Here is a 115343-nt window from a genome sequence, read left to right as displayed (position 1 = left end):
ATCCAGCAGATCTTGAAGGCGGAACAGCTGCGTCAGCCGCGGCCCGTCCAGGTCGCCTACGCCGCGATCGTGTCCAGCCAGGTCCAGCTGATCAACAGCCTGAACATCGAGATCTCTGAACTCGGGCAGGTGATGGCCGACCATTTTGGCCGACACCGGGACGCTGAGCGCTACCTGAGCCTGCCCGGCCTCGGGCCGGTGCTCGGCGCCCGGATCCTCGGCGAGTTCGGCGACGACCCGCATCGCTACACCGATGCGAAAGCACGCCGCAACTACGCCGGCACCTCACCGATCACCAGGGCCTCCGGCCGTCGCCGGGTCGTACTGGCCCGCTACGCCCGCAACCGACGTCTCGCCGACGCGGTCCACCAATGGGCCTTCTGCGCCATGCGCGGCTCACCCGGCGCCCGCGCCTACTATCAGGCACTCCGCGAACGCGGCGCCGGTCACCAGGCCGCCCTGCGCCAACTCAGCAACCGCCTCGTCGGCATCCTGCATGGCTGCCTCAAAACCAAAACCTTCTACGACGAAGCCACCGCCTGGGCCCATTTACAGCCCACCACTTGACAACAAAAAACATGGGATGTCTGCCGCAAGTCGGTCGTCAGGCGCCATCGATCCCGTCACACGGGGTAACCGGCGCTGGTGCGGCGCCAACAGGCTGACCTGCCGATGAGAGTGTGCGGCGCCCGACGCGGGCGCGACGCTCAGGATTTGCTGCGGCTATTCGCTCGCGCGATGACGACGACGCCGGCGGTCGCACCCAGGGCCGCACCCAGCGCGACACCGAGACCGACGTTGTTGAGCAGGATCCCGGCGACGACGCCGAAGGCAGCGCCAAAGGCGACCCAGACCCCGATATTTGACCAGATCCCGAGCCTTGCGGAGCCCCGAGGCCTGTCGTTGCTCGTCATCGGATCTCTCCCAGGACGTCGAGCGGAAAGGCGGACGATCCGGCGGCCCACCGTGGCGAATGCGCCACCGTCACCCTCCACAAATTATCACCCGGTATCAATCGGCAAATCCTCGTCGAGGAGCCGGCCTCCGCCCTGATCTGCCGCGATCCGATCGCGACGCAGCGTTGCGTCTGTTCGGCCCGTCAGCAGGCGGATTTAGCCGATGAGCGGATGCGTTGGAAGCTCGACAGGCGTGCGATGATCGGCCGCGATAGCCGGATGGCGGAGAGGCACGCGGGGTACGAGCATGGATCGGCCATGGCGTTTGCAAGGGATCGTCCTGCAGGATGCCTACGCTGCTGCCCAGGAACTGCTGGATCGTGTCGTGCGTCCGGACGCTATGGACGTCGTCATCTGCTCCTGCCAGGAGTTTTCGACCGCTTGGGTGTGTTCGGCTACAACACGCGGCGCTTCTTACAGGACGGGGACTTCCTGGCGTCGCTCGTCGGTAACGGCCCGGTTGTCGTGCCAAAATCGGGCGATTAACCATATCTCGGCGGCTCGGGTACCCCCATCGAGGACCAGATTCAGCCCTGACCCGGGGGACGACTGTCCTGGGCCCGGCCGTGCCGGTACGACGTCTTGCCGTTCCTGATCGAGCACACGGATCTGCCGCATCCGACCGAACGGCCGCGCCCTCACCTGCCGCGGATAGGGCGTGCCTCCGCTCACGGAGCGGACTCCATGGTGCCGGACGGCGGCATCGCTTGGGGAGAACCTCACGAATTTAGACCACCGTCCGACGGTTTCACAGGGTAGGCGCTTCGTGCTCCAGCGTGCCAACCGGAGGCGACGTGCCCGGCCTCGCCTACTGATCCGCCGCCTACGGAATGCATGCCAAGCATGCGGTCAGATGGCTACCAGGTCGACGGGACGGGATCAGGGGACGCGTTTCGCGACCGCGATCACATGCGTCGCTGCTGGCGGATCAGGCGACGACGCAGCCTCGCCACCAATTGACGCCATAGGCTTCCCGAGCGGCGAGCCTTGTCGAGGTCGCGATTCGCCGAACGAATTGATCCAAGATCGATCGTCATGAGCGTTTCTTTCAGCGCCATCCACACCTGGGCTGTCCCGAGGCCGCCGAGCGACAACGCCCCGAACCACCCGTTGCTCCACCATCCGACCAGCGGGGAGGCGATTACAACGACGAAGCCGACCGCCACGGAGACGGCAGCAAACCGCACTCTCCGAGCCTAGCCAATGGGGCAGATCGGAGTCCTCCGAAACCTTCGAGCCCCCAGCTGACTGACAAGCGATACGAGAAAGCTCGACAGCGCCGTTGTCGGGCGCGCTCGTCTGTCGCCGACCGGGGAATGAAGATCGAGCGGCGACAGGCAGGTGCCGCACAGACCAACGTCGGCGCTGTGCCGGCATCTGCGCCCGCTCCGCCGACAGCCGGTGACGACTTCCTGGAAAAGATCAGCCGTCTTGCCGCACTTCGCCAGTCCGGTGCGCTGTCGGCCGAGGAGTTCGCAGCCGCGAAGGCCAGCTCTTGGCCTAGGGTCACGAGATCTACAGCTGCGCCAGGCAGTGCAGCTCGGTCAGTGCGTCGGCCCGCAGGATCGTCGACCAAGCGGCGCGGTCAGCCGTCGATGTCCGAGGAAGGGCGAGGAATCGGCGGTAGGCGCCAGGTTCGCGGATCACAAAAAATGATCTTGCACTCCCAAACACCTCCCGCCGTAAGCAGCAAAACAGCAACGGCCCGTTGCCAATAAATCGGTTGTGGGCCGTTGAACTGCACAAACTCTAGGTGGGCGATCCTGGGATCGAACCAGTGGCCTCTCCCGTGTCGTGGAGGTATTTGGCTGCTCGCAAGTCCGCCCGCCCCCGCAGTTCGCCTACCACCTGGGGTCCCGGAAGCGGCAGTCGCGGAATATTGCTGGCTATTCAACCGCTTGCTGACCTTCTTCTTGGTCAACTTTCTGCCCGGAAGGGCTGATGAGGAGGAAATAATGTGCATCGAATTGCGAGAATTCAGGATTTTGACGAGGCTTGCGTTTGGCCAAGTCCCCGTCGACCGTGGTCGAGATTCGTCCCCCATATCTCATCGGCGAGTTTTATATGGCTGAAGGTGAAATGGAGCCTCGGCTCGACACTGAGATTAATCCGGGCAGGCTTGACGCGAATGATAAAAAAGAACTGGGGCATGGTGAAATCAATGGAATGAATCCTGACTGCTATGTGCGTGTACTGATGCCGGATGCCCGACCGGAAATAGCAGGCAGTGCGGCGCGTGCCCTACTGGCACTGCTACTCAAATTGCGTCAATCAGAAATATCGGATGAAACGGCCGAGAGCTGAGGTTCGTATGAAAGAAGTCAATGCCGGTACCACCTTCGCCTTCTACGGGCGAGTCTCCACGGAGGACAACCAAGACCCAACCTCGTCGCGAGGCTGGCAACTGACTCGTGCTGAAGCACTTATCCAACCTCGCGGCGGTCGCATCGTGCGGGAGTTCTTCGACATCGGGCAGAGCCGATCGCTGCCATGGCAGCGCCGCGATCAGGGACAACTGCTTCTGGCCGAGCTACGCAATCCGCACCGGGGCTTCGACGCCGTGGTGGTCGGAGAGCCACACCGTGCCTTCTACGGCAACCAGTTCGGTCTGATCATGCCGATCTTCGCGCACTTCGGTGTCCGGCTCTGGGTGCCGGAGGTCGGCGGGCCCATCGACCCGGACAACGAGGCTCACGAACTGGTGATGTCGGTCTACGGCGGCATGAGCAAGGGCGAACGCAACCGCATCAAGCTGCGGGTACGAACCGCGATGGCGGCTCAGACCGAGCTCGAGGGTCGCTACCTCGGCGGCCGGCCACCCTACGGCTATCGCATCGCAGACCTCGGCGCACATCCAAACCCGAGGAAGGCGGCCGTGGGAGGCAGGCTGCACGGCCTTTCCCGGGATCCGATCACCGCGCCCGTCGTCGAACGCATCTTCACCGACTTCCTCGACGGCTACGGCATCTTCGCCATAGCGGAGGCGCTCACGGCCACGGACATCCCATGTCCTTCGGCGTACGACCGGGAACGCAACCGGCATCGCAACGGACTCGCCTGGTCGAAGGGCGCGGTCCGAACGATCCTGAAGAACCCCCGCTACACCGGGCACCAGGTTTGGAATAAACAGCGCAAGGACGAGGTACTGCTCGACGTGGATGACGTGGCACTCGGCCACACCAGCATCATGCGCTGGAACCAGAACGAGAATTGGGTCCTTTCACAGGCTCCCAGCCACGAAGCGATCATCTCCCGGCGAACCTTCGAGCAGGCACAAGAGCTCTTCACCTCCCGAGCTCGTCACGGTGCGCCCCACCGCGTGCACCGCACCCGACACTCGTACGTGTTCCGCGGAGCCGTCTACTGCGGCGTCTGCGAGCGTCGCATGCAAGCCCAGTACAGCAACAAGATGGCCTACTACCGCTGCCGTTTCCCCAGGGAATACGCGCTCGCCAACCGCGTCGAGCACCCAGCCAACGTCTACCTGCGCGAGGGCATCCTGACCGAGCCGATCGACGCCTGGCTCGCATCAGCGTTCTCCCCAACCAACCTCCCACACACCATTGCCGCGCTCGTGGACGCCCAGCCGACGGACATCACTGCAGTACGCGGCGACCAGGTGCAGAAGGCGATCGCCGCGTGTGACGGCAAGCTTCGGCAGCACCGGGCGGCGCTCGAGGCCGGCGCCGACCCCGTGGTGGTCACCGCCTGGATCGCCGAGACGCAGGCCGAACGTGCCCGCCTCGAACGGCAGGTGGCCGACACGCCCGAGCCAACGCGCCGGATGAGTCATGCCGAAGTCGGTGCGCTCGTTGACTCGTTGGGGGACATCGTGACCGTTCTGCGACGTGCCCATCCCGAGGACAAAGCCGAGGTGTACCGACGGCTGAACCTTCGGCTGACCTACCATCCCGAAACGGAAACGGTGCGTGCTGATGTCGATCTCAGCACGCACCGTGGGGATTTAGTTTGTGTCCGGAGGGGGACTTGAACCCCCATGCCCTTGCGGGCACTAGCACCTCAAGCTAGCGCGTCTGCCATTCCGCCACCCGGACTTGCTCATACAGCCTAGCGGCATCCTCACCCGGGCTTCCACCTGGGTTTTGGCTGCCTTGTCAGCCGCACAGGAGGAAACAGTACACGGTCCCCAGCACCGGTCGCGGAGGGGGTGGGGTGGCGGACATTAAGGGGCATATTGGTGCCGGAGGGGAGATGGTCTGGTTTTGCGGGGGAGTAGGGGGCAGCATGGCCTGGTGTCCCACCCCTCCCCGTTGACCCCGGCCCTGGAACGGGCGCACTCGCTGGTCGCCGCTGGTGATCTGGCGGGGGCGGCCGAGCTGTTGGAACGAGCGATCGAGATCGGCCGGGCGACCCTCAGTCACGATGATCCGGACGTGCTTGCCACGCAGCGGGAGCTGGCGTCGTTGCGGCATCAGGCGGGGGATCCGGCTGCGGCGCGGAGGGCGCTGGAGACGGCGTACGAGGCGGGGCGGTTCAGCCTCGGGGACGATGACCCGTTGATGCTCCAGATCTCCTACGACCTCGGGGTGGTGGCCGAGGAGCTGGGAAACCGGCAGGAGGCGCGGCAGGCGTTCAGCCGGGTCGCCGACTTCGGGCCGATGATGCTCGGGCCGGGGCACTGGGCGGTCACCCGGGCGCAGGCCTATCTCGGACAGGATTCGACGGCGCCGGCACGGGTCGAGGCTGCGCAGGAGTGGCCGGCCGACAATCATCCGACGGTTCTGTGGCCGGTGCTGCCGCAGCAGGGTGATCAGCCGGGCCCGGTTCCGCGGCAGGGCGGCGCGCAGCAGCCGGACCAACTGCCACAACGGGACGTCGAGCCGGCTCCGAGTCGGCCGGCGGAACGGGACGTCGGGCTGGCTCCGAGCCGGATGGCGGAACGGGACGTCGAGCCGACGGCTCCGATCCAGCCGCGCACACAGCAGGCGATCCCGGAGCAGCGACAGCCGGAAGAACAGAGTCAACCGCCGGCCGCGCCGCCCAGCCCGTTCGGACTGCTCCCACCGCCGAACGCGTCGATCCTCCCGCCCACTTCCCGGGAGACCGTCGTAGACGCGTTGACGTTCCCGCATGTGCCTCGGGAGACCGTCGCAGACGCGTCGACCTTCGCGCGTACTCCATGGGAGACCGTCGGAGACGTGTCGACCTCCCCGCCTACGCCACGCGACATCGTCACAGATGCGTCGACCTCCCCGCCTACTGCACGGGAGACCGCCACAGATCCGTTGACCTTCACGCCTACGCCATGGAAGACCGCCACCGATCTGCCGCCCCCGCCTCCTGGTCCGTACAGACCGCCCGCATCCCCGGGCACGGAACCGGCGCAGCGCGGGCCGGAGACGAGCCCGGCAAAGGAGGACCCGCCGGGGACCGGGAAACAGGCGGCGTTCCGGCCGGAGTCGCCCTGGGGGCCGGCCCCCAGAACCACGAAGGAGCCCGCGGAGGCCCCGTTCCAGGAGGTCAAGCCGGGCGTCTTCGGCACTCCGGGCACCGAGGCGGCTCCCGCGCTCTTCCACCGCGGCTCGAACGATGCGGTGGTCGTCCAACGACCCGACCCGGTGATCATGCCGTTGCGCGACGAGCCGTCGACGACGGTCTTCCCGGCGGCCGAGCAAGACCCTCCAAGACCGGAATCGATCACCGCAGGCGAGCAAGCTCCGGCTCAAACCATTTTTCCGGTACGACCGGATCCCGCGCCCGTCACACGATCAGAATCGGTCGCCCCGGGCGTGTCGACCCCGGTGCAACCCAGTCGAGTGGCGAAGGGCTCCCCGTGGTCGCAGGACCAGATCCCCGGCGGGTTCACCACGGCACCGGCCACCCCCACCCGAGACGCCGTCAACGAAGCCACCACCGCGTTCCCGCCGGTAAAGGCGAGTCCCGCGTTCCTGCAGGTGGAAAGCACCGCGTTTTCGCAGGTGGAAACCGCCGCGCTCCCGCAGGTGGAAAGTGTGGAACCCACCGTGTTCCCGCCGCTGGAAGCGAGTCCCGCGTTCCCCCACGTGGAAAGTGCGTTCCCGCAGGTGGAAAGTGCATTCCCGCAGGTGGAAACCACCGTGTTCCCGCAGGTGGAAAGTGTGGAAACCACCGTGTTCCCGCCGCTGAAAGCGGGTCCCGCGTTCCCGCAGGTGGAAAGTGCGTTCCCGCAGACAGAGGCCACCCCACTGTTCCCACCGGTGCAGAGCGGCCCCGTCCCCGCCCCGAAGACAGCCACGACCCCGCCGACCACGGAACCCGACCTGGGCACCTGGCCCGAGCCCGCACCGAAGCACCCCGACCCCCCGTTCCACCATCCACCGACCTCACCAGCCCCGCCATACCACCAGCCCATCGACCAACCGGGCGTCTACCAACGAGGCCCCGTCCCCGAACAGGGCGGATACCAGCAGGCCGGCCACGCAGGCGTCTACCACCAGGATGGGTCCACCCACCACACGGGCGTCTACCGCCAGGCCGAGAGCGGCGTCTGGCAGAGCGGCTCCGACACCCCCCACGCCACCCCACCCACGTACGAGAAAGGAAGCAACCGTAAGCGGGGAATGGCCCTGTTCGCGGTGATCGCAGCCACCCTGGCCGCGGTCGTCGCGGTCGCCGCGATGGTTTTCACCCTGGCACAGGGAACCCGGAAGGGTGACAAGGACAACAACCCGCCCGGTTCTCCCACCCTCGCGGGCTCCCCGCCCGGCGCCGTGAAGCTGGCCGACCTGGGCACCAAGATCGACGTCACCTGGACGGACCCGTCGGACTCCACGGTGAGTTTCATGGTCACCATGGCGCACCCGGGTGAGCAGTTGAAACCGGTCAGCGCGGTGGGTCCGGGGCAGACCTCCCGGCGGATCGAGGGGCTCAGTTCCACACTCGACTACTGCTTCGCCGTCGTCGCCGTTTATGGGACCAACAAGTTCGCCACTTCGGCGCAGGTCTGCACCGATCGCGGCAAGAATTGATCTTGCTCGTTGTCCACAGGCGAGCGCAGCGGGTATCGACGCTCGCCGCAATCCCCCTATGATGGCCTGCGTCCTTGACACGCCAAGCTTCTGCCAACGGGGGGACAGCCGTAGTGAGCAGCACGGACGCCGCGCCGGAAGGCCTTCGCAAGCGTCGTTTACCGAGTCGTGGCTATCTCGTCACGATGGGGACGGTGCTGGCGCTCACCGCCGGTCTCGGCCTGACCGTGCTCGGTCTCGGCAAGGCCGATGAGGCGGTGGCGAGCTTCGACGCGGCCTCCTGGGTGTGGAGCCGGGTCAAGGGCGAGGTGTCCCGGGTCAACGGCGTCACCGCGAAGATCGACACCCGGGTCGACGTGGGTCAGGCCCGCGGTCACGGGCTGGACGTCAGCCAGAGCGACCGGTTCGTCATCCTGCGCGACGTCAACACCGGCGCGATCGGTTCGATGGATCTCACCGACTTGCAGACGTTCTGGAACCAGCAGTCGTCGCCCGGCATCGGCGTGAGCGTCGCGCTGCACGACGAGTCCGCGTTCATCGTCGACTCGGTGCAGGGCAAGGTGCAGCAGGTCGATCCCGCCGGTCTGCGGGCGATCGGCCAGCCGGTCAGCTTCCCGCCGGGCATCACCGGTGGTGACTTCGACGGCAAGGGACGGCTCTGGATCGTCGTGCCCAGCGAGGGCACCGTGACGGCGATCAACCCCGCGCCGAAGGCGGCGGAGGGGGCCGGTGGACAGGGCGGCGAGCCGCAGCGGGTGCGCACCGAGTCGGTCGGCGGCGCCAGCCACGACTACCAGCTGACCACTCTGGACAGCGGCGTCGCGGTCCTCGACCGCACCACCAACGAGCTGGTCCGGGTCGGTGACAGCCCGACCTCGCGGGTCACCCTGCCGCTGACCGGGCCGGGCACCCTGCCGGCGCACACCGACGGCAGCACCGTCGCGGTCACCGTGCCGGAGACGCGCCAGGTCGTCGGCGTCGACCCGCAGGGCAACATCAAGGCCAAGTTCACCGTGCCGGGCAACCAGTCGCAGCTCCAGCCCGCGGTGGCCTGGGAGGGCTACTTCTACGCCGCCGACACCGACGGCGGCACGGTGCACGTCTTCGACCAGTCCGGGCAGCAGCAGAAGCCGATCACCTTCGACCGTCCCGGCGGTGCGCTCGAGCTCGACGTCCGGGAGAACTACCTGTTCGTCAACGCGCCCGGCTCGCCGCTCGCCCAGGTGGTCGACAACCAGCACGGCGTCCGCCCGGTCGACAAGTACGCGGACGATGTGCTCGGCGGTGACCCGCCGCCGGTGAAGACGCCGCCGGTCCCGCCGAGGGAGAAGAAGAAGCCGAACAAGCCGGTGGTCAGCAAGCCGGGGGCGCCGCGCAACGTGCGGGCCGCGGCCGGTAACGCCGAGGCCCGGGTCAGCTGGCAGGCCGCGCCCGACAACGGCGCCGAGATCACGAAGTACGTGGTGACCGGCGACAACCGGACCTTCGACGTCGGTGCCGACCAGCGGTCGCTGGCGGTGACCGGGCTGACCAACGGCGAGACCTACACGTTCGAGGTGCACGCCGTGAACGCCAAGGGCAGCGGCCCCGACCGGGAGAGCAACCCGGTCAAGCCGACCGCCGAGGTGCCCGACCCGCCGGGCACGCCGTCCGCCGAGGCGAAGCCGGACGGGTCGGTGGCGGTGACCTGGCCGGCGGCGAACGGGCAGGGGGCGGAGATCGAGCGGTACACGGTGACCGCGGTCTCCGAGGGCGGCAGCGCTCCGGTCGGCGACGCCAAGGAGACCTCGCTGACCATCGGGGCCGGTCAGCTGGACTACGGCAAGCAGTACGCGTTCACCGTGGTCGCGGTGAACGATCGCGGCGCCGGCTCGAAGGCGTCCGAGATCAGCAACAGCGTGGTGCCGTTCGCCAAGCCCGGCAAGCCGGAGGGCCTGGAGGCGACCACGGTCTCCGACAAGGCCGGCACGATCAGGGTCACCTGGGCGGCGCCGGCCGACAACGGCCGCGCCATCAGCAAGTACGTGGTGAAGGCCGACGGCCGCAACGTCGATGTCGACGGGACCACGGCGACGCTGGACGGCTTCGGCGCGGGGGAGAGCGTGCCGGTGCAGGTGGTCGCGGTGAACGAGGCCGGCGAGAGCGACCCGGCGACGGCGACCGCGCGCACCGTGGCCAAGCCGACGGTCACCATCACCGGGGTGAGCCCCACGTTCAACAGCGCGACCGTGGGGCTGAGCGTGGACGCGGGCGGCGGCTCGGCGTCCTGCGAGCTGACCGTCTCCGACGGCGGCACCGGGTCGGAGGGCAGCTGCAGCAGTCTGAAGGCGACCAAGCTGAAGCCGAGCACCGGCTACACGTTCACGATCACCGCGAAGAACGCGGCCGGCGCGGTCACCGGGCGGAGCACCGCGACCACCGACGACCTGTACGGGACGGCGACCTGCGTCAACGGTCCCAGCGGCGACCAGAAGACGTACTGCGACAACAACGTCAGCGGCCGGAACGGCAACGAGATCTTCGAGGTCACCCAGCAGGACGACGACCGGCAGGCCGGTTGGGTGGAGAACGGGACGCGGCTCAAGGCGTACTGCAAGAAGCCCGGCGACAAGGTCGACGCGTGGATCTACAACGACAACAAGGTGAGTACCTGGTGGATCCGGGTGGCGTACAAGGGGGAGAACTACATCCCCTGGGCGTGGCTGAACCTGGACGGCGGCGACGACCTGGACTCCCTGCCGACGTGCTGACGCTGATGAGGAACGCGCTGTGACCCCGGAACCCCTGCCCTCGTCGTACGTCTCCGGGTTCGCCCAGGTCGCCGGGCAACTCGCCGACCGGATCGGCTCGGTCGTGCTGGGCAAGCCGGAGGTCGTCCGGCTCGCCCTGACCGCGCTCTTCGCCCAGGGGCATGTGCTGCTCGAGGACGTGCCCGGGGTCGGCAAGACCACCCTGGCCCGGGCCCTGGCCGCGTCGATCCGCGGGCAGTGGCGGCGCATCCAGTTCACCCCGGACCTGCTGCCCTCGGACGTCTCCGGCGTCACGATCTTCAACCAGGCGAGCAGGGCCTTCGAGTTCCACCCCGGCCCGGTGTTCGCCAACATCGTGATCGCCGACGAGATCAACCGGGCGTCGCCGAAGACCCAGTCGGCGCTGCTCGAGGTGATGGAGGAGCGCCGGGTCACCGTCGACGGTGTGCCGCACCCGGTGCCGCAGCCGTTCCTGGTCGTCGCGACGCAGAACCCGGTCGAGATGGACGGCACGTACCGCCTGCCGGAGGCCCAGCTGGACCGCTTCCTGGTGAAGCTCTCGGTCGGCTACCCCGACGAGGCGGTCGAGATCGAGGTGCTGCGCGGCGCCGCGGGACGCTCGCCGGACAACCTCGAACCGGTCACCGACACCAACACCATCGGCGAGATGGTGAAGATGGCGCTTCAGGTCCATGTCGCCGACCCGCTCTACGCGTACGCGGTACGCCTGGCCGCCGCCACTCGCAACCACCCGCAGGTCCGGGTCGGTGTCAGTCCCCGTGGCGTGATCGCGCTGACCCGGGCGGCCTGCGCGTACGCCCTGATCAACGGCCGCGGCTACGTCCTGCCCGAGGATCTGAAGACCCTGGTCGAGCCGGTCTTCGCGCACCGTGTGCTGCTCTCCGCCGACGCCCAGCTACGTGGTGTGACCGCCGCCGAGGTGCTCGCCGACGCCATCGACTCGGTGGCGGTGCCGCTGCCGGCCAGCGCGTGACCGCTCGCGGCATCGCCCTGCTGGTCGCGGCGGCGGCCCTGCTCGTCGCCGGCTTCACCTTCGGCTATCCGGATCTCGCGCTGCTCGGCGTGGTCGCCGTGATGGCGACCGGCTGCGCGTTGGTCTTCGCGTTCTGGCGGCCGCGCCTCGGCGTCCGCCGGGTCGCCGAACCCGACCGGGTGGCCCGCGGCGAATCGGCGCGGATGCGGCTCACCGTCAGCAACACCAGCCGGCTGCGCGCGGCCAGCCTGATCGCCACCGACCGCTGCGGCGGTGCCGGCGTGCCCGTCCCGCTGCTGCGCCTGCGGCCCGGCATGGACACCACAGTGGAGTACCCGGTGCCGACCACCCGCCGGGGCATCGTGCCGATCGGGCCGCTGCGGGTCACCCGGGGCGACCCGCTCGGCCTGGTCACCCTGGACCGGACGTACGGCGACGTGGTGAACGTCTGGGTGCATCCGCGGATCCACCTGCTCCGGGCCACCCCGGCCGGGATGGCGCGCAGCCTCGACGGGCGGATCGACAAGGTGCCGCACGGCACGATCACCTTCGACGCGCTGCGGGAGTACGTGATCGGCGATGAGCTGCGGCGGGTGCACTGGCGCAGCTCGGCCAAGGTGGGCGAACTGATGGTCCGGGAGCAGCTGGACACGTCGGAGCCGACGATCGTGGTGCTGCTCGACGACCGGGCGCGCTCCTACCCGGATCCGGAGGCGTTCGAGTCGGCGTGCGAGGCGGCCGCGTCGATCGTCGCCGCGGCGGTCCGGGAGGACCTGCCGGTCGGGTTGCACCTGGTCACGTCGGTGGCGGCGGGACCGTTCCTGGACGTACTGACCGAGGCCGCGCTGACCGCCGGAGACCTGGACGCGACGTTGCGGCGGCTGCGCGCCCAGCGGCTCGGCGACACCCTGGTCTTCCTGACCGGACCGGGCGGGCGCGGGGACCTGGGCACGGTCAGCTCGCTGCGGGGGACGTATCCGGTGGTGCTGGCCGCCCTTTTCGGTGACCGGGACGCCGCGCCGGTCGCGGCCGGCGACCGGCTGATCGTCATCGAGGCCGCGGACGGCGCGGAGTTCGCCGCCGCCTGGGACGGGGTGCGTGGGTGGTGAAGCGGCCGCTGCCGGCGAGGATTCCGTGGACGGCGTTCTGGGACGGGGTGCGTGGGTGGTGAAGTGGCCGTTGCCGGCGAGGATCCCGCGGACCGTGGTCGTCCCGGTCGCGCTGATCGGCACGCTGGCCCTGGCCGGGCTGGTGCTCGGCCGGATCTACGCCGACGACCTGCTGTTCCGGCTGGTCGCCGGCGCCGCGATCGGTTCGGTCGGGGCGGGGCTGGCGACCAGGCGGCTGCCGTCCTGGAGCGCCGCGCCGGTGTCGGTCGTGCTGCTCGCCCTGTACACCGCGGTGTCGCTGAAGGTTGCCGCCGGGCACGCCGGATCGGCCACGCCGTTCCCGAGCATGGTCCGGGACGCCCTGGTCAACGGCATCCCGCGGCTGCTCACCGCGATGATCCCGGTGGAGTCCACACCGGACACCGTGATCGTGCCGGTGATCGCCACCTGGCTGGCCGGGCTGGCCGCGGCCGAGGTCGGGGTGCGTGCCCGGCGGGTGCTGCTCGGGATGGTCACGCCGGTGCTGCTCTACGCGGGGGCGCTCTACGTGGTCGGGCCGAACGAGGGCGCGGCCGTGGGACCCACCCTCGGGTTCGCGGCGCTGGTCGTGGCGGCCCTGGCGGTCTCCGCCGGGAGCCCGGTGCCGGAGGGCACCGACGGGGTGGTGCGGGCCCGGGCGCTGGGCGGCGCGGCCGCGGGCCTGGTCGCGGTGCTCGGCCTGGCGGTGGTGGTCGGTCCGTGGATCAGCGGCCAGGTCGCCTCGACCCCGGTCGACCCCCGCCGCTACGTCGAACCGCCGCGGGTCGACAACCTGGACGAGAGCCCGCTCAACAGGATCTCCGGCTGGATGCTGGCGCCGAAGCAGCGGCTTTTCGGCTACCAGCCCGAGACGGCTCCGGCCGGTAAGAGCAAGACGGTCAAGGTGCGGCTCGCGGTCCTCTCCGACTACGACGGGGTGACCTGGAAGGTCGGCGGGGTGTACCGCAACGCCGGCCGGGTCCTGCCGGAGCAGCCGGCACTGCCGGGGGCGGAGAGCTCCGAGGTACGGGCGCGGATCACCATCGACGGGCTGGCCGGGCGGCTGCTGCCCGCCGTGGCGACGCCGACCGCGCTGTCCGGAGCGCGGGTGGCGTACGACGCGGGCACCGGTACGTTGATCCGGCCGGAGGGGGCGGCCGGCGGGCTGACCTACACGGTCACCTCGCGGGTGCGGACCCCGGACCTGAACATGCTGCCGACCGCTCAGTCCCCGTCCGGGGAGGCGGTGAAGCGCTACCTGACGGTGGGCCCGGGCGTCCCCGAAACCGTCGAGCGGCTCGCCGCGCATCTCGCGGACGGCAACGGCGGAGCGTACGACCGGGCGCTGGCGATCCAGGACTTCCTCGCCGAGCACTACCGGGAGACCGCGGACGCGCCCAGCGGGCACGCGTACCCGAACCTCGGGTATTTCCTCTTCGGGCCGCGCGGGCAGGGCGGCCAGGAGGGCACGTCGGAGCAGTTCGCGGCGTCGTTCGCGCTGCTCGCCCGGCTGACCGGGCTGCCCAGCCGGGTGGTCGTCGGATTCGACGCACCGGCCGCCGGCGGCGAGGTCACCGGCGGGAACGCGATCGCGTGGCCGGAGGTCCTCTTCGACGACCTGGGCTGGGTGGCGTTCGATCCGATGCCGACCACGGACGACCCGACGCCGGTCGAGCAGGACTTCACGCCGCGACCGACGACTCCGCCGACCACCCCGCCGCGACAGGAGGCGTCCTCGGACACGCCGGCGCCGTCGGTGTCGGCGGTGGCCGCGCCGGCCGGAACCGCGGGCGGTGTTCCGGCGGGCGTGGTGGCCGGCGGGACGTCCGGGTCGCTGCTGGTACTGCTGGTGATCACGGCGCTGGTGGTGGTGCGGTTGCGGCGCGGCCAGCGGTCCCGGCGGCTGTACGACGGCAGCCCGGACCAGCGGATCACCGGTGCCTGGCTGGAGTTCACCGACGCGTTGCGGCTGGCCGGGCAGCCGGTGCCGGACCACCTGTCGGCGACGGAGCTGGCCGAGTACGCGGCGCGGCCACCCGCGCCACGTCCCGGCGGCCTGTTGCGACGGGCGGCGCCGAGACCGGTGGCGGCGGAACCGGCCGGACCGGTCGGGGTGCTGGAGCGGCCCGCTGATCCGCTGCCCGCGCTCGACGAGCTGGTGGGCGCGCTGAACACGGTCGGGTTCGCACCCGGCGCCGCGGACGCCGGGCAGGCGGACCGGGCCGGGGCGCAGGCGCTGGCGTACGCGGCTGCGTTGCGGGAACGACGCTCGTGGTGGCGGAAACTGTGGTGGACCGTCCACCCCGGGCCGCTGCGGTGGCACCGGTGACCGCCGGTTAACGACTCGGGGTACGCGTCATTTCGGCTGGTCACCCACGGGGTGGGAAGGATTGCCCGGGCGGGTGGGTTGAAGATCGAATGCCTGAACCGTCGGGGCTGGACGGTGAATAGTGAACCCGCCCGGATGCTGATCATGGCGTCCTCGGAGGGGAAGTGGCCCACGTATGCAGAGCACCGAAATCAGTCCGCGCCGGATCGGGGCCACGTTGGGGGCGGCACTGTTGATAACCGTCGCCGCGTGCAGCGGAGACGACGAGAAGCCGTTCGCGGGGGACCTGCCGGGGCTCGGCGCGACGTGGGCGCCCCTGGGACCGGAGCAGCCCGACATGGCCGACGACGGTGCCCCCGCGGAGCAGGGTCTGGCCGGGATCGACGGCTTGGACGGGGCGGGCGGGATCGGCACGGCGGCCGGTACGCCGCCGATGGCGTCGTCCGGCATCGGCCACGGCGCGCACGGCGGCGGCACCACGGGCGCCGCGGGTAACACGGGAACCCCGGCCACCGGTGGCATCGGAGCCCTGGGGCCCGGCGGTAACGTCATCGCCGCCCCGGGCGGCGCACTCGCTCACGGCGGCGGCCTCGGTACCGGCGGCGCCGGCCTCGGCGGGGCAGGGCTCGGCGGCTCGCCGCTGGGGCTTGCGAACAGCCCGGCGGTGGGCGTGGCCGATCCGGCCGGCCTGAACCCGGGCCTGAACCCGAGTCAGAACTCGGTGCGGGAGCCCGGACTCGACCTGGCTCAGCCCGCGGGCGGCCCGAACCTCGGCGGCCCGGCGACGATCGCGCAGGGCACCGGCCCCGCCTCTCCGGTCCCGGCCGTACCCGGCGCCGACCCGCTGCCCTTGCTGGCCCAGCCCGTATTGCCGCCGCCGGCGCTGCAGCGGCCGTTCGTGGCGCAGCCTGTGACCGCGCACGCCGCGGCCGTTGTCCGGCCGCCGCGTGCCGTCGTCCACCCGGCCATCGGCGACCGTCCGGCGAACCAGCAGCGCCCGGTCAGCGTTCCGGCGGTTCGTCCGGCTTTCCACAACTGGCCGGTGACCAGTCTGGGGCCGGTGAATGTCCAGGTGATTCGTCCGGCGGTGCACAGCTGGCCGGCGAAGGACGAGCGTCCGGCGGTGTTCGCCCGCCCGGCGGACCAGCAGCGTCCGGCGGTGTTCACCCGGCCGGCGATCCTCGCCCGGCCGGCGGACCAGCAGGGCCCGGTCAGTGTTCAGCTGGTCCGCCCGGCTGTCCACGATCGGCCGGTGAACAACGCGCGGCCGGTGGTCATCCAGCCCGCCCGGCAACGCCCGGCCTGGGTCCGCGACCTGGACTTCCCGGTCTCGGCCAACCGCTACTGCAGTAATCTCCGCGGCGTCACCGACCTGAGCTTCACCAGGAACTGGCTCGGCGGCTCGGCGCTCTGTTACGACACCGCCATCGGCAACCAGGCCTCGCAGATCTACCGCTTCACCCGCGCCGGTAGTGGCTTCGCCGACTGGGGGTCGCGCGCCGATCTGGCCCCCGCGATCAACACCGACAGCTTCCCCCTCAACGCGGGCGGCGTCTGGGACGGCGCCCTGAGCACCGGCTACGACTTCGGTCGTGCCGCCGATGCTTACGGGGTGGCCGTCGGCGACTTCGGGATGGCCGTCGGCGACTACGGCCGCGCGGCCGACGTCGCCGACTGTTCCACGACCTACCGCCTCGAGCACGACCGGCACGGTGCGAAATCGGCCGCCGAGCAGGAGCGGCACGGTGCGAAAGCGATCGCCGAACACGACCGGCACGGTGCGAAAGTGGCCGCCGAGCAGGGGCGGCACGGCGTGAAGGCGGCTGCCGAGCAGGAGCGGCACCGCGTGAAGGCGGCCGCTGACCAGGACCGGGGCGACCGGCAAGAGCTCCCCGAGCAGGACGAACAGGCGGAGCAGGAAGAGGACGCGCAGCTCGAGGGCTGGATGGCGCAGGCCGATCAGGACGGCGTCGAGATCGGCTACGAAACCGCGGAGGGCTGACCCCGTACGAAGGAATCGGTGAGACGGCGCCGGGAAGGCCCGGCGCCGTCGGGAAACCGGCCGGCCCGGGCCCGTGAGCTGCCCCACTTCGCGACGAGCGGTGGGGTTCCCGGGTTCTAGGGTCGCCGCGTGGATCATTTGACGGGACGGCAGCGGTGGGCCGCGCTGGTGGCGCTGGCCTCGGGTGGCATCGCGATCGGCCTGACCGAGTTCGTCGCGATGGGCCTGCTCCCGGACATGGCACAGGACCTGCTGCCGGAGGCGTGGGCGCGTTCGAACGCGGACGCGGTCGCGCAGGCCGGGTGGGTGATCACGATGTACGCGCTGGGTGTGGTCGTCGGCGCGCCGCTGATCGCCGTGCTCTCCGCCCGGATGCCGCGCAAGCGGCTCGTTCTCGCCCTGCTCGCGCTCTTCACCGCGGGCACCGTGGCCTCGGCGATCGCCCCGACCTTCGGCCTGGTGCTGGCCGGCCGGTTCGTGGCGGCGCTGCCGCACGGCGCCTACTTCGGCGCGGCCGGCCTGCTCGCCGCCACCCTGATGGGGCCGGGCAGCGAGGCGCGCGGCTTCGCCGTCGTGCTCGGCGGTCTCACCCTCTCCAACGTCGCCGGCGTCCCGGTGATCACTCTCATCGGTCAGCAGGCCGGCTGGCGGGTGGCGTACCTCGTGATCGCCGCCGTCTTCCTGCTCGCCCTCTTCGCGGTGCTGGCCGTCGTGCCGGAGGTGCCGATGGCGGCCGGGGCCTCGATCGGCGCCGAGTTGCGTGCCCTGCTCCAGCCGCAGGTGTGGCTGGTGGCGCTGACCGCCGCGATCGGTTTCGCCGGTTTCTTCGCGATGGACAGTTACATCGCCCCGGTGACCACCGAGGTGACCGGCCTGTCCGCGGGTGTCGTGCCGTGGGTGCTGGTCGCGGTCGGGCTCGGGATGACCGTGGGCAACGCGCTGGGCGGCTGGCTCGCCGACCGGAACCTGGGCCGGGCCACCCTGTCCGGATTCGCCTGCGTCATCGTCACGCTGGTGATCTTCGCGCTGACCGTGGACTCGGCGGTCGGGCTGTTCCTCTCGGCGTTCCTGGTCGCGGCGGCCAGCCTGTTCCTCGGGCCCGCGCTGCAGGCCCGGTTGATCATGGTGGCGCCGGGCGCCCAGCTGATGGGTGCCGCGGTCAACCAGTCCGCGATGAACCTGGCCAACAGCCTGGGCGCCGCGCTCGGCGGCCTGGTGATCGCCCGAGGCTACGGCTACCTGGCGCCGGCCTGGACCGGAGTCGCCCTGGCGGCCGGCGGTCTGGTGCTGGCCGCCGGGAGCTTCGCCCTCGACCGCCGTCCGGTCGCCGCGGTCCGTTGACCCGATCGTGTCATCGGGCGGGGTGTCGTTTTTCGTTCACCCGATCGACATGGTCCGTTGGTTCGCTGGAGGAATGGTGGGCGGAAGGCTGAACGCAACGGGAACGAAGGGCGATCCGATGCGTGGTTCGGTGCTGGAGGTCCGTACCGGTACGGACGGCAGCGTGGTGATCCACCCGCACGGCTCGATCGGCGCGGACGACGCGGTGGAGCTGCGCCAGCTGCTGGTGCACACGGTCCGGCGGGTCCGCCCGCTGCGGCTGATCGTCGACCTGGCCGACTCCCCGGAGCTCGATCCGATCAATCTCGGGTCGGTCGTGGCCGCCTGCGACCTGGGCGATGATCATCAGGTCGCGGTCTTCATCCACAACGCGACCGTCTCGCTGGCCGACCGGCTCACCGCCGCGGGCCTCCCGCGCCAGCGCGTCCGCGGGATCTGCTGACCGCCCACAACGGCAAATTCAAGATCCCTATGTGGTACGTACGCGGTGGGGCCCGTTGATTCAAGGGGCGATCATGCCGTGTTCGCTCTCCGTTCACCATCGGTGGCCTACGATCCGGCGATGACGGCTCCCGGCCTGCTCCACGCATCCCACGATCCCGTCACCTCGCCGGACCCGCTCGACCCACTCACCCGCCTGCTCCCGTCGTCCCCGGCCTCGGCTCCGGCGGGTCCGCTGACCACCGCCGCCCGGCTGCTCGCCGAGTCCCTGCTGGGTGAGATGGGCGACCGTTGGCTGCACACCCGGGGCGTCGCCGAGCGCGCGGCCGGCCTCGCCGCCCCGCTCGGTGTCGACGCCGATCTGCTCACCGCAGCCGCTTGGCTGCACGACATCGGCTACGCCGAGCGCACCGTTGTCACCGGCTTCCACCCGCTGGACGGCGCCGACCACCTGACCCGCGGCGGCTGGCCGGTCCGCGTCGCCGGCCTGGTCGCCTACCACTCCGGCGCCCGTTTCGTCGCCGCCGCCCGTGGCCTGAGCGAGGCGCTGGCCGTCTACCCCGACGAGCGCACGGTTCTGGCCGACGCCCTCACCTACGCCGACCAGACCGTCGGCCCGGACGGCGCCCGCGTCGACCCGGCGTCCCGTTACGCCGAGATGCTCCACCGGCACGGCCCATGCTCCTGGAACGCGCGGGTCGACGCCGATCGCGGCCCTTACCTGCGCGCCATCGCCCGCCGCGTCGAATACCTGCTCTCCTTCACGGAAGCCGGTGCCCTCCCCTGAGAACGACGTACGAGACAGGCGTCATGGGGTTGATTTCAGAAAGCGCGAAAGCGCGTCGTGGTAGGGCCGCAGGGAGCTGATCTCGACGTACTCCGACGGGCCGTGCTGGCCGTCGCCGGTCGGTCCGAAAATGACGGCGTCGATGCCGAGCGGGAAGTAGAAGCGGCTGTCGGCCGCCCCGTGCTTGCGGAGCAGCGACCCGGGGTGACCGCCGGCCCGGATCGCCTCCCGCAGCCCACGCACCCCGGCGCTCGCCGGATCGGCACGGTGCGGTGTCCCCACCGACTCCACCAGCACCTCCAGCGCCGGCTCGGTGCCCGTGGGATCGATGACCGCCCGCAGATGGGCGGCGATCTCGTCGGGGGAGCGGCCGGTGAGGGCGGTGTCCTCCGGCGGATAGCGGATGTCGAGCCAGGCGGTCGCGTCCGCCGGAACCTGGTTGACCGCCTCGTTGGTGGTCTCGATACGGGCCAGGTTGACCGTTGTCGCCCAGGCTTCGGCGGCCGGAAGTGGATAGTGCCCGAGCAGCCGCTCGACCGCCGCGATCACGGTCAGCAGCGCGTTCGATCCGAGCCACGGGTAGGCCGCGTGGGCTGTCTGCCCGGAAGCGATCAGTCGTGCCCGCACCAGGCCCTTGGACTCGGTCACCACCCGCAGCCCGCTCTGCTCCCCGATGATCACGAAATCGCCGCGGACGCCCTGCGCGACCTGGTGCCCGGTTCCGTCGAAGCCGCCCACCTCCTCGTCGGTCACCAGCTGTAACGCGATCGGGTACGGCAGTTCGGCGGCCAGCGTGCGGAAGACGGTGGCCAGCACCAGGGCCGCCACCTTCATGTCGTGCGTGCCCCGCCCGTAGAGCCGGTCACCCTCCCGCCGGGCCCGGAACTGGTCCGGCGTGCCGGGAACCACGTCCAGGTGTCCGTTCAGGATCACCCGGGGCTGGCCGGGCCGGTCGGGGTGGGTGACGAGCACGCTGGGCTTGCCACGGGACTCGAAACGACGGACGTCGAAGCCCGGCCCGACCAGGTCGAGCGTCAGGCCGAGGGCCCGGTGCAGCTCACCGGGCCGGTCAGCGGTGGAACGGATGCCGATCAGGGCCTCGGCGGGCGCGAGCAGTTCATCCATACACGCAAACTAGCGGGGCAGTTGCTCACCCGCCTCGACCGCGATCGGGAGCCGGTTCCCGGCGGGCGGCAGCGGGCAGGTCGCGAACTCGGTGTACGCGCACGGGAGGTTCGTCGCCCGGTTGAAGTCCAGCACCACCGACCCGTCCGGTCCGGGCGCGGCGACGGCCAGGCTCCGGTTCGCCGGGTACGTCGTGATGCCCGACGTCGCGTCGGTGAAGAGCACGAAGAGTGATCCCGGCGTGCCCCCGTTGAACGCGGTCAGCGACAGGTCCTGGCCACCCACGCTGAACTCGACCCGCCCCGGCGACTCGTAGACGTGCTCCAGGCCCTCCGCGACCGAGCCCACGGTGATCGGCTCCGGCGCGTCGAACGGCACGAACCGCCCGGCGACCGCCCACTTCTCATCGGGCGTGTAGGCGGGCGTGCCCAGGTACTTCACCCGCGTCTCGTGCGTGGGGTGCCGTGGCCGCAGCACGTCGTGCCCGCCGCGCCGGGCCACCTCCAGAACCGCGTCCTGGTAGCCCACCGTGACGTCCTTCCCCTCCTCGATCGGGCCGAACCGGTGTTCCCCGGCCGGGATACCGTCGAGTTCCTCACCGGGCGCCAGGGTCACGACCACGCCGTCCGGCCCGGTGCGCCACTCGCCGGGCGCGTCGGGGAACCGCTGCGGGGTCTCGTCCAGCCAGTGCAGGCCGGTGATCGCCAGGAACCCGTGCGGGGCGGCCCGCCGTTTCTCGTGCTCGTCGTGCCAGTGCGCCCACTGCTGCTCAAAGCCGCTCATGCCGCCACCTCCGCTGCGCTCCGGCGTCGCCATGGGCTTTTGACTGAGTTGACCGATTCGCTCGCAAGCTCGCTCATGAATGGACTCTATTCCCTACTCCGATGCTGGGATATGGCGTACGCCTGTGACGTCTGCTAACTTCGTCGCAGGTCATGAGTGTCAGCGACAAGCCCCGGCTCGCTGACCGGCAACCCTTGCGTTCGCGATGGGGTGCCCCGGGTGAGGACCGGGCCGGCGTCGATCGACGACGGCAAGCGCGGACCCGGTGGGGTCCTTGACCTCGGCGGAGGCATGCCATGTCGGCTCTTGACATCATCGGCGACGACCTGAAGACCGAACTTCCCAGCGGCGAGACGGTCCGTTTCGCGCATCTCGACTACGCCGCGTCGGCACCCTGCGCGGAGGCCGCCGCGCAGGCGGTGGCCGAGCTGCTGCCACGGTACGGCAGCGTGCACCGGGGCACGGGAGTGCGCTCACAGACCTCGACCGTAGCCTACGAGGTGGCCAGGGACGTGGTGGCCGAGTTCGCCGGCGCCCGCCCCGGCGACCAGGTGATCTTCACGCGGAACACCACCGACGCGCTGAACCTGCTGGCCCGCGCGCTGCCGCCGGGAACCACGACGATCCTGTTCGACGGCGAGCATCACGCGAACCTGCTGCCCTGGCCGAACCCACTGCGCCTGGCGGCCCCGCCGACACCGGAGGCCGCGGTGGCGGCCCTCGAGGCGGCTCTCGCGGAGGTCGACGGTCCGGCGGTGCTGACCGTCACCGGGGCCCGCAACGTGACCGGTGAGGTCTGGCCGGTCCGTGAACTGGCCGAGGTCGCCCACGCGTACGGCGTCCGGGTGATCGTCGACGCCGCCCAGCTGGCGCCGCATCACCCCGTCTCGCTGGGCGAGCTCGGCGCCGACTACCTCGCGTTCTCCGGGCACAAGCTGTACGCGCCCTTCGGCGCGGGCGTGCTCGTCGGGCGCTCGGACTGGCTCGACGCCGCCGCCCCGTACCTCCTCGGTGGCGGTGCCAGCGCCACGGTCGGCGACCGTACCGGCGAGCTGACCTGGGCCGACGGCCCGGCCCGGCACGAGGGCGGCACCCCCAACCTGCTCGGCGCCGCCGCGCTCGCCGCGGTCTGCGCGGCCCTGCTGATCGCCGACCGCGACGCTCTGCACCGCCATGAGCAGGAGCTTCTCGCGCGCCTGCGCGAGGGTCTGCGCGACGTTCCGCAGGCGCGGGAGGTGAGCCTCTTCGGGCCCGATCACCCTCGGGTCGGCATCGTCTCGCTCGCTCTGCCCGGCCATGATCCGGCCGAGGTCGCACGCCGGCTGGGCCGGGAGCACGGCATCGGCGTGCGTGCCGGGCAGTTCTGTGCCCACCCGCTCGTGCGGAGGCTGCTCTCCACCGAGAACTCGGAGTCCTGTGGCACGGCCGGCACCGGTCTGCTGCGTGCCAGCTTCGGCCTCGGCAGCACCACCGAGGAGATCGACAGGTTCGTGACCGCCCTGGCCGCGGTGCTTCGCAACTGAGAAGCTACCGAGCGGAACCTGCGGGTTCGGCGGCACGCACCCGATCCTCCTGCCATGGGGACCTGGCTGATCCGGCTGCGAGACCGGCTTCCGGCCGGCGGTGGCCTGCGCGACGAGGACTGGGCCGGACGGCACCGGTTGCTGACCGTGCTACTTGCCGTCTTCGTGGTCGCGTCGACCGTGTTCGGAGCGCTACGGCACCAGAACGCCGCGCTGCTCTGGATCGACCTGCTGGTGCTGCCCACCGTGGTGGCCGGCACCCTGCTGCGGAACCGGCGGCTGCGCTCGGTCTGTGTCGCGATCGGCTTCACGATCGCCTGCGCCGGCTTCGTCTCGCTCAACAACGGCCTCACCGAGGCGCACTTCGCGTTCTTCATCGCCATCGCCGCGCTCGCCCTCTACCGCGACTGGGCGCCGTTCGGGGCGTTCCTGGTCGCCACGATCCTGCACCACGGGGTGTTCGGGATGCTGAACGGCGCGCACACCTACGACCACGACTCGGCGAGAACGCACCCGCTGTTCTGGGCGCTGCTGCACGGCTTCGCGGTACTGCTGGCGGCCGGCTTCCAGGCGGTCTACTGGCACCTGACCGAGGCCGAGGAGCGCCGGGCCGCGGACAACCTGGAGGAGAGCCAGGCACAGCTCAGCATCGCCTTCGACGAGACACCGACGCCGATGGCGATGTTCGCGCCCGACGGCCGGCTGCTGCGCGGCAACGCCGCCTTCCGGCAGTGGTTGCGGCTGCCGGACGAGCTTCCGGCGGATTTCTCGGTACGCGACCTGCCACTCGTGCCGGTCGCCCCGGAGAGCAGTGTCCTGGAGCGAGTGATGGCCTCCCCGGAGCCGCTCACCATGGTCCGGCGGTTCCGGCGCATCGACGACGGCTCGCTGATCTGGGTGCAGTTGCACACCACGCCGCTGCGTGACAGGCAGGGCCGGCTGCGGTTCATCTTCGCGCATTGCCAGGACGTCACCAGCGTCCGTAACCATGAGGAGGAGCTGCGCCGTCAGGTGCGGCACGACTCGCTGACCGGGCTGCTGTCCCGCAAGGCGTTCGAACAGGACCTGGCCGTGATGCTGCGCGGCCGGACCCCGGTCAGCGTGATCTACCTCGGCGTGGACCGCTTCAAATCGGTCAACAACGGCTCCGGTCACGCCACCGGCGACGAGGTGCTGCGCGCTCTGGCCGCCCGGCTGACCCGGGTGGCGCCACTCGGCGCGCTGCTGGCCCGGCTCGGCGGCGACGAGTTCGCCGTGGCCGTGGCCGGTCCGTCCACCTCCGGCCCGCTGCTGGGCCAGGAGATTCTGGCCGCGATGAGCGAGCCGCTGGACGTCGGTGACAACCCGCTGCCGATCTCGATCAGCGTCGGCGCCGCGTCCGGGCACGGCGCCGAGCACGCCGACGACGTCGTCCTGGCCGCCGACACCGCGATGTACGCGGCCAAGCGGGCCGGCGGCAACCGTCTCGAGGTGTTCACCGAGGACATGCGGGTATCGGTGCGCGAGCGCCTGGCCGCCGAGGCCCGCTTGCGCCAGGCGCTCACCGGCCACCTACCGTGGACGCTGCCGCTCTGGTTCCAGCCGGTGGTTTCCACCGTCAACGGGCAGATCGTCGGCGCCGAAGCCCTGGTCCGGATGCGCCTGCCGGACGGGAAGATCCTCAGCCCGTTCCACTTCATCGGCGCCGCCGAGGAGACCGGCCTGATCGTGGCGCTCGGCGAGCACGTGCTGCGCTCCGCCTTCGACCACCTGCTCTACTGGTCCAGCCACCTGGGCTACGTGTCGGTCAATGTCAGCCCCCGCCAACTGGCCGACCCCGGCTTCGTGCCGATGCTGGCCGGCCTGCTCGCCGAGCATCCCGAGCTGGACCCGTCCCGCCTGGTCCTGGAGATCACCGAGACCGCGGTGCTGGCCTCGACGGTCGACGTCGGCGAGCGGCTGGCCACCATCAAGCGGCTCGGCGTGCGGATCGCGCTGGACGATTTCGGCACCGGCTACAGCTCGTTGACCTGGCTCAAGTCGGTCCCCGCCGATGTGGTGAAACTGGACCGTTCGTTCGTCGCCGGTCTCGCCGAGGACCAGCGCAAGGCGTCGATCATCTCGGCGGTCCTGTGGCTGGCCCGGTCGCTGGGCATGTCGACGATCGCCGAGGGCGTCGAGGAGATGGCCGACTGGGAGGCGTTGCGGGCGGCCGGCTGTCCGGCCGTGCAGGGCTATTTCTTCAGCGAGCCGCAGCCGCCGGAGGAGTTCCAGGCGATGTTGATCAACCGGAAGTGTGTCACTCCACTGGCGCAGTTCACCTGATTGAAACCACAGGTGGGCCTTTGGCCGGTTAGAGTCCCGCCATCCTGGACAACGTTGATCCCTTCATCGGCACCGCGGCGACCGACCTGCCTCGAGCACACGGTCTGGCCGCCACCTGGTGGTGGCCCAAACCGCAGGTGGGCAATACCCACCCCGGCGCGACCTCGCCCCTGGGCATGGTCTCCGCCTGCGCCTACTCGGGCGCCTACCCGACCGGCTACGGCCGGTACGCGAAGAACACCGAGGGCGTGCCCGAGGAGATGTTCGAACGTACCGAGGCCTCCGGCTTCACCCATTTCCAGCAGTCCGGAACCGGCGCGATTCGAAAGTATTACAACTATGTGCGCGTGACCCCGATGGTCCAGCCGCTGGACGATCTCGGCCAGTCCTGGGCGCTGCACGACGAACGCGCCGAACCCGGCTACTACGCCGCGAACCTCGACACCGGGGTGCGCTGCGAGATCACCGTGGGGGAGAAGGTTGCCGTACACCGGTTCACCTTCCCCGACCACCACAGCGCCCGGGTCGTGATCGACCTCTCCTGCGGTGGCCTGGCGATCGACCTGGGGCGCACCGTTCCGCTGCGCGCCCAGGTGGAGAGCATGGGCCGCGGCCGCGCGCAGGGCACCGTCGTGATGGAGGGCGTGCCGCTCTCGGTCTACCTGGAGGCGGACACCCCCGGCTGGCGGCAGATGCTCTGGTACGACCGGCGCCTCATCCCGGGCGGCACCCGGCTCGACTTCGACAGCATCCGGCACACCACGCTGCGCCCGTTCGGCCTGCTCTTCATGGGCTCGGCCCGCGCCGGGCAGACCATCGAGGTCCGGATGGGCTTCTCGCTGCGCGGCTGTGAGCAGGCCAAGGAGAACCTGCACCGGGAGTGCGGCACCTCCGAATCGGCCTTCGAGACCGTCCGCGCCGGCACCCGCGAGCGCTGGCGTGACCACATCGACCGGGTCCAGGTCGAGGGCGGCACCCCGGCCCGGCGCACGGTGATGGCGACCGCGCTCTACCACTCGCTGATCAAGCCGTGCTTCGCCGACGACGAGAGCCCGTTCTGGCCCAGCTCCGGCCCGTACGCGTTCGACATCTGCACCATGTGGGACATCTACAAGACGCAGATCCCGCTGCTGCAGGCGATCGCCCCGGACCGTGCCATGGACCTGCTCGAGTCGCTCATCCGGGTCTGCGAGGAGGAGGGAAACTTCCCGATCGGCTACCGCATGGCCCGCGGCGCCGACCGGTTCTTCCGGCAGGCGTCCGCGCTGGCGCACACCGCGATCGCCGACGCGCACGCGCTCGGCCGCAACGGCGTCGACTGGGGCTGGGCGCTCGTGCACATGGTCGACGACCTGCGCCGGATGTACGGCGAGGACTTCTTCGAGCACGGCCTGGTCCATCCGATCACGCACACCCTCGACCTGGCGTACGCCCACCACGCCACCGCCAAGGTCGCCCGCGCGCTCAACGACCGGCGACTCGCCGACGACCTCGAACGCCGCAGCCACCAGTGGGTGAACGCGTTCGACCCGTCCACCGGCCTGCTGCGCGACTCGGAGTTCTACGAGGGCGGCAAGTGGAACTACTCGTTCCGGCTGCTGCACGACATGGCCGCCCGGATCGAGATGTCCGGCGGAGACAAGGGCTTCATCGACAAACTCGACCGATTCTTCGGCTATGGCGCGCAACCGGTCAAACAACCCGGAACCAACCCGCAGCCGACCGAGATGGCCACCGGCTACGCCCTCAACCGCTTCGAGGGCCTGAACAACGAGCCGGACATGGAGGCGCCCTGGGCCTACCACTACGCCGGGCGCCCCGACCGTACCGCCGAGATCGTCCACTCCGCACTGACCTGGCAGTTCGGCACCGGCCCCGGCGGCCTGCCGGGCAACGACGACTCCGGCGGCCTGAGCGCCTGGTACGTCTGGGCGTCGCTCGGCCTGTTCCCGGTCGCCGGCCAAAGCATCTTCCTGGTGAACACTCCGGCTTTCGCCCGGGCGGCGCTGCGCGTCGGGGACGAGGAGTTCATCATCGAGACAAGCGGGCACCGCGAGACACCGATCGGCGTCGACGGCCTCGACCTGGACCCGCCCGCCCAATACGTCCAGTCCGCCACCCTCAACGGAAAACCGCTGCACTCGACGCATCTGTCCGCGACGGACGTGCATCGCGGCGGCCGCCTGCACCTCAGGCTCGGCCCCGAACCATCGACGTGGGGAAACCGGATCCGTCCGCCGTCCCACTCCTTCAGCCTCGCCAAACCCCCTGCGACATCTAAGGAATGACCATGAGCCGTCCTACTCGGAGACTCGTGATCGCGGTTCGCGCCGACCCGGTTGTCTGCGGACACTCGGGTGAAGCGCGCAACCTCGCCGAGGTGGCCCTGACCCGGGGCTTCGACGACGTACGCCTGATCACCTGGCCAATTCCCGCGCTGCAGGCGGCCGGCCTGCCGCTGAAGCCGCTCGACCGGTTGCTGCCGTACAGCGACGGCATCACCGTCGAACGTCCCGAGGCGGTCGGCGACTACCGCGTGCCCGACGGCCGGCACCTGGCCGGACTCACCGGCCGCCTGGTCGAACTGCTCAGCGACGGCGTGCCCACCGTCTGCCTGTCGATGTACCTGGTCCCGCACACCCAGGTGATCAACGACGCGGTCAACGCGGCCCGCGCCGCCGGCTTCAACCCGCAGGTGCACACCATCGCCAAGGCGGTCGGCTCGGACGTCACCAACGTCATCCGCTCCTGCCTGCGCGAGGGCCGCTTCGGGGCCGCGACGGTCCTGCTCACCACGTTCCTGGCCAGCGACGAGGTGGTCGCGGTCTCGCAGTACACCAAGGACGAGATCATCGCCTCGGCCGAGGAGGTCGACGCCCACGGCGGCACCACGTTCGCCCAGCAGTGCCGCGAGCGGGTCACGGTCAGCTATCCGCCGATCGACTCGTCCGCGTTCCTCGACCTCGACGAGACGGCCGTCGACGAGGCGCTGGAGAAGCGCGGCCTCAAACGCGGCAAGTACCTTCTCTTCCTGTCCCGGGTGGCTCGGGCCAAAGGCATCTACGACCTGGTCATCGCGTACGGCAAAATGCAGTGCCGGGTCGAGGTTCCGCTGGTCGTCGCCGGCACCGGGCCCGCGCTGGAACACGTCCGGGCGATGGCCAAGGAGGACGAGCGGATCATCTTCCTCACCGACGTCGACGACGACGAGAAGCCGCTGCTGATGGCCGGGTGCGCGGCCTACGCGCTGCCCACCAAGCCGGAGCCGGACTTCGTCGAGACGTTCGGCATCGCCCTGACCGAGAAGATGCTGGCCGGCGGCGGTCCGATCGTCACCACCCTTACCGGCGGGACCGGCGAGGCGGTCGGTGACACGGCGGTCATCGTCGAGGCGGGCGACATCGACGCGCTCGCCGAGGCCGTCGACCGGGTCGTCCTCGACATGCCGGAGTCGGAGAAGCGCGCGATGGAGTCGCGGGCCCGCGCCCACGCGATGTCCTTCGACCGCACGGCCGTCTTCGACTCCCTCTTCCCCGCCGGCTGACCGTCCCACGGGTGCTGTCCCACCCCGAGACAGCACCCTCACCCGCTGTCCCATCCCGCCATCGAACCGCCAGGTGCTCCCAGCTGGTCGTTTCCCGTCTCGGGTCAGGGCTGTGCAGGCTGGCCGGGTGTTCCCGGCTGGTCGCGGCGGAATGGCTCCTCAGCTGACGGAAGCGGAGGCCAGTAGGGCGGCGGTCGGTAGTGCGAGCCGGCCGTCGGCGTCCCGGTAGGCCGCGGTGTGAAGTTCGTACTGGACCCGGACGCGGTCGATGGTGTCCGCAGTCTGGCGCTGCATCACCAGGCCGAACGAACCGATGCCGTTGGCGGGTCCGTTCCACCAGGATTCCGGGTCGGTGCGGTGGTTCCAGGTGATGGTGTCGCAGCCGACGTCAGCGAGCCCTGCCTGACGGAGAAGGTTCGACAGTCCGTCGCTGGTGCGGGGAAAGTCCCTGTCCGGCGCGACCCGCGGCAGGTCGGTGGGGCGCTCGGCGCCGGCGGCGTCGAAGATGGTGGTCCAGAGCTGTTGCGCCGGTGGCGCGGGGTAGGGCCAGATCGTCACCGCGATGCGACCGCCAGGACGTACGACTCGCCGCAGCTCGCGGATGGCGGCCATCGGATCGCCGACGTGGTTGATGACGAAGTTGGCCACGGCCGCGTCGAAAGAGTCCTCGGCGAACGGGAGCCGAGGCAGCTCCGCATGCTGAACCTCAGCGGCGGGAACCCGGCGGCGTGCCAACTCCAGCATGCTGGGCTCGGCATCGACAGCCACGACTCCTGCACCGCGGGCGCAGGCCAGGGCAGCGACGGTGCCGGTACCGGTGCCGACGTCCAGCAGCCGGTCACCGACCTTGACCTCCGCGGCGTCCAGCAGCGCCCCTGCGGGATAGGCGCACAGCGCGGCGAAGCTGCCCTGGTACGCCGTCGCCCGCCCTGCCCACCGCGACCGCTCGTACTCGTCGAAGGCTGTCGCCGCCACTGGTCTCGGTGTCCTTCCGCCGGCAACCATGATCGACAAGGTAGCCGACGCCAACCAGGGACCTGACCGGACTCCGAACCACTCAGCGCAGCCCCGGCTCGAACTCTCGGCTGGTCGTGACGGGGCTGTGCGTCCCAGCCGGGTGTTCTCGGCCGGTTGGGTGGTGTCGCGGGAGGCGACCATGCGTCCCAGCCGGGCGGTCTCTGCTGGCTCGGGTGGTGGCGTCGTGGGGCCGCCACCCGCACCAGCCGGACGACCTCGGCTGGTGGGCGTGGTGATATCGGCTCCAGCAGCGGTCGGGCGGGGTCGCTCGAAGGGTCAGATCGTGCCCTTGGCGAGGAGGGTGTCGAGTTTGGCGTAGCCCTCGTTGACGCCCGTCTCCATCCCGCTCTGCAGCCAGGCGTCGCGCCCCTCGAAGCTGTCGACCAGGGACTGTGCGTGCAGCCGGGTGCGCCCGTCGCCCAGGTCCTCGAAGGTCAACGTCTCCAGGGCGACGCCGTCGGGAGCGCCCTCGAAGGTGAACGTCTGCACGATCCGGTCGGGGCGGACCTCGTGGAAGCAGCCGCGGAACCGGTACTCCTCGTCGCCGCGCACCGCCGCGTACTGCCAGGCCCCGCCGTTCTCGGCCACCCACCGGTCGACGCGGACCGTGGTCGAGTCCGGCCCGCACCACTGCGCGAACAGTTCCGGGTCGGTGTGTGCCCGGAAGAGCTGCTCCGCGGTCGCCGCGAAGTCCCGGGTGATCCGGATGATCGGCAGGTCCTTGTCGGCTTCGATCCGTGCCTCGGTCATCTCTCTGAACCCTTCTGCTCGTTCATGACTCGTGATCCCGAGTCCTGCTCGTTGATGCCTCGTAGCACCGAGTCCAGGCGCTGGTAGCGCGCCTCGGCCCGGCGCCGGTACTGCTCGATCCAGCCACCGACCTCGTCGAACACGTCCCGCTCCAGCCGCACCGGCCGCGGTTGCGGGCCCGGCGGCCGGCTGACCAGCCCGGCCTCCTCCAACACCTTGAGGTGCTTGTAGACCGCTTGCAGGGACATCCGGTACGGCTCGGCGAGCTGATTGACCGTCGCGTCCCCGGCTGCCAGGCGCGACACCATGTCGCGCCTGGTCGGGTCGGCCAGTGCGGCGAACACCTGCGACAACCCATCCGCCGGCATCCGGTTCCTCGTTTCAACTAATCGGTTTAAAGACAAGCTAGCCCCGTGCGCCAGCAGAGTCAACCGCTGAGTTGAAAGAGCTGGTCAGGCGAGCAGAATCAGCTTGCCGCGGGTGTGCCCGGTTGCGCTGCGCTCCTGCGCCCGGCCGGCCTCGGCGAGCGGGAACGTCTCGGCCACCGTGAGTCGCAGCGCGCCCTCGGCGGCCAGCCGGGCAAGACCGGCGAGTCGCTCGACGCTGGGCCGCGAATCGCCGGAGAACGTCACGCCCAGCTCCCGGCAGGTCGGGTCGGCGATCGTGACGATCCGGTCCGTCGTGCCGCCGCGCAGCTCGATCGAGTCCGGCAGCACGCCGTATCCGGCCGCGTCGAAGACCGCGTCCACCCCCTGCGGCGCGGCCGCGCGGACCCGCTCGACCAGGCCTTCCCCGTACGCCACCGGCGTCACGCCGAGCGACCGGAGGTAGTCGTGGTTGACCGCCGACGCGGTGCCCACGACGGTGACCCCGGCGGCCACCGCGAGTTGGACGGCCACCCCGCCGACCGCGCCCGCCGCCCCGTGCACGAGCAGCGTCTCGCCCGCCTCGACCCCGAGCAGGTCCAGCACCCGCTGCGCCGTCTCGCCGGCGACCGGCAGCGCCGCGGCCTGCGCCCAGTCCAGCCCGGCCGGCTTCGGCGCGGCGACGGTGGCCAGCGCGAACTCCGCGTAGGAGCCGGTGTCGGTCAGGGCGATCACCTCGTCACCGGCGGCCAGCCCGGTGACGCCCGGCCCGACCTCGTCGACGACGCCCGCGGCCTCCAGGCCCGGGGTGGCCGGGAACGTGGTCGGAAACACCTGCTCCATCACCCCACTTCGGATCTTGTGGTCGAGCGGGTTCACCCCGGCTGCCCGGACCCGCAGCCGCACCTGGCCCGGGCCGGGCCGCGGAACCCTCGCCTCCGCGACCCGCAGCACCTCGGCCCCGCCGAACTCCTCGAAGACGATCGCCTTCATCTGTCCCACCTTCCTGACGTCTCGCACCATCGGACGAGAGCCAGCTTGCGGCGAGGGGCAGCCGCTGTGGAGGGGACAGTTCTGCCTAGGACCGGTGATCCTTGGCTGGTCTCCGGCGACCGCTGTGCAGGGGCCGGCTCTGTCCAGGACCGGCGATCCTCGGCCGGTCCCCGCTGACCCGCTGTGCAGGGGAGGGCTCTGTCCAGAGCCGCGATCCTCGGTTGATCTGAGCCGACTACCGCGCAGGAGGCGGCACTGCCTAGGACCGGTGATCCTTGGCTGCGCTCCGCCGACCGCGTCACCATGAATCCCATGGACCGACGCGAACTCGCCGACTTCATCCGCCGATGCCGGCACCGCCTGCAGCCGCAGGACGTCGGGCTCACCGCCGGCCCACGCCGGCGCACCCCGGGTATGCGCCGTGAGGAGGTGGCCCTGCTGGCCGGCATGTCCGCCGACTACCTGATGCGGCTCGAGCAGGCGAGGGGCCCACAGCCGTCCACTCAGGTGCTCCGCTCCCTCGCGCACGCCCTGCGACTCGACGACGACGAGCGCGACCACCTCTACCTGCTTACCGGGCATCGCCCGCCGGCCGGGCGGCTCGCCGGCACCCACGTCCGACCCGGCCTGCTGACCCTGCTCGACCAGCTCACCGCGTCCCCGGCGCAGGTCGTCAGCGATCTCGGCGACCTGCTCGCCCAGAACGCTCTGGCGGAGACCCTGTTCGGAGACCTCTGCCCGGCCGCTCCGCACGACCACGAGCAGGATCACAACATCGTCTGGCGCTGGTTCCACGACCCGAGGATGCGCGCCTCGGTCCCGGCCGAGGACCACGACTACTGCAGCCGCCTGCACGTGGCCGACCTGCGCGCCGCCGTGGCCCGGCGGGGCAACGACCCAGCCGCCGAGGCGCTGGTCGAACGGCTGCGCGCCGGCAGCCCGGAGTTCGCCACGGTGTGGGACCGGCACGAGGTCGCGGTGCGCCGCAACAGCCGGATGCGCCTGCAGCACCCGGCTGTCGGCCTGCTCGAGCTCGACTTCGAGATGCTCCTCACCCCGGCCGAGGACCAGCGGCTGATCCTGCTGACCGCCCCGCCCGGCAGCCCGACCGCGGAGTACCTCGACCTGCTACGAGTCGTCGGAAAGGAGTCGTTCCAGCTGTCTTGACCGGGCGTGGGCAGGGCCGTCTCGGAAAAGGATCGGGCGCGGGGCTGGGCCGTCTCGGAAGCGAAGCGGGCGCGGGGCTGAACCGTCTCGGAAGCGGATCGGGCGCGGGGCTGGGCCGCTTTGAAAGGCGCCAAGCCTCCTGACATTTGTCATCGACGTGTCCTGATATTTGAACTACATCCCGAGGCCCCGATAGCGATCCACTGAAGACATGATGCGTCGTACCGCCCTCGCCGTCGGGTTGTTCCTCCTGGCACCCCTGGTCGCCGAGTTCCTACTGGGCAACCTGCCCATCACGTTCCTGCCCGCGGTGTTCGTGCTCGCCCCGCTCTACGGCGGCGGCGCGCTGCTGATCCGTGAACTGGTCCGCCGCCGCGGCCTCGGCTGGCCCAACAACATCATCTTGGCCGTCGCCTACGGTGTGCTCGAGGAAGGGCTGACCACCCAGTCGTTGTTCAACCCGAACTACGCCGACCAGCACCTGCTGATCGACGGCTATCTCCCGGCGCTCGGCATCGCCGTCCCGTGGACGATCTACGTCATCGGCCTGCATGTCTTCTGGAGCGTCTGCGCGCCGATCCTGATGCTGGAGGTGATCTCCGGCGAGCGGCGCACCACCCCCTGGTTGGGCCGTACCGGCCTGATCGTGACCGGCGTGCTGTTCCTGATCGGCATCGGCATCAGCACCGCGATCAACATGTCGATGTGGCCGTACACCGCGACCGCCGGGCAGTTCACCGCGACCGGCGTCATCCTGGCCCTGCTCATCACGGCCGGCCTGCTCGTACGCATCAGCTTCCGGCCGCGTCCGGGCATCGCACCGGGCGCCGTGACCGTCTTGATCGCAACCCTGCTGGCCGGCGGCGTCTTCCAGGGCCTCACCCTGGTCAGCCTGCCGACCTGGATCGGTACGGGAGTATGGGTCCTGGACGTCGCCGCGTACCTGACTCTGATCGTGCTCTGGTCGGCCCGGGAAGGCTGGACCAGCCCGCACTACCTCGCGATCGGTGCGGGTGCGCTGATCACCTACGCCTGGCACTCGTTCGCCGAGTCCCCGACCGGCGTGGCTGCCGTCCTCGTCGACCAGCTCGGCAACGCGGTCTTCACGATCGGTGCCCTGGTCCTGATCCGGTTCGCGTACCGCCGGGCGACCTGTCGGAGCACCCTGGTGCAGGCCCGGTAGCCGGTCGGCCCGGCAGCCGCGATTCCGGGTCCGCCGGTCAGGCGGCGAGGACCTGGCGGGTGGCGTTCACGAAACTCCAGAACGACTCCAGGGTGGTGCTCTTCCGGCCCGCCCGGGTGTTGGTCCCGAACATCCGCGTCCGCATCGCCGTGGTCAACTCCAGCTGCACACCCGCACCGCGCAGGTTCCGGTTGACGATGTTGCGCGGATCATCGCCGTCGAGCGCCGACACCGTTGCCGCGTCGATCGCCGTGACGCCGATGCCCCGGTACGCCGAGATCAGCGCCGCCTTGAGCGCGGTGTCAGCCCCACCGACCAGCACGGCCACCGCCTCCGGGTCGGTGAGCCCCGCGTCCGAGGCCTTGCACCCGTGCAACGACACCGTCCGACGGCTACCGGCGACCGTGGCCAGCGCGACCGGGTCGTCACAGTGGATCGAGGTGACGTGCAGCTCCCCGTTCCCGCTCGACCGGAGCCCTTCGAACATCCAGTAGTCGTACACCGCACCACTGGCCGTCAGATCCTTCGGGTGATACCCGGCGAGCGCGAGGCACAGCTCGGACGTGCCGGTCTCGATGCCGCCACCGTGCGGGGCGATGATCGCCGTGTCCGGGTAGGGGCTGCTGAGTGTCTCGTCGTTGTCCAGCGCGGCGTGCCGCCGGAAGCGCCGGGCGTAGTCGGTGCCTTCGACGACCGACGGGTCGGCGTAGAGCGCGGTGTTCGACGCGAAGTGGTCGTCGGCGGCGACCGCCGGACGGGCCCCCGCGACGACCATCGGCGGGATCGCCGCGGCTCCGAGCGCGACCAGAACACTGCGACGACTGACGTTGGACATGGATTCCCCCTAAAGATCGACTTCGAAGAATCTCATGCCTGTCCGGTTCGCGTACCGCCGGGCGACCCGTCAGAGCGTCCGGGTGTACACCCGGTATTCGGCCGGCCCGGCCAGCAGCGGCGCGAGCTGCGGGTACTGCTCCTCCAGGTGACCGATCCGCTCGATGCGGTACCCGAGCCGGGAATACCACGCGTGCAGGAGCTCCTTGGACTCCAGCCGCCAGCCACGCGGCACCAGCAGCTCCAGCCGCATGGTCCGATCCCCTCGGCCCCGGCAGTGTTCCTCGGCCCACCGGATCAGCCCGCCGCCGATGCCCTCACCGCGCCGCGCCGGATCGGCCGCGAGCATGCCGAACTCTCCGACCCGGTCCGGCATCCGTTGCACCCGCACCACCCCGGCGAGCCGCCCGTCACGGAGGTCCGCCGCCAGTTCACCGGCTCGTGCCAGCGTGGTCACCTCGGCGAGGCTGGTCCGCGTCGCCCCGTCCTGCCACAGCCCCCGCTCGGACTCCCGGTAGACGAGATTCACCAGGTCGGTCACGGTGGCGAGCAACTCCGGGTCGCTTCCATCGAGCAATTCGATCACCCGGCTACGGTACGGCCCATCGGCGGCCACCTGGCTGCACAGGTCGTACAAGATCAGTCGAAATCGGCCCGAATCAACCGCCAACCGCGGGAAATAGGGTGGCGTCCATGCGAATCTCGATCTGGCCGAGCGCCGGCCGGCCCTGGTCCGACATCCTCGAAACGGCCCACCACGCGGAACGGACCGGCTGGGACGGCGTCTGGATCGCCGATCACTTCATGCCGAACGCCGCCCCGGGCCGGGACCTCGAACAACCCACCCTGGAAGCCGGTTCGCTGGTGGCCGGCCTGGCCGCGGCCGTTCCGCGGGTCCGGATCGGCACCCTGGTCTACGGCAACACCTACCGGCACCCGGCCGTGCTGGCCAACATGGCCGCGACCACCGATCACATCAGCGGCGGCCGCTTCACCCTCGGCGTCGGCGCCGGCTGGCAGGTCAACGAGCACCAGCAGTACGGCATCGAGCTGCCCCCGACCAGGCAGTTGCTGGACCGCTTCGTCGAGGCCCTGCAGGTGCTGCACGGCCTGCTGCGCACGCCCCGGACCACCCTCGACGGCGAGTACTACCAGCTCACCGACGCGGTCTGCGAGCCGAAGCCGGTCCAGGACCGCCTGCCCATCATGATCGGCGCGAAGGGGGAGAAGCGGATGCTCGGCGTCGTCGCCGAGTACGCCGACCTGTGGAACACTTGGGGCCTGCCCGACCTGATCGCGCACAAGTCCGCCGTGCTGGACAGGTTCTGCGCCGAGCGCGGCCGTGACCCGAAGTCGATCGCCCGCACCGCGCAGGCGCTCGTCGTGGTCAACGGGCCGGTGCCGGAGGGCCTGCCGGTGCCGGTGATCGGCGGCAGCCGGGAGAAACTCGCCGACGCCATCGCCGGGTACCGCGCGATCGGCCTGGACGAGCTGATCATCCCGGACGGCCTGCTCGGCTCCGGCGCCGAGAAGCTGAAGGCCATGGACGTGGTGCTCGAACTCGTCAACGGATAAGCAACTTTCGGACCTCTCACGTCGTCGGGCCCGTGGCCGACATGCATAGCGACCCCGCAGTGTGCGGGCCAGGCGACCTGAGAGGCCGATACGTGATGGACCTGCCCGAGATCGGTACTCCGATGTTCCTGGCCCTGGGCGACGGCGTGAACTTCCGATCGCGGCTGGAGTCGGTGGACAGCGAGACGTTCAGCGTGACCGCTCCGCTGGAGACCACCGGCCCGGACGGCTTTCTGCCTGGCTACGAGTTCGAGGTGTTCTGGGTTCCGCCGCGTTCCCGGATCGTGATGCCGGTCGTGCTCAAGGCGGTTTCCGAGCACGCTCCGTTCTGCTGGACCCTGTTGCCGACCTCCGAGCCGGTGATCAGCAACCGCCGCGAGTTCGTCCGCGGTGGCGGTGGCGCCCCGATCCGGCTCTTCGGCGAGTGGGGCCAGCAGTACCTGCAGGGCCAGATGCTGGACATCAGCGAGGGTGGCCTGCGCTTCTGGGTGCCAGACGCCAGCGCGTTCAAGGTCGGCGACGACATGCGCGCCCTGGTCTGGCTCGGCAACGGCGAGACGGAGCTGAAGGGCAAGGTCTACACGGTCCGCCCGGCCGAGGACGGGGCCGGCCAAGAGGTGGTGCTGATCTTCAGGACCGTGGACCCGCTCTCCCAGATGATCCGGCAGTACGTGATCGCGTGGGAGATCGGCGAGCGCCGCAAGGCCCGTGAGCAGCAGGGCTGATCACAGCACCGGTGACTACGATCTCGGCTCCCTGCCCCGCGAGACGGGGGGCAGGGAGCCGAGGTCGTGAACTGCCGTGACTCAGGTCACTTCTTGGTCATCGAGCCGGTCCACTTCCCGCCGGAGGCGGGGGCGGCGATGCAGGTGACCTGGCGGTCCTCGGACCAGGACTCCTTGGACGGGTAGACGTACCAGAAGTCGGCGTCGGAGAACTTCCCGACCGCGTACTTGCCCAGGGCGGCGTCGCAGCGGTCGCTGGCCTGCGTCTCGACCTTGTCGTCGCCGGGGTAGGCGCCCTTCGGGAACGTCCAGACGTAGTACACCTCGCCACCGTGCGGCTTCGCGCAGGACGCCACGGTGAACTCGTCGCCGGTGCCCTTCTCGTCGATGTCGGCGACGCAGTCACCGACGACAAGCTCCTCGGTCGCCGTCTTGCCGGAACTCGTCGCGGTGGCTGTGGGCGTGGCGGTGGCCTCCACCGTCGGCAGGCTGCCGGTGCTGAAATCGGCCCGTTCCGAGGTGTCCTCGGTCAGCGCGGCGAACGCGACCAGGGTGACGATGCCCAGAACCCAGAAACCGGACAGGCTCAGGCCCGCGATGGCCAGTCCCTTGCCGCGCTCGCCGCGCTTCGGGATCTGGGTGAGCGCGACGATGCCGAAGACGACGCTGAGCAGGACGCCACCGATGATGCCGAAGACCAGCGACGCGATGGCGAATCCGTTGACGCCGGCGTTCGGCGCGGGGCCGAATCCGGGCTGCATCGCGTAGGCGGGCGGGTACGTGCCCGGCGGCGGGTAGGCACCGGGCGGCGGGAATCCACCGGGCGGCGGGAATCCACCGGGCGGGGGGAACCCGCCGGGCGGCGGGTACGCACCGGGCGGAGGGAATCCGCCGGGCGGCGGGAATGCGGGCTGCTGCTCCGGGCTCGGGTACGCCGCGGGCTGCACCGGCTGCTGGTACGCGGGAGGAACGGCCGGTGTGTTGTACAACGGTGCCGTGGCCGGCGCGGCCAGCGGGTCGTCGGCGGGCGGGGCGACAGCCAGCGGATCGGCCGGCTGAGGCAGCGGCGCCGGGTTCGGCTGTCCGGGGATTTCCTCGTTCACGCCGGGACGTTAACGCACAACAAGATCTTCTCCGAGCCCCGGCCGGTTCCGATTGCGTATCGGGTGAGGCCGGCGCGGGACCACCGGCCTCACCCGGCCGCTCAGCGGAGCAGGTTCCGGTCGGCGCGCAGCCGCTCGGGCAGCTCGATGGTGATCCACTCGTTGTTGTCCGCCTGGCCCTCGGTGCGGCCGCTGGAGAACGGGAAGTTGTTGTCGTTAAGCACCGCGAGGTGGGTGTCGTCCAGGATCACGACGTCCTCGATGGTCTGGAACGGGAAGGTGAACGTGGTGCCGAACCCGCCCAGCCGCCTCGGGTTCGCGATGTTCATCAGGTCGACCAGCAGCGTCTTGTCCAGCAGGCCGTCGTGGTCACGGTCACGTTTGTCGGCCAGGTAGAGCCGCTTGAACCTGGCGGTCGCGCCCTGTCCGCCGTCCCGCTCGATGATCAGGAACCGATCCCGGTCCACCGCGATGGCGTCACCGATCGCGTTGCCGGTCGCCTCGAGCTGGTAGGCGTACCGCTTGCCGGTGTACTTCTGGGCGCGGGTGTCGAACTCGTTGAGCCGCAGCCGGCCCGGGATGTCACCGTTGACCGTGCCCTCGAGCAGGCCGTAGAGGTAGCGCCCGTCCGGGGAACCGGCCAGCCCCTCGTAGCCCTTGCTGCTGCTCGTGGTCGCGGGTACGCCCGTGCGGGCCGCGGTCTCCGGCGCGACCACGCCGTCGAGCGGGATCGGCACGCTCAGCAGCCGGCCGGCCCGGTCGAAGTGCAGCAGGAAGGGGCCGAACTCGTCACCGATCCAGAACGTTCCATCGGCCGCCTTGACGATCGACTCCACGTCGAAATCGGCGCCGGTCAGCACCCGGTCGTCGCGGGTCAGCTTCCACGGGACCTGCTTGTTCGGGTCGGTCAGGTTGAGGCCGCCCACCACGTCGACGGTGCCGGTGGCGAAGGCCGGGGCGAGCCGCTGGACGCGCAGCAGGAAGTCGGCCGAGTTGGCCTGGGTGCCGTACCCGTTGTCGGAGAGCACGTCGAAGGTGCCGTCGCGGTTCTTCACGATCCCGGAGAAGCCCTGCACCGGCTGATCCGCGAACGGGGTGGTGAAACCGTGCAGGTCGCCGGTGGCCAGCGCCCCGGACGGCTCGCTGCCGGGAACGAAGGTGCCGGCGGGCAGCGAGGCCCAGCCGGTCAGGGTCGGGGCGGTGACCTTCGGGTGCCCGCCCGCGTAGGACGCGGTGCCGGCCAGGGCCACGGCGAGGACGAGCGCACCGGCGCCCGCGAGCGTGCGATTGGCGATCTTTCCCATGTGGGCGGACGTTAGGCACCCAGGGTGAACCCACAGCAACACCCCGATGTCCGCCGCCCGGACGAGGGACGGTTTCTCACGCCACCAACCAAGATCAAATTCAACCGCTTGCCGCCGTACGTACGAAGCACCGTGATCGATCCCGGTCACGCCACAGCAAACCGGCCACCATCCATGGTCATGCCGAGCGAATTCGCCAGCGCGTCCAGCCATGCCGTAGTGGGTGCGTTGGTGTGTCCGGTCGCGTCGTAGCGCGTGGGTTGGCGCGGCTGGTCATGCCGTGGTGGGTAGGTTGGCGTGATCGGTCGCGTCGTAGCGCGTGGGTTGGTGTGTCCGGTCATGCCGTAGCGCTTGGGTTGGCGTGCCCTGTCGCGCCGCAGCGGGGTCAGTTGGTGCGCCTGGTCATGCCGGAGCGGATGGGTCAGACGCGGCCGGCCGCGCGGTCGAGGAGATCGTCGGCGGGGCAGCGGCCGCGGTTCACGTAGGCGTCGGTGAAGTCGGCGAGAGCGTCCCGCAGCTCACGGGCCACGCCTTGCCGGGCGAACGAGGCGTAGGCGGCGAGGAAACAAGCCCGCGCGGCGTCGGCCAGGACCGGGTCGGTGAGCGCGTCCCGGGCGGCCCGTTCCCACAGTCGCGGCTCGTCCGCCAGGTGCACAGTCGCGGCGTAGGCCTCCTCGGCCGCGCGCGGGTCGTCGAGCAGGGCGGTGATCACCGCGGCGGGGAGTCGCCAGCCATCGCCCGGCTGGCGGTCGACGACATCGATCTCCAGGTGACCACGGGCGGCCACCGGCGGGCGCAGGGCCGCCACATGCCGCAGCAGGTCGGCCTCGGTGAAGCGCGCGCCGGCCCGGAAACGATCGCGCAGACTGCGTCCGGTCGCGGTCGGGGCGTCCATGACGTAGGCGGCCCACGACGTACGCGCGTCGATCGCCGGCCCGGACCCGATGCCTTCCGCGAGGCTGTCCGGAATCCGCTGACCCGGCAGCCCATCGCCCACCCGGAGCCCGTCCCGCTGCCGGCGCGGTTCCGTGTCCCGCTGGGGGAGTGCCTGTTCTGGGCGGTGCGGTTCGGTGTCTCGCTGGGGGAGTGCCTGTTCTGGGCGGTGCGGTTCGTTGTGCCGATCGGCGCTTTGCTGGTGCTGCGCCTGCTGCGGCCAGTGCGGTCCGGGGTGTCGGTTGGTGTGCTGGGGGAGGACCGGGAGGTCGCGCCGGAGGGCCTGGCGGATGCTGCGCCAGCCGGTCGGGCGGCCGTTGCGCAGGGGCGCGTTGGCGAACGCGGCCGCCAGCACCGGAGCGACTGTGTGCGCGAGGATCCAGCGGCGGTTCAGGCCGAGCGGCCCGTCGCCGTCGGGGCCCGCCTCCAGCCCGACCCGAAGACCGGCGGTGGCGGTGCCGTAGGCGTGCGCGGGACCGTCCGGGTGCGCGGTGTCGGTGGCGAACGGCAGCGCGGTGAGCCCGTGCCGATCCATCACCCGGGTCGCGGCGTTGAGATCGTCGGACATCCGCCGGAGCGCGACCTCCAGGCCGGGTGACGGTGGCCCGCTGACCACGGCAACCCGCGGTGATCTGGAGTCCAGGAACCCGTGCCGCAGCGGCCGCCGGCCGGTGGGCACGGAGGCCGGATCGAGCAGCAGGTCCACGGCGATCCCGACGAATCCCGGCAATCCAGGATCGAACGCCCGCGCCGCGAAGAACTCCTCGGCGGCCTGCTCGCTCAGGGTGGTCACGGGATGCCTCCGCTTGCGGTCGAGGGGTGAGGTACCGGCCGTTCAGACGTCGCCAGGTGCGAATTCGCCGTTCGACGGGCCGGCACCGGAACGGTCGGAGCGCCGCTCGGCGTCTCCGCTGCTCCGGCTGCCGGGCACCGTGCCAACGAGCATATCATTCCTATCTGCACGATAGGAATACCGACCGATCCCCCGGCGTATACCGTCCGCCCGCGCTGCCCACGCACCCCGCGCCGCACCCGCGCTGCCTGCGCACCCGCGCTGCCCACGCACCCCGCGCCGCACCCGCGCTGCCTGCGCACCCGCGCTGCCTGCGCACCCGCGCTGCCTGCGCACCCGCGCTGCCTGCGCACCCGCGCTGCCTGCGCACCCGCGCTGCCTGCGCACCCGCGCTGCCTGCGCACCCGCGCTGCCTGCGCACCCGCGCTGCCTGCGCACCCGCGCTGCCTGCGCTGCCTGCGCACCCCGCGCCGTCCGCGCTGCTCGCGCCGCACCCGTGCCGCCCGCCGCCCGCCGCCCGCGGCTGCTCGCTCGCCTGCCCGCGCTGCTCGCCCGTGCCGCCTGCTCGTCCGCGGTGCTCGCATTGCTCGCTTGCGCTGCCGCTGCCTGGTTACCGGATCCAGGCTGGTCTCCTAGGATGCCTTAGGGGTTTTGCCGGGTACCCCGAGCTGGGAATCAGGGCCCGCTCCGGGAAACCGCCGGTCCTCCGGATGCTCGCCTCGGCCATAGCGTCAGCTCATGTCATCGACCCCGGTCACCGTTCGCCGTATCGCACTCGTCGCCCCGGTGCTGCTTCTGCTCTACGGAATCCTGCGATTCGCCGACGGCCTCGACGGCGACCGCGGCAACGGTCCGCTCTGGACCATCGGCCATTTGGCCTTCTTCGTCGGCATGGTGCTGTTCGGCTGGCTCATGCTCGCCTTGCGCGGCATGGTTCCACAGCCCGGCCGGCTGGCGGCCATCGCCACCGTGACCGGCCTCGCGGGCGTGCTCTGCTTCCTCTGGGTAATCGCCGGCGACCTCTCCGACGGCTTCCGGGAAGCCGCGCCGCTGCCGGCCGCGCTGGAGTTCGTCGGGCCGATGCTCTTCCCGGTCGGCATGCTGACCCTTTTCGGTCTTCTGGTGGCCGCCCGCCGGCTTCCGGTCTGGACACCCCTGCTGTTCGGCGCCGCCATCACCGCCATCACGGTGAACCTGAATTTGCTCCCGTTCGCGGCCTTGGCCGTCCTCGCCGCGCTGTCCCCGCTCCGTCGTCTCACCCAGCCCCGCCCGGGCCTAACCGCCGCCCGGAACTGACCGGGCTATGTCCTTAAGCCCGCCGAGCCAGGGCCTGGCCGCCGTCCGGAACCGACTGGGCTCTGTCCTTAAACCCGCCGAGCCGGGCCTCGCCGCCGTCCGGAACTGACCGGGTTCTGTCCTCATGCCCGCCCAGCCGGGGCCTCGTCGCCGTCCGGAACTGACCTTGGCTCTGCCGTCAAGCCAGCCCGGGCCTTGCCGCCGTCCGGAACTGATCCTGTTTCGTTGTTGAGCCCGCCCCGGCTGGGCCTTCGTCCGGAACCGACCCTGCTATGTCGTTCAATCCCGCCGCAGCCTGGAGTTTCGTCCGGGACTGATCTATTGCGTTCGGGCTCCGGCAATACCGTCCGCAGTGTGAACTTGTCCTTGGGTAAACGCTGCGGGTTCGGAAATGTCAGAGGGAGGTGCGAGCATCGCGGCATGGAGATTTTTCCCGGCGAGGGCATCGCACTGGTCAAGGTCGGCGAGACCAGGGACGTGGTCGAGGCCCGCCTCGGGCCACCGGCCCGGGCCGGCATCTCGGCCCGCGCGGTCTACGACACCGAGCCGATGCTCGTGGTCGACTACGACGGCGACACGGTCGAGCTGGTCGAGCTGGGCTGTTCCGGTGACGGTGGCGAGGAGGTCACCCTCGACGGTGTCCAGCTGACCTACCGCCTCATGGACGATGTGCTCGCCGAGCTGACCGCGCTCGGTCACCGCCCCGAGCCCTTCGACATCGGTTACACGTTCCGCGCCGGCTTCACCATCTTCTCGATGGGCTCCCGCAGCGCCGTCGACCTCGACCCACAGGCGTCGCCCGACGACCCGCGCCCCATCGTCGAGGGCGTAGGCATCGCTCCACCGGAGTACTGGCTGGGCCCACTCGACGCCGAAGCCGCCTGACCGCGCCCGCCAGCCCGCCAGCTGCGAGCCGGCATCCGCCACCAGCCAATCAGCTCGAGCCGGCATCCGCCACCAGCCATCAGCTGGCAGTCATCAGCCGGCGGCTGCGAGTCGGCATCCGCCACCGGACGTCCGCCAGCTGACACCGACCAACCTGGCACTGAGCATTCGCCTGTTGGTATCGGGCGCCAGCCGCCGTTGGCCAGCCAACGCTGGGCGCCCGCCAGTCGGAGTTGGCATCCGCCAACTGCCACCGGCTGCACTCGGCACCGGGTAGCCGCAAGGCGCCGCTGGCACCCACCTGCCGACACTTGGCTTTCGGCGGGTATTACCGATACCCGGCTTTTGGCTTCCTGTGGGCGCCACCCGGCCTTCGGCCTCCGGCGGGTGGCCTTCGGCGGGCGTCCTGCGAGTCCTGGGGTTCTGGGTGCGGTGGTGCAGGTTGCGTGACGGGCGGGCGGTGGTGCGGGTCGTGTGGTTCTGGAGTGCGGTGCTGCCGGTCTGACCGGCAGCAGTGCGGGTCGCGTGGTTGGGGCGGCGGTCAGAAGTTGATGGTGACGCCGGCGGTCTTGCAGGCGGTGGTGAGGTTGCCGCTGAGTTTTTCGAAGCCGCCCGCGGCGGCCGTGCTGATCGGGTCGGCGGAGGTGGCGGCCTTGGCGATTTCGGTGGCGATGGCGCGGGCCGCGGCTGTCACGCTGCTTTCGGGGGCGGAGGCGAGCGACTTGGTTACCGTGCTGTGGAACGTGGTGAACGCCTTCTTCGCGTCGGCGACCTCGACGTGTCCGTCCGCTTTCTGCGCCTGCGAGATGTTGTTCTTCATGACGCTTCCGGCCTTGTTCAGCGTCTGGCAGAGGGCCTTGTCGCCGGAACCGTTCCCGCCCGTCGTGCCGCCGGGAAGGGTTGATGCGTCGCCGGGAGCGGTCGAGGCGGCACCGGCGGGCGCGGAGGACGCCGCCGCGGCCGGTGGGGCGACCTGGGTGTCGGCTTCCGTGTTTCCGCCGTCGCAGGCGGCGAGGCCGGTCAGGCAGGCGCAGAGCAGGGCGGCGGGAACTAACCTGGAACGCATCACGCGCACGGACGGTAGCCGACCATGGTTGCGGGCCGGTCACGGACCGCGTGGCCGGGACTCGTCGGGTGCCGCATCCCGAGACGTGGTTGAAATGTTTCATTCGTGGTGCGATGCTGACATCCCGATGGGAGCGTTCGCCCTAGGATGCGTTTCAATCATCGTTCAAGCGAGGGGGCAACGGGGTTGACTCAGCAGCCACGAAACGGCCGGGCGCCGTCGGTCAAGGACGTGGCGGCGGCTGCCGGCGTCTCCCTCGGCACCGTGTCCAACGTGCTCAACCGGCCGGGCGTGGTCAGCGCGACGACCCGGGAGCGTGTCGAGCGGGCCATGGCCGAGCTCGGGTTCGTCCGTAACGAGTCGGCCCGTCAGCTGCGGGCCGGGACCAGCCGGGCGCTCGCCTACGTGATGCTCGACGGTGGCAACCCGTTCTTCCAGGATGTCGCCGAGGGGATCGAGATCGCCGCGGACGCCGCCGACCTGTCCCTCTTCGTCTGCAACAGCGGCGGCCGTGCCGAGCGGGAGTCGAAGCACCTCGACCGGCTGGTCCAGCAGCGGGTGCAGGGCATCCTGATCACCCCGGTCGACCCGGACGCGCCGCACCTGGCCGACATCGCCCGGCGCGGCATCCCGTTCGTCATGGTCGACCGGCTCAGCGATGCCGGCGGGCACTGCTCGGTCGCCGTCGACGACGTGCTGGGCGGCCGGATTGCCGTCGAGCACCTGATCGATCGCGGACACGAACGGGTGGCGTTTGTCGGTGGACCGGAGAGCATCGGGCAGGTCCGCGAGCGCTATCAGGGGGCTCGCGAGGTGTGGGAGGAGTTCGGTAAACCCGCTGGGGATCTGATCCACCTTCCCACCGAGGCGCTCACTGTCAGTGAGGGGCGGTCCGCCGGGGAGCGCTTGGCCGGCCTGCCGTCGCGGCGCCGGCCGACCGCCGCGTTCTGCGCGAACGACCTGCTCGCTCTCGGGCTGCTGCAGCACGCGGTCACCGCCGGCCTGCGGGTACCGGACGATCTGGCCATCGTCGGCTTCGACGACATCGACTTCGCGGCGGCCGCGGCCGTGCCGTTGACCTCGGTCCGGCAGCCTCGCCAGGAGCTTGGCCGTACGGCGGCACGACTGGTGCTGGACGAGGCGACCAACCCGGACCACGTGCACGAGCAGGCGACGTTCGTCCCGGCGCTGGTCGCACGCGCCTCCACAGGCACGGTCCGCCGCTGACTCGATCACCCTCGGAAGGTGCTCGACAGGCATGGTCCGCCGCCCTGACTCGATTGCTCTCGGCCGGTGCTTGGCTGGCGCGGTCCGCCGCTGATCCGATCGTTCTCGGCCGGTGCTTGGCAGGTGCGGTCCGCCGCTGATCCGATTGCTTTCGGCCGGTGCTCGACTGGCGCGGTCCGCCGCTGAGCCGATCGTCCTGGTTTGGTGCTGATGTGATCGCGCCTGGCCCGACGAGCCGGCGGATGTCGGGGCCGACGAGCCAGCGGGCGGCGGGGCCGCGCGGTGCGACGGCTGGTCCTGGTTGTCGTGTCCAGGATGTCGATACGACGATGGCAGGCAGCCGGTGGGACCGAGCTTGCTGCCAGGGTGGTTGTCCGGGTGGCGATATGAGCGTACGGACCAGTCGGGGTCTGCGCGGGCTGCGGCGGCTCGGGCCGGCCGGGGGTTTTGGCGCGGTGGGGTCGGCAGCCGGTGGGACCGGGCTTGCTGCCAGGGTGGTTGTTCGGGCGGTGATATGAGCCCACGGATCAGCCGGGGTCTGCGCGGGGTGCGGCGGCTTGGGCTGGCCGGGGGTTTTGGCGCGTTGCGGTCGGGAGCCGGTGGGACGTCGCGTGAGCGGGATGGCACGGGGCTTGGCCCGCGAGGGCTGGGCGCGGGAGCCGTTGTTCGTACCGGAAAAAGGGGTTTAAGGAAGCGCCTGCCGGGAGTGGTGGGATCCCGGATTGATCGACCGTTCGGGGTGCTGGCAAGCTGTTTCGCTGTGGAAGCACTCCGGTTGATTTTGCTGTTCGTGCACCTTGTCGGCTTCGCCCTGCTATTGGGTGGGGCTATCGCCCAGTTCCTGTCCGGAACGTTCCGGATCAGCCCAGCGGTTCTGTGGGGCTCGATCATTCAGCTGGTCAGCGGGATCGCGCTGTCCGCTCCGCTGCGGGGTGGCGGTGACCACGAGCCGGACCCGATCAAGCTCGGGGTCAAGCTGGTGATCGCGGTGATGATCTTCATCATGGTGTTCATTCCGCGGAAGCGGGAGGCGGTCAATAAGGGGCACTACATCGGGATCATCACGCTGACGCTGGTGAACGCGGCGGTCGCGGTCTTCTGGCGCTGAGTTCCTGCTCGTGCTTGCGGTGACGCCGGCGGCTCGAAAGAGCCGCCGGCGTTACTTTTTTGTGAACGGGGACAGGTTGGCGTCGTCAGGCGTGCGGATGTTGCCGTTGGGTGCTGGTGGTCAGGAGTGCGGGCAGGTGTCGCGGTACTCCTGGATCGCGGAGCCGGTCGGGGCGGGGCACAGGAACTGCTCGTAGCGGGTGTCGTTGTCGATGAACCGCTTGAGCCACGAGATGCTGTACTTCGCGATCGTCACGTTCGGCGAGGTCGGGGCGGAGTGGGTGGCGTTGTTCAGCTCCATGTACGCCTTGTCGAGGGTGCTCGGCAGGCTGGTGTAGAACGCCTCGGCGTGTGACGAGACCGGTGCGACGGTGTCGCTCTCACCGCCGATGATCAGGGTGGGTACCTGGTCGGTGGACCAGGTCTTGGTGCTGTGCCACGGGGCGAGCGGGACCGCCGCCTGCAGCGACGATCGGGTCTTGGAGGCCGCGAGGGTTCCGCCGCCGCCCATCGAGTAGCCCATGACGCCCAGCCGCGTCGCGTCGATGCGGGTGCGGACCGAGCTGGTGCCGGTCAGGTAGTCCAGGGCGGCGAGCAGTTGCGTGCCCCGGGAGTCGGGAAAGTCGTAGACGCTCAGGGTGTCGATGACGATCACCACGAAGCCTTGCGAGGCGATCCGCGGGCCCAGCCAGGAGACCGCGGACTGCGTGTTCGTGTAGCCGGGCGCGATGGCGACGGCGCCGAACGTGCCGGCGCTGGTGCTGGTGGGGTAGTAGATGGTGCCGCCGCCGAAGCTGCTGGTGCGGGCGACGGTGGTGGTGGCGGTGGCGAACGGTCCGCTGGTGGCCTCGATGCTGGCGGTGGTCGGGGCGGGGCCCCGCTCGTACGGGTTGGCGGCCTGCGCAGGAGCCGCCGGGAGCGCGACGAGGGCCGCCAGGAAGGTGGCAGCCAGGACGGATCGAACGGACATGTGGACTCCCAAAGCAAAGGGGGATGGTTGGGAGACCGATCTAGATCGATGCTGTTCATTATCGTAACAAGATCTTTACTGGCTGGTAATCCCGGCGCATACCTGTCGCGGTGGTATGTCAGCGCACCGAGCCGAGCTGCTTGACGTGTTTGAGCACCGGAGCCGACTCGATCCGCTCGACCCCGTCGAGCAGGCTGAGCCGTTCGGTCACGTAGCGATAGAAGGCCGGCATGTCCCGGCAGATCGCGGTCGCCTGCAGGTTCGTCGGGCCGGTGGTGGCCGCCGCGAAGACGATCTCCTCGTGCTCGCTCAGGGCGGTGCCGACCGAGGCCACCCGGGACGGTGCGACCGAGAGCCACAGCATCACCGCGGCGCGGAACCCGAACAGCTCCGGATCCACCTCGACGTCGGTGTAGAGCGAGCCCGAGCCGAACAGCTCCTGGACCCGGCGGCGCACGGTCGACTCGGGCCAGCCGGTCTTCGCGGCCAGTTCGGTGTAGCCGAGCCGGCCGTCCCAGGAGAGCGCCTCGATCAGTGGGGCGTCGGCGCCGGTGAGGTGGGCGGCGCGGGAGCCGGTCGGACGCTCCGGGGTCAGGGCCGCGATCTGTTCGCCGGTGAGCGCGTCGTCGCGCAGGTCCGGGCCGACCGCGCCGCCGACATAGTTGTGGATCACGCAGTGCGCGCTCACCGCGACCAGCCGCGGTGTCCTCGGAAGCTTTTGCAGCAGCAGGGCCTCCCGGTCGGCGGACGCCGGCACGTGCACGCCGCTGACGATCTCGGTGCCGCCGGACGTGACCGAGACCCAGGTGGTGTCCGGCCGGCGGGCCAGGGCGGAGGCGATCTGCAGGGCCGCGTCCGGCGCGGCGCGCAGGCGGAGCGTCCAGGTCTCGTACCCGAGCTCGATGGGGTTGGGCAGGCCGACCACCCGGACGCCCGCCTCCTCGCGCAATCGGCGGTAACGCCGGGCGACGGTCTGGTCGGAGACGCCGAGCACCGCGCCGATCTCCCGGTAGCCGGCCCGCCCGTTGATCCTCAGCGCGTGCGTCACCTGCCGGTCGAGCTTGTCGATTTCCACCAGTCGAGCATATCCGCCAGTCGAGATCCGCAGGATGAGCCAGATCCGGTTCGCTGATCGCCACGATGACCGGCATCCTGCTGGGCATGCGCAAATGGTCACCACTGATCGCCGTCTGCCTCGGCACCTTCCTGCTGCTGGTCGACGTCACCATCGTCGTCGTCGCGTTGCCGTCGATCGCCGACAAGTTCGGGGCCGGCTACGCCGACCTGCAGTGGGTGCTCGACGGGTACGCCCTCGCCCTCGCCGCCCTGCTCCTCGGCGCCGGCTCCCTCGCCGACCGGTACGGCCGCCGCCGCACGTACCTGATCGGCATCGGCGTCTTCGCCCTCTCCTCCCTGCTCTGCGCCGTCGCCCCGAACGAGCAGGCGTTGATCGCCGCCCGGGTCCTGCAGGGCGCCGGCGGTGCGGCCATGTTCGCCACCACCGCCGCCCTGCTCAATGTCACCTACCACGGTCGTGACCGAGGCGTCGCGTTCGGCATCTGGGGCGCGGTCAACGGCGCCGCGGCGGCCGCCGGCCCGCTCGCCGGTGGCCTGCTCACCGAACACCTCGGCTGGCGCTGGGTGTTCCTGGTCAACCTGCCGATCTGCCTGATCGCGGTCTGGTTCACGGTGCGCGGCGTCACCGAGTCCAAGGCGCCGTGGGGCGGCCGGTTCGACCTGCCCGGCACGATCACCTTCACCGTGGCGGCCGGGGCCGTGACGTACGGACTGATCCGCGCCGGCGACAGCGGCTGGACCGACGGCATCGCCCTGACCGCGTTCGCCGCCGGCGTCGTCGCCCTGGCCGCGTTCATCGTCGCCGAACTCCGCTCCGACCACCCGATGCTGGACCTGTCGCTGTTCCGCCGGCCCGCGTTCGCCACCCTGATCGTCGCGGCGTTCCTCACCCAGGCCGCCGCCTTCGGCTACCTGCCGTTCAGCACGGTGTGGCTGCAGCAGGTGCTCGGTTACGGCCCGGTCGACGCCGGCCTCTACGGCGCGCTGCCGATGGCCGCCGCCGCCCTGGTCGTCGGCGCGGTCGCCGGCCGGTTCCTGCAGAACATCGCGCCACGCTGGACGGTCGGCCTCGGCCTGCTGCTGATCGCGGCCGGTGACCTGCTGCAGACCCGCCTCGACGCGGACAGCACCGGCGCGGTGCTGATCCCCGGACTGGTCGTGGTCGGCCTCGGCGTCGGCTGTGTACTGCCGTCACTGTCGTCGGCGGTGCTCGGCGAGGTGCCGCGGGAGCGCAGCGGGATGGCGGGCGGCGCGCTGAACACGTTCCGGCAGCTCGGGTTCGCGCTCGGGGTCGCGGTCTTCGGCACCATCTTCGCCGACCGGGTCAGCGACGCGCACGGCCGGCCGGCCGGGTTCGCGGACGGTCTGGACGCGACACTGCTGGTGGCCGGGGCGACCGCCGCGGTGGCCGGTCTGCTCGTTCTTGTCCTGGTACGCCACCACGCGGCCCCCGCGCAGGCCGCCGTGCCGTCCACCGCCGGCGACCCGGAACCGGCCAAGCTCGGCTGAGCGGGACTTTCGGCCCCCCGGAACGGGTGCTCGGACCCGGGTGCGGTGACCGTGGAAAGAGGACTGTTGAAGGCGGAGAGATTGAGGGAAGGGGATGTGATGACCACCGTTGCAGCTCACCGCTTGGAGCAGGTCGAGGCACCGGGCGCCATACTCACCAAGGCCGCCGCCAAGGCACTCGCCGTTCTGCGGATCACCACCGGATTCGTCTTCCTCTGGGCCTTCCTCGACAAGACCTTCGGCTTCGGGTACGCCACCCCGGCCGCCAAGGCCTGGATCAACGGTGGATCGCCGACCAAGGGCTTCCTCTCGCACGTCGAGGCCGGCCCGTTCAAGGAGATGTTCCACAGCCTCGCCGGCAGCACCTTCGCCGACTGGGCGTTCATGCTCGGTCTGCTCGGCATCGGACTCGCGCTGATCCTCGGCGTCGGCCTGCGGATCGCCGCGGGCTCGGCGGCCCTGATGATGGCGATGATGTGGCTGGCCGAGTGGCCGCTCGCCAGCGGCTCGAGCAACCCGGTGGTGGACTACCACGTGATCTACGCGGTCAGCGGGATCGTGCTCGCGCTGACCTACGCCGGGCACACCTGGGGTCTCGGTCGCTTGTGGGCCCGCCTCCCGCTGGTCCAGAAGAACCGCTGGCTGATCTGAGTCACCGCCACAACCGAACATCGGCCAGCCGGCCGCCCGGGCTCTTGAGCCCGGGCGGTCTCCGTCTGTCCGGGCTTTTCAGCCCGGGCGGTCTCCGTCCGTACGGGTACGGAGGGTGCGCAGTGTCCCGGTGAACGCGGGCAGGCTGTCGCCGAGGACGGCGAAGAACGAGGCGTCGCAGGCTTCCACCGCGACCACGGCCTGGTTGGCGAGCGCGCGCCCGGCGTCGGTGACGGCCACCGCCCGGGCGCGGCGATCGGTGGGGTGCGGGGGCCGGTGCACCAGGTCGCGGCTCTCCAGCGTGCGGAGCACCTGGGAGGTCATCATCGGGTCGGTGGCGGCCATGTCGGCGAGAGCCTTCTGGGTGACCGGGCCGGACGTTTCCAGATAGGTGAGCGTAGCCAGCAGCACGAACTGCACGTGGGTGATGTCGAAGGGCTTCAGCGCCGTTCGCTGCGCGGCCTGCCAGCGGTTGGTGACCTGCCACAGCAGCAGGCCGGGGCTGTCGTCGGCACTGTCGTGCCTGCTGGCCAGGCTCACGCCGGCACCGCGGCCGCGCGGGCGGCTGCTTCGAGCCGGGCGAGGTCGGCGCTCAGGCCATTCGCGATGTTCTTGCCCAGCACGGCGTTCCAGAAGAAGGCGAGCGGGCCGGCGAGGGTCACCCGCACCGTGATCGTGGTGGATCCACCGGCGTCCACGGCGACCAGGTGCTGGAACGTCAGCCGCGCCCCCAGCAGCAGGGACACGTCGGTGAACTCCTGCCCCGGGACGAGTGAGGTGACGACGAACCGGGTGACCGGACCACCTTTGGGCTTCAGCTTCCCGGTCGCGCCGGTGCGGAACGGCCCGTCGAGGCGGACCCACTCGGTGTCGGTGTTCCACTCCGGCCAGGTGGCCATGTCGGCCCAGCGGTCGAAGAAGGCCTGGGGCGAGAGGTCGGAGGTGAGCTGCGCGGTGGCGATCGTCTTCATGCGAGATAGTATGCGCGCTTACTATCTCGCTGGCAAGCCCAAGTGCGGCCGGTCACGGTCGGGAACGACGGATAGTGGATCTCGACGTACGATGCGACGATTCAGATCGTTGTCTCGCGGACAGGACGCCAGGTGGAGCTGCGCGACATCGAGATCTTCCTGGTCCTCGCCGAGGAGCTGCATTTCGGCCGGACCGCACAGCGGCTGCACGTCACGCAGGCTCGCGTCAGTCAGGCGATCAAGCAGCAGGAACGCCGCGTCGGTGGCCAGCTGTTCGAGCGCACCAGCCGTAGCGTCCGGCTCACCCCGCTCGGCGAGCAGCTTCGTGACGACCTGAGGCCGTTGTACCAGGGGCTGCTCGAGAGCGTGGCGCGGGCTCAACAGGCCGCGCGCGGCGTCTCGGGAACGCTCACCCTCGGCACCATGGGTCCGCAGATGTGGATGCTCGACGAGGTCCTCGCTTCGTTCCGCGATCTACATCCGGGTGTCGAGCTCGTCCACCGTGACCTGAACCCGGTCATCCCGCTGGCCCAGTTGTACGCCGGCGAGGTGGAGGTCGCGCACGTCTGGCTCCCGGTCCGCGAGCCCGGGCTCACCGTCGGCCCGGTCACGCGCTCCTCGGCGCAGGTGCTCGTGGTCGCGGCGACCCATCCCTACGCGGAGCGTGACTCGATCTGCCGGGAGGACTTCGGGGACCTCGTCTTCGTCGCGCACCAGTCCCGGATTCCGTCGTACATGGAAGAGGTGTTCCAGCCCTTCCGGACTCCGTCCGGCCGTGCGATCCCACGGGGGCCGGTGGTCACGAGCTGGGAAGACCAGCTGAAGGCGGCCAGCGCCGGCCAGGCTGTCATCGCCTGCGTGGCCGAGGCCGCCCGCTTCTATTCGTGGCCCAATCTCGTGTTCCTGCCGATCCGCGACGCGCCGCCGGTCGAGTGGGCGTTCGTCTGGCGTACCGCCGAGGAGAGCAGCCTCCTGCGTGCCCTGGTCCAGACCGTTCTGACCACCGTGCCACCCGGTGAGCAGGGATCGGTGGATGCCCTGCGGCTCGAGCCGGCGACCGGGGATAGTGGTTCTCGATCGTGCGCTCGGTTCACCGTGACTCCCCGTCGGCTGAATCCGTGCGTGCGGAACAGGAGGACGAGGTGACCGAGACGACGGTGGCCGAGGTGCTGGCCGAGCTGGCCGCGCTCGAGGACCCGAAGGCCCGCGAGGTGAACCGGAGGCACGGCGACGATCACGGGGTGAACCTCGGCGCGCTGCGTGCGCTGGCGAAGCGGCTGAAGATCCAGCAGGACCTCGCCGGTCAGCTCTGGAAGACGGCCGACTCCGCGGCGAGACTCCTGGCGATGCTGATCTGCCGGCCGAAGGCGTTCACGCGGGACGAGTTGGACGCGATGCTGCGGGAGGCACGTACGCCCAAGGTGCACGACTGGCTCGTGAACTACGTGGTGAAGAAGAATCCGCACGCCGAGGAGCTGCGGGTGGCCTGGCTGGCCGATCCCGATCCGGTGGTGGCGAGTGCCGGTTGGGCGTTGACCACCGAACGGGTGGCCAGGAAGCCCGAGGGGCTCGACCTCGGAAAGCTGCTCGACGTCATCGAGGCGGAGATGAAGGACGCCCCGGATCGCCTGCAGTGGGCGATGAACCACTGCCTGGCTCAGATCGGGATCGAACACCCTGAGCACCGCGCCCGCGCGATCGACATCGGCGAGCGGTTGCAGGTGCTCAAGGACTACCCGACCGCCCCGGGCTGCACGTCTCCGTTCGCGCCCACCTGGATCACCGAGATGGTCCGCCGCCAGCACGACAAGTAGGCAGTGATCAGCGGTAGAAGACCAGGACGTGGTCGGCGACGCAGGCCGGCATCGACGTGCCGTCGATCTCCACCTTGATGCGGATGTCGGCGCGGATGCCGCCGCCCATCGGCTGCGCGGAGCGTAACGTGCCGGCGCCCCGCAACCGGGAGCCGACCGGGACCGGTGCCCGGAAGCGGACCCGGTCGAAGCCCGCGTTGACCACGTGACCGATGTTCCTGACCTCGATGAGCTGTTCGAGGAACGTCATGCACAGCGACAGCGTCAGCGCCCCGTGCGCGATGGTGCCGCCGAACGGGCTCTCGGCCGTTGCCCGCTCCGGGTCCACATGGATCCACTGGTGATCGCCGGTCACCTCGGCGAACGCGTCGATCCGGGGCTGGTCGACGAGATGCCAGCCGGTCGTCCCGAGTGCCGACCCCGCTTGCCGCAGCAGGTCGTCGATACTGTCGAAAACGGTCATGGTCGTCCTCTCGGCTGAGGTGTTTCAGGCGACTGTCCCCGAGAACACGCCGCCCTCCAGCACCGGGACGTGCCGGCACCGGTCGATCTCGGCGGCTATCTCGACGTCTTCTCCGAAGCCCATCTCGATGAGTTCGCGGCCGCTGGCGCAGGCCCGGAGCGCGGCCGGCGCGTCCGCCTCGACCGCGGCGTAGGCGGCCGCCGCGACCTCGGCTTCCGGTGAGGCGTTCACGAACCCGGCGCCTTTGAGGGATCGGAGGATCGCTCCGGCGCCCCACAGGTCCTCGACCGCCGGACGCAGACTGCCGTCGTCCCATTTTTCGCCGGCGGCGATGACCGCGACCGTCCACTCAGGGGAGGCGGCGGATCGCGTGATCCAGCGCGCGACCGCGGAGAAGTTGCGCAAGGCCGCGCCGACCACCGTTGCTCCGCGCGCGCCGGCCAGCAGGGAGATGGTGGATCCGTTGGGCGAGGGCAGCAGAATGCGGTGCACCGGTGGGTTCGCGCGAATGGTCGCCGGCGACAGGCTGATGTCGCCCGGTCCGGCCACTGAGCGACCGACCGCGAGAACGGCCTGCCGCTGGGCGGCGTGACGGGCGGCGGTCTCGTCCTTCCAGCGGTACGGCAGCACCTGCGCGCCGCTCTCCACGGCGACGCTCAGCGTGGTCGTGAAGGAGAGCACGTCGACGACCACCACCACGTCGGCGTCCGCGCCCACTGTCTGGGCACCGGTGAGTCCCCAGTCGAAGCGGAGCCGGTAGGGGCGTTGTGCGTGTGCCGGGTGCATGGTCGGCTCCGATTCGCTGTGGTAGATCGGGAAGAGCGCAGGGTGTATTGACGCAAGAGGGAGCGGGCGGTCCGCCGGCCTCGGCCGACCGCCCGCGGAACTACCTGCAACTGACTACTGCTCTGCCGGGGTCAGTTCCCACCCGGTGACGACCGCGTTCGATTCGAAGCCGTCGGCGGTGCGGGCGCGGGCCTGGATCTCCAGGTACGGCCAGTCGTGTGTGGTGTAGCGGATGGTCGCGTTGCCGTTCTGGTCGGCGGTCACGGTCTGGAAGGTTTCGCCGAAATCGGCGGACCAGGCGAACTCGGCGACCTCGGGCGAATCCGTGCGCAGGACGATCGTCACCTCCTGGCCGACCACCGGCGGCGGGGTGCCGTCGCCGGGGAAGTCGGGCGAGCTGATCACCGGCTGCGGAACCCGCACCCACACGTAGAGGTTGGCGGTGATCTCGGGGGAGACGACACCGCTCGCCGTCCGGCTGGTGACGGTGAGGAGGTTGTCGCCGCGCCGATCGGGCGTGACGGTCGCGGCTGCCCGGCCGTCAGCGTCCGCGGTGACCGTCGTCGCCGGGCCGCCGTTCAGCGAGTACGTGAACGACGCGGTGCCCGGCACCGCGCTCCAGAAGCTGATCGCTCGTGGCTCTCCGGCCCCCGCGTCCGGATTCCCGTCGTGCACCTTCGGATCGTGGTCGATCACCAAGAAGGAGTAGTGCGCCTCGGCCGAGCGGTTCAAGGTGCGGTCGATCGCCTGGACGGTGATGTCGTTCGTCCCGAACCCGCGCGGAGTGATGGTGACGGTGGCCTGGCCGTCGTCGCCGACCGGCACCTCGCGCAGCCCCGAGTTGCCGGCCGACGAATAGCGGAACTTCACCACATCCTGGTCGCCGCCGGCCACCGCGAAGGTGAACTTCCCCGGGACGCCGGGGCCGCCGGCGGGCCGGCCCTCCGGATAGTCGGTGGAGGTCACCGTCGGCGCGTGGGGCCGGGTCGTGTCGACAGCGAAGTCGCAGACGGGCGACCAGTCCGACACGGCGCCATCGGCGTCCGTGGCGCGGGCTGTCAGCTGGTAGTGGCCGCCGTCGACCAGGGTGGACGGCAGCGTCGTGAGCACGCGGCTCGGGGAGGACAGCACCGGTGGGGTCCACTCGACGCGCTGTTCCGGGTGGTCGACCGGCCAGAACGCGAACGCCGGGGTCAGCTTCTCGCCCTGGACCCTACCCAGGTCGGGATCGGTGAAGTTGGCGCTGACCTGCGGGGTGGTGGTGCCGACCGAGATCTCGTCGGGGCCGCAGGCGAGACCTGCGACGGTCAGCGACGTCGGGATGGCCGGCGGCTGGTTGGCCGCTGCCGCCGAGACGGCGGAGGGGGACAGGCTGAGCAGGGCGGCCGCTGTGGCGGCTGTGAGAACGCGATAGGAACGTGGGGTCATCAATCCTCCGTAGAGCATGACGGGTGCCGATGTTGCACGCGGGATCGTATCGAGGACCTGCGACATATTTTCGCGTCCGGCGGTCAGTCGACGGCGGGGCGAGGAGCCTTGACCGGGGCATTGTGGGGTGCGTAATCTGGCAGTGGTGAAACGTTTCATGAATGCCTGCCCCCGGCTCGAAGGATCGTCATGACCAACGCCGCTGTCGCCGCGCTCCTCGCACGGTCGAATCGCCTCGGTGCGGACCCACGCACCACCAACTACGCCGGTGGGAACACCTCCGCCAAGGGCAGTGACCTCGACCCGGTCACCGGGGAGGCCGTCGACCTGCTGTGGGTGAAAGGTTCCGGCGGCGACCTGGGCACCCTGACCGAGCCGGGCCTGGCCGTGCTCCGCCTGGACCGGCTGCGCGCGCTGCCCGGCGTCTACCCCGGCGTCGAGCGCGAGGACGAGATGGTCGCCGCCTTCGACTACTGCCTGCACGGCCGGGGCGGAGCCGCCCCGAGCATCGACACCGCGATGCACGGCCTGGTCGACGTCCCGCACGTCGACCACCTGCACCCGGACGCCGGCATCGCGATCGCCACCGCCGCCGACGGGCCCGCGCTCACCAAGGAGATCTTCGGCGACCGGGTGCTCTGGGTGGACTGGCGACGCCCCGGCTTCCAGCTCGGCCTGGACCTCGCCGCCGCCGCGCGGGCGAACCCGCAGGCCATCGGGGTGATCCTGGGTGGACACGGAATCACCGCGTGGGGCGCCACCAGCGACGACTGCGAGGCGAACTCGCGGGAGATCATCGACACGGCCGCGGCCTACATCGCGGAGCACGGCCGCAGCGCGCCTTTCGGCGCGACGACGAACCCGGCACTGCCCGATGACGTACGAGGCAAGCGCGCCGCCGCCCTCTTCCCGGTGATCCGCGGCCTCGCCTCCACCGACCGCCCCCAGGTCGGCCACTTCACCGACTCGGACGTGGTCCTCGACTTCGTCGGCGGCGAGCGCCTCGCCGAACTGGCCGCCCTCGGCACCTCCTGCCCCGACCACTTCCTCCGCACCAAGGTCAAGCCCCTGGTCCTCGACACCGCGCCGGACGCGCCGCTGGAGCGGGTCACCGACCGGCTCAAGGAGCTGCACGAGGCGTACCGCGCGGACTACCGCGCCTACTACGAGCGGCACGCCACCGCGGACAGCCCGGCGATCCGGGGTGCCGACCCGGCGATCGTGCTGGTCCCGGGGGTCGGCCTGTTCTCCTTCGGCGCCGACAAGCAGACCGCCCGGGTCGCCGGCGAGTTCTACGTCAACGCGATCAACGTGATGCGCGGCGCCGAGTCGATCTCCCGCTACGCCCCGATCGACGAGGCCGAGAAGTTCCGCATCGAGTACTGGTCGCTCGAGGAGGCCAAGCTCCAGCGCAGGCCGAAGCCGAAGCCGCTGGCGACCCGGGTCGCGTTCGTGACCGGTGGTGGCTCCGGAATCGGCCGGGCGATCGCGCTGCGGCTGGCCGCCGAGGGCGCCTGTGTCGTCGTCGCCGACCGGGACGGGGACACCGCGCGGGCCGTGGCGGGCGAGATCGGCGGTGCGGACCGGGCCGTCGCGGTGGTCGCCGACGTCACCGACGCGGCCGCCGTCGAGGCCGCCATGGAGCAGGCTGTGCTCGCCTTCGGTGGGGTCGACCTGATCGTCAACAACGCCGGCCTCTCCATCTCCAAGCCGCTGCTGGAGACCACCGAGCAGGACTGGGACCTGCAGCACGACGTGATGGCCAAGGGCTCTTTCCTGGTCGCGCGGGCCGCCGCACGGATCCTGATCGCGCAGGGGATGGGCGGCGACATCGTCTACATCTCCAGCAAGAACTCGCTCTTCGCGGGCCCGGACAACGTCGCCTACGGCGCCGCCAAGGCCGACCAGGCGCACCAGGTGCGGTTGCTGGCGGCCGAGCTGGGCGCTCATGGCGTACGGGTGAACGGGGTCAACCCCGACGGAGTCGTCCGCGGTTCGGGGATCTTCGCGGGCGGCTGGGGCGCGCAGCGCGCCGCCGTCTACGGCGTGCCGGAGGAGAAGCTGGGCGAGTTCTACGCGCAGCGCACGCTGCTCAAACGTGAGGTGCTGCCGGAGCACGTGGCCAACGCGGTCTTCGTGCTGGCCGCCGGCGAGTTGTCGCACACCACCGGACTGCACGTACCCGTCGACGCGGGCGTCGCGGCGGCGTTCCTCCGATGACGCACCGGTTCGCGGCGGTCGACCTCGGCGCGTCCAGCGGGCGGGTCGTCGTCGGCACGTTCTCCGGCGGGAGCCTCGGGCTCGAGGTGGTGCACCGGTTCGCCAACGATCCGGTGCGCGCGGGCGGCGTCCTGCACTGGGACATCCTCGGGCTGTACAAGGGTGTGCTCGACGGTCTCGCGAAGGCCGGGCCGGTGGACGGGATCGGGATCGACTCGTGGGCCGTGGACTACGGGTTCCTGGACTCGTCGGGGGCGCTGCTCGGCAACCCCGTCCACTACCGGGACGCGCGGACCGACGGGATCGCGGACCGGGTGCCGGACCTCTACGAGATCAGTGGGCTGCAGACGCTGCCGTTCAACACGGTCTACCAGTTGCTGGCGGCGGCCGGGACTCCGCAGTACGCGGCGGCTTCGACGATGCTGATGATCCCGGATCTGCTCGCGTACTGGCTGACCGGGGAGATCGGGGCGGAGTACACGAACGCCTCGACGACCGGGCTGCTCGACGTCCGTACCGGCGAATGGGCCTGGGGGCTGATCTCCGACCTGGGCCTGCGGGCGGAGCACTTCCCGGCGATCCGGCGTCCCGGTGACCTGATCGGGCACTTCGAGGGGACGCCGGTGGTCGCGGTCGGCTCGCACGACACGGCGTCGGCGGTGGTCGCGGTCCCCGCGGATCAGGAGGATTTCGCGTACGTCTCCTCGGGGACGTGGTCGCTCGTCGGGCTCGAACTGGACCGCCCGGTCCTCACCGCGGCGTCGCGCGAGGCGAACTTCACCAACGAGGGCGGGGTCGACGGAACCGTCCGGTATCTCCGCAACGTGATGGGGTTGTGGCCGCTGCAGGAGTGCATGCGGGAGTGGGGTTCGCCGGACATCTCGGACCTGCTGAAAGCCGCGGCGGAGGAGCCGGCCTTCGGTGCGGTCGTCGACTTGGACGATCCGGCCTTCCTGCCGCCCGGCGGCATGTCCGCCCGGATCCGGACGGCGGCCGGCCTGCCGCGGGACGCGTCACACCCCGCGATCACCCGGTGCATCCTGGACAGCCTGGCGCTCGCGCAACGGCGCGCGGTGCGCCAGGCCCGGGAACTCACCGGCCGCGATCCCCGGGTGGTGCACCTGGTCGGTGGCGGCGCCCGCAACGAACTGCTCTGCCGGCTGACCGCGGACGCCACCGGATTGCCGGTGCTCGCCGGGCCGGTGGAGGCGACCGCGCTCGGCAACGTGCTGGTGCAGGCGCGCGCCGCGGGCGTGGTCGAGGGCTCGCTACCGGCGATGCGCGCGCTGGTGCGGCAGACTCAACAGATCACGCGCTACGAGCCGCGCGGCGGCGACGGGCCCTGGCGGGCCGCCGCCGAGCGGGTGGGGAGGTGACCGTGCGGATCGCGCTCTTCGCGACCTGTCTCGCCGACACCCTCTTCCCGGAGGCGGCGAAGGCCACCGTCCGGCTGCTGGAACGGCTCGGTCACGAGGTGGTCTTCCCCTTCGAGCAGAGCTGCTGCGGGCAGATGCACGTCAACACGGGGTACCAGCGGGACGCGTTGCCGCTGGTGAAACGCTACGTCTCGGTGTTCGACCGGTATGACGTGATCGTCGCGCCGTCCGGGTCGTGCGTCGGGTCGATCCGGCATCAGCACTCCCTGGTCGCCTCGAACTGCGGCGAGCGCGGCCTGGCGGCCCGGGCGCAGGATGTCGGCTCGCGCACCTATGAGCTGTCCGAGCTGCTCGTGGACGTGCTCGGGGTGGAGGACGTCGGGGCCCGCTACCCGCACCGGGTGACCTACCACCCGACCTGTCACAGCCTGCGGATGATCCGGGTCGGTGACAAGCCGCTGCGGCTGTTGCGGCAGGTCCGCGGGTTGGAGCTGGTCGAGCTGCCGGCCGCGGAGCAGTGCTGCGGCTTCGGTGGCACGTTCGCGCTCAAGAACGCGGAGACGTCGGCGGCGATGCTCGCCGACAAGCTGACCAGTGTCGTCGCCACCGGGGCGGAGGTGTGCACGGCCGGTGACGCGTCCTGCCTGATGCACATCGGCGGTGGGCTACGTCGGAAGGAGACCGGTGTGCGGACCGTGCACCTGGCCGAGATCCTGGCCTCGACATGAGCGAGCTCGCGAGCGAAACGCGACGCCGGAGGAGAGCGGAGGTGGCGCCGTGAGTACCTTCCTGGGAATGCCGGTCACCGCGCCGAGCGGGGTCGGCAATCTGCGTGGGGACCGGACGTTCCCGGAGGCGGCGCACGACGCGCTCGCCGACGGGCAGCTGCGGCGTAATCTGCGGCACGCGACCACGACGATCCGCGGCAAGTCCGGCCGGGTGATCGCCGAGTTGCCCGACTGGCAGGAGCTGCGGACCGCCGGGTCCGCGATCAAAGCGTCCGTGCTGGCCCGGCTGCCCGAGCTGCTGGAGCAGCTCGAGGAGCGCGTCGTGGCGGCCGGTGGTGTCGTGCACTGGGCCGCGGACGCCAACGAGGCCAACGCGATCGTCACCGACCTGGTCCGGGCCACCGGCTCGGAGCGGGTCATCAAGGTCAAGTCGATGGCGACCCAGGAGATCGGGCTCAACGAGGCCCTGGAAGCGGCCGGGATCCAGCCGGTGGAGACCGACCTGGCCGAGCTGATCGTGCAGCTGGGCGAGGACAAGCCGAGCCACATCCTGGTGCCGGCCATCCACCGGAACCGGTCCGAGATCCGGGAGATCTTCCTGAGGGCGATGCCCGGCGTCGACCCGGGGCTGACCGACGACCCGCCGGTGCTGGCCGCGGCCGCGCGGAAATATCTACGGGAGACGTTCCTGTCCACCCGGGTCGCGGTGAGCGGGGCGAACTTCGCGATCGCGGAGACCGGGACGCTCGCCGTGGTCGAGTCGGAGGGCAACGGGCGGATGTGCCTGACCCTGCCCGACACGCTGATCACCGTGATGGGCCTCGAGAAGGTCGTGCCGACCTGGCAGGACCTCGAGGTGTTCCTGCAACTGCTGCCGAGGGCGTCGACCGGCGAGCGGATGAACCCGTACACGACCATGTGGACCGGGGTCACGCCCGGGGACGGGCCGCAGAGCTTCCACCTGGTGCTGCTCGACAACGGGCGCAGCGCGGTGCTCGCCGACCGCGCCGGGCGGGCGGCGCTGCACTGCATCCGGTGCTCGGCCTGCCTGAACGTGTGCCCGGTGTACGAGCGGACGGGTGGGCACGCCTACGGGTCGGTCTACCCCGGACCGATCGGGGCGGTGCTGTCGCCGCAGCTCACCGGGGTCGAGGACAACGCGTCGCTGCCGTACGCGTCGTCGCTCTGCGGGGCCTGCTTCGACGCCTGCCCGGTGAAGATCGACATCCCGTCGATGCTGGTGCACCTGCGCGACAAGGCGCCGCATTCGCGCATGGAGCGGGCGGTGATGCGGGCCGCGGCGTACACGATGAACCATCCCAGGCTGTACGCGCGGGCGCAGCGGGCCGCCAAACTGGCCCGGATCGCCGGGCGGCGCGGGCGGGGGCTGCCGCCGCCGCTCTCCAGCTGGACGACGGCGCGCGACCTTCCGGAGCCGCCGGAGCAGACGTTCCGCGATTGGTGGGCACGGCGATGAACTCACGCGAGCTGATCCTGGGACGGGTGCGGGCGGCGCTGAGGGACGAGCCGGTGCCGGCTCCGGTGCCCCGGGAGTACCGGCGCTCGTTCCCGGCGGCCGACCTCGAGCTGCTGGTGAGCCGGCTGATCGACTACAAGGCCGAGGTACACCGGGTCGGCGAGGACGCGGTCGCGGCGACCGTGTCGGGGATCGTGGGCGGGACCGTGGTCGTACCGGAGGGGCTGCCGGTGTCCTGGCGCCCGGCGGGTGCCCTCGTCGACGAGGACCTGGCGCCGGACCGCATCGCCGCGGCCGACGCGGTCCTGACCGCCGCGGCCGTGGCCGTGGCGGAGACCGGGACCATCGTGCTGGACGCCTCGCCCGATCAGGGCCGGCGGATCATCAGCCTGCTGCCGGACACGCACCTCATCGTGCTGCGCCCGGAGCAGGTGGTGGCGTCCGTGCCGGAGGCGGTCGCCCGTCTCGACCCGTCACGCCCGCTGACCTGGATCAGCGGCCCCTCCGCGACCAGTGACATCGAGCTGAACCGGGTCGAGGGCGTCCACGGGCCCCGCCACCTGCACGTCCTGCTGCTGGATCGGACCGCGGCCGGATGACGCGTCCGCGGCCGCCCTGGCCTCCCACGCGTCCACGAGCGCCTGGACGAAGGCGCGGACCAGCGCGCTCTCACCGGTGCCGCGCCACACCGGCACGTACTGCAGGACCGGCCCATCGACGATGGGCAGGAAGGTGATGTTCCGGCGTGACCGGGTGCTGATCGAGGTCGACCCGATCGGGGAGATCACGGTGCCGGTGCTGATCGCCGTCAGCGCCTCCTCGAGGGTGGTCACCCCGGCCCCGCGCCGGATGGGGCGCCCGGACGGTGTCACGGGCGGAGTGTGCGCCGCCCACACGTAGTCCGGGACAGGCCCGTCCAGGTAGATCACCGGATAGTCGCCGAGGTCCTCCATCTCGACCCGGTCGCGATCGGCGAGCGGATGATCGGCGGCGACGGTCAGCACGAGCGTCTCGGTGTGCAGCAGCGGCCCGACGACGAGATCGGGCTCACGGACCGGTAGCCAGAGCAGTGCGACGTCGATCCGGGCGGTGCGCAGCGCGGTGAACGGATCGGTCGGGATGATCTCGCGCATGCGCAGCTCACACTGCGGATGCCGGTGCCGGAACAATGCCACGCCGGCCGCGATCTCCTGGTGGTGGGTGTCGTACGTGCCGACGCTCAGCGTGCCGGCGTGGCCACGGGCGCCGGCGGCGGCCTCGTCGAGGCCCGCCATGATCTCGCCGTAGCCCGCGTGGAGCCGGTCACGGAGCCGCTCGCCGAGCGGGGTGAGGCGCACGCTGCGGCTGGTCCGCTCGAACAGGGCGCCGCCGATCCGGCGCTCCTGCTGCTTGATCGACTGGCTGACGCGTGCCTGGGAGACGTGGAGGCGTTCGGCCGTACGCCCGAAATGGAGCTCTTCGGCGAGCGTCAGGAAGATCTCGATGTCACGCAGCTCCATCAGACCGCCTCCTCCCGCTCACGCTGTGCCCGGTCGGCTGTGATCCTAGACTCGGACCACAATGGACGACCTCGGACGATAACCGCTGGGTTAAGTGCCGGTTCGATCTTCCGCGTTGTTCGTGCCGGTGGTCGCGGCGATCGTGAGTTCCATGAAGGAACCGTTGATCGACATCGTCGCGGCGCCGGATCCCCCCGGGGCGGCACGGTGGCGGGCCGTGGCGCCGGGCGGCGTCGTGGCCGGGGTGGCCGGGCTGTGGCCGGTCCTCCCCTTCGGGCACGACCTTCTGCCGCCCCCGGCTCCGGCTGTACGGCCGGACGCCGCCGAACTGAGCCTGCACGTCGAGCCGGCGTGGCGGCGTCGCGGGATCGGCTCCCGGCTCCTGGAAGCCGTCCGGGCGCGGGCGACCGGGCCGTGCCTGGTCGCGGACGTGGCGGTGGACTCGGCGGGGGAGGCGTTCTGCCTGCGGCACGGGTTCCGGCGCACCGGATCCAGGCGGCACGGCCTGCTCGTCTACTCCGAGGTTCATCCGGCCTGGCTGGGTGAGCTGATCGACGCCGGGCACCCCGGGTATCTGCTGACCCACTGGAGCGGGGGCCTCGCCGGCCCGCCCCGCCTGCTCCATGGCTCCGCCGGACTTCGTGGCCCGGGTCTCTCCGGCAACGCCGTGCTGACCGCCGCGGGCGCGGGCGGTGACGTGGCGGCTTATGCCGTGGCGGTCGCCGACGAGTTTCCGCTGCCCCGCGCCCGTCAGTACGGGCCCACGGTCCTTCCCGGCCACCGTGGACGGCGGCTGGGGCGCTGGGTCAACGCCGCCCTGATCCAGCGACTGCGCGAGGTCCACCCGCACGTCGACGAGATCGAGACCGCCGCCGCCGAGGACGACACCCACCTGCTCGCCGTGCACGAGCACCTGGGCTTCCAGCCGCTGCGGCGGACCCAGGTCTATGAACTCGCCCTGCCCTGAGATCAAACCATTTGAGGAGAGCACCATGCAGAAGTTCGAAACCTCCACTCCGATCTCCGCTGTTCTCGAGGTTCCCTCGGGGCGGGTGGAGTTCGTCGCCGCCGAGCGGGCCGACACCACGGTGGAGATCTCGCCGGTGGATGCCGGTAAGAGCCGCGACGTCAAGGTGGCGGAGCAGGCCACGGTCGACTACGCCGACGGCGTGCTGCGGATCGTGGTGGCGGCGAAGAAGGTGGATCAGATCCTGGGCGCCAGTGGCTCGGTCGAGGTGAAGGTCGGCCTGCCGGCGGGTTCCCGGGTCGAGGTCAAGGCGGCCGCCACCGAGTTGCGGACCGCCGGGCGGCTGGGTGACGTCGTGTTCGACGGCGCGTACGGCACGGTGGAGCTGGACGAGGCGGCCGGGGTCCGCCTGACCAGCGCCGCCGGTGACGTCGTGGTCGGGCGGCTGGGTGGGTCCGCGCAGATCAGCACGGCGAAGGGGGACATCCGGATCGCCGAGGCGGGGCCCGGCACGGTGGTGTTGCGGACCGGGGCCGGGTCGATCTCGGTCGGTGCCGCGCCGGGTGTCTCGGCCGGCCTGGATGCCGGCACCTCCCACGGCCGGATCGACAACAGCCTCAAGAACGACGGCGTCACCGAGCTCAACATCCACGCCACCACCGCGTACGGCGACATCACCGCCCGCAGCCTCTAGACCGAGTGCCGCCGTGAGGCGCGGTACGGCCCGGGGCGGCGCGGGCCTCGCGCGAGACCTTCACGGGACTCGGCTCGAGCCTGGCCACAGGGCCCCACAGGTCGTACTCGGAAATGATTTTGATCTGTAGTGGGTCGTCGTTACAAGCGGCCGGTGGCACCGCTCGCGGTCGTCTCGGGATGCGGTGGGGTGGTCTGACGGCCGCGAGGGGGCTACCCGCCGCACGTCAGGCGGCGGCCAGTTCGGTGGAGAGGGCCTCCATCACCGTGGAGACCTCGTCGGCCTGGGCGTGCAGGTCGTCCAGCAGCCTGCCGGAGTCGGCCGGGTGCTCGTGGGCGCAGGTCTCCAGTTCGGCGCAGAGGCCGGCGAACCGGTTGGCGCCCAGGGTCGCCGATGAGCCCTTCAGGCTGTGTGCCAGGCGGGCCAGGCCGCGGGTGTCGCCGGCCGCCGCGGCGTGCTCCATCCGGTCCAGGACGTCGGGGAGGCGGCCGACGAAGTTGTGCAGGATCTCGGCGAGGCGTGCCGGGTCTCCGGCCTCGCCGACGAGGCCGGAGACGCAGGCACGGATGTTCTCCGGCTCGCCCGTCGGGATGGGCCGGACCGGAGTGCTCCCGGTGACGGCCGCGGCCCGGGCGGCGTAGCCGGCCAGACCGGCCAGAGCCACCTCGGAGGGCCAGACCGGTGCGCCCACCGGCTTCGGGGCGGCCGGGGCCAGGTCGGCGGGCTCGGCCGTGGCGGCGGCGGTGGCGAGGACGGCGTCGAGTTCGGGCTCCTGGATGGGTTTGGCGAGGAAGTCGTCCATGCCGGCGCGCAGGCCGGCGGTCCGGTCGTCGACCATCACGTTGGCGCTCAGGGCGACGATCCGCGGGGTGCCGTGCACGGGCGGGTCGGCGCGGATGCGTTCGGTCGCGGTGAGGCCGTCCATCACCGGCATCTGCACGTCCATCAGGACGAGGTCGTACGGGTCGGCGTGCGCGGCGGCGACCGCCGCGGCACCGTCGGCGACGATGTGCACCCGATGGCCGCGGCGCTCCAGCAGCAGCTCCGCGACCCGCTGGTTGACCGGGTTGTCCTCGGCCACCAGCACCCGCAGCGGCTGGGTGGGTGGCGCGACCGGCGGCGGTTTCGAAGGCACCTCCCGCAGCGTGGCCGGGCGCAGCAGCAGCGTGACCGTGAAGGTCGAACCCTGCCTGAGCCGGCTCTCCACGGTGATGCCGCCACCCATCGCCTCGGCCAGCCGCTGGCTGATCGCCAGGCCCAGGCCGGTTCCCGCGTATCTGCGCCCGATCGACGCGTCCACCTGGAAGAACGGGTGGAACAGCCGATCCATCCGATCGGCCGGGATGCCGATCCCGGTGTCCCGCACCGAGATCTGCAGCGCCACCTGACCGGACGATACGGCGGACGCGGAGACGTTGACGGTGATCGCGCCGTGGTCGGTGAACTTGACCGCGTTGCCCAGCAGGTTCAACAGGATCTGGCGGATCCGCCCGGCGTCCCCGGCCAGCACCTTCGGACAGTCCGGCGCCAGGTGGGTGGAGAGGTGCAGGCCCTTGGCCTCGGCGGTCAGCGTGACCAGGTTCATCACCTGCTGCAGACAGCCAGGCAGGTCGAACGGCTGCTCGTCCAGGCTCAGCTCGCCGGCCTCGATCTTGGAGAAGTCCAGGATGTCGTTGATGATCACGAGCAGGGAGCCGCCGCTGGAGTGCACGGTCTCGACCAGCTCCCGCTGTCTGCTGTCCAGGTCGGTATCGAGCAGCAGGCCGGTCATTCCGATCACGGCGTTCATCGGCGTACGGATCTCGTGGCTCATCGCGGCCAGGAACGCCGACTTGGCGGCCGCCGCCGCCAACGCCTCGTCGCGGGCCGTCGCCATCATGACCGTCGACGCGTTGACCGCGCGGGCCATCTGGGCCAGCTCCAGCGGCCCGGTCACCTGGGCCTGCCGGCTCAGGTCGCCCTCCAGCACCCGTTGCGCGGCCGCGGTCACCTCCTTGGCCGGAGTGGTGATCCGCAGGGTGATCCACCGGGTCACGACGGCGACCATCAACGCGGTCGCCACCGACAACGCGACGATCAGCTGCCGGGTTCGCTGAGAGCTGTCCTTGGTGGCTTTCATCTGGACGCGGATCTGGGCCTCTTCGTACCGGTGCATCTCGCTGATCAGGGATTCCAGCGGCTCGGTGTCGTTGTCCGGGAGCTTGGCCGCGCCGCTCGTCACGGCCGCCCCCAGCGTGCCGATCCAGTCCTGGACGAGTGGTTCCACCTGATCGAGATAGCTCATGACGACCGGGTCGGTGGCGGGGTTACGGCGCAGCTCGTCGATGTTCTCGGTGATCGCTCCTGGGGAGGCGTGGAACATGTCCACCGATCGGGGATTGCCGGGCTGCTGGTAGCTGTGGCTGATCCGGTCCAGGGCCCGGACCGAGTCGCCGAGCTCATTGATCTGAGCCAGCACGGTGTGTGAGTCCCTGAGCGTCTCCTGGCTCTCCTCCAGACTCCGGATCCGGACGGTCGCGCCGGTCCCGACGACGGCAAGGCCGAGCAGCGTGAGCAGGAAGCCGATGGAGAGCATCCGCCCGACGGTCCACCCCGCGATCCGACCACCGCGAGTCTTCACAGCGATTACTATAAGTAACGTGACATCGGTTCTGGTCGTGGACGACGATCCGACCGTGCTGGAGATCGTGGAGACGGTGCTGCGGTCCGGTGGCCTCGAGGTGGAGGCCCGCCGGAACGGCCAGGACGCGCTGCGCGCCGCTCACGAGCACGTGCCCGACATCGCGGTTCTCGACGTCATCATGCCCGATATGACCGGCCTGGAGGTCTGTCGTGCGCTGCGCGAGGACGCGGTGACCGCGGACATCCCGATCCTCATGCTCACCGGGCGTGGCCAGTGGCTCGACGTAGCCTCCGGGTTCGATGCCGGCGCCGACGACTACCTGGTCAAACCGTTCACCGCGCAGGACCTGCTGACCCGGATCGAGGCGCTGACCGGGCCGGGCACCGGCCGGTAGCGAGCCGGCCGGTCAGAGATCCCCGGCCGTTTCGGTCCCGGTCGGCAGGATCAGCCTCAGGTACGCCGTTCCGCCCGCGCTGCGCAGCCCGACGCTGCCGCCGTGCCGGGTGACCACCGCCCGCGCCAGGATCAGCGCCATCGCGTTCTCGCCCGTCTCACCGGTGGTGAACAGCCGGTCGGTGGCCTGTTCCGGCGGTAGCGGGAAGCAGACCTGCCATCGGTCCGCGTCACCCGTTGCCTCGATCGCAGCGGGGCCCTCCAGGACCCGTACCGCGCTGAGGATCCGGGTGAAGATCCGTCCCAGCCACTCCCGGTCCCCGGTGACCGGGCCGGTCGGTGGGACGACGTTGCAGGTCGCCCCGGCCTCGGCGGCCACCTCGCTGAGCAGTTCGGGCAGGTCGAACTCGGCTCGGTCCAGCGGGATCGCCCCGCTTTCGAGCCCGCTGATGGTGGAGATCTCGGTGGCGACCGCGTCGATCCGGTGCAGGTTGCGAGCGATCAGTGCGAGGCCCTCGTCGAGCGCCGGGTCACCGGTGTGCTCCGGGAGGATGTCGAGCATGCCGAGGGCCGCGGTCAACGGCGTGCGTAACCCGTGCAGCAGGGCGGTGACCAGCTCGGTCTTGGTGGCGGCCAGCTCGGCCAGCGTGCGGTTGTGCCGGCGCAGCCGGCGGCGCAGCTCTGCCTCGGTGCTCGGGGGGAGTGCCTCGGGCGTACTCAAATCAGGATTGCCGGGGTGAGGGCGACATTCAGGATCGCCGGGGTGAGGCCGAGAATCAGGTTTGCCGGGGTGAGGGCGACGGCGCCGCGTCGGAGGTGGGCGACTCGGTGCGGGCTCGGCAAGGGTGCTCCTGGATTTCGGTACGTCCGTGTACGTGAACAGCCACAATCTACGATCATGAGCAAGATCACGGGGCAGAACCGGTCCAGGCGGATCCGGTGGACGGGTGCCGGCATCATCGCGGCGGGCGTCGCCGCCGGCGTGGTGCTCGGCGTCGTGCACCACCGTCAGGGCGGGCCGAAGATGGCCGAGGTGGTCGCGGTCGCCGTCGAGAAGGGCGCGGTCACCCTGGACGTGGCCACCACCGGCACGGTCGAGCCGGCCACCGTCCGCGAGTTGTCGTTCGCGGTCACCGGCACGGTCGAGTCGATCGCCGCGCGGGCCGGGACGAAGGTGAAGGCCGGGCAGATCCTGGCCACCGTCGACAACACCGGCGCGACGGGCGACGTGGACGACGCCGAGATCAGCCTGAGCGACGCCGCGGCCCGCCTCAGCACCGCCCAGGGGCAGGCTGCCGCGGTCACCGCCCGGGCGACCGCGTGCGCCACGCCGCCCCAGGGACACCCTGCCGGGGCCGCCTCGGCGGCCGCGACCACATCCGTGGCCGCCTCCGCGGCCGCGACCACGTGCACCACCCCGGGTTATCCCGACACCGGCGACCCGATCCTCTCCGCGCAGCAGGCGGTCAACCGGGCCCGGCAGGCGGTGGCCCAGGCCGTGGCGGCGCTGGCCGGCACCGTGATCGTGGCCCCGATCGCGGGCACCGTGGTCTCCGTCGCGGGCGGCGTCGGCGACACGGTGGCGAAGGGGAAGACCTTCGTGACCCTGGCCGGCACGTCCGGCATGCAGGTCGTGGCGAACTTCCCGGAGGCGGACGCCGGCTCGCTCAAGGTCGGCCGGAGCGGCACGATCACGCTCGCCGACCACGACGACCCGCTGGCCGGCACCGTGGTGCAGGTCGACCCGGTCGGGACCTCGGACGGCACCCTGGTCCGGTACGGCGTGCTGCTCTCCTTCGCCGCCGCCCCCCAGGACCTGCTGATCGGGCAGTCCGCCGAGGTGCGGGTCCGGGTCGGTGAGTCCAGGGACGTGCTGCGCGTGCCGTCCACGGCGGTGCACGACATCTCCGGGAGCTCCGGCACCGTGCTGGTTCACGACGGCAAGCGGTCGAGCGAACGGGCGGTGACCGTAGGGCTGCGCGGTGACCAGTACACCGAGGTGACCGGCGGGCTCACCACGGGGGAACAGGTCGTGCGTTCCTGGTGATCGGGGAATACCGCCGAACACCCCACCACGAACCGGTCGCAGCGGACATGATGGCGTGGTGAAAGCCCTCCGCACCCCCAGTACGGCGGTCAACGCCCTGCTGGCACTACTGATCGTCGGCGCCGCGATCTGGGGCGTCAATCTTCTCCGGGGCCCTTCCTCCGGCAACAAGGCGAAAGCCACGGACGTCCGCACGGTCACCGTCTCGCAGGGCACGGTCACCAAGACCGTCCACGCCGACGGGGCCGTGGCGAGCGCCGCCACCGCCGCCGCGAACTTCACCACCTCCGGCACGGTCGACAGCGTCAAGGTCAAGGTCGGTGACAAGGTGGCCAAGGGCCAACTGCTGGCCCACGTCGACGCCGCCGGCGCGCAGCGCTCCCTGGACCTGGCCAAGGCCAACCTGGACGCCGCGAACGACGCCCTGGACCGGGCGCAGGCCGCCCACACCGGCACCACCATCGCGCAGAACGAGGTCACCTCGGCCAAGCTGGCCGTGGACGACGCCGCGGCCGCGGTCGCCGGCACCAAGCTGACCGCTCCGATGGCCGGCACGGTCACCGCGATCAACGGCTCGCTGGGCTCGTCCTCTGCCGTCTCCGCCACCGGCGGTGGTTCGAGCGGGAGCGGGGCTTCGGCCTCCTCCTCGGGCTTCGTCGACATCGCCGACCTGACCAGGCTGCAGATCACCGCGGGCTTCTCCGAGTCCGACACCACCGCGCTGAAGACCGGGCAGTCCGCGACCGTCACCTGGAACGCCCTGAACGGCGTGGAGACCACCGGCCAGGTGCTGGCCATCGCCCCGACCGCGACGACCGGCAACGGCGTGGTCACCTACGCCGTGACGGTCAGCCTGCCGACCCCGCCGGAGGGTGCCAAGCCCGGCCAGACCGTCACCGTCTCGGTGGTCACCGGCAGCGTCGCGAACGCCCTCAAGGTCAACTCGGCGGCGGTCACCGTGGCCGGCCGGCGGTCGACCGTGACGGTGCTCGACAGCGCCGGCCGGCAGCAGATCCGGCAGGTCGAGATCGGGGTCGAGGGCGACGACGCATACCAGATCCTCTCCGGCCTGACCGCCGGCGAGAAGGTGGTCGTGCCGACCAGCACCACCACGACCGGCAACTCGAACCTGCGCGGTGGCGGCTTCGGCCCCGGTGGTGGCGGCTTCAGCGGGGGCGGCGCTCCGCCCGGTGGTCGCTGAGCCATGGCGGCGACCCGGCCGGTCCTGGACGTCCGCGACCTGTGCAAGGTGTACGGCGAGGGCGAAACCGCCGTTCGCGCGCTCGACGGTGTGTCGTTTCGGGTGGAGCACGGTGACTATGCGGCGATCATGGGACCGTCCGGGTCGGGCAAGTCGACCCTGATGAACATCATCGGCTGCCTGGACGTCCCGAGCTCCGGTAGGTACCTGCTCGACGGGGTGGATGTCGGCCGGCTCACCGAGAGCCAGCTCGCGCTGGTGCGCAACCGGTTGATCGGGTTCGTCTTCCAGGCGTTCAACCTGATCCCGCGTACGTCGGCGGTGGCCAACGTGGAGCTGCCGCTGGCGTACTCCGGGATGCGCCCCGCCGAGCGGCGGCGTCGCGCCCTGTTCGCGCTCGACTCGGTCGGCCTCGCGGACCGGGCCGACCACGAGCCGAACCAGCTCTCCGGCGGCCAGCAGCAACGGGTCGCGGTGGCCCGTGCGCTGGTCACCGGGCCGGCCCTGCTGCTCGCCGACGAACCGACCGGCAATCTGGACAGTCACGCGACGCAGGAGTTGCTCGTCGTCTTCGACGACCTGCACTCGGCCGGGCGCACCATCGTAATGATCACCCATGAGGGCGAGGTCGGAGCCCGCGCGGGCCGCCTGATCAAGGTCCGGGACGGGCGGGTCACCTCTGAGATCCGGCGGAGCGCGGCATGAGCCCTACGGAGATCCTGGGTTTCGCTCTGCGCGGACTGTCGGCGAACAGGCTGCGGTCGGCGCTCACGATGCTGGGCATCCTGATCGGCGTCGCCGCGGTGATCCTGCTGGTCGCGGTCGGCAACGGCTCGGCCCAGGCGATCGCCGACCGGATCTCCGCACTCGGCGCCAACACCCTGACGGTGACGAGCACCAGCCGGACGACCGGCAGCGGCGGCCTCAGCCCGCAGGTCGCCGAAGCGCTCGACGACCCGACGCTGGCGCCCGACGTGAAGTCGGTGTCGCCGGTGGTCAGCACGTCGGCCACGCTCACCTACGAGGGCACCGACCACGAAGTCAGCTCTTTCGTCGGCACCACACCGGACTGGTTCGCCGCCTCCAACTTCCCGGTCCGGATCGGCGAGCTCTTCACCGACGACGACGAGGCCCAGGCCCGGCGGGTGGTGGTGATCGGGCAGACCGTCGCCGAGGAGCTGTTCGCCGATGCCGACCCGATCGGCGCGCAGGTCACCGTGGGCGGCGCGCTGTTCACCGTGGTCGGCGTGCTGGAGGAGAAGAGCTCCGGCGGCTTCAGCGACGCCAACGACATCGCCGTCGCGCCGATCTCCGCGGTCCGGCAGGTGCTCGCCGGCTACGGCCCGCTCAGCTCGATCCTGGTCGAGGCCCGTGACTCCGCTCAGGTGGACACCGTGGAGGGTGAGATCGCCACGATCCTGAACCGGAGGATGCCGGCCGGCAGCGACGGGACCGTGGCGTACCGGATCCAGAACGCCGCCCAGTTGCTGCGGACGCAGACCGAGACCGCCGACACGTTCACCACGCTGCTCGGCGCGGTCGCCGCGATCAGTCTGCTGGTCGGCGGCATCGGGATCACCAACATCATGCTGGTCACGGTCACCGAACGGACCCGGGAGATCGGCATCCGCAAGGCGCTCGGCGCGCCCCGCCGGTTGATCCTGGCCCAGTTTCTGCTCGAGGCGACGCTGCTCAGCGTCATCGGCGGTGGCCTGGGCGTGGCCGCCGCGCTGATCGGCGCCAGGTTCCGGATCGCCGGGGTGCAGCCGGTGATCGTGCCCAGCTCGGTCGTGCTGGCCCTGGGCGTCTGCGTGCTGATCGGACTCTTCTTCGGCGGACTGCCGGCGGCCCGCGCGGCCCGGCTGCGGCCGATCGACGCCCTGCGCTACGAGTGAGGAGACCCTTGTCATGATCGACGACACCGAGACGCTGCCGCGTACTCCGTCCGAGGCCGAGCACGAGAACCTCAACGAGGCCATCGCCGCCGCCGCGCCGCGTCGCTGGTGGAACCGGACGACCCTGGTCCTGGCCGGGTTCGTGTTGCTGGCCGGCGGTTTCCTCGGCGGGGTGCAGGCACATCAGCGGTGGGGTTCGTCGCCGGCCGCGTCCGCCACGTCGGCGCCGGGGAACGGATTCCCGGCCGGACCGGGAACGCCGAGCTTCGGCCCGGCTCCCGGCGGTGTCACCTCCGGAACCCTCAGCAGGGTGGACGGGACTACCCTCTACGTGCGGACCGAGAAGGGGGAGACGGTCACGGTACGAGCCACCGACACCACCCCGGTCAGCAGGACCGCTCTGGCGACGGTGGCGGACCTGACCGACGGGTTACGGGTGACGGTCCAGGGCACCGTGGACGCCGAGGGCGTGGTCACCGCGACCTCGATCAGCGCCGGGTGATCGGCGCGAGTCAGAGGCGCCGGAACACGATGACGCCGATCGCGATGGCGAAGGCGTAGAGCAGGATGATCACGCCCACCCAGCCGAACAGCAGCATGACCAGCGGGACCGTGATGAACAGCCCGGCGGACAGGACCGGCACGATCGGGAAGGCGGGCACCGCCGGCGCCGTGGCCGGACCGTCCATCCGGGCGACGAACTCCGGGTCGTGCTGAAGGTGGCGTTCCAGGTCGGCAAGGGCGCGGCGCTCGCTGTCGTTCAGCATCGATGTCACCCCCAGGGAAATCCCAATGGCTCCCTCAGGGTTACCCGGAGGTGGTCCCGGGCCAAACCCGCACGCAAATTCTCACAAACCTCCAGTGATCGGAAGCAGGCCGGTGATCAGAACCTGGAGCAGGGCGGTCCGTTCAGCGATGCCGGCGACCGAGACCCACTCGCCGCGGGCGTGCGCACCGCCGCCACGGGGCGCCAGGCCGTCGACCGTGGGGCGCCCGAGCGCGCCGGTGGTGTTGGTGTCGGCCGCGCCGTCGGCGGGACGGCCGCCCAGGGACTGGCCGATGGTGGCGGCGACCGCCGCGACGCGCGCCGCCAGCGGGTCACCGGCCGGGTCCGGACGCCAGGTGGGGCGGTGGGAGAGCAGCCGGGTGTACACCGTGGCCCGGTCGCGGATCGCCCGCAGCGCGGCGAGTTCGCCCAGCACGGCGCGCTCGTCCTCCGGATCGGCGAAGCGCAGGCCCAGGTCGGCGTACGCCTGCCCGGCGACGACGTTGGTACGCCCACCGCCGGTGATCGTGCCGGTGTTGATCAGCACCGGCCGCCCCGCACCGAGCTCGCGGACCCGCAGCAGCTGGTCGACCAGCTCGTCGATGGCGTTCGCCCCGGCCTCCGGGTCGAGCGCGGCGTGCGCCTCCACGCCGGTCACCTCGATCCGGGCCCGGGTGCTGCCGCGCCGCCCGGTCTTCAGGTCCCCACCCGGGTGTGGAGGCTCCAGCCCGAGCACCGCCGCCGCCCGTCGCGCCTCGGCCTCGACGAGCCCGGTCGCGGTCGGCGAGCCGATCTCCTCGTCCGCGACCACGACGACGCGGAGCTCCGGATGCGGCCCGTCGACCGCCGCGACCGCCGCGAGCAGCGCCGCGATCCCGGCCTTCGTGTCGTAGACGCCCGGCCCGCGGATCACGTCGCCGTCCACACTCCACGGCATCGCGCCAAGCGTCCCGACCGGCCACACCGTGTCGTAGTGGGTGAGGAACAGGATCGGCTCGCCGGGGACGTCCCGGGCGGGGAGGGTCCAGATCAGATGGTCACCGGTCGGGTGCGGCTCCCGGGCGGTGCTGAACCCGGCCTCGGTCGCGTCCGACTCCAGCGTCTCCGCCAGGGCGGCCAGCGCCCGGGGGTCGCCGGTGGGTGACTCGGCGCGCGTGTAGCGGTGCAGGGCCGCGATCACGGGCGTCGTCATACCCGAACGCTAAATTGCGCCGATTTCATTGTCAATGAAATGATTTGTTCTCAGGATGGCGAATATACCTTCGCTATCTTTACCGCAAAGCGGGTGCGCGGATGCACGTGGTGGTGCGCGAGCTGGACGGGATCGCGGAGTGGACCGCGGCCGGGGCCCTCTACCGGGAGGTCTTCGGCTACGCCGAGCCGGGCTGGGGGCTCAACCCGCGCCTGCTGGCCGCGCTGCGGGAGAACGGCGGGACGGTGATCGGGGCGCTCACCGGAGACGGCGAACTGGCCGGATTCTGCTACGGGTTCACCGGGCTCCAAGCCGGCGAGCTCTACCACTATTCGCAGGCCGCGGTGGTCGCGGTGAGCGCGCAGGGCGCCGGCGTCGGTCGCTCGTTGAAGTACGCGCAGGCCGCGGCGGCCCGGCTGACCGGCGTGCGGACCATGCGCTGGACCTTCGATCCGTACGCGCTGCGCAACGCCCACTTCAACTTCGCGGTCCTGGGCGCGACCGGCATCCGGTTCCTGCCCGACTTCTACGGCGAGCCGGGCACCGACCGGGTGCTGGTGAGCTGGGATCTGACCCGCGCCGAGGCCGGTTCTGGGCGTACGGGAGCAGGGGTTCGTACCGGAAAGGAATTCGGCTCGAGGATCGTGGTCGCGGCGGACGAGTGGTTCGCGGCGCCCGATCCGGAGGATCGGGCCTGGCTGCGGCGGGAACTGCTGACCCAGTTCGCCGGCGGCCGGAACCTGGTCGAGGTGGCCCGATCGGAGGGCGACCCCGAGCGGGTCGCCTACCTGTTCGAGGACGAGGCGGACCGGTGATGATCGAGATCCGGCGGGTCGAGCTGCGGCGGGTGCGCCTGCCGCTGGTCCACCGCTTCCGGACCAGCTCGCACGCCAAGCACGAGCTGGAGCACCTGCTGGTCACGATCACCGACAGCTCGGGGGCGACCGGGTGGGGCGAGATCGCCTCGCCGAGCGGCCCGTACTACTGCGCGGAGACCGTGGAGAGCTGCTGGGCGGTGGCCCGCGATCATCTCGGGCCGCTGGTGCTGCGCACGGCGTGGGAGCATCCCGCGGAGCTGGCCGCGGTGCTGGGACGGGTGCGGGGGAATCACTTCGCACGGGCCGGGTTCGACATGGCCGCCTGGGCCCTGTGGTCGGCGCTGCGGAACCTTCCGTTGGCCGAGGCGCTCGGCGGGACTCGGCGGCGGGTGGCGGCGGGTGTCTCGCTCGGCATCGAGCCGAGCGTCGACGAGCTGCTGGAGCAGGTCTCCGCGCGGGTGGCCGAGGGCTACCGGCGGGTCAAGCTGAAGATCGCCCCGGGCTGGGACGTCGAGCCGGTGCGAGCGGTCCGGGCAGCGTTTCCCGGGGTGTCGCTGCAGGTGGATGCGAATGGCGCATACCCGAACGACGAACGGGAGATCTTCCGCGAACTGGATCGGTACGACCTCCTCATGATCGAGCAGCCGTTCCCGCCCCGGGCCTTCGTCGCACACGCCGAACTCCAGGCGGCGTGCGCGACCCCGATCTGCCTGGACGAGTCGATCGAGGACGTGGAGGACCTGGTCACCGCGGTGAGACTGCGGGCCTGCCGGATCCTCAACATCAAGGTCTCCCGGATGGGCGGCCTCACCCATGCCGTCCGCGCCCACGATCTCGCCCGGGCGGAGGGCCTTCCGGTCTGGTGCGGCGGCATGCACGAGTTCGGCATCGGCCGCGCCGCGAATGTGGCGCTCAGCTCGCTGCCCGGCTTCACCCTGCCGTCGGACGTCTCCGGCTCGGACAAGTACTACGCGCGGGACGTCACCACCGAGCCGGTGCGGTGCGAGTCCGGGTTCGTGACGGTTTCGTCCGTGCCCGGCCTTGGCTGGGAGCCCGACCTGTTCTTCCTGGAAGAGTGCACTGTCGACCGGATCTGACAGCTTGTGCACAGCACTCTCTGAGGAGTTTCTGAGGTTCGTTCCGGTGCCCCGGACGCGGGAAAACGCTTACCGTGTCCATCGAAGTTCACCGATACGTAACCTTGCGGTCGCGCCTCGTTCAGAGGCCCGGCCGGAGACCCGGGAGGTCGCCAGTCATGCACCGGATCGCGCTGTTCGGGATCGATCTCCTGGCCGTGAGCCTACTGGTCTTCGGGCTCTACTTCCCACGGCACCGGCGACGCGACCTCGTCGTGGCGTACCTCGGCGTCAACATCGGCGTGCTGGCCGTGGCCGGATCACTCAGCTCCAGCACGGTCGGCGCCGGCCTCGGTCTCGGACTGTTCGGCGTGCTGTCGATCATCCGGCTCCGCTCCACCGAGCTCGACCAGCACGAGGTGGCGTACTACTTCTCCGCGCTCGCGCTCGGCATCCTCGGGCCGCTCAGCGACGGTGAGGCCTGGCTCGGCCCGGCGCTGATGGCCCTGATCCTGCTGGTCATGTACCTCGGCGACCACCCCCGGCTGTTCTCCTCCTACCAGCGGCAGGTGCTGGTGCTGGACGCCGCGTACACCGACCGGACCACGCTGGTCGCGCAGGTGGAGCGGGTGCTCGGAGCCCGGGTGCACTCGGTCGCGGTGGAACGGGTCGACCTGGTCAACGAGACCACCGTGGTCGAGGTCCGGTTCTCCCGGGCGAGGGCCGGTGACCTGGTCGAGGCCGGGCAATGAGCGAGCTCGCGAGCGAATCGGCTCTGGTCGGTCTGGAGGCGATCTCGCTCGCCGAGCTGACCGAGAAGGCCGCGCTGCAGGTCAGGGTCGACCGCAAATATGTGCTCCGGCTCGAGGACGCGCTCGCGCTGCTGCCCGCGATCGACCCCGCGACCCGGGTGCTGGAGATCGACGGCCTGCGGACGTTCCGCTACCGCTCCGTCTACTTCGACACCCCGGACCTGGTCTGCTTCCGGCTCACGGCCCAGCGGCGCCGGCGCCGCTTCAAGATCCGCACCCGGACGTACGTCGACTCGGCCGAATGCTGGCTCGAGGTGAAGACCGAGGGCTGGCGTGGTGGCACGGTCAAGAACCGGCTCCCGTACGAGTCCGCCGACGAGGACACCGTCGAACCGGGGCACTGGTTCGTCGCCGGCGTGCTCGGCGACCGGGCCGTCGCCGGGCTCGCTCCGACCCTGGTCACCCGGTACAACCGGACCACCTTCCACCAGGCCGCCGGCGACTCCAGGGCCACCCTCGACACCGATCTGACCTGGACCGGGACGGACGGCGCCGAGCTGGTCGCGCCGCACCTCGCGGTGATCGAGACCAAGACCGCCGCGGCCGCCTCCCCGATCGACCGGCTGCTCTGGGCCAACGGGCACCGCCCCGCCCGCATCTCGAAGTACGCGACCGGGCTCGCCGCGCTGCGACCCGAGCTGCCGTCGGCGCCCTGGCGCCGGACGTTGCGCCGCCACTTCGACCGCTGAGCCCCCGTGCCCAGCTCCGAATTGTCCCGTCCTCAACGGAAGGAACCACCATGCCCAGCATTCCCCGGCTGGTCACCCCCGTCGCGGCCGTCGCCGTGGCGCTCGCCCTGTCGGCGGTGCCGGCCGAAGCCGCCGGCACCGCGGCCGCCACCGCGCTCGCCGCGAACCAGGCCAGCCACGACAGCGCCGCCGACCGCGTCTGGAACGAAGCGGACGTCGCCGCGGTCACCCTCACCGGCAGCGGCGCGACCAGCACCAGCTCGAACGTCACCGTTTCCGGCAGCACGGTCACGATCACGGCGGCCGGCACGTACCGCTTCTCCGGCACGCTCACCAACGGCCAGATCGTGGTGAACAGCACCGGCACCGGCATCGTCCGCATCCTGCTCAACGGGGTGACGGTCACCAACAGCGCGGCCGCGCTGAACATCGTCGCCGCCGACGAGGCCCTGGTGTACCTGCAGGCCGGCACGACCAACCGGCTCACCTCCTCGGCCGGTAACGCCCTCGACTCGGCCGCCGACCTCACCGTCGACGGCACCGGTGCGCTGACCGTCGCCAGCACCGCCGCCGACGGCATCAACAGCGCGGACGGCCTGGTCATCGACGCCGGAACGATCACCGTGACGGCCGGCGACGACGCCGTCCGGGGCAAGGACTACGTGATCGTCAACGGTGGCGCGATCACCGCGACCGCCGGTGGCGACGGGCTCAAGTCCGACAACGACGCGGACGCCACCAGGGGATACGTGTACGTCGGCGCGGGTACGGCCAATGTCACCGCGACCGGTGACGCGGTCACCGCGGAGACCGACGTGCTGCTCGCCGGGGGCACGGTCACCGCCAAGTCCGGTGGCGGCAGCACGGTCACGCCGGGTGACGCGTCGGCGAAGGGTCTCAAGGCCGGTGTGCTGGTGGCGATCAGCGGCGGCACCGCGACCGTCGACGCCTCCGACGACGGCGTGCACTCGGACGCCACGATCACCGTCGACGGCGGCACGACCACGGTCGCGACCGGCGACGACGGGGTCCACGCCGAGGGCACCGTCACGGTCAGCGCCGGCACGGTCAACGTCACCAAGTCGTACGAGGGGGTCGAGGGCCTGAAGGTCTACGTCACCGGCGGAAGCGTCAGCACGACCGCCTCGGACGACGCGTTCAACGCCTCCGACCCGAACTACGGCGAGATGCAGAACTCGCCGAACGCGCTGATCTCGATCACCGGGGGGACCGTCGTGGTCAGCGGCGGCACGGACGGCCTGGACTCCAACGGCGCGCTGACCATCGGCGGCGGCACCGTCGTGGTCAGCGGCTCGGCCACCCGCGGCGGCGGGGAGGGCGGCCTGGACTCCAACGGGGCGCTCACCATCACCGGTGGCACCGTCTACTCCAGCGGGATCAGCGCCACCACCAGCACGCTGCCCGGCTCCGGGCAGGGCTGGGTGTCGGTCACGTTCAGCGCCAACCAGGCGGCGGGCACGATCGTGCACCTGGCCACCACGTCCGGGACGCAGATCGCGGCGTACAAGTCGACGAAGGCGTTCAAGGGCGTGGTCTTCTCGTCCAGCCAGATCACGCGCGGGACGACGTACGCGGTCTACACCGGGGGCTCGGTCTCCGGCACCGCGGTCGGCGGGGGTCTCTACAGCGGGGGCACGCTCTCCGGCACCCAGGTGACCACGGTGACCGCGGGGACCCAGTCCAGCACCCGGCCCTGACCTCGCGGTGGTCCCTCCGGTGCGTCGCCGTGCCGGAGGGACCACCCCGTCTCTCCTCCGGATGGCCGACTTCGATAGATTTGGCCGTCATCCGACCGGGGGAGGAACGCCAGTGAGCAGCACGGAGGCAGAATCCGGCGGCGACAACACACCGGATCCGACCGCACCACCATCCACCACGCCGCCCGTGGATCCGACGTTCGCCGGCCCGGCCGCGGCCCCTGCGGACGCGCCCGCCGCGCCTGCCGTCACTCCGGAGCCGTACACGCCACCGGCGACGCCGGTCTCCGAGTGGGCACGCCCCGTCGAGGGCGCTGCGCCACCGGTCGTACCGCCCGCCCAGACGTATCCGTTCCCTCAGCCGCCTCCGCCGTTCGGCGGACAGCCCGCGACGGGGCAGCCGGCGGCCTACCCGCCGCCTCCCGGCGCCTTCCCGCCGCCGGGTGCCTTCCCGGCTCCCGGGGCGTACCCGCCACCGGGCGCCTACCCGCCTCCCGGGGCCTATCCGCCGCCCGGCGCATACCCCGCCGGCGCCTACCCGCAGCCCGGTCAGCACGCCGTGCCCGGCTGGCCCCCGCCCCCGGCCACCCCGGCCAGCCGCCGGCGCGGCGGCGTCCTCGCCGTCGTGATCATCGCGGTGGCCGCCGCCATCATGCTGCTCTGCGGCGCCAGCATCAACCGCGTGGTGGACCGCGCCAACGACACGATCGACCACGGCTACGCGGACGACGAGCCGTTCACCCTGCCCTCCGGCTTCGCGTTCCCCACCGAGCCGACCACGGCGCCGACCGTCGAGTCGACCGGCCCGCAGGCCAGCGAGACCGCCGCCAAGGACATCTACGACCTGCACCAGGTCTGCGACGAGAACGTCTACTTCCCCGACTCCCCGAAGCGGTCCGGCAAGGCCCCGCACCCGGTGGTGCTGCTGACGAAGGACGGCCCCGACTCGGTGCGCTGGCAGAACCCGGTCTACTACCTGACCGACGAGGGCACCAGCGACGCGGACGAGGCGACCTGGGCGTCACGCGACCCGGCGAAGGTCCAGATGGCCGCCTGCCTGGACTGGACCAGCGCCGGCTCGAAGATCCGCACCTGCAAGTACGACGACCCCAAGCCGGACACCGTGACCCTCTACCGCGCGACCTGGCGCCTGCGGGTCTACGAGGTGGCCACCCACCGCCTCCTGCTGGACAAGAAACTGAACGGCGACGAGACCACCTGCCCGTTCTCGACGCTCGTCGGCACCGACAAAAAGATCTACGCCGCGATCAGCGACCACCTCGCGATCACCTCACTGCGGAATCTCGTCAAGAAATAGCGGAGTGACCTGCCCGTCGCCACGCCGTTGGACCCTCCGTGACAGACGGCACACGGTGGCGGCGATGGGCCGGTCGCTCGCGTAACTCCCCGGCCCCGGAGCCGGCCCGGCCAACCCCGCCGGTGCCCTGGATGGCCGCCGGCCCCCGCGACGACCTGGTGGAACGGGCCCCGCTCCAGGCCCGCCTACGGGAACTGCTGCTCGCCGGTGACGCCGCGCTGCACGGCGTCGGCGGGATCGGCAAGACCGTGGCGGCCGAGCAGGTCGCCCGGGACCTGCGGGACCGGTTCCCCGGCGGCCTGCTCTGGGCGACCCTCGGCCAGGAGGCCACCGGCCCGGCCCTCGCCGTCCTCCTCGCCGACCTGGTCGAACGCCTCACCGGCGAACGCCCGGGGGTGGTCACCCCGGCCCAGGCCGGGCAGCGCCTCGGTGCCGAACTGGACCTGCGCCCACCGGCCCTGCTGGTCGTCGACGACGTGTGGACCGCGGAGCAGTTGGAGCCGTTCCTGACCGGTGGCGCCGGCTGCCGGCGGCTGATCACCACGCGGGTGGGCGGCCTGCTCCCGCCGGACCTGCCGCGGCTCGAGATCGGCGGGATGACCGACGCCGAGGCGACCGCCCTGCTCACCCGGGACCTGTCCGGCCTGCCCCGGCCCGACCTGACCGCGCTGCTCGCCCTGACCGGCCGCTGGCCGCTGCTCATCGCGATCGTCAACGGGATGCTGCGCCGGGGCGTGGCCGCCCACCAGTTGATCGACCAGGTCGGCGCGGACGGCTGGGTGGCCCTGGACCCGGCCGTGCCGGGGGAGCGGGAGCGCGCCGTCGACGGGTTCCTGACGGCCGCCCTCGACCTGCTGCCGGAGGCGGACCGGCGGCGCTACCTCGAGCTGGGGATCTTTCCGGAGGGCGTGCCGATCCCGGACCCGATCTCCGGCTCGCTCTGGGCCGGCACGGGTGGGCTGTCGCCCGCCGACGCGGACGAACTGCGGACGACGCTGGCCGGGCTCGGCCTCGTCCAGCGGGGCTCCGAGGGGCTGCGGCTGCATGACGTGCTCCGGACGTACCTCCGCAATCGCCTCCCGGACCAGGAACTGGCGCAAGCGAACCGCCGCCTGGTGGAGATGGTCCGGCCCGGCAGCGGCGGGCCGTGGTCGGTGCTGCCGCGAACCGACCACCACCTCTGGCGGCATCTCGCCTTCCACCTGTGCGAAGCCGGCTGGTGGGACGAGCTGTTCCGGACCGTGACCGACCTTCGCCGGCTGGCCGTCCAGATCTCGCTGCTCGGCGTCGCGGCCGCGGTCGCCGACCTGGACCGGGTGCCGGATCCGCGCGCCGACGCGCTGCGTGCCCGGCTGTCCCGGGGCGCCCACCTGCTGCATCCGATCCGGCCCGCCGAAGCCCTCGCCGACGTGCTGCTCTCCCGTCTCGCCGGCGCCTCCGAACTGGCCGCCGACGTGGCCGAGTTCGCCGCCGCCCAGCGGTTCCGGCCGGGGCTGACGGCCCGCTGGCCGCTGCCGGACGTCGGGCCGGACAGCCTCACCCGGGTGATCGCCGGCGGCACCGGCTGGCTGGACTGCGTCGCGGTCTCCCCGCACGCGGACTGGATCGCCACCGGCAGCTCCACCGGCGTGGTCAGCCTGCACGACCTGGCCGGCGGCGCCCCGGCCCGGCTCACCGGGCACACCGGCTCGGTCAAGGCGCTGGCGGTCACGCACGACGGGACAGCGCTGATCTCGGCCGGCGTCGACGGCACCCTGCGCTGGTGGGACGTGGCGGGTCGCCGCCAGGAACGGATCCTCTGGACCGCACCCGGCGAGATTCTCGCCTGCGCGGCCGCGCCCGGCAGCCACCGGATCGCCGCGGTCAGCGGCGGCGGCGAACTGATCGTCCTGGACGTGGCCGGGAACTGGCGGATCCTCAGCCACCGCGGGACCGGGAAACTGGTCGGTTGCGCGTTCTTCGGCGACGACCGGGTGCTAACGGTGAGCGAAGAGGGCGCGGTGACCGGGCACGACCTGCGCAGTGGGCGGCGAAAAGCGCTGGTCACGGAGGGCAAGGCGCTGGTCGCCGGGTTCGCCGTGGACCCGGCGGCGGAGTGGGCCGCGCTGAGCGGGACGGACGGCGAGATCCGGGTGCATCCGCTGCGCGGCGGTGGCGAGCCGGTCACGGTCGGTGAACACCGGGGCTGTGTGAGCGCGGTGGCCGCGTTCGGCGACCGGATCATCTCCGGCGGCGAGGACGGGACGGTCCGGGTGATCGACCGGTACGGCGTGGAGATCGCGGTCGTGCGGGCCCATCCGAGCTGGGTCACCGGCTGTGTGGTCGGGCCGGACCGGCGGACCCTGATCACCACCGGGAGCGACGGGACGATCCGGGTGTGGGACCTGTCCCGGCTGGCCCAGGAGACGGTGGGCGGGCCGGTCGACTGGGTGAACAGCTGTGCCGTGTCCGGCGATGCACTGGTCGGCGGTGGCCTGGACGGAGCCGTCCGGGTGTGGCGCACGGACGATCCGGCGAACTCGCCGATCTTTCGCCTGGACGGGCCGGTCCGCCGGTGCGTCTCCGGGGCGGGGGGCCGGTGGATCGTGGCGGCGGGCCTCACCGGCACGGCCCTGCTCACCCGGGTCGGCGAGGAGTGGGCGGCCGAGGTGCTCCCCGGGTCGGCCGGCTGCGCGGCGGGACCCGGCGTCTTCGCCCGGTGGGATGAGCAGGGCGGCCTGGAGATCCGCTCCGTCAACGGCGGAGACGTCCTGTTCCGGGCCAACGACCGTCCGGTCCGGGCGGCCGCCTTCCTGCCCCGCCACCGGCTGATCTTCGCGGAGGACGGCGGCTCGCTGACCGTCTGGAACTATCGCAACGGCCGGGTCCAATCCCTGCCGGGCGGGGCGGTCCGGGCGATCGATCCGGTCGGTGACCGGATCGCGGTGATCCGATCCGATGGCGTCACACTCCTCGGCGTACGCGGTGCACGTGTGCTCGGCACGGCCGACTTCGCGGACGGCCCGGTCACCCACGGCGCGGTCTCCGCCGACGGATGCTGGCTCGCCACCACCAGCGAGGCCGGTGAACTGCGCATCTGGTCGCTGGCCGGGCTGGGCGGGGCGGCGCAGTGGCGACCCGTCGCGGCGATGCGGGTGGACGGTGCCCTCTTCGAGTGCGCCTGGGCGTCGGACGGGCTCGACCTTTACGCCGCCGGGCGGCGCGGGATGTACGCGTTCACCTTCCGCGCGCCGCGGGCGGTTCCGGCGCAGCCGGTCAAGAAGCGGTGAGCTCGGAGAGCGCGGCGTCGAAGATCTCGTGGTGGCGGGCCATGTCGTCGAGCGTCGTCTGCGGGCACATCAGGGCCATGTTGTGGAACGGGGTCAGCAGCACCCCACGGTTGGCCAGGTAGACGTGCAGGAAGTCCTCCAGTTCGGCGTCCGCGCTCGCCGCCGACTCGGTGCCGTTGCGCGGGGCCGGGTCGGCGAAGCGGAACTCCACCCGGGCGCCGAGCCGGCTCACCGACCAGGGCAGCGCGTGGGCGGTGATCAGCTTCTGGAGGCCGTCGGCGAACATCGAGGCAGTGGCCAGCATGGTGGCGAACGCACCCTCGGTCAGCACCTCCTCCAGCGTCGCGCGGGTCGCCGCCATCGACACCGGGTTGCCGGCGAGCGTGCCGCCCACCCCGCCCATGTCGACCAGGTCGAGGTCGGCACGCCCGGTCAGGGCGTCGGCCAGCTCGGCGGAGAGGCCGTAGGCCCCCACCGGCACGCCGCCACCGATCGCCTTGCCGATGGTCAGCACGTCCGGCGAGAGATCCCAGAACCGGGTCGCCCCGCCCGGCCCGGCCGAGAACGTGTGCGTCTCGTCGTTGATCAGATAGGTGCCGTACCTCCTGGTCAGCTCGCGCACACCGGCCAGGTAGCCGGGCTCGGGCAGCACGATGCCGATGTTGGTCAGCGCCGGCTCCATCAGCACCGCGGCCACGTCGCCGTGCGCCAGCTCGCGCTCCAGCCCCGCCAGGTCGTTGAACTCCGCGACCCGGCTGGTCTCGGTCACGTCGACCGGCGCGCCGACGTTGCCCTCCCGGCTCCGCCCGCGCCCGTCCGGACCGACCACGATCAGTGACTCGTCCACCGAGCCGTGGTAGCAGTAGCTGTTGACCAGGATCTTCGACCGCCCGGTGACGGCGCGCAGCAGCCGGATCGCCCACCGGTTCGCGTCGGTCGCGGTCAGCGCGAAACTCCAGAACGGCAGCCCGAACCGGGACGCCAGCTCGGCGCCGACCGCCGCGGCGTCCTCGGTCGGCAGCATCGTGGTGGCACCGCCCAGCTCACCGAGGCGCCGGGTGACCGCGGCGACCACCGGAGCGGGGGAGTGGCCGGCCATCGCGCCGGTGTCACCGAGGCAGAAGTCGATGAACTCGTTGCCGTCGACATCGGTCAACCGGTTGCCCCGGGCGGTCTTCAGATGGATCGGGAAACCGGCCGCGGTCTTGTTCATCCACGTCATCGGGACACGCCCGAAGAGATGGTCGGCGCGACCGTAGGCAGCGGCGGAACGCGGATGCCGCTCGCCGAAAGCGATCCGCTCACGCTCGGCGAGAATCTTCAGCCTGGGGCGGTCGACCCCGGAATCCGTCGGCATGAGGGGAAGCTACCAGCGAATCCGGTCAGTCCTCGATCAGCCGGTCGTACCTCGTACCCTCCGGCGTGAAGATCAGGTCGAAGTCCTTGCCCGCCCCGGTGGCGACGCTGTGCAGCCGGGCCAGGACCTCGGCCTCGGTGGGGAGATCGAGGCCGAGCGTGGCGGCCACCCGATCCCGCTTGACCGCCAGGTCGGGCAGGTCCTCCAGGTATTCGGCGGCGAGTTCCCGGCTCTCCTCCGCGGTGAACTCCTGACAGTCCCGCCACCAGGGCGCGACCAGCAGGAGCTGCAGCAACTGCGCCAGACCGATCGCGACCAGCGCCGCGCCGCCCTCGGAGTCCGCGTAGAGGACCGGGCGCTCCTCTCCGCCGTCACCGCAGAAGAAATACGTCCCGCCGGAACCGTCGCCCGCGAAGCCTTCGAGCGCCGCGCCGGAGGCGAGGTGGACCTCCTCGACATGCTCTTTCCGGTCGAGCTCGAAATCGCCCGGCCAGGCCAGGAATTCGGCGGCCACATCATTGTCCACAATGGAAGCGATCAGCGAATGCATGCGCCGCACCTTACGCGCCGGGACCGACAATCCGCGGGCGCCGGCCGCGGGTGAAGGCGAACACCGCGCCCCCGGCGATCAGGGCGGCGAGCGTGGCGAAGCCCCAGTTCAGGGTGGTCAGCACCGCGACACCCGCGACCAGCAGCGGGCCGCCGGCGTCGCCGAGCTCCCGGCCGAGCTCGGCGGAGCCCATGGTCTGGCCGAGCCGTTCGGCCGGGGTGGACGCGGCCAGCGCCGCGAATCCCAGCGGCGTGATCAGCCCGGTGCCGACCCCGATCAGCGCGGCCCCGGCCAGGACTCCGGCCAGTCCGGGCAGGACCGCCGCCACCAGGCCGATGGCGGTCACCGACAGGCCCACGATCATTCCCGTACGTACGGTCAGCCGCCCGTCGTCGAGCGCCCGCCCCGCGCGCGGCTGCACCAGCGCCGCGCAGAGCGCCAGCACGGAGACCGCCGCCCCGGTGGCGATCGTGCCCAGGCCCGCCGCGCGCCCGGTGACAGGCAGGAAGCCGACACCGACCGACAGGGCCGCGGTCGCCGCCGCGAGGGCCGCGGTCGGGCCGAGGAACGCCGGGGCGGTCAGCCTGCGGGCCAGGTCGAGGACGGTCTGCCGGGTCTTCGGCAGCGGCGCGACGACCGGCACGGCCAGCAGCGCCCACAGCGCGACGGCCGCACCCAACACGGCGAGCACGGTGAACAGCAGCCGGAGCCCGCCGGCCCAGACGATCAGGCCGCCGAGCAGCGGGCCGAGGGTGTAGCCGATCGACTTGTAGAAGCCGTACGACCCGAACGCCCGGCCGTGTTTCGCCGCCGGGTTCAGCCGGGCGACCAGGGCGGACGCGGACGGGGAGAACGCCGAGGCCGCGGCGCCCTGGCCGAGACGGGCGGCCCAGAGCCAGCCGGGGCTGTCGGCGATCACGTACACCGCCGACGCGGCCGCGAACGCGACCAGGCCGCCGAGCAGCACCGGGCGGGCGCCGATCCGGTCGGCGAGGCTGCCGAAGACCGGTTTGAGCAGCACCTCGGCGCCGTCGTACAGCGCGAGCAGGCCGCCGAGCACCAGCAGCGAGGTGACCGCCTCGTCGGAGAACCCACCCAGGTTCGCGGCGATCGCGTGGGCGCCGAACGCGGTGGTGAACCCGGCCGCGTACAGCGGCCACATCTGCCGCCGGGCCGCGCTCACCGGTCGCCTCCCGGCACCGCGTGCAGCACGGCGAGGGCGAACTTGGCGATCGCGGTCTCCTGCTCGAACTTGCCGCAGTCGGCCGGGAACTCCACCTCCGCCGGCACCTTCAGCACCAGAATCAACTCCGTTACGACAGAAAATGTAGCGGCTGTTACATCCTGCACGTGGCCGGCCACGGCCTCTCGACGGGTGCGGCAGCCGCCGCCGATCAGGAAGCGATGATCTTCCGGGTGGTGGTCTGGTTTCCTCGCGCGGATCGGCGACGGTTCCCGTGGCACGAGGTGCCGCCAGAAGGGACTTTCAGGGAGCCCGCCTTCATGACCATCGAGAACGTGGCTCCACGGATCAGTGCGCGGCACGCCCCCGCCGTCGATTTCGCGGGACTCCTGGGTGGGTAGGGTGCGGGGTGGCATGAACTGATGCGAGGTGCCCGGCCGGAGACGGCGGGGAGAATCGGGAAGCCGGTGTGAATCCGGCACGGGCCCGCCGCGGTGACCGGGGAGCTGCCACCCATACGCGTACGCGTAGCCACTGGCCCACACGGGCTGGGAAGGCGGGTGGTGAGGCGACGATCCGGGAGTCCGAAGACCGGCCTCGCGCCGACGGCCCCGGTCCACCCGGGGTATGAGCGCAGCGGGAGCCTGCCCATGACGCACGACCTGTACGACATCATCAACCGCCGTCGCGACGTGCGCGGCGAATTCACCGGTGAGCCGGTACCCGACGCCGTCCTCGACAGGGTCCTGGCCGCCGCGCACGCCGCGCCCAGTGTGGGCCTGTCGCAGCCGTGGGACTTCGTCGTCGTGCGTGACCGGGGGCTGCGCGAGGAGTTCCACGCGCACGTGTCCCGCGAGCGGGACGTGTTCGCCGCGACGCTGGAGGGCGAGGCGGCCGCCCGGTTCGCTCGTATCAAGATTGACGGGGTGCTGGAGTCGACGCTTTCGGTCGTGGTGACGTACGACGCCGAGCGTGGCGGCCCCGCGGTGCTGGGCCGCCACGCGATCAGCGATGCCGGGCTGTATTCGGTGTGCCTGGCGATCCAGAACCTGTGGCTCGCGGCCACCGCCGAGGGTCTCGGCGTCGGGTGGGTCTCGTTCTACCGCGAGGATTACCTGCGCGATCTGCTCGGTGTCCCGGTCGGTGTCCGCCCGGTGGCTTGGCTCTGTCTCGGGCCGGTCAGCCGGCTGCACGAGGTGCCCGACCTGGAGCGGCACGGGTGGCGCCGCCGCTCCCCGTTGCACCGGGTGCGGCACGAGAACCGCTGGGGCGTGCGGTAGCGGAACGTCCTCGATGTGACCCTCGTGGAACTCGACGTTGGTGGCGGGCTCAGGAGAGATCGTGCCGGGTTCCGTCGGCGACCGCGTGGAGCTTGTCCGGGTTGGCCACGTTGTGGATGGCCGAGATTCGGCCCTCCTGATCGAAGTCGAAGGTCAGCGTGGCGACCACGCGGTCCGGACCGTGGAAGACCACACCCGGGCCGCCGTTGATCCAGGTGAGCTCGGCCCGCATCCGCCCGGGCTCGATGCCCTGGTAGGTCGCGGTGCCGAGGGCGGCGAACCAACGGGCCACGTGCTCCACTCCGACGACCGGCTTGAGGGCCTGGCGGACCTTGCCGCCGCCGTCGGTCCACAGCGTCACGTCCGGGGAGAGCAGCGCCATGAGGGTGTTGATGTCGCCGCCCGACGTCGCCGCGAAGAAGCGCTCGGTGACGTCGCGCCGGCGGGCGCGGTCCGCGGTGAATCGGGGCCGGCGGGCCTGGACGTGCTCGCGGGCGCGGTGGGCGGCCTGCCGGACCGCCGCTTCCGAGCGCTCCACCGCCTCCGCGATCTCCGCATAACTGAAGGCGAAGACCTCTTTCAGTACGAACACCGCGCGCTCCAGGGGACTCAGCGTCTCCAGCACGATCAGCAGGGCCGTGGAGACCGAGTCGGTCGTCGCGACCCCGTCAGCAGTGTCCGGACCGGTGAGGACCGGCTCGGGGAGCCACGGCCCGACGTAGGTCTCGCGCTGATGGCGGGCCGAACGGAGCCGGTCCATCGCCAGGTTGGTGACGATCCGGGTCAGGTAGGCCTTGGGGTCGGCGACCTCGGCGCGGTCGGCCGCCGACCACTTGAGCCAGGCGTCCTGGACCGCGTCCTCGGCATCGGCGGCGCTGCCGAGGACACGGTAGGCGACGGCGAAGAGCAGGGTGCGGTACTGCTGGAAGACGAACTGGTCGGGGCCGGCCTGCTGCGGCTGGGTCACTTGGCGCTCCGAATCCTGGTGTAACGGCCGCCGTGCGGCCAGAACGCGCCCGAGGCGGGCATCCTCTTCATGCGGACGAAGGTCGGCCATGGTGCGGCGGTCACCGTCTCCTTGTACTTCGCGGCTCGCTTTCCGGTCAGTACGATCCGGCGCGGGCTGTCATCGGGGTGGGTGAACTGCACGACGGCGTCGTTCCGCCCCAGACTGACAGGGGTGTGGTAGTAGCCGAAACGGAAGGGCTCCGGCTCCTTGCCGGCCAACACCCGCAAAATCGAGAGAGCCGCGTGTACGCCGGTGGGCATACCGCCCTGACAGGTCCCGTGCATCATGCCGTAGCCCTGACGGATCGCCGCCGCGTCGCCCACGGCGTAGACGTCCGGGTGGGAGACCGAGCGCAGCGCGCTGTCGGTCACCACCCGGCCGTGCTCGTCCACGGTCAGGCCCGCGGCGGCCGCCAGCGGCGAGACCCGGGTGCCGCTGGTCCAGAGCACCGCGCCGGCCGGGACGCTGGAGCCGTCCGTGAGCTCGACACCGTCCGGCAGCACCTTTGCCACCTCGACACCGCTGCGCACCCGGACGCCGAGCCGGGCGAGCGCGGCGTCCAGATAGGCCCTTGCCTTCGGGTGCATGCTCGCGCCCGGCTCCCGCCGGCCCAGCAGCACCACCTCGAGCCCCGGGTGCCGCTCGGCGATCTCCGCGGCGGCCTCGACGCCGGTGAGGCCGCTGCCGCAGACCACGACGGTCCCACCGTCGAGCCGGGTCAGCCGGTCGGCGAGCAGGGCGGCGTCCTGCCGGCTGTCGAGGGTGCAGGCGTGGTCGTCCACGCCGGGGACGGCGGCGGTGTCCGCGATGCTGCCCAGGCCGTAGACCAGGGTGTCGTAGTTCAGGACCCGGTCGTCGTCGATCCGGACGGTCTTCGTTCCGGCGTCGACCGCGGTGACCCAGCCGCGGACGAAGCGGGCGCCGGTGCCGTCCAGCAGTCCCGGGATGTTCAGCTCGGCCGTCTCCTGGCCGGTGGCGGTCAGGTGCAGCCGGAGCCGCTCGGTGAAGGTGTCGTCAGGGTTGACCAGCGTCACTCGCACGTTTCCGCGCTTCCTGGTGCGGGCCGCGAGCTGGATCGCGGCGGAGAGTCCGGCATAGCCGGCGCCCAGGATTAGGACCTCGTGCTGCTGCGCTGCTGTCGCGTCCATCGCTCTGCTGCCTCTTTCGGATCGGTCGTTCCCGCTGTGCGGACGACCACGAGACGCGAGCTGCCCTTCCGTTCGTGACATGGTCATTGCGTGACCCACGCCACATCGATGGAGGGGCGTGCGCACGATTGACGTCGCCATGGCGGCCGGCCGCCATGACGCGATGTGGACCGCTAGCCTTCGGCCGCCTTCAGGACCGTCACCGCACCGTCGCGGCCGGCGGTCACGTAGAGCCGCAGCCCGTCCGGGGAGAGCGCGACCACCCGTGGGCTGTCGCCGACCCTGATCGTGGCCGCCACCTTCCGGTCCTTCAGGTTCAGTACCGACAGGGTGTCCGAACCCTCGTTCACCACGTAGGCGTGCACGCCGTCCGCCGAGACCAGCACCGCTTGCGGCAACTTGCCGACCTGGTAACGCTTGGTCAGCTTCAGGGTCTTCGTGTCGTACGTCTCCACCGTGTTGACGTCGTAGTTCGTGAGCACCACGGTCTTGCCGTCCGGGGTCACCGCGATGCTGTGCGGCGACCGGCCGACCGCGATGTTGGTCAGCACCTTCAGCGTCTTCGTGTCGATCACCGACATCCGGCTGGACTCGTGGTCCGAGGTGAACGCGCGCGTGCCGTCCGGGGTGAAGTCGATCCAGTGCGGGTTCGGCGGGACGCTGATCTGCGACAGTTTCCGCAGCGACTGGCCGTCGTAGATCTCCACCCGGGCGCCGTTGTGGATCGGCAGCCAGACCCGTCCGTCCTGGGTCACCGCGGGCTCGAACGGCCGGGGCCCGGTCTTCACCGACGTGATCACGCTGCGCTTCGCGGTGTCGATCACCGCCATCGCGTTGGCGCTGAAGTCGTCCTCGAACATCGACACGTACAGCCGCGAGCCGTCCGAGGAGAGCGCCATGAAACGGGGCGTGTTCGGCACGGCGAGCGAGCTGACCTTCTGGTCGGCGGCGTCGATGAAGAACACCGCCTTGGCGCCCTGGTCGGCGACGTAGACGGTGCGGTTGTCGGGCGAGACCACCACACCCTCCGGCTCCCGCCCGACCGACTCGATCGTGTCCACCACGACCGGCACGGCCAGGCTGACCGGTACCGGAGCCGCCGACTCGTCCGGCGTGGCCGACTGGGTGGGCTGCTGGCTCCCGGGCTGCGTCTGCGTGACGGTCGGCGCCGCGCCGGGGTCGGTCTTCCCCCTGCCGGACGTGTAGCGGATGCCCAGATAGGCGCCCGCCGCGAGAAGCAGCGCGAGGCAGAGGATCCCGGCGACGCGCAGGCGCCGTCGACCCGGCGGAGAGTTTCTGGGGTACGCCGGGTCGCCGCCCGTGGACGGCGTCGAGCCGCCGGGCGGCGGCTGCTGCCAGCTCGGCGATGCGGGCCAGCCGGCGGGGGAGGTCGGCCAGGCGGTGTTCGCCCCCGCGCCCTGCTGCCAACCGCCCTGCTCGGTGGCCGTTCCCGGCCATCCGCCCGTGGCGGCCGCCGTCGACCATTCACCTGCGGCGGCGGTGCCCGGCTGCCCGGCAACACCCTGCTGACCGGCGACACCCCGCTGTCCGGCGACGCCCTGCTGCCCGCCCGGCCACTGGTTCGCGCCCGGCCAGCCGCCCTGGCCCGCGGGCGCATCCGGCCATCCGGTGGTGCCCGGTGCCGCCGCCGGCCCGCCCCAGGTTCTGGGCGTGCCCGCCAGGCCGCTCTCACCCACGGGAGTTCCCGCCAGGCCGGCCGGGGGCTCCGCGGCTCCCGCCCAGCCCACACCAGAGGGTGTTCCTGCGACGGTCGTCTGGTCGGCTGACTGCCAGGTGGGGGCGGTGGGTGTTCCTGCGACGGTCGTCTGGTCGGCTGACTGCCAGGTGGGGGCGGTGGGTGTTCCTGCGACGGTCGTCTGGTCGGCCGGCTGCCAGGTGGGGGCGGTGGGTGTTCCCGCGACGGTCCCTTGGTCGCCCGACTGCCAGGTCTGGGCAGCGGGTGCTTCCGCGACGGTTGTCTCGTCGGTCGGGGGCCAGGTCGGGACGGTGGATGCTCCTGCGGCGGTCGTCTCGTTGGTCGGCTGCCAGGTCGGGGCGGCGGGTGCTCCTGCGGCGGCCGTTTCGTCGGTTGGCGGCCAGGTGGGGACGGTGGGTGCTCCGGTTCCGGTCGTCTCGTCGGCGGCGGTCGTACCGGCTGATTCCGTTGGTTCGTTCGCGGACGCCGGACGGGGCCAGCCACCGGCCGCGGCCGCCGCGGATCCCGCCTCCCAGGAGAGTGCGGAGCGTTTGCCGCTGGGCCGGCCCGGCCAGGACTCCTCGGGAGTGGGCGTTTCCGGTCGCTGGCCGGTGGATTCCGTGTTCTGCGGCGGCCGTCCGGGACCGGGTTGAGCCTGATCGAACGTGCCGCGCCCCGAAGCCTGCTCTCCTGGCCAGGGCCCCGCCGGAGAAGCTGTCGCATCCTCGCCGGAAGGCCGGGCGTCAGCATCGTTCTGGCCGTAAACGGGCTGAGATGCCCCGGTTGCGGCCGGCTCGGGGGAGTGGTCGGCGGGCTCTTGGCCGTTCGAAGCGCTCGCGGCCGCCTGGGTCACGAGCCAGCCACCGACGAATCCGCCCGCCGCAGCGAGACCGGCCCCGGAACGGTCATCATTGCTGTGCAAAGCGGCTTCAACGGTGCTGCTGTCGGCACCGTGCGAGATGGTCTCGGCGGTGCTGCTGTCGGCACCGTTTGAAGCGGTTTCGGTGGTGCTGCTGTCAGCACCGTTTGAAGCGGTTTCGGTGGGGCCGCTATCAGCACCGTGCGAGACGGTTTCCGCGGGGCTGCTGTCAGCATCGTGTGAAACGGCCTCGGTCGGGCTACCGCCGGCACTGTGCGGCGCCGGCTCGAGGTCCGCGTCCTGGGCGGTGTCCACATCGGCGCCAGATGCCGTGATCTCGTCTGCGGGCGCGGTGTCGTTCTCGTCGGAGTCAGGCCCCGTGGACGGGCCGCCGGACGCGGCGTCGGACCAGGCTGGGGCGACGTTCTCCCAGTTCGGCGCGCCTACGGACGCCGATGCCGGGGCATCCGTCTGTTGGTCGTCCGATTCTGTCGGCGCCTCGACCGACGGTTCCGACCGGGGCGCTACGGCCGACCCGGCTGCCGCGACCGCCGGGAGCGCCAGCCAGGGCCCGAAGCTCTCCGCATGGGTGGTCGGTTCCGCCGGGGATCCGGGCCAAATGTCCGTGGGCTGGGTTCCCGGCGCGACGTCGGACCCGTCCGGCGACCTGGACGGCACGGCGGATTCGGTCGTGTGCTGGTCGCTGGTGCCGACGGGCGGTGTGTCGGCGGGTTGTGCGGAGATCGGTCGGGTCCGCTCCAGGTCGGCGGTGGGTTCGGTGGGCGTGGTGGCTTGGGCGGGTTGCCGTAGGGCGGGCGGCCGGGCGGTGGGTTCGGTCGTGTGCTGGTCGCTGGTGTCGGCGGGTTGTGCGGAGATCGGTCGCGTCCGCTCCAGGTCGGCGGGTTGTGCGGAGATCGGTCGTGTCCGCTCCAGGTCGGCGGTGGGTTCGGCGGGCGTGGTGGCTTGGGCGGGCGGCCGGGCGGTGGGTTCGGTCGTGTGCTGGTCGCTGGTGCCGGCGGGTTGTGCGGAGATCGGTCGTGTCCGGTCCAGGTCGGCGGTGGGTTCGACGGGCGCGGTGGCGTTCTGATCGGGCTGTCGCAGGGTGGACGGCCAAGACGAGCCGTGGACCGTCGAAGCGGGTCCGAGCTGCTGACCGGCTTCCGGGGACTGCGCCCACCAGGTGCCACTCGGCCGGGACCGGTCCTCGGTGATCCCGCCGGCCCGGGAGCCGGACGTCGTACCAGGACGGTTCGGCGCACCCGACCACGGACCGTGTGGCGTCTGCGCTGCCTCGGCAGCCGGTTGCGACATGCCAGCTGCTTCCGGGCCGACCGGCGGGCTTGACGCCGGTGGGCCGGAGGCCGGTGCCCTCCACGCTGGTGGGCTGGAGGCCGGCGGGCTTGAGGCCGGCGGGCTGGAGATCGGCGGGCTGGAGACTGGTGGGCTGGAGGTGGGCAGGTTGGCCGGGAACGGTGGCGCGGAGGCCGGACCGTTCGAGGTCGGCGCGTGCGGCCAGGGATCGACCGGTGCGGCCAGCCGCGGCTGGCCGACGGTGGGCTGATCGGCGCCGTTGCCGCTGTACCACTGCGGGGGAGGCGGGGGCAGAACCCGCGGTGGCGTGGATCCGACCTGCGGACCGTTCTGGGCGACCGCCGGGGAGGGTGCCTGGCCCGCGTGGTCTTCGGCGACCTCGCCGACAACGGTGAGGTGGGCGGTGCCGGCCGGCCCGTCCACCGTGACTGTCCCGGTGAGCCGGCCCACGGTCGGGAACCACGAGACCCGCAGCTGGTCACCCTCCAGCCTGGCGTGCAGGCCCTCACCCGACGTGGTCACCGTCGAGGTCGTGACCAGGGGTGGACCGGCGACCGCGACCCGTACCGTCAATTGTTGGGTGCCGGGAAGGACGCGGCCGAAGTCGATCGCGGCCTCCGCCAGCCGCAGGGAGGTGCGCCGGACCGCCGCGGTGGCGGCGGCGGCGACCCGGTCGTTGCCGGTGGCCATCCGGCCCAGCGTGGCCCGGGCCTGCGCGGCCTGGTTCAGGTCGGCGCCGGCCGCCGCGGCGGCCAGTTCGGCGATCATCGCCATCTGGTCGCTGCCGGGCCGGCGAACCTTCGAAACGTACGGCTGGCGGCCGGAGCCGAAGACCCAGTGGCGCACGCTCGGGTCGCGTTCCCGCAGGTGGTCGAAGATCTCGTCGATGCCGATGTAACCGTCACGGTCGCGGTCGGCGGCACCGCCGCGGATGCCGTCGGCGAGCAGCCCGGCGAAGGTGGGTGGTTCGGGGCGGGCCGCCGCCATGATCACCACTCGGCTCCGGGCCTCGGTGGCGCGTGCGGCCGGGAAGTAGGCGCCGGCGTCGACCGGGCCGCCGGTGCGGCCGTCCAGCACGACCATGACCTGGCCGGCCTGGCTGCGGTGCAGCAGCGCGTCGAGGCGTGTCACGTCGACGGCGGTGTCGGCCGGCCGTTGCATGACGGTGTCGGGGGTGGCCAGGTAGAGGCCGCCGTTGGGGCCGGTGAGCAGGATGCCGCGGAAGTAGAGCAGCAGGCAGTCCTCGCCGGTCCGCCCGTCGCAGAGCGCCTGCAGCCGAAGGTAGGCGTCCCAGGTCTCCGGGTCCTGAAGGAACTCCACGTCGAAGCCGCCCAGACCGGGATCGCCCAGGACGGCGGCGAGGGACCGCACGTCCGCTGACGGCACCGCGTATCTGCGCAGGACGGGATCGTCGTGGTGTTCGACCGTCACCACAACCGCCAGCCGTCGCCCGCTCATCGCATCACCCTTGGTCCATGGTGCGACGTTCGGGGCCAGGCCGGAACCCCTGAAGGATTACGAACTGTCGGCGGGTGATGACCTTGCGTTGTTGATCTTTGTCGGATTCCGTCCGTTGTGCGGTGATCTCGCAGGTCCGATGTGGTCTTGCGCGGGATTTCGGGAGAAATCGCCGCGGTGTGCCGAGTTCACCGGATCCGGTGTCGGGGATCTGTCAGGGGGATCAGACGGTGACGTCGAGGGAGCTGCCGTACGGCAGATCGGACCACGCGTGAGTGGTCACGATCGCGGCGCTCTCCGCCTGCACCACAATGGTGGCGATCTTGCCGGCGGTGACGGTCTGTGCGCCCTCGAGCCGGATCAGCTCCGCCTCGGCGACGGCGACGGCGGCCCGATCGGCGGCGATGGTCTGCGGGTTCGCCTGTGCCGGGATGAGGTCGGCGGCGAGTTGCCGGCGGTGGTTCTGCAACCGACTCCAGGCGGCCTGGCTGTCGGGTGAAGATGCGGTGGCGCTGATTTCGGCCATCGGGTCCTCCTGGAGAAGTGCGCTTGCGATCAGACTTGGCCAACCATCGGCGGGCTCGCTCCTGAGCTGCAACTTTTCCGAGCTCAAGTCCAGGATTCTTAGGGGATGGCCGGAGGTCCGGCCTCCCGGGGGAGGCCGGACCTGGACGGTCAGCCGGCGGTGGCGACCAGTTCGCGGGCCTTCTCCGGCCAGGTGGCCAGGCTCGCGGAGCCACGCATGCCGGCGGCGACGATCGCCTGCCGGAGGTCGGCCACGTCGGCGTCGGCCAGCTTGGCGTACGTGGTGATGCCGGCCGCCACGAGGGCGGTCGCGACCTTGGGGCCGATGCCCGGGATCTTGGTGAGGTCGTCCGGCTCCTCGACCGCGACCGGCTCGACCACCACCGGCTCGGCGGCGACGGGCTCGGGGGCGGCCACGGGCTCGGGGGCAACGACGGGCTCGGGGGCAACGACGGGCTCGGGGGCAACGACGGGCTCCGGAGCGGCGACGGGCTCAGCGGCCGCGACGGGCTCGACGACCGGCTCGGGCTCAGCGGCCGCGACGGGCTCGACGACCGGCTCGGGCTCGGGGGCAGCCTCGGGCTCGGCAGCGGCGACGGGCTCGGGCTCGGGGGCAGCCTCGGGCTCGGCAGCGGCGACGGGCTCGGGCTCGGCGATGGGCTCGACGACCGGCTCGGCCTCGGGCTCGGCAGCGGCGACGGGCTCGGGCTCGGCGATGGGCTCGACGACCGGCTCGGCAGCGGCGATGGGCTCGACGACCGGCTCCTCGGCCGGGGCCGGCTCGACGACGGTCGCGGTTTCGGTCGACTCCACCGGCGCGGTCTCCTCGACCGATGTCTCGGTGGAGGTTTCAGGGGAAGCGGCGGCGATTTCGGTGTCGGCAGTCGGCGCGGCCGTCGCGGAAGCCTGATCGGCTCCGGTGCGGCGTCCTCGAATGAACCATCCGGCTATCAGACCGATCACGACCCCGGCCACAAGGGAGAGAAATACTGCCATATCAGGCCTCCGGGCGGGAGATGAGGGTGCATGTGGTAGCGCGCAGCTTCGCACATCACCTTCAGTAGCCACGACCTGGGTACTCACTCGCCCAGATGGTTGGGATCGAGGCGTGGCATTGCCCGGTTCACCGCGTACGTGATCGCCCACAGCACCACCCCGATCAGCAGCAGGATGCCCGCCACCTCGTAGTCCGCCGTGGCCCGCCCGCTCAGCGGGCTGGCGAGGAACGCGCAGGAGATCGCGCCCAGCACCGGAATCACCGTCGGTGCCCGGAAGTGACCGTGCGGAACGCGGTCCTTGCGCAGCACCAGCACCGCGACGTTGACCACGGTGAAGACGCAGAGCAGCAGCAGCGCGGTGGTCCCGCCGAGCGCGGCCAGGTCGGCGAACCAGATCAGTCCGAAGGCGATCAGCGTGGTGAAGACGATTCCCACCCATGGCGTACGCCGGGTCGGGTGCACCCGTCCGAGCAGGCGCGGCAGCACACGCTCGTTCGCCATCCCGTACAGCAACCGGCTCGCCATCATCATGTTGATCAGCGCGCTGTTCGCGACGGCGAACATGGTGATCCACGCGAACAGCGAGATCGGGAACCCGGGCGCCCCGGCCTGCACCACCTTGAGCAGCGGCGTCTCTCCCCGGCCGAGTTCGGCGGGCGGCACCAGGGCCACCGCCGAGACCGCCACCAGCACGTAGATGACGCCGGTCGTGCAGATCCCGGTCAGCATCACCTTGGGGAAGATCCGCGTCGGGTCGCGCGTCTCCTCGGCCATGTTGACCGAGTCCTCGAAGCCGACCATCGCGAAGAACGCGAGCGCGGTGCCCGCGGTAACCGACAGCGCCACGCTCTCCCCGGACGGTGTGGTGAAGTCGCCGAGCCGCGACAGGTCGCCCTTTCCGCCACCGAGCGCCCACGCGCCGACACCGATCACGATCAGCAGGCCGGTCAGCTCGACGCAGGTCAGCACCACGTTCGCCTTGACGCTCTCGCCGACGCCCCGGAAGTTGACCAGCGCGATCAGCGTCATGAAGCCGAGGGCGACCGCGGTCAGCGCGAGGCCCTCGCCCAGCGAGAGGTGCAGGGCCGAGCCGAAGTTCCCGGCGAACGCCTTGGCCGCGCTGGACGCCGAGGTCAGCCCGGAGCACATCACCGCGAACGTCACCATGAAGGTGAGGAAGTGCAGGTGGAAGGCCTTGTGCGTGTAGAGCGCGGCGCCGGCCGCCCGCGGGTATTTGGTGACCAGTTCGAGGTAGCTGAACGCGGTCAGCAACGCGACCGTGAAGGCCAGCAGGAAAGGCAGCCACACCGCGCCGCCGACCTGGTTGGCGACCTTGCCGGTGAGGGCGTAGATGCCGGTGCCGAGGATGTCACCGATCACGAAGAGCAGCAGGAGTCCCGGCCCAATCACCCGATTGAGCGATGGTTCGGTGCTGGTAGCGGCTTTCATCACGATCGGTTACCCGTATCCGGCGGAAAAGGAAACGCGGTGGTCACCCTCCGGAGAGGGTGACCACCGCGTCCGCATCAGGAAGCGGGGTACTGGTTCACGTAGACCGGAACGCCGATCTTCGTGGTGTCGGCCGCCTCGCCCACGCCGTTGATCACGTGGTCGATCACGCCGGCGCTCAGGTTCACCGTCATGATGTGGTGCAGCTTGACGCCCGGCCGCTGGGGCGCCTCGAACCCGTTCTCGGTGTGGATCGACGGGTTGTTCTGGTTGAAGACGTACACGCCGGCGCCGTAGAGGTTGTGGGTCTTGACCTTGTCGCCGACCTTGTAACCCGCGTAGCCCTCGACCGAGCCGTTCATCCAGTCCGCCTGCGTCGGCGGGTCGTACGGCAGCTCGTTCTGGTAGAGCACGGTCGTACCGCCGTTGCCGTTCCAGATCGTGTTGTACTTCTGGAAGTGCTCGACGAACAGGCCGGTCGCGGTCACGTCGTCACCGTTGATGATGGCGCCGTAGGTGCCGGTGTTGGTGTTCCACCGCTCGGTGTCGCCGCCGGTGAAGCCCTCCACGCCGTGGTCGGCCCGCCACACCCAGGTGTGGTCGATCAGCACGTCGTCGCTGTTCACCTCGAGCGCCGTGCCGGTCTTGCCGACGTGCGGGCCGCCGACCCGGAAGTAGACGTCCTGCAGCGTGGTCGGGTTGTTCGGCGTGGTGAAGCCGTGGCCGTGGCTCCGGCCGACGCGCAGCAGCGCGGACGACTTCTGCGTGCCGGCGTCGATGGTGAGGCCCGCGACGATCACGCCGGGCACGTCCTCGATCTGCAGCGGGGTGGAGCCCTTGACCGCGGTCAGGGTGGCGTGGCCGAGGCCCAGCACCACGGTGTTCGGCCGCCACACGTCGATGGTGCGGTCGATGTTGTAGACACCCGGCGTGAACAGGATGTTCCTGCCGAGCGCCGCGGCCAGGTTGATCTTCGCGGCGGAGTCACCCGGCTTCGCGATGTAGAAGTCGCTCAGGGGGATGTTCCGGCCGGGCGAGTTCCAGGTGACGCCGGCGGTGTTGCGCTGCGCGGCGGCGACGTGGACCTGGTATTTGCCCTTGGCGTCCACGAACAGGTAAGGCTTCTCCCGGCTGGCCGGGGTCTTCGCCAGCGTGGTGTACGGCGGGTTCGGGAACGCCGAGTCGTCGGGCGCGCCGACGACACCCGCGAACACCTGGTTCCACACGCCGTTCGACCAGCTGGCCACCTCGCTGTTGCGGGTCAGCCACTGCTGCTGCGAGCCGTTGACGGTCGCCGGCAGCTTGCTGTCGGCGATGAACCCGCCGGACGCGTACTGCGGGCCGGCGGTGCAGTAGTCCATCAGCGACAGGGTGCCGCCGGTGAACTGGGTGCGGCGCAGCGAGACCGCCTGCGAGACGCCCCAGAAGTTGGCCGTCTGCCGGCAGCCGTCCTGCCCGGCGCCGTTGATGTTGACGGTCAGGTTGCCCACGGTCCGCCAGAAGTTGACCAGGGCCAGGCAGTTGCTGGTGCCGCCGTTCTCGAGGCAGCGGTTGTACACCTCCACCTTGCCGTTGATCACGACGTCGCCCGGGTTGGCGCCCAGGCCGGCCAGCTCGGTGTAGTAGCCGACCTTGATCTGCAGCGGCTGTTCGGCGGTGCCGTAGGTGCCCGGCTTGAAGAGGAACGCGTACCGGTCGGTGCCCATCTCGTTGTTGACCTGCGCGGCGTTCGCGGCGTCCAGGGCGGCCTGGATCTGGCTGACCGGCTGGCTCGGGTCGAAGACGGTGACGCGTGTGCCCAGATCGGGCGAGCTGGAGGTGGGGTGGGCGGCGGCCGGCGCGGCCTGAGCCGTCACGGCCGCCAGGGCGAGGCCGAGCGCGAACGCCCCGGCGGTGGTCCGGCGCAGCGCGGCGCGCCGGCGGATTCTCGTCATACGGAGGAGTCCCTTCCGAAACAAGATCGCAATGATCCAGGTCACGGAAGCAATCGGCCGACCTCCATGTCAAGCGCGGTGCACTCGCATAGGCCTCCAATGTGGGCAAGCCGCCCAGGTTCCGGAACCGGGCTGGCCGAACGGCCCCGGAACCGGTACCGGAATCGCTTACGGAAGCGGACCCGGCTCAGCGCAGCAGAACGAGGGCGAGGATCGCCGCCAGCACCACGGCCGCCACCGACGCCAGCAGCACCGGGTGCGTGAGCAGGCCGGTCGCGTGCCGGGCCGCGGGGCGCTTGTCCGGGTCACCCGCCGCCGAGTTCGCGGAGGCGGAGAGCGGGTCGGCGGCCGCGGCGGCCAACGGGCTGGGGATCATGCGGAACCCGGGCAACCGGGCCGCTTCCACCGCGTCGACCAGGGGCATCGGATACTCGAGCTTCTCCGCGGCCGGAGCCGCCAGCGCGCCACCGGTCGTGCCGCTCGTGAGGGTCGCGGGGAACATCGCCCCGGCGCCCCCGCTCAACTGGGCGGCGAAGATCTCCGTAGCCTCCGGATCGGCGGGGACGAGCGTGTGCGCCCCCTCCATCAGCGGGCCGGACGGCGCCGCCACCGGGTAGTAGCCGCCCAGTCCCGCGGTCGGCGGCAGCACGGCCGTTCCCGGCTGGATGTGGTCGGTCCACTGCTGGCCGTCCCACCAACGGGTCGCCGGCAGGCCGCTCGGGTCTGCGTACCATCCGGCGGGCTTCGCGGGGCTGGTCATCGGTCGGGTCCTCGTTTCCGGTCCGGTCCAGGGACGGCGAAAACATCGGGTCCGGTGCGACCGTCTTTAGGGAACCCGCTCGGTCACCGGAATCGCCGGCCGGGCCGGGCGCGGGGCCCGGCCCGGCCGGCGGACGGTCAGACCGACTTCTGGTACGCCCGGAACGTCCGCGTGGAGAGCACCAGCATCACCACCGCGAGCCCCAGCAGCCAGGCGCCCCGGCTCAGCACGACGCCCCAGTCCGGGGACGCCGTCATCGCCGCACGCGCGGCGTCGAGCGCCCAGTTCACCGGATTCCAGTCCGCGATCGTCCGCATCCAGGACGGCATCAGCGACGACGCCATGAACGCCGACGACAGGAACGTCAGCGGCAGCAGCAGCATCGTGTTGATCCCGATGATCGTCTCCCGCTGCCGCGCCAGCATCCCGACCGTGTTCGACAGCGCGCTGAACACCGTCCCGAGCAGCAGCGCCGCGATCAGCAGCACCAGCAGCCCGGCGACCCCGCCCGGGTAGGACGCCCCGGCGGCCAGGCCGAGCAGGATGACCGCCGCCACCTGCACGGTCAGCGACAGCACCTGCTCCATGACCAGCGCGTTCATGATCGCCCCGCGCGCGACCGGTGTGGTGAGCAGGCGGTTCATGGTTCCACGCTCGATCTCCTCGAGCACGCCCATCCCGGACCACATGCTCGAGGACACCGCGGTCATCGCGACGACGCCGGGCACGATGTAGTCGAGGTAGTCGCCGCCGCCGAATCCGGGCAGCTCCACCACCCGGCGGAACAGGTTGCCGAACAGGAACAGCCAGATCGCCGGCTGCACGAGCATGATGACCACGAACGCCGGCTGCTTGATCAGCACCTTCAGTCGCCGGTTCGTCATCCAGTAGGTGTGGGTCAGCAGGGTCGTCATGCCGCGAACCGCCGTCCCGCGTGCCGGAGGTAGACGTCGTCGAGGGAGGGCCGGGCCACGGTCACCGTGGCCACGCCGATGCCGGCCGACTCCAGGGCGGCCAGGGCCGCCGGAACGGCCGCCGCGCCGTCGTCGGCGCGGGCGCTCAGCGTCCGCCCCTCCAGGGCGACCTCACGCAGGCCGGCGACGTGCGAGATCGCCTGCCGCGCTCGCGGTTCGTCCGGGGGCTGCCGGAGCTCCAGATGTACGGCGTCGCCGCGCAGTTCCCCCTTGAGCTGCTCCGGGGTCCCCTCGGTGACGATCTTCCCGCCGTCCACGATGGCCAGCCGCCCGGCCAGCCGGTCGGCCTCGTCCAGGTAATGCGTGGTGAGCAGGATCGCCATCGACTCGTCGGCGGCGAGCCGGCCGATCTCGGTCCACATCTCGGCGCGGCCCTCCGGGTCGAGCCCGGTGGTCGGCTCGTCCAGGAACAGCACGCCGGGCTTGTGCACCAGGGCGAGCGCCACGTCGAGACGCCGCTGCATGCCACCGGACCAGCCGCGCACCGTGCGGCCGGCGGCCTCGGCCAGGCCGAAGCGGTCGAGCAGTTCGTCGACGCGCCGGGTGAGGGCCTTACCCCGTACGCCGAAGATCCGCCCTTGCAGGGTCAGGTTGTCCCGGCCGCTGGCCATCGGGTCCAGCGCGGAGCGCTGGGGGACCACGCCGATCTCGCGCCGGACCCGTTCCGGATGGCGCAGCACGTCGTGTCCGGCCACCGTGGCGCGGCCGGAGTCCGGGCGGGCCAGCGTGGTCAGGATCTTGACGGTGCTGGATTTGCCGGCGCCGTTCGGCCCGAGCAGGCCGAACACCTCGCCGGCGCGGACGGTGAGGGTGAGCCCGTCGAGGGCCCGCACCCCGCCGGGATAACTCTTGCGCAGTTCTTCTGCCGTCACGGCATCACTCATGGTGATCCTTCTCGAGATCGCCACGGTCCGTGTCCCGGTTATCCTTGTTGCTGCTACACGCCTCGGATCTGCCGGGCCGTTCCCGCGGCCGGTTGCTGGGGCTGACGGCCCCGGCCGGTGTTCCCGCACCGGCCGGGGCCGTTTTCTTACCTCTCCGTCATGAAGTCGGAGAAATCTTCGGGTAGTTCGCCGGTGTCGTGCACCCGCTGCCAGGCGGTGAGGCCGGCCATCGTGCCGTCGCGCAGCTCCTTCAGCAGCCCGGTGATCCAGGCGACCTCGGCCTCCCGGACGGCCAGGCGGTACTCCGTCTCGATCAGGAAGAGCCGGGGGACTTGGGCCCGGTTGGCGTCCAGGTCGAGGCGCGTCTTCTCGTTCTCCGCGGCGAGGATGCCGAGCCGCTGCTCGAGCAGCTCGATCACCTCACCGGGCGGGAGCACCGCGACGATCGAGAGGGCCGCCTGAAGTCTCGGGAACTCGGGCTCGGGGGTGCCGAGCAGCTCCCGTATCCAGTCGATCATCTCCTGCCGGCCGGCCGGGGCCAGCCGGTACACCGTGCGCTCGGGACGACGGCCTTCCCGGACCGTCTCCGCCGCTTCGATGAAGCCGTGCTTCTCCAGGTTCTGCACGACGGTGTAGAGCGAACCCCACTGGATCTTGATGTCCTGGTCCTTGCCGAACGCCTTGAGCTGGGCGGCTATCTCGTACGGATGCATCGGCTGGATGCTCAGCGTCGCCATGATGTGCAGCCCGAGCAGGTTGCTCACCCTGCGTCGCTTCGCCATCTCCCCCTCTTTCATCGCGCCCGAGTGCTCGTCGACGAGTATTACGCATCCGAGCAAGAAAGCGAAAGTCCCTGGCCGGGCCGAAAGTCCCGCCCGGCAGGTGCTTCAAGCACCTGCCGGGCCCCCGGAACGAGCCTATTTTGGGAGGTGGGACCAGGCCTGGCCGATGAGGACCGCCGTCTCGTGCCGGTCCCGACCTGCGACGACCTGGGGGATCGAGATGAGCGCAATCGTTCTGGACGCGACCGTCACCGGGCTGGACCCGTGGCGTGGTTTCACCGGTGACTCCTGGCACACCAGCATCGCGGTGCGGGACTTCATCCAGGCCAATTACGTTCCGTACACCGGTGACTCGTCGTTCCTGGCCGGCCCGACCGCTCGTACCAGCGCGGTCTGGGCCAGGCTGACCGCGATGTTCCCGGTCGAGCGCGAGCGCGGCATCTACGACGTCGACGCGGTCACCCCGTCGACGATCACCAGCCACCAGCCCGGCTACATCGACGAGGACACCGAGCTGATCGTCGGGTTGCAGACCGACGCCCCGCTGCGCCGGGCGATCATCCCGAACGGTGGCTGGCGGATGGTCGAGGGCGGGCTGAAGGCGTACGGGTACGCACCCGACCCGGCCGTCGCGGAGATCTTCACGAAGTACCGCAAGACCCACAACGCCGGCGTGTTCGACGCCTACACCCCGGACATCCTCGCCGCCCGCAAGTCGCACATCATCACCGGGCTGCCCGACGCGTACGGCCGTGGCCGGATCATCGGCGACTACCGGCGGGTCCCGCTCTACGGCGTCGGCGCGTTGATCACCGCCAAGCGGGCCGACCTGGACGCGTGCTCTCAGGTCCCGATGACCGAGGAGATCGTGCGCCGCCGCGAGGAGCTGTCCGAGCAGATCCGCGCCCTGGGCGAGCTCAAGCAGATGGCCGCCTCCTACGGCTACGACATCTCCGGGCCGGCCCGCACCGGCCGCGAGGCGATCCAGTGGCTGTACTTCGCCTACCTGGCCGCGGTCAAGGAGCAGAACGGCGCCGCGATGTCGCTGGGCCGCACCTCCACCTTCATCGACATCTACCTGCAGCGGGACATCGCCGAGGGCCGGCTCACCGAGGAAGAGGCCCAGGAGCTGGTCGACGACTTCGTGATCAAGCTGCGGATCGTCCGCTTCCTGCGCACCCCGGAGTACGACGAGCTGTTCTCCGGCGACCCGACCTGGGTCACCGAGTCGATCGGTGGCCTCGGCTCCGACGGCCGTCCGCTGGTCACCCGGACCAGCTTCCGGTACCTGCAGACCCTCTACAACCTGGGGCCGGCCCCGGAGCCGAACCTGACCGTCTTCTGGTCCCCGGACCTGCCGCCGGGCTTCAAGGACTTCTGCGCCCAGGTGTCCATCGACACCAGCGCCATCCAGTACGAGTCCGACGAGCTGATGCGGCCGCGCTTCGGCGACGACACCGCGATCGCCTGCTGCGTCTCCGCGATGGAGGTCGGCAAGCAGATGCAGTTCTTCGGCGCCCGGGTCAACCTCGCCAAGACCCTGCTCTACGCGATCAACGGCGGCCGCGACGAGAACTCCGGCGCCCAGGTCGGCCCGGCCCTGCCCCCGCTCACCGGCGAGGTGCTCGACTACGAGCAGGTGGCGCAGCGGTTCGACACGATGATGGAGTGGCTGGCCGCCACCTACGTCAACGCGCTGAACATCATCCACTACATGCACGACAGGTACGCCTACGAGCGCATCGAGATGGCCCTGCACGACACGGACATCCTGCGCACCCTGGCGTGCGGCATCGCCGGTCTGTCGGTAGCCGCGGACTCCCTGTCGGCGATCAAGCACGCCAAGGTGCGGCCGATCCGCGACGAGCGCGGCCTGGTCGTCGACTACGCCGTCGAGGGCGACTTCCCGACGTACGGCAACAACGACGACCGCGCCGACAGTCTCGCCGTCGACCTGGTCGAGTCGTTCATGACCAAGATCCGCAAGCACCCGACGTACCGCGGCGCGGTGCACACCCAGTCGGTGCTGACCATCACCTCGAACGTCGTCTACGGCAAGCACACCGGCAACACCCCGGACGGCCGCCGCTCCGGTGAGCCGTTCGCCCCGGGCGCCAACCCGATGAACGGCCGGGACCGGCACGGCATGGTCGCCGCCGCGCTGTCGGTGGCGAAGCTGCCGTACGAGCACTCCCAGGACGGGATCTCGCTGACCACCACGGTCACCCCCAACGGCCTCGGCAACAACCGTGGGGAACAGGTCACCAACCTGGTCGGGGTGCTCGACGGGTACACGGCGACGGGCGGCTTCCACATGAACGTCAACGTGCTCAACCGCTCCACCCTGCAGGACGCGATGGCACACCCGGAGAACTACCCGCAGCTGACCATCCGGGTCTCCGGATACGCGGTCAACTTCGTGCGGCTGACCAAGGAGCAGCAGCTCGACGTCATCTCCCGCACCTTCCACGGCGCGCTGTGACCCGCACCGTCCTCCACCGCCCCGACCTGGCCATCATGCCGGTCGGGGCGCACACGGGTCCCGAGGGTGAACTGGTCGCGTCGGTGCACTCGTGGGATGTGGTCACCGCCGCCGACGGCCCCGGCACCAGGTTCGTCACGTTCTTCGCCGGCTGCCACCTGCGCTGCCTGTACTGCCACAACCCGGACACCTGGGAGGGCCGGAACGGTCAGCGCGTCACCGTCGACGACCTGGTCGCCAAGATGCTCTCCTTCAAGGCGTTCATCAACGCCTCCGGCGGCGGCGTGACGGTCTCCGGCGGCGAGCCGCTGCTGCAGGAGCGCTTCGTCGAGGCCTATCTGCGCCGCTGCAAGCAGGAGGGCCTGCACACCGCCGTGGACACGGCCGGGTTCCTCGGCGCCCGCGCCACCGACCGGCTGCTCGACGACACCGACCTGGTCCTGCTCGACGTCAAGAGCTCGAACCCGCGCACCTACCGGAGGCTGACCGGCGTCGCGCTGGAGCCGACGATCGTGTTCGGCGACCGGCTCGCCGCCCGGGGCAACCGGATGCGGATCCGGTTCGTGCTGGTGCCCGGGCTCACCGACGACCCGGACAACATCGCCGGAGTCGCCGACTTCGCCGCCCGCTGGGGCAGCGTCGAACGCGGTGGCGTCGTCGAGCAGGTCGACATCCTCGGCTACCACCGCCTCGGGCTCGCCAAGTACGAGGAGCTCAGGCTGCCCTACCCCCTGCCGGACGCCGTCCCACCGACCACGGAACAACTGGCCGCCGCGGCGGCCTGCTTCAGCGATCGTGGCCTGCGCGTGACGGCCTCCTGAGGGCAACACAGGGGCGGTCCGGTGTCCTCGAGGACACCGGACCGCCCCTGACTTCGTCGGAGCCCGGTCAGGCCTTGGTGATCACCACGTTGTCGACCGCGGCCTCGATCAGCGACGCGGTGCCGGTGTCCGCGGCCTCGACCTGCAGACGGACGGTCTGACCGGCGTACGCGGAAAGGCTCGCGCTCGCCGCGGTCCAGGCCGCCGCCTTGTTCGCGGCCGCCGCACTCACCGTGAGCAGCGTCGTGGTCGTGGTGCCGGAGACCACCCGGACCCGCAGATAGTCCGCGCTGGTCGCGTTGTTCAGGTAGGCGAGGTACCAGGACAGGTTCAGCGTCAGCGTGCCGGTGGGCAGCGTGATCGCCGGCGAGGTCAGCGTGGTGACGCCGCCGTCCAGGTCGTTCGCGCCCGCGCTGGAGCCCGCCGCCGCGCCGGTGACCAGGGCGTACGTGCCGCCGGCCGCCGCGTCCAGCTGGGTGGCCACACCGGAGCTGGACGTCGCCTCCGGGTTGCCGCGCTCGAACCGGCCGAGGGTCGCGGTGTCCGTGGTCCCGGCCGTCCAGCCCTTGGCGGTCTCGAAGTCGTCCGACCAGACCGTCGTACCGGTCGGCGGCGGGGTCGTGCCGGCGTTGGCCAGGGTCCAGACCGCGTACGCGATGGCGTCCGAGTTCCGGTCCAGCGCGGTGTCGTTGATGTTCGACGTGGTGTCGCAGGAAGCGTGGTAGCAGGGGTCGAACCGGGTGGCGGTGCCGCCCCAGAGCGCGACCTGCGCGGACGTCTTGGTGCCCTCGGCGCCGGTGAAGATGCCGCCGGCCGCGATGCCGGCGCTGATGAACGGGCCGTAGTCGCTGCGCCCGTCGAAGTCGGTGCCGCGGGTCGGCACGCCGATCGAGGTGAAGTAGTCGGCCAGGGTCTGCTCGATCTCGGCGGAGCCGGACGGGCCGGGGCCCGATCCGGTGTTGTCCGAGTTGTCACCGTCGTACAGGAAGTAGCCGGGGTTCGGCGAGCCGACCATGTCGAAGTTCAGGTAGTCGCCGATCGCGGCCTTCTGCGCGCTGGTCAGCGAGTTGACGTACGCCGTCGAGCCGCGCAGGCCGAGTTCCTCCGCGCCCCACCAGCCGAAGCGCAGGTGCCGGGTGGGCTGGAAGTTCGAGCGGGCCACCTGCAGCGCGACCTCGAGGTTCGCCGCCGAACCGGACCCGTTGTCGTTGATCCCCGGGCCGGCCGTGACGCTGTCCAGGTGCGCGCCGATCATCAGGGTGTTGCTGGTGTCGCCGCCGGGCCAGTCGGCGATCAGGTTGTATCCGGTCGCGCCGTTGTAGGTGAAGCTCTGCTGCGTGGTGGTGAAGCCGGCCGCGTCCAGCAGGTTCTTCACGTAGGTCACCGAGGCCAGGTAACCGGGCCGGCCGTGCGCCCGGTTGCCGCCGTTGGCGGTCGCGATGCTCTGCAACTGGGTGAGGTGTGCCTTGACGTTGGCCACCGGGATGTCCGGGGTGGCGGCCGCGGCCTGGGCTGGGACGGCGTTGAGGCCGGCGATCAGCACGGCGGCGCCGATGAGGGGGAGTGCTCGCACGGGATTCCCTTCGCGGGCGGACTAATTCATCGACGAGCATGACAGTTCACTTCGCGTTCACCCTCATACCAATAGATACCTACTTTCCTATTCGGACACGTGCAGATCGACCCGGGAATTGGCCATGACATATGTCCTGCCATTTCCATGCCTGAATGGCTAGTCTGCGAGGATCGCCCGGGCCCACCACGGCCCGTCGGGCGCTCGACAACGGAAGGTAAGGGATGCGGAAAATCCTGGCGGCCACCATCGCCGCCTCGGCCGGCCTCCTGATCGGTGCCGGCACGATCCCGGTCGCCGCGGCGGCCAGCGGCAGCCACGACAGCGGCTACACCCCACCGGCCATTGACTGGGGAAGCTGCACCCGGGCCAGCCTGAAGGCCCGCAACGCCCAGTGCGGTTTCCTGGTCGTCCCGCTGGACTACGCGAAGCCGCGTGGCACCAAGATCAAGATCGCGGTGTCCCGGATCAACCACAAATCCGCCGCCGACAAGTACCAGGGCGTCATGCTCACCAACCCGGGTGGCCCCGGCGGCTCCGGCCTCGGCCTGCCGGTGATCGGCGAGACCGTGCCGAACGGCGCCGGCGACTACTACGACTGGATCGGCTTCGACCCGCGCGGCGTCGGCTCCAGCGTGCCGGCTCTCTCCTGCGACGTGAACTACGCCGGCTACAACCGGCCGTACTACGTGCCGGTCAACCGGTCTCTGGAGAAGACCTGGCTGAAGAAGGCCACGGACTACTCCAAGAAGTGCGACAAGGCCGGCGGCGCGCTGCTCGACCACGTCAAGACCACCGACTCGGTGGCCGACATGGAGAGCCTGCGCAAGGCCCTGGGCGCCAATAAGATCAACTACTACGGCTTCTCGTACGGGACGTACCTCGGCCAGGTCTACGCCACGCTGCACCCGGACAAGATCCGCCGGGCGGTCTTCGACGGCGTGGTCGACCCGCGGCGCGTCTGGTACGACGCCAACCTCGACCAGGACATCCAGTTCGACAAGAACATGGACGTCTACTTCGCCTGGATCGCCAAGTACGACTCGGTCTACCACCTCGGCAAGACCGGTAAGTCGGTGAAGGCCAAGTACTACTCGACGCTCGCGGCTCTGCGTAAGTCTCCGGCGGCCGGCAAGATCGGCCCGGACGAATGGAACGACATCTTCGTCTCCGCCGGTTACTACGTCTACGGCTGGCAGGACGTCGCCGACGCGTTCGCCGCTTGGGTGAACGACAAGGACGCGACCCTGCTGCTGGCGAACTACGCCGAGCCGGGTGGCGTCGACGCGGACAACGGCTACGCGATGTACCTCGCCACCCAGTGCAGCGACGTCCAGTGGCCGACGAACTGGTCCAAGTGGCAGCGGGACAACTGGAAGATCCACTCCAAGTACCCGTTCATCACCTGGAACAACGCCTGGTACAACGCGCCCTGCATCAACTGGGGCACCAAGCCCGGCAAGCCGGTCGGGATCAACGGCGCGAAGGCGCCCGGATTCCTGCTGATCGGCGAGACCAACGACGCCGCGACGCCGTACACCGGCGCGATCGAGGTGCGTAAGCGCTTCCCGCGCTCGGTGCTGATCGAGGGGGTCGGCGGCACCACGCACTCCGGCTCGCTCAGCGGCATCGCCTGCACCGACGACACGATCGCGAACTACCTCGCGACCGGCGCCCTGCCCAAGCGGGTCAAGGGCAACCGGTCCGACAAGCAGTGCCAGCCGGTTCCGCAGCCCGACCCGACCGCGGTCAGCGCCTTCAGCGCCGACGCCGCGGGCGGAACCTCGCGCACTCCGGTCCGGACCGCGCGGGTCCTGCGCTGACCTGACACCGGCGGGCCGTACCGATCCCGGTGCGGCCCGCCGCGTCGTCTACGCCGGCCGTGGTCACCCGGCTGGAGAGGAACAGCCTGTGGAGCTGCGCGACATCGAGATCTTCCTGACTCTGGCGGAAGAGCTCCATTTCGGACGTACGGCCGAACGTCTGCGGGTGTCCCAGGCCCGGGTCAGCCAGTCCATCAAACAGCAGGAGCGGCGGATCGGTGGCGCCCTCTTCGAGCGGACCAGCCGCAACGTGCGGCTGACCCCGCTCGGCCGGCAGCTACGTGATGATCTCCACCCGCACTTTCACGGCCTGCACGAGGGCCTCCAGCGAGCCAGGCTCGCCGCCCAGGGAAGCACCAGGGCACTGCGTCTCGGCATGGTGAGCTGGAACTATCCGGACCTCCAGCCGTTCTTCGACGCCCTCGTCGTGCGCACCGGCTGTGCGGTCCAGGTCCGCTCCGTCGAGTTCGGCGACCCCTTCGGCCCGCTGCGCGCCGGCGACATCGACGCGGCGATCCTCTGGCTCCCCGTTCGAGAACCCGACCTGAGCGTGGGCCCGGTCGTCTACACCGAGCCCATAGTTCTGGCGACCTCCGCCACCCACCCGCTCACCAGGCAGGAAACGGTCTCCTACGAGGATCTCGCCGACTGCGTCGTGATGGGCGGCTGCTCTCCCGACTACTGGCGGGAAGCCCTCGTGCCCTCCCACACACCCAGCGGCCGGCTCATCCCGATCGGCCCGTCCGTCACCAACGGCCAGCAGATGCTGCCGATCCTGGCCTCCGGGGAGGCGGTCTCGCCCGCCCACGCCCACGGCAGGTACTACGCCAACGCGCCGGGTATCACCTACCTGCCGATCCGCGACGCTCCGCCGGCCCGGTTCGCGTTGATCTGGCGCACCGCCGCGGAAACCCAGCTCATTCGTACCTTCGCCGAACTCGTCGCCGAAGCCGGGCCACTCGCCCTGTACGGTGCGCCGGAGAGCCCCCCATCCCATCCGTGACGCCGCGCGGATCGGTCGCGAGCGGGTGACCCGGTTCGGCGGTCAGTCGTCGAGCGCCTGGTAGATCGTGGTCCAGAAGTCGAGGAACGCGTGCGTCGCGTCCGGGGTGCTCGCCCCGACCTGGGTGCACAGGACGCCGACGAGCCCGTTCTCCGGGTCGGCGTAGGTCGAGGTGCCGCTGCCGCCGTCCCAGCCGAACTGGCCGATCGGCGCGTAGTCGCCGCGGTAGGTGCGCACCGCCATCCCGAAGCCCCAGCCGCCGTGCTGACCCTGGCCGAACGAGACGTGGACGTTGTCGCGGGCCAGCGTGGTGCGGGCGGCCGTCTGCTCGGGTGTGAGCTGGTTGGTGGTCATCAGTTCGACAGCGGCCCGGGACAGGATCCGCTCGCCCTCGTGCACGCCGCCGTTGAGCAGCATCCGGAAGTACGCGTGGTAGTCGTCGACAGTGGACACCAGTCCACCGCCACCGCCCTCGAACGCCGGGGAGGTGCTCCACCGTCCGCCGACGGCCTCGTCCCAGACGATGAACTCGCCGGTCTCCGGGTTCGGGATGTACGCCGGCGGCAGCCGGTCGATCTCGTCGGCGGGCACGTGGAAGGCGGTGTCCTTCATGCCGAGCGGGTCGAGGATCCGCTCGCGCAGGAACGTGCCGAACGACTGGCCGGTGACCCGAGCGACCAGCACGCCGAGCAGGTCGTTGCTGATGTGGTACTGCCAGCGTGCGCCGGGCTGGTGCATCAGCGGGAGCGTGCCGAGGCGGCGCATCCACTCGTCCGGCTCCGGCATCGGCTCCGGCAGGTTCGGCGTGAGGCCCTGCTCGAAGACCGCGTTCATGATCGGGGTGCCGATCACCGTCATGTCCATGCCGAGTCCGAACGTCGAGGTCAGTACGTCCCGCACGGTGATCGGCCGCCGCGCCGGCACCGTGTCGTCCAGCGGGCCGTCGAGCCGGGTCAGCACCCGGCGGTCCGCCAGCTCCGGCAGCCACGGCAGCACCGGATCGTCCAGCCGCAGGCGGCACTCGTCGAGCAGCACCATCGCCGCGGCAATCGTGAGCGGCTTCGACGTCGAGGCCATCCGGAAGATCGTGTCCCGGCGCATCGGCGCGCCACCCTCATGACGCATCGTCCCGAGCGTCTCGACGTGCGTCTCGTCACCGCGGCTGACCAGCGCTACCAGCCCCGGGATCCGCCCGGACGCGACATGCCGCTCGAGCACGTCACGCACCCTCTGCAGTCCCGCCTTGGAGAAGCCACTGTTACCCAGTCCCATCACGAATCTCCTCGTGTCCAGCGTTCTGTCCGCGCGACCGCCTCGTACCGGCGCAACGCTCTTGATCTCGGGCTGACGGCCACGGCCCGGTGCTTGGCCTGGTCAGGATCGCTGGCTTCGCGGACCGCGATCAACGGCGGAGATCGAAACGATCCATAATTCGACGGTTATCAGGCCTGCGTCCTTGACCTGAAGCCGGCTTGAGGTCGCAGCATGGGTTCATGACGGTCGGGGACGAGGCGCGGCAGGCGCTGGAACGGCAGCGAACCGTGGAGATCACCACGATCGGGCGGCGGAGCGCGCGGCCGCGGCGGATCGAGACGTGGCGTTATCTGGCCGCCGGCCGCTACTGGCTGACCGGCAGCCCCGGCTCGCGCGACTGGTACGCCAACGTGCTCGCGCACCCCGAGTTCACCCTGCACCTGAATGAGCTGGACCTCCAGGTGCGGGGGCGGCCGGTGACCGACC

Annotated in this window: 96 protein-coding genes, 1 tRNA gene, 1 pseudogene and 2 riboswitches (2 of these 100 only partly in view); of the genes and pseudogenes, 54 read left to right on the top strand and 44 right to left on the bottom strand. The window is 70.9% G+C overall.

Going from position 1 to position 115343, the window contains the following annotated elements:
- Positions 1-567 carry the 3' end of an IS110 family RNA-guided transposase gene (locus CHC09_RS32530; RefSeq protein ID WP_089297078.1) on the top strand. It extends 669 nt beyond the left edge of the window, so only the last 567 of its 1236 coding nucleotides appear in the window; its start codon lies off the left edge, out of view; its stop codon occupies positions 565-567.
- Positions 568-707: 140 nt separating this feature from the next.
- Here CHC09_RS32530 and CHC09_RS45575 read toward each other — a convergent pair whose 3' ends face one another.
- Both CHC09_RS45575 and CHC09_RS45570 read right to left on the bottom strand, forming a co-directional pair.
- Entirely contained in the window at positions 708-914 is a 207-nt protein-coding gene (locus CHC09_RS45575) for a hypothetical protein (protein WP_143232717.1), read from the bottom strand.
- 947 nt (positions 915-1861) lie between these two features.
- A complete protein-coding gene (locus CHC09_RS45570; protein WP_143232716.1) occupies positions 1862-2143 on the bottom strand; it encodes a hypothetical protein in 282 nt (93 codons plus the stop codon).
- A gap of 835 nt (positions 2144-2978) precedes the next feature.
- Here CHC09_RS45570 and CHC09_RS45565 point away from each other — a divergent pair.
- Both CHC09_RS45565 and CHC09_RS32525 read left to right on the top strand, forming a co-directional pair.
- Entirely contained in the window at positions 2979-3260 is a 282-nt protein-coding gene (locus CHC09_RS45565) for a hypothetical protein (RefSeq protein ID WP_143232715.1), read from the top strand.
- 7 nt (positions 3261-3267) lie between these two features.
- A complete protein-coding gene (locus tag CHC09_RS32525; RefSeq protein ID WP_089297077.1) occupies positions 3268-4947 on the top strand; it encodes a recombinase family protein in 1680 nt (559 codons plus the stop codon).
- Here the strand turns inward: CHC09_RS32525 and CHC09_RS32520 are convergent.
- Positions 4929-5011: transfer RNA gene (locus tag CHC09_RS32520), tRNA-Leu, on the bottom strand. The genes CHC09_RS32525 and CHC09_RS32520 overlap by 19 nt on opposite strands.
- Positions 5012-5209: 198 nt before the next feature.
- On the opposite strand from CHC09_RS32520, the gene CHC09_RS32515 reads away from it, so the two are divergent.
- From CHC09_RS32515 to CHC09_RS32475, 9 genes are all read left to right on the top strand, one after another.
- The gene (locus CHC09_RS32515; protein ID WP_143232714.1) at positions 5210-7924 is read left to right on the top strand and encodes a tetratricopeptide repeat protein; all 2715 of its coding nucleotides are present in this window, start codon (positions 5210-5212) and stop codon (positions 7922-7924) included.
- 185 nt (positions 7925-8109) lie between these two features.
- On the top strand, positions 8110-10674 hold the full coding sequence (locus CHC09_RS32510) for a fibronectin type III domain-containing protein (protein ID WP_089297075.1): 2565 nt from the start codon (positions 8110-8112) through the stop codon (positions 10672-10674).
- A gap of 19 nt (positions 10675-10693) precedes the next feature.
- Positions 10694-11668 (top strand): AAA family ATPase, encoded by a 975-nt coding sequence (locus CHC09_RS32505; protein ID WP_089297074.1) that lies wholly within the window; start codon positions 10694-10696, stop codon positions 11666-11668.
- Positions 11665-12777, top strand: coding sequence for a DUF58 domain-containing protein (locus tag CHC09_RS32500; RefSeq protein ID WP_089297073.1), 1113 nt, complete (start codon positions 11665-11667; stop codon positions 12775-12777). The genes CHC09_RS32505 and CHC09_RS32500 overlap by 4 nt, the downstream gene beginning before the upstream one ends.
- Entirely contained in the window at positions 12767-15124 is a 2358-nt protein-coding gene (locus tag CHC09_RS32495) for a transglutaminase TgpA family protein (RefSeq protein ID WP_373871984.1), read from the top strand. Before CHC09_RS32500 ends, CHC09_RS32495 begins: the two co-directional genes overlap by 11 nt.
- A 175-nt stretch (positions 15125-15299) precedes the next feature.
- Positions 15300-17126, top strand: a complete 1827-nt coding sequence (locus CHC09_RS32490; protein WP_089297071.1) for a hypothetical protein — start codon at positions 15300-15302, stop codon at positions 17124-17126.
- 129 nt (positions 17127-17255) lie between these two features.
- Complete coding sequence (locus tag CHC09_RS32485) at positions 17256-18467, top strand: MFS transporter (RefSeq protein ID WP_089297070.1); 1212 nt, start codon at positions 17256-17258, stop codon at positions 18465-18467.
- A 118-nt stretch (positions 18468-18585) separates the two neighbouring features.
- A complete protein-coding gene (locus CHC09_RS32480) occupies positions 18586-18909 on the top strand; it encodes a hypothetical protein (RefSeq protein WP_089297069.1) in 324 nt (107 codons plus the stop codon).
- Between the two features lie 120 nt (positions 18910-19029).
- Positions 19030-19695, top strand: a complete 666-nt coding sequence (locus CHC09_RS32475; protein WP_089297110.1) for an HDIG domain-containing metalloprotein — start codon at positions 19030-19032, stop codon at positions 19693-19695.
- Positions 19696-19716: 21 nt separating this feature from the next.
- Here CHC09_RS32475 and CHC09_RS32470 read toward each other — a convergent pair whose 3' ends face one another.
- Together CHC09_RS32470 and CHC09_RS32465 are read right to left on the bottom strand one after the other, a co-directional pair.
- Positions 19717-20820, bottom strand: a complete 1104-nt coding sequence (locus tag CHC09_RS32470; protein WP_089297068.1) for a M20 family metallopeptidase — start codon at positions 20818-20820, stop codon at positions 19717-19719.
- 9 nt (positions 20821-20829) lie between these two features.
- Positions 20830-21603: a DUF1684 domain-containing protein gene (locus CHC09_RS32465; protein ID WP_089297067.1), complete on the bottom strand. Its 774-nt coding sequence runs from the start codon at positions 21601-21603 to the stop codon at positions 20830-20832.
- A 148-nt stretch (positions 21604-21751) separates the two neighbouring features.
- Positions 21752-21866: riboswitch (SAM riboswitch) on the top strand.
- A 33-nt stretch (positions 21867-21899) separates the two neighbouring features.
- Between CHC09_RS32465 and CHC09_RS32460 the strand changes: the two genes are divergently transcribed.
- The 4 genes from CHC09_RS32460 to CHC09_RS32445 are packed head-to-tail and all read left to right on the top strand — an operon-like array spanning position 21900 to position 28974.
- Positions 21900-23126: an aminotransferase class V-fold PLP-dependent enzyme gene (locus CHC09_RS32460; RefSeq protein ID WP_089297066.1), complete on the top strand. Its 1227-nt coding sequence runs from the start codon at positions 21900-21902 to the stop codon at positions 23124-23126.
- Between the two features lie 54 nt (positions 23127-23180).
- Entirely contained in the window at positions 23181-25430 is a 2250-nt protein-coding gene (locus tag CHC09_RS32455; protein ID WP_089297065.1) for a putative bifunctional diguanylate cyclase/phosphodiesterase, read from the top strand.
- 41 nt (positions 25431-25471) lie between these two features.
- Positions 25472-27718: a glycoside hydrolase domain-containing protein gene (locus tag CHC09_RS32450; protein ID WP_179277374.1), complete on the top strand. Its 2247-nt coding sequence runs from the start codon at positions 25472-25474 to the stop codon at positions 27716-27718.
- A 2-nt stretch (positions 27719-27720) separates the two neighbouring features.
- Positions 27721-28974, top strand: a complete 1254-nt coding sequence (locus CHC09_RS32445) for a glycosyltransferase (protein ID WP_089297063.1) — start codon at positions 27721-27723, stop codon at positions 28972-28974.
- 159 nt (positions 28975-29133) lie between these two features.
- Here the strand turns inward: CHC09_RS32445 and CHC09_RS32440 are convergent, their stop codons facing one another.
- The 4 genes from CHC09_RS32440 to CHC09_RS32425 form a co-directional block, all read right to left on the bottom strand.
- Positions 29134-29949 carry a class I SAM-dependent methyltransferase gene (locus CHC09_RS32440; protein ID WP_203833293.1) on the bottom strand — a complete coding sequence of 272 codons (816 nt, stop codon included), beginning with the start codon at positions 29947-29949 and terminating at the stop codon, positions 29134-29136.
- 318 nt (positions 29950-30267) lie between these two features.
- Positions 30268-30741 carry an SRPBCC family protein gene (locus CHC09_RS32435; protein WP_089297061.1) on the bottom strand — a complete coding sequence of 158 codons (474 nt, stop codon included), beginning with the start codon at positions 30739-30741 and terminating at the stop codon, positions 30268-30270.
- Positions 30738-31109, bottom strand: a complete 372-nt coding sequence (locus tag CHC09_RS32430; RefSeq protein ID WP_089297060.1) for an ArsR/SmtB family transcription factor — start codon at positions 31107-31109, stop codon at positions 30738-30740. The genes CHC09_RS32435 and CHC09_RS32430 overlap by 4 nt, the downstream gene beginning before the upstream one ends.
- 84 nt (positions 31110-31193) lie before the next feature.
- Entirely contained in the window at positions 31194-32099 is a 906-nt protein-coding gene (locus tag CHC09_RS32425) for an NADP-dependent oxidoreductase (protein WP_089297059.1), read from the bottom strand.
- Between the two features lie 312 nt (positions 32100-32411).
- Here CHC09_RS32425 and CHC09_RS32420 point away from each other — a divergent pair, with 312 nt between their 5' ends.
- Together CHC09_RS32420 and CHC09_RS32415 are read left to right on the top strand one after the other, a co-directional pair.
- A complete protein-coding gene (locus tag CHC09_RS32420; protein WP_203833294.1) occupies positions 32412-33266 on the top strand; it encodes a helix-turn-helix transcriptional regulator in 855 nt (284 codons plus the stop codon).
- Between the two features lie 211 nt (positions 33267-33477).
- Positions 33478-34449, top strand: coding sequence for a hypothetical protein (locus CHC09_RS32415; protein WP_089297057.1), 972 nt, complete (start codon positions 33478-33480; stop codon positions 34447-34449).
- Between the two features lie 37 nt (positions 34450-34486).
- Here CHC09_RS32415 and CHC09_RS32410 read toward each other — a convergent pair whose 3' ends face one another.
- On the bottom strand, positions 34487-35284 hold the full coding sequence (locus CHC09_RS32410) for a poly-gamma-glutamate hydrolase family protein (protein WP_089297056.1): 798 nt from the start codon (positions 35282-35284) through the stop codon (positions 34487-34489).
- 69 nt (positions 35285-35353) lie between these two features.
- Complete coding sequence (locus CHC09_RS32405) at positions 35354-35869, bottom strand: GNAT family N-acetyltransferase (RefSeq protein ID WP_089297109.1); 516 nt, start codon at positions 35867-35869, stop codon at positions 35354-35356.
- 107 nt (positions 35870-35976) lie between these two features.
- On the opposite strand from CHC09_RS32405, the gene CHC09_RS32400 reads away from it, so the two are divergent.
- On the top strand, positions 35977-36858 hold the full coding sequence (locus tag CHC09_RS32400) for an LLM class flavin-dependent oxidoreductase (RefSeq protein WP_089297055.1): 882 nt from the start codon (positions 35977-35979) through the stop codon (positions 36856-36858).
- Positions 36859-36953: 95 nt separating this feature from the next.
- Positions 36954-37583 carry a PilZ domain-containing protein gene (locus CHC09_RS32395; protein ID WP_089297054.1) on the top strand — a complete coding sequence of 210 codons (630 nt, stop codon included), beginning with the start codon at positions 36954-36956 and terminating at the stop codon, positions 37581-37583.
- Between the two features lie 86 nt (positions 37584-37669).
- On the opposite strand, the gene CHC09_RS32390 is transcribed toward CHC09_RS32395, so the two are convergent.
- From CHC09_RS32390 to CHC09_RS32380, 3 genes are all read right to left on the bottom strand, one after another.
- Positions 37670-38686, bottom strand: coding sequence for a DUF4190 domain-containing protein (locus tag CHC09_RS32390; protein WP_089297053.1), 1017 nt, complete (start codon positions 38684-38686; stop codon positions 37670-37672).
- A 101-nt stretch (positions 38687-38787) separates the two neighbouring features.
- Complete coding sequence (locus tag CHC09_RS32385; RefSeq protein ID WP_089297052.1) at positions 38788-39990, bottom strand: esterase-like activity of phytase family protein; 1203 nt, start codon at positions 39988-39990, stop codon at positions 38788-38790.
- Between the two features lie 421 nt (positions 39991-40411).
- Entirely contained in the window at positions 40412-41716 is a 1305-nt protein-coding gene (locus CHC09_RS32380) for a glutamate-cysteine ligase family protein (RefSeq protein WP_089297051.1), read from the bottom strand.
- A gap of 738 nt (positions 41717-42454) precedes the next feature.
- Here CHC09_RS32380 and CHC09_RS32375 point away from each other — a divergent pair.
- Positions 42455-43012 (top strand): hypothetical protein, encoded by a 558-nt coding sequence (locus CHC09_RS32375; protein ID WP_089297050.1) that lies wholly within the window; start codon positions 42455-42457, stop codon positions 43010-43012.
- A 420-nt stretch (positions 43013-43432) separates the two neighbouring features.
- The gene (locus CHC09_RS32370) at positions 43433-43897 is read left to right on the top strand and encodes a hypothetical protein (RefSeq protein WP_089297049.1); all 465 of its coding nucleotides are present in this window, start codon (positions 43433-43435) and stop codon (positions 43895-43897) included.
- A gap of 541 nt (positions 43898-44438) precedes the next feature.
- Here the strand turns inward: CHC09_RS32370 and CHC09_RS46670 are convergent.
- Positions 44439-44966 (bottom strand): hypothetical protein, encoded by a 528-nt coding sequence (locus CHC09_RS46670; protein ID WP_179277369.1) that lies wholly within the window; start codon positions 44964-44966, stop codon positions 44439-44441.
- A gap of 183 nt (positions 44967-45149) precedes the next feature.
- On the opposite strand from CHC09_RS46670, the gene CHC09_RS32360 reads away from it, so the two are divergent.
- Together CHC09_RS32360 and CHC09_RS32355 are read left to right on the top strand one after the other, a co-directional pair.
- A complete protein-coding gene (locus CHC09_RS32360) occupies positions 45150-46190 on the top strand; it encodes a LacI family DNA-binding transcriptional regulator (protein WP_239138658.1) in 1041 nt (346 codons plus the stop codon).
- A gap of 760 nt (positions 46191-46950) precedes the next feature.
- Positions 46951-47298 carry a hypothetical protein gene (locus tag CHC09_RS32355; RefSeq protein ID WP_089297046.1) on the top strand — a complete coding sequence of 116 codons (348 nt, stop codon included), beginning with the start codon at positions 46951-46953 and terminating at the stop codon, positions 47296-47298.
- 120 nt (positions 47299-47418) lie between these two features.
- On the opposite strand, the gene CHC09_RS32350 is transcribed toward CHC09_RS32355, so the two are convergent.
- Positions 47419-48267 (bottom strand): alpha/beta hydrolase family protein, encoded by an 849-nt coding sequence (locus CHC09_RS32350; RefSeq protein WP_089297045.1) that lies wholly within the window; start codon positions 48265-48267, stop codon positions 47419-47421.
- 118 nt (positions 48268-48385) lie between these two features.
- Positions 48386-49342: an Lrp/AsnC family transcriptional regulator gene (locus CHC09_RS32345; protein ID WP_089297044.1), complete on the bottom strand. Its 957-nt coding sequence runs from the start codon at positions 49340-49342 to the stop codon at positions 48386-48388.
- A 65-nt stretch (positions 49343-49407) separates the two neighbouring features.
- Here CHC09_RS32345 and CHC09_RS32340 point away from each other — a divergent pair, with 65 nt between their 5' ends.
- Both CHC09_RS32340 and CHC09_RS32335 read left to right on the top strand, forming a co-directional pair.
- Positions 49408-50853, top strand: a complete 1446-nt coding sequence (locus CHC09_RS32340) for an MFS transporter (RefSeq protein WP_239138659.1) — start codon at positions 49408-49410, stop codon at positions 50851-50853.
- Between the two features lie 99 nt (positions 50854-50952).
- Entirely contained in the window at positions 50953-51504 is a 552-nt protein-coding gene (locus CHC09_RS32335; RefSeq protein WP_089297043.1) for a DoxX family membrane protein, read from the top strand.
- Positions 51505-51582: 78 nt separating this feature from the next.
- Here CHC09_RS32335 and CHC09_RS32330 read toward each other — a convergent pair whose 3' ends face one another.
- Both CHC09_RS32330 and CHC09_RS32325 read right to left on the bottom strand, forming a co-directional pair.
- Complete coding sequence (locus CHC09_RS32330; RefSeq protein ID WP_089297042.1) at positions 51583-52044, bottom strand: MarR family winged helix-turn-helix transcriptional regulator; 462 nt, start codon at positions 52042-52044, stop codon at positions 51583-51585.
- Complete coding sequence (locus CHC09_RS32325) at positions 52041-52475, bottom strand: SRPBCC family protein (protein ID WP_089297041.1); 435 nt, start codon at positions 52473-52475, stop codon at positions 52041-52043. Before CHC09_RS32325 ends, CHC09_RS32330 begins: the two co-directional genes overlap by 4 nt.
- Before the next feature lie 132 nt (positions 52476-52607).
- Between CHC09_RS32325 and CHC09_RS32320 the strand changes: the two genes are divergently transcribed.
- Positions 52608-53621, top strand: a complete 1014-nt coding sequence (locus CHC09_RS32320; protein ID WP_089297040.1) for a LysR family transcriptional regulator — start codon at positions 52608-52610, stop codon at positions 53619-53621.
- Positions 53618-54289 carry a DNA alkylation repair protein gene (locus CHC09_RS32315; protein WP_089297107.1) on the top strand — a complete coding sequence of 224 codons (672 nt, stop codon included), beginning with the start codon at positions 53618-53620 and terminating at the stop codon, positions 54287-54289. Before CHC09_RS32320 ends, CHC09_RS32315 begins: the two co-directional genes overlap by 4 nt.
- Positions 54290-54296: 7 nt before the next feature.
- Here the strand turns inward: CHC09_RS32315 and CHC09_RS32310 are convergent, their stop codons facing one another.
- From CHC09_RS32310 to CHC09_RS32300, 3 genes are all read right to left on the bottom strand, one after another.
- Positions 54297-54752, bottom strand: coding sequence for a MaoC family dehydratase (locus CHC09_RS32310; RefSeq protein WP_089297039.1), 456 nt, complete (start codon positions 54750-54752; stop codon positions 54297-54299).
- 24 nt (positions 54753-54776) lie between these two features.
- Positions 54777-55538, bottom strand: coding sequence for a 2-phosphosulfolactate phosphatase (locus tag CHC09_RS32305; RefSeq protein ID WP_089297038.1), 762 nt, complete (start codon positions 55536-55538; stop codon positions 54777-54779).
- 114 nt (positions 55539-55652) lie between these two features.
- Positions 55653-56966, bottom strand: a complete 1314-nt coding sequence (locus CHC09_RS32300) for a hypothetical protein (protein ID WP_143232712.1) — start codon at positions 56964-56966, stop codon at positions 55653-55655.
- 189 nt (positions 56967-57155) lie between these two features.
- Between CHC09_RS32300 and CHC09_RS32295 the strand changes: the two genes are divergently transcribed.
- Genes CHC09_RS32295 through CHC09_RS47970 form a run of 5 tightly spaced genes read left to right on the top strand, consistent with a single transcriptional unit; the run spans position 57156 to position 63366 of the window.
- Complete coding sequence (locus tag CHC09_RS32295; protein ID WP_089297036.1) at positions 57156-59186, top strand: bifunctional aldolase/short-chain dehydrogenase; 2031 nt, start codon at positions 57156-57158, stop codon at positions 59184-59186.
- Entirely contained in the window at positions 59183-60562 is a 1380-nt protein-coding gene (locus CHC09_RS32290; RefSeq protein ID WP_089297035.1) for a rhamnulokinase, read from the top strand. Before CHC09_RS32295 ends, CHC09_RS32290 begins: the two co-directional genes overlap by 4 nt.
- Positions 60563-60564: 2 nt before the next feature.
- The gene (locus CHC09_RS32285; RefSeq protein WP_089297106.1) at positions 60565-61290 is read left to right on the top strand and encodes a (Fe-S)-binding protein; all 726 of its coding nucleotides are present in this window, start codon (positions 60565-60567) and stop codon (positions 61288-61290) included.
- 49 nt (positions 61291-61339) lie between these two features.
- Entirely contained in the window at positions 61340-62767 is a 1428-nt protein-coding gene (locus tag CHC09_RS32280) for a LutB/LldF family L-lactate oxidation iron-sulfur protein (RefSeq protein ID WP_239138660.1), read from the top strand.
- Positions 62764-63366 (top strand): LutC/YkgG family protein, encoded by a 603-nt coding sequence (locus CHC09_RS47970; protein ID WP_089297105.1) that lies wholly within the window; start codon positions 62764-62766, stop codon positions 63364-63366. The genes CHC09_RS32280 and CHC09_RS47970 overlap by 4 nt, the downstream gene beginning before the upstream one ends.
- Before the next feature lie 36 nt (positions 63367-63402).
- Here the strand turns inward: CHC09_RS47970 and CHC09_RS32270 are convergent.
- A pseudogene (locus CHC09_RS32270) lies at positions 63403-64266 on the bottom strand (LysR family transcriptional regulator); the annotation flags it as partial.
- Between the two features lie 151 nt (positions 64267-64417).
- On the opposite strand from CHC09_RS32270, the gene CHC09_RS32265 reads away from it, so the two are divergent.
- Both CHC09_RS32265 and CHC09_RS32260 read left to right on the top strand, forming a co-directional pair.
- Positions 64418-65233 (top strand): GNAT family N-acetyltransferase, encoded by an 816-nt coding sequence (locus CHC09_RS32265; protein WP_143232711.1) that lies wholly within the window; start codon positions 64418-64420, stop codon positions 65231-65233.
- A 25-nt stretch (positions 65234-65258) separates the two neighbouring features.
- The gene (locus CHC09_RS32260) at positions 65259-65927 is read left to right on the top strand and encodes a DUF4097 family beta strand repeat-containing protein (RefSeq protein ID WP_089297032.1); all 669 of its coding nucleotides are present in this window, start codon (positions 65259-65261) and stop codon (positions 65925-65927) included.
- A 226-nt stretch (positions 65928-66153) separates the two neighbouring features.
- On the opposite strand, the gene CHC09_RS32255 is transcribed toward CHC09_RS32260, so the two are convergent.
- The gene (locus CHC09_RS32255) at positions 66154-68547 is read right to left on the bottom strand and encodes an ATP-binding protein (RefSeq protein ID WP_239138661.1); all 2394 of its coding nucleotides are present in this window, start codon (positions 68545-68547) and stop codon (positions 66154-66156) included.
- A gap of 19 nt (positions 68548-68566) precedes the next feature.
- Between CHC09_RS32255 and CHC09_RS32250 the strand changes: the two genes are divergently transcribed.
- Positions 68567-68944: a response regulator transcription factor gene (locus CHC09_RS32250; protein WP_089297030.1), complete on the top strand. Its 378-nt coding sequence runs from the start codon at positions 68567-68569 to the stop codon at positions 68942-68944.
- 12 nt (positions 68945-68956) lie between these two features.
- On the opposite strand, the gene CHC09_RS32245 is transcribed toward CHC09_RS32250, so the two are convergent.
- Positions 68957-69664 (bottom strand): sensor histidine kinase, encoded by a 708-nt coding sequence (locus tag CHC09_RS32245; RefSeq protein ID WP_239138662.1) that lies wholly within the window; start codon positions 69662-69664, stop codon positions 68957-68959.
- 177 nt (positions 69665-69841) lie between these two features.
- Here CHC09_RS32245 and CHC09_RS32240 point away from each other — a divergent pair, with 177 nt between their 5' ends.
- Genes CHC09_RS32240 through CHC09_RS32220 form a run of 5 tightly spaced genes read left to right on the top strand, consistent with a single transcriptional unit; the run spans position 69842 to position 74588 of the window.
- Positions 69842-70990, top strand: a complete 1149-nt coding sequence (locus CHC09_RS32240) for an efflux RND transporter periplasmic adaptor subunit (protein WP_089297029.1) — start codon at positions 69842-69844, stop codon at positions 70988-70990.
- Positions 70991-71048: 58 nt separating this feature from the next.
- Positions 71049-72191: an efflux RND transporter periplasmic adaptor subunit gene (locus tag CHC09_RS32235; RefSeq protein WP_089297103.1), complete on the top strand. Its 1143-nt coding sequence runs from the start codon at positions 71049-71051 to the stop codon at positions 72189-72191.
- Positions 72192-72194: 3 nt separating this feature from the next.
- Positions 72195-72896 (top strand): ABC transporter ATP-binding protein, encoded by a 702-nt coding sequence (locus CHC09_RS32230; protein ID WP_089297028.1) that lies wholly within the window; start codon positions 72195-72197, stop codon positions 72894-72896.
- The gene (locus tag CHC09_RS32225) at positions 72893-74086 is read left to right on the top strand and encodes an ABC transporter permease (protein ID WP_089297027.1); all 1194 of its coding nucleotides are present in this window, start codon (positions 72893-72895) and stop codon (positions 74084-74086) included. Before CHC09_RS32230 ends, CHC09_RS32225 begins: the two co-directional genes overlap by 4 nt.
- 13 nt (positions 74087-74099) lie before the next feature.
- A complete protein-coding gene (locus CHC09_RS32220) occupies positions 74100-74588 on the top strand; it encodes a DUF5666 domain-containing protein (RefSeq protein ID WP_089297026.1) in 489 nt (162 codons plus the stop codon).
- Positions 74589-74598: 10 nt separating this feature from the next.
- Here the strand turns inward: CHC09_RS32220 and CHC09_RS32215 are convergent, their stop codons facing one another.
- Both CHC09_RS32215 and CHC09_RS32210 read right to left on the bottom strand, forming a co-directional pair.
- On the bottom strand, positions 74599-74853 hold the full coding sequence (locus tag CHC09_RS32215; RefSeq protein ID WP_239138663.1) for a DUF3040 domain-containing protein: 255 nt from the start codon (positions 74851-74853) through the stop codon (positions 74599-74601).
- An 81-nt stretch (positions 74854-74934) separates the two neighbouring features.
- Positions 74935-76044 carry a M20/M25/M40 family metallo-hydrolase gene (locus CHC09_RS32210; RefSeq protein ID WP_089297024.1) on the bottom strand — a complete coding sequence of 370 codons (1110 nt, stop codon included), beginning with the start codon at positions 76042-76044 and terminating at the stop codon, positions 74935-74937.
- Positions 76045-76145: 101 nt separating this feature from the next.
- On the opposite strand from CHC09_RS32210, the gene CHC09_RS32205 reads away from it, so the two are divergent.
- The 7 genes from CHC09_RS32205 to CHC09_RS32175 all read left to right on the top strand — a co-directional run bounded on the left by CHC09_RS32205 (position 76146) and on the right by CHC09_RS32175 (position 85744).
- On the top strand, positions 76146-76859 hold the full coding sequence (locus tag CHC09_RS32205; protein WP_089297023.1) for a GNAT family N-acetyltransferase: 714 nt from the start codon (positions 76146-76148) through the stop codon (positions 76857-76859).
- Entirely contained in the window at positions 76859-77959 is a 1101-nt protein-coding gene (gene menC, locus CHC09_RS32200) for an o-succinylbenzoate synthase (protein ID WP_089297022.1), read from the top strand. Before CHC09_RS32205 ends, menC begins: the two co-directional genes overlap by 1 nt.
- Before the next feature lie 158 nt (positions 77960-78117).
- Positions 78118-78690, top strand: a complete 573-nt coding sequence (locus CHC09_RS32195; RefSeq protein ID WP_089297021.1) for a DUF4956 domain-containing protein — start codon at positions 78118-78120, stop codon at positions 78688-78690.
- Complete coding sequence (locus CHC09_RS32190; RefSeq protein ID WP_089297020.1) at positions 78687-79439, top strand: polyphosphate polymerase domain-containing protein; 753 nt, start codon at positions 78687-78689, stop codon at positions 79437-79439. The genes CHC09_RS32195 and CHC09_RS32190 overlap by 4 nt, the downstream gene beginning before the upstream one ends.
- Before the next feature lie 50 nt (positions 79440-79489).
- Positions 79490-81157 (top strand): carbohydrate-binding domain-containing protein, encoded by a 1668-nt coding sequence (locus CHC09_RS32185; RefSeq protein WP_089297019.1) that lies wholly within the window; start codon positions 79490-79492, stop codon positions 81155-81157.
- Between the two features lie 112 nt (positions 81158-81269).
- Positions 81270-82475 (top strand): hypothetical protein, encoded by a 1206-nt coding sequence (locus CHC09_RS48540; protein ID WP_275407924.1) that lies wholly within the window; start codon positions 81270-81272, stop codon positions 82473-82475.
- A 131-nt stretch (positions 82476-82606) separates the two neighbouring features.
- On the top strand, positions 82607-85744 hold the full coding sequence (locus CHC09_RS32175) for a WD40 repeat domain-containing protein (RefSeq protein WP_089297018.1): 3138 nt from the start codon (positions 82607-82609) through the stop codon (positions 85742-85744).
- Here CHC09_RS32175 and CHC09_RS32170 read toward each other — a convergent pair.
- The 4 genes from CHC09_RS32170 to CHC09_RS45550 form a co-directional block, all read right to left on the bottom strand.
- Complete coding sequence (locus tag CHC09_RS32170) at positions 85731-87101, bottom strand: transaminase (protein ID WP_089297017.1); 1371 nt, start codon at positions 87099-87101, stop codon at positions 85731-85733. The two genes, CHC09_RS32175 and CHC09_RS32170, sit on opposite strands and share 14 nt — an antisense overlap.
- Before the next feature lie 25 nt (positions 87102-87126).
- Positions 87127-87651, bottom strand: coding sequence for a hypothetical protein (locus tag CHC09_RS32165; protein ID WP_089297102.1), 525 nt, complete (start codon positions 87649-87651; stop codon positions 87127-87129).
- A 10-nt stretch (positions 87652-87661) separates the two neighbouring features.
- Positions 87662-88834: an MFS transporter gene (locus tag CHC09_RS32160; protein WP_239138664.1), complete on the bottom strand. Its 1173-nt coding sequence runs from the start codon at positions 88832-88834 to the stop codon at positions 87662-87664.
- Entirely contained in the window at positions 88831-89250 is a 420-nt protein-coding gene (locus CHC09_RS45550; RefSeq protein WP_143232710.1) for a hypothetical protein, read from the bottom strand. Before CHC09_RS45550 ends, CHC09_RS32160 begins: the two co-directional genes overlap by 4 nt.
- A riboswitch (cobalamin riboswitch) is annotated at positions 89245-89448 on the top strand. Its footprint overlaps the gene before it by 6 nt.
- 36 nt (positions 89449-89484) lie before the next feature.
- Between CHC09_RS45550 and bluB the strand changes: the two genes are divergently transcribed.
- Positions 89485-90114 carry a 5,6-dimethylbenzimidazole synthase gene (gene bluB, locus CHC09_RS32150; protein WP_089297015.1) on the top strand — a complete coding sequence of 210 codons (630 nt, stop codon included), beginning with the start codon at positions 89485-89487 and terminating at the stop codon, positions 90112-90114.
- A gap of 49 nt (positions 90115-90163) precedes the next feature.
- Here the strand turns inward: bluB and CHC09_RS32145 are convergent, their stop codons facing one another.
- From CHC09_RS32145 to CHC09_RS32095, 11 genes are all read right to left on the bottom strand, one after another.
- Positions 90164-91081, bottom strand: a complete 918-nt coding sequence (locus CHC09_RS32145) for an RNA polymerase sigma-70 factor (RefSeq protein ID WP_089297014.1) — start codon at positions 91079-91081, stop codon at positions 90164-90166.
- Complete coding sequence (locus tag CHC09_RS32140) at positions 91078-92271, bottom strand: NAD(P)/FAD-dependent oxidoreductase (RefSeq protein ID WP_089297013.1); 1194 nt, start codon at positions 92269-92271, stop codon at positions 91078-91080. The genes CHC09_RS32145 and CHC09_RS32140 overlap by 4 nt, the downstream gene beginning before the upstream one ends.
- Positions 92272-92444: 173 nt before the next feature.
- The gene (locus CHC09_RS32135) at positions 92445-97595 is read right to left on the bottom strand and encodes a hypothetical protein (RefSeq protein WP_143232709.1); all 5151 of its coding nucleotides are present in this window, start codon (positions 97593-97595) and stop codon (positions 92445-92447) included.
- 223 nt (positions 97596-97818) lie between these two features.
- Complete coding sequence (locus tag CHC09_RS32130) at positions 97819-98121, bottom strand: hypothetical protein (protein ID WP_089297011.1); 303 nt, start codon at positions 98119-98121, stop codon at positions 97819-97821.
- Positions 98122-98270: 149 nt separating this feature from the next.
- Positions 98271-98933, bottom strand: a complete 663-nt coding sequence (locus CHC09_RS32125) for a helix-hairpin-helix domain-containing protein (RefSeq protein WP_179277368.1) — start codon at positions 98931-98933, stop codon at positions 98271-98273.
- A gap of 266 nt (positions 98934-99199) precedes the next feature.
- Positions 99200-100528, bottom strand: a complete 1329-nt coding sequence (locus tag CHC09_RS32120; RefSeq protein ID WP_239138667.1) for an APC family permease — start codon at positions 100526-100528, stop codon at positions 99200-99202.
- Positions 100529-100644: 116 nt separating this feature from the next.
- Positions 100645-102501 (bottom strand): adenylyl cyclase, encoded by a 1857-nt coding sequence (locus CHC09_RS32115; RefSeq protein ID WP_089297008.1) that lies wholly within the window; start codon positions 102499-102501, stop codon positions 100645-100647.
- 187 nt (positions 102502-102688) lie between these two features.
- Positions 102689-103261 (bottom strand): DUF2510 domain-containing protein, encoded by a 573-nt coding sequence (locus CHC09_RS47215; RefSeq protein WP_203833300.1) that lies wholly within the window; start codon positions 103259-103261, stop codon positions 102689-102691.
- Between the two features lie 137 nt (positions 103262-103398).
- Positions 103399-104175 (bottom strand): ABC transporter permease, encoded by a 777-nt coding sequence (locus CHC09_RS32105; RefSeq protein WP_089297007.1) that lies wholly within the window; start codon positions 104173-104175, stop codon positions 103399-103401.
- Entirely contained in the window at positions 104172-105119 is a 948-nt protein-coding gene (locus tag CHC09_RS32100; RefSeq protein ID WP_089297006.1) for an ABC transporter ATP-binding protein, read from the bottom strand. Before CHC09_RS32100 ends, CHC09_RS32105 begins: the two co-directional genes overlap by 4 nt.
- 146 nt (positions 105120-105265) lie before the next feature.
- Entirely contained in the window at positions 105266-105901 is a 636-nt protein-coding gene (locus CHC09_RS32095) for a PadR family transcriptional regulator (RefSeq protein ID WP_089297005.1), read from the bottom strand.
- A gap of 220 nt (positions 105902-106121) precedes the next feature.
- Here CHC09_RS32095 and pflB point away from each other — a divergent pair, with 220 nt between their 5' ends.
- Together pflB and pflA are read left to right on the top strand one after the other, a co-directional pair.
- The gene (gene pflB / locus CHC09_RS32090; protein ID WP_089297004.1) at positions 106122-108383 is read left to right on the top strand and encodes a formate C-acetyltransferase; all 2262 of its coding nucleotides are present in this window, start codon (positions 106122-106124) and stop codon (positions 108381-108383) included.
- Complete coding sequence (gene pflA / locus CHC09_RS32085; RefSeq protein ID WP_239138668.1) at positions 108380-109204, top strand: pyruvate formate-lyase-activating protein; 825 nt, start codon at positions 108380-108382, stop codon at positions 109202-109204. The genes pflB and pflA overlap by 4 nt, the downstream gene beginning before the upstream one ends.
- A 67-nt stretch (positions 109205-109271) precedes the next feature.
- Here pflA and CHC09_RS32080 read toward each other — a convergent pair whose 3' ends face one another.
- On the bottom strand, positions 109272-110777 hold the full coding sequence (locus CHC09_RS32080; protein ID WP_089297003.1) for a M28 family metallopeptidase: 1506 nt from the start codon (positions 110775-110777) through the stop codon (positions 109272-109274).
- 224 nt (positions 110778-111001) lie between these two features.
- On the opposite strand from CHC09_RS32080, the gene CHC09_RS32075 reads away from it, so the two are divergent.
- Positions 111002-112600 (top strand): alpha/beta hydrolase, encoded by a 1599-nt coding sequence (locus CHC09_RS32075; protein ID WP_089297002.1) that lies wholly within the window; start codon positions 111002-111004, stop codon positions 112598-112600.
- Positions 112601-112688: 88 nt separating this feature from the next.
- Positions 112689-113603 carry a LysR family transcriptional regulator gene (locus tag CHC09_RS32070; RefSeq protein ID WP_089297001.1) on the top strand — a complete coding sequence of 305 codons (915 nt, stop codon included), beginning with the start codon at positions 112689-112691 and terminating at the stop codon, positions 113601-113603.
- 42 nt (positions 113604-113645) lie between these two features.
- On the opposite strand, the gene CHC09_RS32065 is transcribed toward CHC09_RS32070, so the two are convergent.
- Positions 113646-114875, bottom strand: coding sequence for a serine hydrolase domain-containing protein (locus tag CHC09_RS32065; RefSeq protein WP_089297000.1), 1230 nt, complete (start codon positions 114873-114875; stop codon positions 113646-113648).
- A 221-nt stretch (positions 114876-115096) separates the two neighbouring features.
- Here CHC09_RS32065 and CHC09_RS32060 point away from each other — a divergent pair, with 221 nt between their 5' ends.
- Positions 115097-115343, top strand: partial view of a nitroreductase/quinone reductase family protein gene (locus tag CHC09_RS32060; RefSeq protein ID WP_089296999.1) — the 5' portion only. It continues 110 nt past the right edge of the window; only the first 247 of its 357 coding nucleotides appear in the window; its start codon is at positions 115097-115099; the stop codon falls past the right edge of the window.

Origin of the sequence: Actinoplanes regularis, assembly GCF_900188005.1 — a bacterium.
Classification (GTDB): domain Bacteria; phylum Actinomycetota; class Actinomycetes; order Mycobacteriales; family Micromonosporaceae; genus Actinoplanes; species Actinoplanes regularis.
This window is presented reverse-complemented; position numbering and strand designations above follow the sequence as displayed.

Bases quoted from the DNA above. Each gene is read 5' to 3' on its own strand.
- CHC09_RS45575 (WP_143232717.1), bottom strand. From the start codon at position 914: ATGACGAGCAACGACAGGCCTCGGGGCTCCGCAAGGCTCGGGATCTGG.
- CHC09_RS32525 (WP_089297077.1), top strand. From the start codon at position 3,268: ATGAAAGAAGTCAATGCCGGTACCACCTTCGCCTTCTACGGGCGAGTC.
- CHC09_RS32510 (WP_089297075.1), top strand. From the start codon at position 8,110: ATGGGGACGGTGCTGGCGCTCACCGCCGGTCTCGGCCTGACCGTGCTC.
- CHC09_RS32490 (WP_089297071.1), top strand. From the start codon at position 15,300: ATGCAGAGCACCGAAATCAGTCCGCGCCGGATCGGGGCCACGTTGGGG.
- CHC09_RS32480 (WP_089297069.1), top strand. From the start codon at position 18,586: ATGCGTGGTTCGGTGCTGGAGGTCCGTACCGGTACGGACGGCAGCGTG.
- CHC09_RS32475 (WP_089297110.1), top strand. From the start codon at position 19,030: ATGACGGCTCCCGGCCTGCTCCACGCATCCCACGATCCCGTCACCTCG.
- CHC09_RS32470 (WP_089297068.1), bottom strand. From the start codon at position 20,820: ATGGATGAACTGCTCGCGCCCGCCGAGGCCCTGATCGGCATCCGTTCC.
- CHC09_RS32465 (WP_089297067.1), bottom strand. From the start codon at position 21,603: ATGAGCGGCTTTGAGCAGCAGTGGGCGCACTGGCACGACGAGCACGAG.
- CHC09_RS32460 (WP_089297066.1), top strand. From the start codon at position 21,900: ATGTCGGCTCTTGACATCATCGGCGACGACCTGAAGACCGAACTTCCC.
- CHC09_RS32455 (WP_089297065.1), top strand. From the start codon at position 23,181: ATGGGGACCTGGCTGATCCGGCTGCGAGACCGGCTTCCGGCCGGCGGT.
- CHC09_RS32445 (WP_089297063.1), top strand. From the start codon at position 27,721: ATGAGCCGTCCTACTCGGAGACTCGTGATCGCGGTTCGCGCCGACCCG.
- CHC09_RS32435 (WP_089297061.1), bottom strand. From the start codon at position 30,741: ATGACCGAGGCACGGATCGAAGCCGACAAGGACCTGCCGATCATCCGG.
- CHC09_RS32430 (WP_089297060.1), bottom strand. From the start codon at position 31,109: ATGCCGGCGGATGGGTTGTCGCAGGTGTTCGCCGCACTGGCCGACCCG.
- CHC09_RS32425 (WP_089297059.1), bottom strand. From the start codon at position 32,099: ATGAAGGCGATCGTCTTCGAGGAGTTCGGCGGGGCCGAGGTGCTGCGG.
- CHC09_RS32420 (WP_203833294.1), top strand. From the start codon at position 32,412: ATGGACCGACGCGAACTCGCCGACTTCATCCGCCGATGCCGGCACCGC.
- CHC09_RS32415 (WP_089297057.1), top strand. From the start codon at position 33,478: ATGATGCGTCGTACCGCCCTCGCCGTCGGGTTGTTCCTCCTGGCACCC.
- CHC09_RS32410 (WP_089297056.1), bottom strand. From the start codon at position 35,284: ATGTCCAACGTCAGTCGTCGCAGTGTTCTGGTCGCGCTCGGAGCCGCG.
- CHC09_RS32400 (WP_089297055.1), top strand. From the start codon at position 35,977: ATGCGAATCTCGATCTGGCCGAGCGCCGGCCGGCCCTGGTCCGACATC.
- CHC09_RS32395 (WP_089297054.1), top strand. From the start codon at position 36,954: ATGGACCTGCCCGAGATCGGTACTCCGATGTTCCTGGCCCTGGGCGAC.
- CHC09_RS32385 (WP_089297052.1), bottom strand. From the start codon at position 39,990: ATGGGAAAGATCGCCAATCGCACGCTCGCGGGCGCCGGTGCGCTCGTC.
- CHC09_RS32375 (WP_089297050.1), top strand. From the start codon at position 42,455: ATGTCATCGACCCCGGTCACCGTTCGCCGTATCGCACTCGTCGCCCCG.
- CHC09_RS32370 (WP_089297049.1), top strand. From the start codon at position 43,433: ATGGAGATTTTTCCCGGCGAGGGCATCGCACTGGTCAAGGTCGGCGAG.
- CHC09_RS32350 (WP_089297045.1), bottom strand. From the start codon at position 48,267: ATGTCCGTTCGATCCGTCCTGGCTGCCACCTTCCTGGCGGCCCTCGTC.
- CHC09_RS32340 (WP_239138659.1), top strand. From the start codon at position 49,408: ATGACCGGCATCCTGCTGGGCATGCGCAAATGGTCACCACTGATCGCC.
- CHC09_RS32335 (WP_089297043.1), top strand. From the start codon at position 50,953: ATGACCACCGTTGCAGCTCACCGCTTGGAGCAGGTCGAGGCACCGGGC.
- CHC09_RS32325 (WP_089297041.1), bottom strand. From the start codon at position 52,475: ATGAAGACGATCGCCACCGCGCAGCTCACCTCCGACCTCTCGCCCCAG.
- CHC09_RS32310 (WP_089297039.1), bottom strand. From the start codon at position 54,752: ATGACCGTTTTCGACAGTATCGACGACCTGCTGCGGCAAGCGGGGTCG.
- CHC09_RS32305 (WP_089297038.1), bottom strand. From the start codon at position 55,538: ATGCACCCGGCACACGCACAACGCCCCTACCGGCTCCGCTTCGACTGG.
- CHC09_RS32300 (WP_143232712.1), bottom strand. From the start codon at position 56,966: ATGACCCCACGTTCCTATCGCGTTCTCACAGCCGCCACAGCGGCCGCC.
- CHC09_RS32295 (WP_089297036.1), top strand. From the start codon at position 57,156: ATGACCAACGCCGCTGTCGCCGCGCTCCTCGCACGGTCGAATCGCCTC.
- CHC09_RS32290 (WP_089297035.1), top strand. From the start codon at position 59,183: ATGACGCACCGGTTCGCGGCGGTCGACCTCGGCGCGTCCAGCGGGCGG.
- CHC09_RS47970 (WP_089297105.1), top strand. From the start codon at position 62,764: ATGAACTCACGCGAGCTGATCCTGGGACGGGTGCGGGCGGCGCTGAGG.
- CHC09_RS32265 (WP_143232711.1), top strand. From the start codon at position 64,418: ATGAAGGAACCGTTGATCGACATCGTCGCGGCGCCGGATCCCCCCGGG.
- CHC09_RS32260 (WP_089297032.1), top strand. From the start codon at position 65,259: ATGCAGAAGTTCGAAACCTCCACTCCGATCTCCGCTGTTCTCGAGGTT.
- CHC09_RS32240 (WP_089297029.1), top strand. From the start codon at position 69,842: ATGAGCAAGATCACGGGGCAGAACCGGTCCAGGCGGATCCGGTGGACG.
- CHC09_RS32230 (WP_089297028.1), top strand. From the start codon at position 72,195: ATGGCGGCGACCCGGCCGGTCCTGGACGTCCGCGACCTGTGCAAGGTG.
- CHC09_RS32225 (WP_089297027.1), top strand. From the start codon at position 72,893: ATGAGCCCTACGGAGATCCTGGGTTTCGCTCTGCGCGGACTGTCGGCG.
- CHC09_RS32220 (WP_089297026.1), top strand. From the start codon at position 74,100: ATGATCGACGACACCGAGACGCTGCCGCGTACTCCGTCCGAGGCCGAG.
- CHC09_RS32215 (WP_239138663.1), bottom strand. From the start codon at position 74,853: ATGCTGAACGACAGCGAGCGCCGCGCCCTTGCCGACCTGGAACGCCAC.
- CHC09_RS32210 (WP_089297024.1), bottom strand. From the start codon at position 76,044: ATGACGACGCCCGTGATCGCGGCCCTGCACCGCTACACGCGCGCCGAG.
- CHC09_RS32205 (WP_089297023.1), top strand. From the start codon at position 76,146: ATGCACGTGGTGGTGCGCGAGCTGGACGGGATCGCGGAGTGGACCGCG.
- menC (WP_089297022.1), top strand. From the start codon at position 76,859: ATGATCGAGATCCGGCGGGTCGAGCTGCGGCGGGTGCGCCTGCCGCTG.
- CHC09_RS32195 (WP_089297021.1), top strand. From the start codon at position 78,118: ATGCACCGGATCGCGCTGTTCGGGATCGATCTCCTGGCCGTGAGCCTA.
- CHC09_RS32190 (WP_089297020.1), top strand. From the start codon at position 78,687: ATGAGCGAGCTCGCGAGCGAATCGGCTCTGGTCGGTCTGGAGGCGATC.
- CHC09_RS32185 (WP_089297019.1), top strand. From the start codon at position 79,490: ATGCCCAGCATTCCCCGGCTGGTCACCCCCGTCGCGGCCGTCGCCGTG.
- CHC09_RS32175 (WP_089297018.1), top strand. From the start codon at position 82,607: ATGGCCGCCGGCCCCCGCGACGACCTGGTGGAACGGGCCCCGCTCCAG.
- CHC09_RS32170 (WP_089297017.1), bottom strand. From the start codon at position 87,101: ATGCCGACGGATTCCGGGGTCGACCGCCCCAGGCTGAAGATTCTCGCC.
- CHC09_RS32165 (WP_089297102.1), bottom strand. From the start codon at position 87,651: ATGCATTCGCTGATCGCTTCCATTGTGGACAATGATGTGGCCGCCGAA.
- CHC09_RS45550 (WP_143232710.1), bottom strand. From the start codon at position 89,250: ATGCCACCCCGCACCCTACCCACCCAGGAGTCCCGCGAAATCGACGGC.
- bluB (WP_089297015.1), top strand. From the start codon at position 89,485: ATGACGCACGACCTGTACGACATCATCAACCGCCGTCGCGACGTGCGC.
- CHC09_RS32140 (WP_089297013.1), bottom strand. From the start codon at position 92,271: ATGGACGCGACAGCAGCGCAGCAGCACGAGGTCCTAATCCTGGGCGCC.
- CHC09_RS32135 (WP_143232709.1), bottom strand. From the start codon at position 97,595: ATGAGCGGGCGACGGCTGGCGGTTGTGGTGACGGTCGAACACCACGAC.
- CHC09_RS32130 (WP_089297011.1), bottom strand. From the start codon at position 98,121: ATGGCCGAAATCAGCGCCACCGCATCTTCACCCGACAGCCAGGCCGCC.
- CHC09_RS32115 (WP_089297008.1), bottom strand. From the start codon at position 102,501: ATGACGAGAATCCGCCGGCGCGCCGCGCTGCGCCGGACCACCGCCGGG.
- CHC09_RS47215 (WP_203833300.1), bottom strand. From the start codon at position 103,261: ATGACCAGCCCCGCGAAGCCCGCCGGATGGTACGCAGACCCGAGCGGC.
- CHC09_RS32105 (WP_089297007.1), bottom strand. From the start codon at position 104,175: ATGACGACCCTGCTGACCCACACCTACTGGATGACGAACCGGCGACTG.
- CHC09_RS32100 (WP_089297006.1), bottom strand. From the start codon at position 105,119: ATGAGTGATGCCGTGACGGCAGAAGAACTGCGCAAGAGTTATCCCGGC.
- CHC09_RS32095 (WP_089297005.1), bottom strand. From the start codon at position 105,901: ATGGCGAAGCGACGCAGGGTGAGCAACCTGCTCGGGCTGCACATCATG.
- pflB (WP_089297004.1), top strand. From the start codon at position 106,122: ATGAGCGCAATCGTTCTGGACGCGACCGTCACCGGGCTGGACCCGTGG.
- CHC09_RS32075 (WP_089297002.1), top strand. From the start codon at position 111,002: ATGCGGAAAATCCTGGCGGCCACCATCGCCGCCTCGGCCGGCCTCCTG.
- CHC09_RS32065 (WP_089297000.1), bottom strand. From the start codon at position 114,875: ATGGGACTGGGTAACAGTGGCTTCTCCAAGGCGGGACTGCAGAGGGTG.